The sequence below is a fragment of the Sphingobacterium puteale genome (assembly GCF_003627955.1).
Classification (GTDB): domain Bacteria; phylum Bacteroidota; class Bacteroidia; order Sphingobacteriales; family Sphingobacteriaceae; genus Sphingobacterium; species Sphingobacterium puteale.
Map to the genome: position 1 here is coordinate 57,672 of NZ_RBWS01000014.1, position 115,343 is coordinate 173,014.

The 115,343-nt window shown below is 42.8% G+C and carries 77 protein-coding genes (1 of these 77 only partly in view); 15 read left to right on the forward strand and 62 right to left on the reverse strand.

Annotation, left to right across the window (positions count from 1 at the left end; genetic code table 11):
- From D7322_RS18205 to D7322_RS18250, 10 genes are all read right to left on the reverse strand, one after another.
- Positions 1-150, reverse strand: the start of a protein-coding gene (locus D7322_RS18205; RefSeq protein WP_121125674.1) for an alpha/beta hydrolase. 888 nt of this gene lie to the left of the window's left edge; the window shows 150 of its 1,038 coding nt (coding positions 1-150); its start codon is at positions 148-150; its stop codon lies beyond the left edge, outside the window.
- 102 nt (positions 151-252) lie between these two features.
- Complete coding sequence (locus D7322_RS18210) at positions 253-1,899, reverse strand: glycoside hydrolase family 43 protein (RefSeq protein WP_183078753.1); 1,647 nt, start codon at positions 1,897-1,899, stop codon at positions 253-255.
- Between the two features lie 70 nt (positions 1,900-1,969).
- Complete coding sequence (locus D7322_RS18215) at positions 1,970-4,432, reverse strand: glycoside hydrolase family 95 protein (protein ID WP_121125675.1); 2,463 nt, start codon at positions 4,430-4,432, stop codon at positions 1,970-1,972.
- Positions 4,433-4,445: 13 nt separating this feature from the next.
- Entirely contained in the window at positions 4,446-5,354 is a 909-nt protein-coding gene (locus D7322_RS18220) for an alpha/beta hydrolase (protein WP_121125676.1), read from the reverse strand.
- Between the two features lie 78 nt (positions 5,355-5,432).
- Entirely contained in the window at positions 5,433-7,094 is a 1,662-nt protein-coding gene (locus D7322_RS18225; protein ID WP_121125677.1) for a glycoside hydrolase family 28 protein, read from the reverse strand.
- 175 nt (positions 7,095-7,269) lie between these two features.
- On the reverse strand, positions 7,270-8,889 hold the full coding sequence (locus tag D7322_RS18230) for a DUF5123 domain-containing protein (protein ID WP_121125678.1): 1,620 nt from the start codon (positions 8,887-8,889) through the stop codon (positions 7,270-7,272).
- A gap of 18 nt (positions 8,890-8,907) precedes the next feature.
- The gene (locus D7322_RS18235) at positions 8,908-10,932 is read right to left on the reverse strand and encodes a RagB/SusD family nutrient uptake outer membrane protein (protein ID WP_121125776.1); all 2,025 of its coding nucleotides are present in this window, start codon (positions 10,930-10,932) and stop codon (positions 8,908-8,910) included.
- A 10-nt stretch (positions 10,933-10,942) separates the two neighbouring features.
- Complete coding sequence (locus tag D7322_RS18240) at positions 10,943-14,356, reverse strand: SusC/RagA family TonB-linked outer membrane protein (protein ID WP_121125679.1); 3,414 nt, start codon at positions 14,354-14,356, stop codon at positions 10,943-10,945.
- A 48-nt stretch (positions 14,357-14,404) separates the two neighbouring features.
- Positions 14,405-15,550: a pectinesterase family protein gene (locus tag D7322_RS18245; protein ID WP_121125680.1), complete on the reverse strand. Its 1,146-nt coding sequence runs from the start codon at positions 15,548-15,550 to the stop codon at positions 14,405-14,407.
- Between the two features lie 169 nt (positions 15,551-15,719).
- On the reverse strand, positions 15,720-20,042 hold the full coding sequence (locus D7322_RS18250; protein ID WP_121125681.1) for a hybrid sensor histidine kinase/response regulator transcription factor: 4,323 nt from the start codon (positions 20,040-20,042) through the stop codon (positions 15,720-15,722).
- Positions 20,043-20,459: 417 nt separating this feature from the next.
- Between D7322_RS18250 and D7322_RS18255 the strand changes: the two genes are divergently transcribed.
- Positions 20,460-20,804 carry a hypothetical protein gene (locus D7322_RS18255; protein ID WP_220700104.1) on the forward strand — a complete coding sequence of 115 codons (345 nt, stop codon included), beginning with the start codon at positions 20,460-20,462 and terminating at the stop codon, positions 20,802-20,804.
- A gap of 404 nt (positions 20,805-21,208) precedes the next feature.
- On the opposite strand, the gene D7322_RS18260 is transcribed toward D7322_RS18255, so the two are convergent.
- The 7 genes from D7322_RS18260 to D7322_RS18290 all read right to left on the reverse strand — a co-directional run bounded on the left by D7322_RS18260 (position 21,209) and on the right by D7322_RS18290 (position 32,039).
- Positions 21,209-22,846, reverse strand: coding sequence for a family 43 glycosylhydrolase (locus D7322_RS18260; protein WP_121125682.1), 1,638 nt, complete (start codon positions 22,844-22,846; stop codon positions 21,209-21,211).
- On the reverse strand, positions 22,833-24,197 hold the full coding sequence (locus tag D7322_RS18265; RefSeq protein WP_121125683.1) for an alpha-L-fucosidase: 1,365 nt from the start codon (positions 24,195-24,197) through the stop codon (positions 22,833-22,835). Before D7322_RS18265 ends, D7322_RS18260 begins: the two co-directional genes overlap by 14 nt.
- A gap of 24 nt (positions 24,198-24,221) precedes the next feature.
- Positions 24,222-25,913: a RagB/SusD family nutrient uptake outer membrane protein gene (locus tag D7322_RS18270; RefSeq protein WP_121125684.1), complete on the reverse strand. Its 1,692-nt coding sequence runs from the start codon at positions 25,911-25,913 to the stop codon at positions 24,222-24,224.
- A 17-nt stretch (positions 25,914-25,930) separates the two neighbouring features.
- Positions 25,931-29,296 (reverse strand): TonB-dependent receptor, encoded by a 3,366-nt coding sequence (locus tag D7322_RS18275; protein ID WP_220700105.1) that lies wholly within the window; start codon positions 29,294-29,296, stop codon positions 25,931-25,933.
- Positions 29,297-29,412: 116 nt separating this feature from the next.
- The gene (locus D7322_RS18280; protein ID WP_183078754.1) at positions 29,413-30,606 is read right to left on the reverse strand and encodes a FecR family protein; all 1,194 of its coding nucleotides are present in this window, start codon (positions 30,604-30,606) and stop codon (positions 29,413-29,415) included.
- An 87-nt stretch (positions 30,607-30,693) separates the two neighbouring features.
- A complete protein-coding gene (locus D7322_RS18285; RefSeq protein ID WP_121125686.1) occupies positions 30,694-31,284 on the reverse strand; it encodes an RNA polymerase sigma factor in 591 nt (196 codons plus the stop codon).
- 437 nt (positions 31,285-31,721) lie between these two features.
- Positions 31,722-32,039, reverse strand: a complete 318-nt coding sequence (locus tag D7322_RS18290) for a hypothetical protein (protein WP_147430475.1) — start codon at positions 32,037-32,039, stop codon at positions 31,722-31,724.
- A gap of 63 nt (positions 32,040-32,102) precedes the next feature.
- On the opposite strand from D7322_RS18290, the gene D7322_RS18295 reads away from it, so the two are divergent.
- Genes D7322_RS18295 through D7322_RS18305 form a run of 3 tightly spaced genes read left to right on the forward strand, consistent with a single transcriptional unit; the run spans position 32,103 to position 34,853 of the window.
- A complete protein-coding gene (locus tag D7322_RS18295) occupies positions 32,103-32,717 on the forward strand; it encodes an NUDIX hydrolase (RefSeq protein WP_121125688.1) in 615 nt (204 codons plus the stop codon).
- 13 nt (positions 32,718-32,730) lie between these two features.
- Entirely contained in the window at positions 32,731-33,756 is a 1,026-nt protein-coding gene (locus D7322_RS18300; RefSeq protein WP_147430476.1) for a serine hydrolase domain-containing protein, read from the forward strand.
- Positions 33,757-33,815: 59 nt separating this feature from the next.
- The gene (locus D7322_RS18305) at positions 33,816-34,853 is read left to right on the forward strand and encodes a serine hydrolase domain-containing protein (protein WP_121125690.1); all 1,038 of its coding nucleotides are present in this window, start codon (positions 33,816-33,818) and stop codon (positions 34,851-34,853) included.
- A gap of 342 nt (positions 34,854-35,195) precedes the next feature.
- Here D7322_RS18305 and D7322_RS18310 read toward each other — a convergent pair whose 3' ends face one another.
- The 20 genes from D7322_RS18310 to D7322_RS18410 all read right to left on the reverse strand — a co-directional run bounded on the left by D7322_RS18310 (position 35,196) and on the right by D7322_RS18410 (position 56,676).
- Positions 35,196-36,209, reverse strand: coding sequence for an alpha/beta fold hydrolase (locus tag D7322_RS18310; protein WP_183078755.1), 1,014 nt, complete (start codon positions 36,207-36,209; stop codon positions 35,196-35,198).
- Positions 36,210-36,282: 73 nt separating this feature from the next.
- Positions 36,283-36,648, reverse strand: coding sequence for a nuclear transport factor 2 family protein (locus D7322_RS18315; RefSeq protein WP_121125692.1), 366 nt, complete (start codon positions 36,646-36,648; stop codon positions 36,283-36,285).
- A 23-nt stretch (positions 36,649-36,671) separates the two neighbouring features.
- The gene (locus tag D7322_RS18320) at positions 36,672-37,340 is read right to left on the reverse strand and encodes a flavin reductase family protein (protein WP_121125693.1); all 669 of its coding nucleotides are present in this window, start codon (positions 37,338-37,340) and stop codon (positions 36,672-36,674) included.
- A 139-nt stretch (positions 37,341-37,479) separates the two neighbouring features.
- A complete protein-coding gene (locus tag D7322_RS18325) occupies positions 37,480-37,917 on the reverse strand; it encodes an antibiotic biosynthesis monooxygenase family protein (protein WP_147430478.1) in 438 nt (145 codons plus the stop codon).
- An 11-nt stretch (positions 37,918-37,928) separates the two neighbouring features.
- Positions 37,929-38,525, reverse strand: coding sequence for a hypothetical protein (locus D7322_RS18330; protein WP_147430480.1), 597 nt, complete (start codon positions 38,523-38,525; stop codon positions 37,929-37,931).
- 35 nt (positions 38,526-38,560) lie between these two features.
- Entirely contained in the window at positions 38,561-38,992 is a 432-nt protein-coding gene (locus D7322_RS18335; RefSeq protein ID WP_121125696.1) for a carboxymuconolactone decarboxylase family protein, read from the reverse strand.
- A 21-nt stretch (positions 38,993-39,013) separates the two neighbouring features.
- Entirely contained in the window at positions 39,014-39,649 is a 636-nt protein-coding gene (locus tag D7322_RS18340; RefSeq protein ID WP_121125697.1) for a LysE family translocator, read from the reverse strand.
- A 17-nt stretch (positions 39,650-39,666) separates the two neighbouring features.
- Positions 39,667-40,116, reverse strand: coding sequence for a DoxX family protein (locus tag D7322_RS18345; RefSeq protein WP_245971376.1), 450 nt, complete (start codon positions 40,114-40,116; stop codon positions 39,667-39,669).
- A gap of 383 nt (positions 40,117-40,499) precedes the next feature.
- Entirely contained in the window at positions 40,500-41,141 is a 642-nt protein-coding gene (locus D7322_RS18355) for a hypothetical protein (protein ID WP_147430482.1), read from the reverse strand.
- A 316-nt stretch (positions 41,142-41,457) separates the two neighbouring features.
- Entirely contained in the window at positions 41,458-42,333 is an 876-nt protein-coding gene (locus tag D7322_RS18360; RefSeq protein WP_121125700.1) for a helix-turn-helix domain-containing protein, read from the reverse strand.
- A gap of 343 nt (positions 42,334-42,676) precedes the next feature.
- The gene (locus tag D7322_RS18365; RefSeq protein ID WP_121125701.1) at positions 42,677-43,609 is read right to left on the reverse strand and encodes a hypothetical protein; all 933 of its coding nucleotides are present in this window, start codon (positions 43,607-43,609) and stop codon (positions 42,677-42,679) included.
- A gap of 20 nt (positions 43,610-43,629) precedes the next feature.
- Positions 43,630-44,595: a BT_3987 domain-containing protein gene (locus D7322_RS18370; RefSeq protein ID WP_121125702.1), complete on the reverse strand. Its 966-nt coding sequence runs from the start codon at positions 44,593-44,595 to the stop codon at positions 43,630-43,632.
- 12 nt (positions 44,596-44,607) lie between these two features.
- Positions 44,608-46,350 (reverse strand): RagB/SusD family nutrient uptake outer membrane protein, encoded by a 1,743-nt coding sequence (locus D7322_RS18375; RefSeq protein WP_121125703.1) that lies wholly within the window; start codon positions 46,348-46,350, stop codon positions 44,608-44,610.
- An 11-nt stretch (positions 46,351-46,361) separates the two neighbouring features.
- Entirely contained in the window at positions 46,362-49,670 is a 3,309-nt protein-coding gene (locus tag D7322_RS18380) for a TonB-dependent receptor (RefSeq protein ID WP_121125704.1), read from the reverse strand.
- 192 nt (positions 49,671-49,862) lie between these two features.
- A complete protein-coding gene (locus D7322_RS18385; protein WP_121125705.1) occupies positions 49,863-51,038 on the reverse strand; it encodes a FecR family protein in 1,176 nt (391 codons plus the stop codon).
- 183 nt (positions 51,039-51,221) lie between these two features.
- The gene (locus tag D7322_RS18390) at positions 51,222-51,818 is read right to left on the reverse strand and encodes an RNA polymerase sigma factor (RefSeq protein ID WP_121125706.1); all 597 of its coding nucleotides are present in this window, start codon (positions 51,816-51,818) and stop codon (positions 51,222-51,224) included.
- 320 nt (positions 51,819-52,138) lie between these two features.
- Positions 52,139-52,552 (reverse strand): hydroxyisourate hydrolase, encoded by a 414-nt coding sequence (uraH, locus tag D7322_RS18395; protein WP_121125707.1) that lies wholly within the window; start codon positions 52,550-52,552, stop codon positions 52,139-52,141.
- Between the two features lie 116 nt (positions 52,553-52,668).
- Complete coding sequence (locus D7322_RS18400) at positions 52,669-53,469, reverse strand: DUF4249 family protein (protein WP_121125708.1); 801 nt, start codon at positions 53,467-53,469, stop codon at positions 52,669-52,671.
- A 4-nt stretch (positions 53,470-53,473) separates the two neighbouring features.
- Positions 53,474-55,798 (reverse strand): TonB-dependent receptor, encoded by a 2,325-nt coding sequence (locus D7322_RS18405; RefSeq protein WP_121125709.1) that lies wholly within the window; start codon positions 55,796-55,798, stop codon positions 53,474-53,476.
- Positions 55,799-56,025: 227 nt separating this feature from the next.
- A complete protein-coding gene (locus D7322_RS18410; protein ID WP_121125710.1) occupies positions 56,026-56,676 on the reverse strand; it encodes a MarR family winged helix-turn-helix transcriptional regulator in 651 nt (216 codons plus the stop codon).
- A gap of 579 nt (positions 56,677-57,255) precedes the next feature.
- Between D7322_RS18410 and D7322_RS18415 the strand changes: the two genes are divergently transcribed.
- Together D7322_RS18415 and D7322_RS18420 are read left to right on the forward strand one after the other, a co-directional pair.
- A complete protein-coding gene (locus D7322_RS18415) occupies positions 57,256-58,131 on the forward strand; it encodes a helix-turn-helix domain-containing protein (protein ID WP_121125711.1) in 876 nt (291 codons plus the stop codon).
- 83 nt (positions 58,132-58,214) lie between these two features.
- Positions 58,215-59,444 (forward strand): TCR/Tet family MFS transporter, encoded by a 1,230-nt coding sequence (locus D7322_RS18420; RefSeq protein WP_121125712.1) that lies wholly within the window; start codon positions 58,215-58,217, stop codon positions 59,442-59,444.
- 329 nt (positions 59,445-59,773) lie between these two features.
- On the opposite strand, the gene D7322_RS18425 is transcribed toward D7322_RS18420, so the two are convergent.
- Genes D7322_RS18425 through D7322_RS18450 form a run of 6 tightly spaced genes read right to left on the reverse strand, consistent with a single transcriptional unit; the run spans position 59,774 to position 70,266 of the window.
- Positions 59,774-61,048 carry an aspartyl protease family protein gene (locus tag D7322_RS18425; protein WP_121125713.1) on the reverse strand — a complete coding sequence of 425 codons (1,275 nt, stop codon included), beginning with the start codon at positions 61,046-61,048 and terminating at the stop codon, positions 59,774-59,776.
- Position 61,049: 1 nt separating this feature from the next.
- Positions 61,050-62,126 (reverse strand): alpha/beta hydrolase family protein, encoded by a 1,077-nt coding sequence (locus D7322_RS18430; protein WP_121125714.1) that lies wholly within the window; start codon positions 62,124-62,126, stop codon positions 61,050-61,052.
- Between the two features lie 4 nt (positions 62,127-62,130).
- Positions 62,131-64,071 carry a peroxiredoxin family protein gene (locus tag D7322_RS18435; RefSeq protein ID WP_183078756.1) on the reverse strand — a complete coding sequence of 647 codons (1,941 nt, stop codon included), beginning with the start codon at positions 64,069-64,071 and terminating at the stop codon, positions 62,131-62,133.
- Between the two features lie 60 nt (positions 64,072-64,131).
- Positions 64,132-65,565 (reverse strand): RagB/SusD family nutrient uptake outer membrane protein, encoded by a 1,434-nt coding sequence (locus D7322_RS18440; RefSeq protein ID WP_121125716.1) that lies wholly within the window; start codon positions 65,563-65,565, stop codon positions 64,132-64,134.
- An 11-nt stretch (positions 65,566-65,576) separates the two neighbouring features.
- Positions 65,577-69,197, reverse strand: coding sequence for a SusC/RagA family TonB-linked outer membrane protein (locus tag D7322_RS18445; RefSeq protein WP_121125717.1), 3,621 nt, complete (start codon positions 69,195-69,197; stop codon positions 65,577-65,579).
- A gap of 49 nt (positions 69,198-69,246) precedes the next feature.
- A complete protein-coding gene (locus D7322_RS18450; RefSeq protein WP_121125718.1) occupies positions 69,247-70,266 on the reverse strand; it encodes a FecR family protein in 1,020 nt (339 codons plus the stop codon).
- 271 nt (positions 70,267-70,537) lie between these two features.
- Here D7322_RS18450 and D7322_RS18455 point away from each other — a divergent pair, with 271 nt between their 5' ends.
- The 4 genes from D7322_RS18455 (at position 70,538) to D7322_RS18470 (ending at position 74,324) form a co-directional block, all read left to right on the forward strand.
- Positions 70,538-71,125, forward strand: a complete 588-nt coding sequence (locus D7322_RS18455; RefSeq protein ID WP_121125719.1) for an RNA polymerase sigma factor — start codon at positions 70,538-70,540, stop codon at positions 71,123-71,125.
- Between the two features lie 416 nt (positions 71,126-71,541).
- On the forward strand, positions 71,542-72,831 hold the full coding sequence (locus tag D7322_RS18460; protein ID WP_121125720.1) for a hypothetical protein: 1,290 nt from the start codon (positions 71,542-71,544) through the stop codon (positions 72,829-72,831).
- Between the two features lie 111 nt (positions 72,832-72,942).
- Positions 72,943-73,446, forward strand: coding sequence for an acyl carrier protein (locus D7322_RS18465; RefSeq protein WP_121125721.1), 504 nt, complete (start codon positions 72,943-72,945; stop codon positions 73,444-73,446).
- Between the two features lie 182 nt (positions 73,447-73,628).
- Positions 73,629-74,324, forward strand: a complete 696-nt coding sequence (locus D7322_RS18470; protein ID WP_121125722.1) for a hypothetical protein — start codon at positions 73,629-73,631, stop codon at positions 74,322-74,324.
- 338 nt (positions 74,325-74,662) lie between these two features.
- Here the strand turns inward: D7322_RS18470 and D7322_RS18475 are convergent, their stop codons facing one another.
- The 8 genes from D7322_RS18475 to D7322_RS18510 all read right to left on the reverse strand — a co-directional run bounded on the left by D7322_RS18475 (position 74,663) and on the right by D7322_RS18510 (position 86,709).
- Positions 74,663-75,805: a TlpA disulfide reductase family protein gene (locus D7322_RS18475; RefSeq protein ID WP_121125723.1), complete on the reverse strand. Its 1,143-nt coding sequence runs from the start codon at positions 75,803-75,805 to the stop codon at positions 74,663-74,665.
- Between the two features lie 33 nt (positions 75,806-75,838).
- Entirely contained in the window at positions 75,839-77,473 is a 1,635-nt protein-coding gene (locus D7322_RS18480; protein ID WP_121125724.1) for a S41 family peptidase, read from the reverse strand.
- A 23-nt stretch (positions 77,474-77,496) separates the two neighbouring features.
- Complete coding sequence (locus D7322_RS18485) at positions 77,497-79,500, reverse strand: TlpA family protein disulfide reductase (RefSeq protein ID WP_121125725.1); 2,004 nt, start codon at positions 79,498-79,500, stop codon at positions 77,497-77,499.
- A gap of 10 nt (positions 79,501-79,510) precedes the next feature.
- The gene (locus D7322_RS18490) at positions 79,511-80,884 is read right to left on the reverse strand and encodes a RagB/SusD family nutrient uptake outer membrane protein (protein ID WP_121125726.1); all 1,374 of its coding nucleotides are present in this window, start codon (positions 80,882-80,884) and stop codon (positions 79,511-79,513) included.
- Positions 80,885-80,895: 11 nt separating this feature from the next.
- A complete protein-coding gene (locus tag D7322_RS18495; protein ID WP_121125727.1) occupies positions 80,896-84,456 on the reverse strand; it encodes a SusC/RagA family TonB-linked outer membrane protein in 3,561 nt (1,186 codons plus the stop codon).
- 26 nt (positions 84,457-84,482) lie between these two features.
- The gene (locus tag D7322_RS18500) at positions 84,483-85,511 is read right to left on the reverse strand and encodes a FecR family protein (protein WP_121125728.1); all 1,029 of its coding nucleotides are present in this window, start codon (positions 85,509-85,511) and stop codon (positions 84,483-84,485) included.
- 173 nt (positions 85,512-85,684) lie between these two features.
- Positions 85,685-86,281, reverse strand: a complete 597-nt coding sequence (locus D7322_RS18505) for an RNA polymerase sigma factor (RefSeq protein WP_121125729.1) — start codon at positions 86,279-86,281, stop codon at positions 85,685-85,687.
- A 155-nt stretch (positions 86,282-86,436) separates the two neighbouring features.
- Positions 86,437-86,709, reverse strand: a complete 273-nt coding sequence (locus D7322_RS18510; RefSeq protein WP_147430484.1) for a hypothetical protein — start codon at positions 86,707-86,709, stop codon at positions 86,437-86,439.
- Positions 86,710-87,239: 530 nt separating this feature from the next.
- Between D7322_RS18510 and D7322_RS18515 the strand changes: the two genes are divergently transcribed.
- The 4 genes from D7322_RS18515 to D7322_RS18530 all read left to right on the forward strand — a co-directional run bounded on the left by D7322_RS18515 (position 87,240) and on the right by D7322_RS18530 (position 92,001).
- A complete protein-coding gene (locus D7322_RS18515; RefSeq protein ID WP_121125731.1) occupies positions 87,240-89,123 on the forward strand; it encodes a serine hydrolase domain-containing protein in 1,884 nt (627 codons plus the stop codon).
- Between the two features lie 55 nt (positions 89,124-89,178).
- On the forward strand, positions 89,179-90,291 hold the full coding sequence (locus tag D7322_RS18520) for a helix-turn-helix domain-containing protein (RefSeq protein ID WP_121125732.1): 1,113 nt from the start codon (positions 89,179-89,181) through the stop codon (positions 90,289-90,291).
- A 91-nt stretch (positions 90,292-90,382) separates the two neighbouring features.
- Positions 90,383-91,075, forward strand: coding sequence for a hypothetical protein (locus D7322_RS18525; RefSeq protein WP_121125733.1), 693 nt, complete (start codon positions 90,383-90,385; stop codon positions 91,073-91,075).
- Between the two features lie 20 nt (positions 91,076-91,095).
- Positions 91,096-92,001, forward strand: a complete 906-nt coding sequence (locus D7322_RS18530) for a hypothetical protein (RefSeq protein ID WP_147430485.1) — start codon at positions 91,096-91,098, stop codon at positions 91,999-92,001.
- A 185-nt stretch (positions 92,002-92,186) separates the two neighbouring features.
- Here the strand turns inward: D7322_RS18530 and D7322_RS18535 are convergent, their stop codons facing one another.
- From D7322_RS18535 to D7322_RS18575, 9 genes are all read right to left on the reverse strand, one after another.
- The gene (locus D7322_RS18535; RefSeq protein WP_220700106.1) at positions 92,187-93,386 is read right to left on the reverse strand and encodes a sialate O-acetylesterase; all 1,200 of its coding nucleotides are present in this window, start codon (positions 93,384-93,386) and stop codon (positions 92,187-92,189) included.
- Between the two features lie 752 nt (positions 93,387-94,138).
- Positions 94,139-96,100, reverse strand: coding sequence for a RagB/SusD family nutrient uptake outer membrane protein (locus tag D7322_RS18540; RefSeq protein WP_121125735.1), 1,962 nt, complete (start codon positions 96,098-96,100; stop codon positions 94,139-94,141).
- An 11-nt stretch (positions 96,101-96,111) separates the two neighbouring features.
- Positions 96,112-99,192, reverse strand: coding sequence for a SusC/RagA family TonB-linked outer membrane protein (locus tag D7322_RS18545; RefSeq protein WP_245971377.1), 3,081 nt, complete (start codon positions 99,190-99,192; stop codon positions 96,112-96,114).
- 83 nt (positions 99,193-99,275) lie between these two features.
- Positions 99,276-101,015: a glycoside hydrolase family 43 protein gene (locus tag D7322_RS18550; protein WP_220700108.1), complete on the reverse strand. Its 1,740-nt coding sequence runs from the start codon at positions 101,013-101,015 to the stop codon at positions 99,276-99,278.
- Positions 101,016-101,194: 179 nt separating this feature from the next.
- Positions 101,195-103,237 (reverse strand): alpha-glucuronidase, encoded by a 2,043-nt coding sequence (locus D7322_RS18555; protein ID WP_121125737.1) that lies wholly within the window; start codon positions 103,235-103,237, stop codon positions 101,195-101,197.
- Positions 103,237-104,202, reverse strand: coding sequence for a glycoside hydrolase family 43 protein (locus D7322_RS18560; protein ID WP_121125738.1), 966 nt, complete (start codon positions 104,200-104,202; stop codon positions 103,237-103,239). The genes D7322_RS18555 and D7322_RS18560 overlap by 1 nt, the downstream gene beginning before the upstream one ends.
- 27 nt (positions 104,203-104,229) lie before the next feature.
- Entirely contained in the window at positions 104,230-105,363 is a 1,134-nt protein-coding gene (locus D7322_RS18565) for an endo-1,4-beta-xylanase (RefSeq protein ID WP_121125739.1), read from the reverse strand.
- A 116-nt stretch (positions 105,364-105,479) separates the two neighbouring features.
- Complete coding sequence (locus D7322_RS18570) at positions 105,480-106,979, reverse strand: MFS transporter (protein WP_121125740.1); 1,500 nt, start codon at positions 106,977-106,979, stop codon at positions 105,480-105,482.
- Between the two features lie 75 nt (positions 106,980-107,054).
- Positions 107,055-109,649 (reverse strand): glycosyl hydrolase 115 family protein, encoded by a 2,595-nt coding sequence (locus D7322_RS18575; protein WP_245971378.1) that lies wholly within the window; start codon positions 109,647-109,649, stop codon positions 107,055-107,057.
- A 321-nt stretch (positions 109,650-109,970) separates the two neighbouring features.
- On the opposite strand from D7322_RS18575, the gene D7322_RS18580 reads away from it, so the two are divergent.
- On the forward strand, positions 109,971-114,008 hold the full coding sequence (locus D7322_RS18580) for a hybrid sensor histidine kinase/response regulator transcription factor (protein WP_121125741.1): 4,038 nt from the start codon (positions 109,971-109,973) through the stop codon (positions 114,006-114,008).
- On the opposite strand, the gene D7322_RS18585 is transcribed toward D7322_RS18580, so the two are convergent.
- Together D7322_RS18585 and D7322_RS18590 are read right to left on the reverse strand one after the other, a co-directional pair.
- On the reverse strand, positions 114,003-114,614 hold the full coding sequence (locus tag D7322_RS18585; RefSeq protein ID WP_121125742.1) for a YdeI/OmpD-associated family protein: 612 nt from the start codon (positions 114,612-114,614) through the stop codon (positions 114,003-114,005). The two genes, D7322_RS18580 and D7322_RS18585, sit on opposite strands and share 6 nt — an antisense overlap.
- Before the next feature lie 115 nt (positions 114,615-114,729).
- The gene (locus tag D7322_RS18590) at positions 114,730-115,023 is read right to left on the reverse strand and encodes a glycoside hydrolase family 88 protein (protein WP_121125743.1); all 294 of its coding nucleotides are present in this window, start codon (positions 115,021-115,023) and stop codon (positions 114,730-114,732) included.
- Positions 115,024-115,343 lie beyond the last annotated feature (320 nt).

Here is a 115,343-nt window from a genome sequence, read left to right on the forward strand (position 1 = left end):
CGTGTTATAAGTCGTATCTTTCGGAATATTAAGACGCTGCCCCCGCACTGGATTACACAGCATAAACAATAACAACGAACTCCAAAAAAGAGGCTGTGAGAGATATTTATTTTCCCATTTCATCGAGCATTTCTTTATTTGTATCTTCATTACTTTGTTTTTAAAAAAACTCTGTTTCAAAAATTGTGATATCGTTATTCTTTCCAAGCTTCCATAATTAGCTATTAGGCTAAAGGTATATTAGGAACACTGTTATTTTTCTACTCGAAACCAATCCACTTCAGCATAACCACTATCATTGCTGTGTTTTTCCCGACTGGCATAGAGTCCTAGTGTAGCACCAACCCATTTACCAGGTTTAGCCTGAAATTGATTTCCCACAGATATATACTTTTTGCCATCCAAACTATATGACCATTGGCACGATTTCCCATTTTTGACCTCTACGCGGACATACATAAAGTCATCCGACAAAGAGGCAACGAGCTGAATGCTTTCCTCCGCGCCAATATATGCCCGCGAACAAGTACCATAATAGAGTTGATATTTACCTTTATCCTTTCGTATAAAAAGCTGAGAATAATCTTCACCGACCACCACCAATCCTGCTTTTTCACCAAGTTCCTTCTCGCTAGGACGCAATCGTATTTTTGCTGTCGCACTGAAATTTTCAGCGGGAAATTTTTGTGTAAGTATATTAGGTGCTGCCATCAGGTTTTTACTTCCTTCAGGAAGTTGCTGACTATAAAGCCGAAGCCTACCTTTTTGTGAAGGCATAAGCCAGGTACCATCCGGATTTGCCTGCCATTGCCATTGCAATCCTAAATGAGGAGAATCAAACTCATCCGATTCTTGAGGATTCGTCTGTGCAACAACCTGTTTTCCCACATTAGGTTTTTTATAGCTCATCACGGGTGTCCCTATTCCATTTCCATCAGTGTCCTCGCCTATGATGGGCCAATCCGCTTTCCAGACCATCGGCTGAAGGTGTACTACACGTCCCATTGCTTCTTTATCCTGAAAGTGGAAGAACCAGTCTTCCCCTGAAGGTGTGTCTACCCAAGCACCCTGATGTGGACCATTAACAGTCGACTTATTCTGAGCCATTGCTACCTTACGCTCATAAGGTCCATAAATATTTTTCGAACGCAAGATCAATTGCCAGCCCGTCGATACACCACCCGCTGGTGCAAATAAATAATAATATCCATTCCTTTTATACACCTTGGGGCCTTCAATTGTAGGGTCCAACTCATGTCCATCGTAAACAATTGTACCTCGGTCCAGTACACGAGTCCCATCGGCATTCATCTTGGCTATAGCGAGTACGCTCTTCAAGCCTGCACGGCTTCCTGCATAGGCATAAGCTAAATAAGCACGACCATCTTCATCCCAAAAAGGACAGGGGTCTATCAATCCTTTTCCTTGGAAAACCAGCGTAGGAGCAGACCAGGGCCCCCGAATATTTTTCGTCTTTATCTGATAAATTCCAAAATCGGGATCGGGATAATAAATGTAAAACTCTCCATTGTGATACCGTATGGAAGGCGCCCATACCCCACCACCGTGCTGTACTTTACTGAACACCTCTTCCGGCAACTGTCGTTGCAAAGCATGTCCTATAATCGTCCAGTTGATCATATCTTTAGAATGTAGGATGGGTAGACCTGGACTATGATTAAAGCTTGAGGCAATCATATAATAATCTTCACCTACACGGATCGCATCGGGATCAGAATAATCCGCATGGATGATAGGATTTTTAAATTTTCCATTTCCAAGATCCGGATTCCAGACCTGAGAATTATAATTTTGTCCGAAAGTCAATGAAGAACTACCTAAGGTCACGTAGGCCATCAGGCAAATATATTTCAATTTCTTTTTATCGCTCTTGAGCATAAATTTCGCTTATATTTTTTTTATTTAAATTCTTTAATACCAAGACTCTAACCTCAGCATTTCCCCAATTTTATTTCACAACAAATTCATAAATCTTACCTTTCACCGTCGAAAGATCATAAAGCGTTGTTTCAGGAACCTCAAATGAACTATTTTGCGTTTTTATCAATGGTTTTTTGATTTCATCAACATCAAAAAAGGGGTTGGGATTTTTACCATGAGCTTGTTTCAAAGGTTTCCCTTTTAAATAGAGTCTACTCTTATTGGTCATACGAATACGGCAGTTGCCTCCTAATGTAGAGCTGACTTTTAATCCCGTTAACTTTCGATTTTTCCAGCTCATATCAATAATAAATCCTCCTCTAGTAACTAAACCTTTCACTTCGCCATTCGGCAACTCATCTGGCCAAGCAGGTAATAAAAATATGCTTCCATCATATGATTGCACCAACATCTCGGCGATTCCAGATGTACAGCCAAAATTGCCGTCGATCTGAAAAGGCGGATGGGCGTCCAGTAAATTAGGATAGGTACCTCCATTTTGTCCTTGCTGTTCTTCTGGAGCTGGGCTCAATTGATCTTTGATCAATTTATACGATTGATTTCCATCCAGCAAACGTGCCCACCAATTTACTTTCCAGCCCATAGACCAACCTGTCGACTTATCCCCACGGTAGATTAATGAGTTTTTTGCTGCCTGAGCAAGTGCAGGGTCGCGAAAAGGTGAAATCTGACCTGATGGAAATAATCCGTATAGATGTGATATATGACGGTGACGGTCATTTTTTCTATCCAGATCCTTAAGCCACTCCTGCAACTGTCCATGCTGTCCAACTTGCATAGGCGGTAGCTGTTCAAGACTGCGTTTGACAGAATCACGCAATGCGCCATCGGAATCCACAACGTAGGATGCACGGATAAAATTATTAAAGACATCAAACACAAGTTGATTATCCATTGTCGTACCGGCTGAAACACCTACACTACCTGTTTCATAGCTATTTTCTGGACTAATGGATGGGCTTACGACCAGCCATTTTCCAGATGGATCCTTGGTCAAAACATCCAGATAAAATAAAGCCGCCCCTTTCAATACGTGATAATAATCCTTCAAAAATTGCTTGTTTCCTTTATACAGATAATGTTGCCAGATATGCTGACTCAACCAAGCTCCGCCCATAGGCCACATACCGTAAAAACCGCCATCTACAACACCCGTAATGCGCCATAGATCAGTGTTATGATGAGCGTTCCACCCTCTGGCATGATACATTTCCCGTGCACTCTCTTGACCTGTAACAGCAAGATCCTTTAACATGCTAAATAACGGTTCGTGCATTTCACTTAGATTCCCTACCTCAGCGGGCCAGTAGTTCATCTCGGTATTGATATTTATCGTATACTTACTGTCCCAAGGTGGAGAAAGTTTAGCATTCCAAATCCCCTGCAAATTGGCAGGCTGGCCTCCAGGTTGCGAAGAGGAAATCAGCAAATATCTGCCAAATTGAAAATAAAGTGCTACTAACTGTGGATCAAAATTTGTCGCAAACTCTCGAATCCGCACATCCGTTGTTTTGTTTGCCTGCGCATTGCTGCCAAGGTCCAATTTCACCCGATGGAAGAACTGCTGGTATTTTCTCACATGCTGCTCCAGTGCTTTTGTGTAAGAAATTCCTTTTGCCTTTTCAAAAATTCGCGTGGCTTTTCGTTCAGGATCGATGGAAAGATCCTTGTAATTTTTGAAGTTTGTTCCAATTGATACATAAAGGATTACTTCGTCTGCACCTTTGATCGTAATCTGCTCACCATGATGATTAACCTGACCACCTTTAACCTGCGGATAAACAAATCCATAAAACGCCACCTGCCCTTCTTTGGAATCCACTGTACTTCCTTTTCCCCGCAGAAACAATGCACCATTATTTATACCTAAGCCAATATTTTGATGTGGACTTTTCCAGTTTAGATCCATGGAGATACTTTTCGCTCTATCCGCAGTAATGCGGATCAACAGCAGACTGTCGACCAGTGACGTAAACATTTCCCTTCGATAATTGACTCCATCGACTTGATAAGAAACAGTAGTTATCGCTTTATTTAAATCCAGCTCCCGTTGATATTGAACAGGGTTACGGTGAGTCGGAAACCCAAGCATTAGGCTGCCGAAAGTTTGGTAGGGCATACCATAGTCCAGTCCTGCTGGTGCAGCTCTCGGAAAGGCGAGATTCGACAATTCTTGCGCTTCTCTGTTCCTGCCCTCAACAAGAAGTTGACGAATTTTTACAATATCCGAGTATTTACCTTTGGGTACATTGTTCCCAGGACGTCCGGCCCAGATCGTTTCTTCATTCAGTTGAATCTCTTCTTGGGAAACTCCACCGTATACCATGGCACCGATACGCCCATTCCCCAAAGGCAATGCTTCATTCCAGTTAGTAGCTTCTTTATCATAGTTTAATTTCAATTCCTGCGATGAACTAAACTTCCAAAGCAGCAATAGAACACTAGAAAATATAAGGTATTTGATATTCATATCAGATATAGATTTATGGTTTAATCATTTTAATTTCATGAAGCCAAGCTGTCAATATACTTGGCCAAGTTGCCGTCGATCCTGGATTATTGACCACTGCAATGGCATGTCCCCCCTGTGGAAAAATATGTAAAGAGGCTGCTATGTTATGCGCTAGTAATGCTTGATAATATAAAAGGCTATTTTGTACAGAGACAGTCCTATCGTTTTGGGCATGTACTAAAAATGTGGGCGGCGTATGTGCTGTCACCTGAGCCTGCAAGCTAAACAGCTCTTTTCGAGAATCGTCGGCTGCTTTACCCAATAGATTATCCACACTTCCCTGATGGGCATAATCACCTTTCATCGTAATAACGGGTGACACCAAAACGCTGAAATTGGGCCTACTGCTTAACTCGTCTACTGAATCCCCCAATACTTTGATAGGCTGATCTATGCTCGCTAAGGAAGCAGCAAGATGTCCTCCGGCCGAACAGCCCATCACACCAATACGATCGGGATCCACATGCCATTCAGCCGTCTTAGATCGAATTACACGGATCGCGCGCTTTGCATCTTGCAATGGAACTATCGACCTATCGATTACATCAGGCGAGTTTGGCAAGCGATGAAGCAGTACGAACGCATTTATACCAATTGTATTAAACCATTTGGCCAACTGTGTACCGCTGATCACATAAGCCAAACGGGCGTAACCTCCTCCAGGAATAATCAAAACGGCGGTCCCTGAATTTTCTTCTTTTGAGACCAAAAAAGGAATAATCCGGGGTTCACCAACTTGATATACACGTTCATTAGCAATACTATCTAAAAGGTTTAACCCTTTACTATTTGGCATTGTTTTATTGTATAACAGAATTGATTCCTGACCGTGTGTCAGTAGATATGCAAAAGATAAGAGGATTGTCGATAACTTTTTCATTTATATTGAGGTTGAAGCCAAAAAATTAATGTTAGGCTTGTACATCACGTACTTTAGATCTTTACACAATCGCATAAACTAGTGAATTTTGACAGCATCAGTTTTTGCCCCATGTTTAAAATTCAATTTCCTTTTATCTATGTTCGAATTACTAAATACAATGTTCGTGGCATTGCGTCCATTCACTTCTAATTCAGGAGATATGTTTTTATCAAATTTTAAATCTTCAAAACGTAGGTTAGAAGCATTTTCAATATAAATAGTTGGTGTCTCCGTATCGTTCGAATGCAAGAATGCATTTTTTACCACAATACCACTTGCATCCTTAATTTCAATCACTTTGTTGGCTACAATACTAAGATTAGTCATGCTAACCTTTTGAACAGGCATCTCCGGTAGTCCGCGAACAAAGATCCCGACATTAGCTCCCCTACATGTAATTGCATCGATTGATATATTACGGAATTGTGGGGTTTCAATACTTACAGGCGGCACCTCTTGAACTTCATTAGCCTGTGGAGGCTTCGTCCAATAGTACATATCAAAATATATAGCCTCCTGTACAATATTATTCATATTGATATTGCGGATGTGGATATTTTCCACTACCCCTCCTCGACCACGTGTGGTCTTAAAACGCAAGCCTTTGTCAGTCCCCATAAAAGTGCAGTCTTCTACAAAAATATCCCGGGCGCCACCGGACATCTCACTACCCACCACAAATCCACCGTGCCCCTTATAGACTTTGTTATGGCGAATAATAACGCGTTCGGTCGCAATCCCACGTTTGCGTCCCTCTTCATCTTTACCTGATTTAATACAAATCGCATCGTCGCCCACATCCAGAACGCAATGCTCAATGAGCACATTGGAACAAGATTCAATATCAATGCCGTCTCCATTCTGGGCATAATCTGGGTTTTTGATTTTCACATCTCTTATGGTCAGATGCTGTGTCATAAGGGGATGTAAATTCCAGGCCGGTGAATTTTGGAAGGTCACACCTTCAAGTAATACGTTCTTACATTTGGTCAAAACTAACAAGTTAGGCCTTAAATAATCTTTGATATCCTCGAAGTCAGTCAATTTTTTGCCCTCAGCCAACAAGAAAGAACGTCTTTCTTCATGTGCAAGCTTCGATTTCCCACTTGGGTACCATGTTTTGCCATCTGCACTGATTAAGCCACCAGATGCAACTTTAGTTTTCCATTCACTTTCTGTCAACGCTCCTTTACCAACCATCCTCCAAGCATCTCCATTGCCATCGATAATACCTTTGCCTGTTATAGCAATATTCTCAAGTTCTATACCGCTGATGGGTGATTCGTTGCGTGCCGAAACTTTTCCTTCATAATTTCCTGCTACAATTTTGTACTGGTTGAAGTCATCTGTAAACTGTAAAAATGCATTTTCTTCCAAATGAAGGTTCACATTACTCTGTAATATTATTGGCCCTGAAAGCCAATAGCCTGCCGGTACCACGACGACACCGCCACCGCTTTTGCTGCTCGCACGAATAGCTGCATTTATACTATTGGTATTTAATGTATACCCATCACCCTTTGCTCCAAACCCCTCGATACTTATGGTATCATTTCGAAATTGAGGAGATGTTACTTCAGGAAGATAATTCCAATGATATTGACTTTTTACCGACTGGGCGCTAATATGCTGGCATACTCCGAGTGCTAAACAAATACATGCCAGCTTTAGCCCTTTTTTCTTATTTTTTTTAAACATCTATTTAGTTTTACTCATGCTGTTATACAAAATCTATAAAATATTAGATCTGCCCCTCTGTTATGGAAGCTACCGAGCAGAAACTCGTGTGTTATAAAATATCAAACACAACATTCCGCGCCATATCAATTTTTTCATACTTTCCTTTTCTGATTTAACATTATGCTATTTTAATCTATTCAAACCAACGCGGGTCTCCGGCAGTACCTCGCCCGCCAAATCCATTACCTGCTTTAATTCGGAAGTCTTTATTAATTGGATTTACAAATAAGTCTTCCGCGGTTCCGCTGAAGATAGTGATCTCCGTAAAATCCCGGGAAGCTCTTTCTATCTGCAATTCATTTGTACGATAGCTCCCAGCAAACGATACGCTAAGCGAAGAGCCAGCATGATCGTAGCTCGTTGCGTTTATACGCCCTCCGCTGTTCGTACCGGCGATAATATTGTTGCTGCCAACAAAAAATAAAGGCAATCGAGCTGTATCAAAGCGGAGCAATTGAGCCATTGCTGCATTTTGATTGTAAAAAGTACAATTGCCAACAACTATCTTTCCAACGGCTACGCGGACGTCCATCAACTGCGTTGTCAGATCGGTGAAGGTGCTGTTGGTTATCGAGATCGAATCCACGCTTGCGGTACTGCCGCCGATATTGACCACGCCATATCCTCCGATTTTATCGACTATACAATTGTCAAAGTTTATTCCCTTCACAGTTACTGCATTGTTAAGGCGTACCACCCCACTACCTAGTCTTTCTATATAACAATTTTTAAAAGTGTAGGAAGCTACACTTGCACCATTTTTATCCTGAGAGATCAAAAAAGAGCTACCGTTCGCATGAATTTCGAGATTTTCAAACACGACCTCACCCATAACAAGATCGGTCAATTGCAAACCCGAAAGATTTAACTTAGGATGATTGCCGCCAGCATCTGAGATGCCGGTCAGATTTAGGTTACTTATTCCTGCAGGCATCAGCAAATTGGCCAAATCGTAAGTATTACCACCAGTAAATACCAGCACGATATTGGTTTTCCCTTGAGCAACAGCTGAGCTGACCAAAGCGGGAATATCGTCTCCGGGGCTTACCGTTATCATCTCGCCTCCGGCTATACCTAAGGTTTTAACGATCTTTGCTCCCCGCTCGTTCTCCTCGTTAAAAATTGAGACACGATAGTTTGTACCTGGTCGTAAGCCTTCAATTTTGACATGACCATCGGTTTTATTAGCAGCGGACAAAGTTATCTTCTGCAGTTCAGTATTCTTCAACGGTTCAAAAACACTGACATGAGTTACACGGTCTGTTGCAGGCCAATAGAGCTCGATTTGATCCACACCAATATTCAGTTTACTGATTAGCTGCTCCGCAGCTGTCTTAAAATATAATTGTGAATAATTTGATTCTTCACCTGTTTCTGTATTTACTCCTTTCATCCTGACAGAATACCCCGTAAGACCATCCAGATTATCAAATAAAGTCCGATATTCAACTCTTGCAGGAATGGTGGATGGTGCAAAAGGAGTCAACGTATCAGCTAGTATTTCCACTGTCTTAACAATTTCGGTAAACTGCAAACTATCCTTACTAAATTCAAAAATATATTTCTGCGCAGCTACTGTTTTTGTATAAGTAATTTCCACTGAAGTTGCACCGACTACACCAGTAGTAAACTTTAGTGATTTAAAGAGCCGCTGATGTGAAGCATCCACCTCCCAATCGTTAGCCTTCTTACAACTAAGGAGGTTTAAAACCAGGGTCAACAACATTATGCTATTTAAAAGTATCTTTTTCATAAAACTATTTGCTTGATGTTAATAACCGTAGGCATTACTCAGGTAGCCCCTTGCTTCCCGAATATCATCGATATATATCGGATATACGTACCGATAATTACAGACGCCATTGCCCATTTTATACTGGTTAAGCTGCGCTTGAATTTCAGCGCCATAGGTCAAGGTGGATAGAAATTCCGAATAATTGTATGTAGCCATCAGTCCTGTTCCGGCCAATAATGCCCTGATCGGCCAAATTGTATAATTGTATACTTTTCCGGATTCTACTTTTTCTGGCTTGGCAGCATCTTGAGGGAACCATCTTACTGAAACATAGTCTCCACCTGGAGCCGCAGGCAAATCACCGTAATAATTTAATGAAGCCTTATCAATATATTCGTTATCTTTATACCGGAAATAGACTGTCGAAGGAAATTGTGCTGGCTGATAGGTTTTATCAAATATTTTCACTGGTTTGCTATGATCATACATAAGACATAGCGCCATTTTCATATCCTCGATTTTTTTATAAAGCAATCCCCAACGAATCAGATCTTGTTTACGGACAGACTCACCGCCAAACTCCCAAGCACGTTCATTAATTACTGCATCCAAAAAATTAGCATCATACGCTTGAATTTTAGAAGATCCGGCACCAAATGCTCTTTCACGAACTTTTTCCAATGCCTGCCTTGGTGATATTTTGGCCATTTCATGTACTGCATCAGGATTTTCAATCTGACTTTGAGCTTCGGCATACATGAGATAAATATCGGAGTATCGCATAAGTATCCAGTTGACTCCAGTAGCGATACGGCCTGTTGCGGTCTTGTGCATAGCAAGATATGAATTAGACATCCAGTAAATCCTCCATTTACCGAATTTGACATCATTTGGGTTAGCATTAACCTTCTCCTTATTGTCAGCTCCATAGCCAATCCAGCTAAGCGTCACGTCACGTCTTTTATCTTCCCTGTCAAAGGAATAAAAATAATAAGCGGTCGAGGTTACATAACTACCACCGAATCCACGGGAACCATACTTTGAATTTCCATCCACAGCATAGCCCATCAAAGAGCCAATATCTCCATTGTTGCCCATACCAAAGGCTACCTCAAACAAATTTTCATTTGACGCATTTGGACGATTGCCACATACGGAAGACCATATATTTTCAAAATCTGGATCTAAACGATGTGGATTTTCTGCTGATCCGATCAATTCTGCTGTCTGTTGTGCCGCGATACGGTAATATTCTTTCCAGTTTTGGGGACGCCCTACATAATAACCGTTGCTGGATGGAATAGTAGGATGTTTCTCAGCGGTAGAATTAGGAAATGCTTTACTGTCTCTGAGGGACCAGCCACCTGCAAATAATGCCACACGTGCTAGCAAACCTTTTGCGAAACCTTTGGTTACACGTTCTACCGAACCATACTCACTATTTCCCCCTTTGAAAGGAAGATAAGACTGTGCTTCTTCCAAGTCCTTTACCAAATAATGATACACCGTATCCTTATCGGATTTTGGCAAATACACATTAGATAGGTCGGACTTGGAAGCTTCTTTTTTATATGGAATATCCCCCCAATACCGGGCAAGTTCAAAAAACGCGAGAGATTTAAGTGTGAGCGCTTCTCCCAGAAGAGGCTTCATGCTATTTGCTTCACTCGCGAGAATCGGTGAATTGCGGATGCCATCGACGACTGCGGTTGCCATTTCCGCAAACTCGAACAAACGTTGCCACCTTGTCGTAGAATTGTTGGCGTGTCCAAAATAATTTCCGGCGCCAAAATCGTCTGTCTGGGAGATATATCCGGTTTCGCTAAATGAACCATTGGATTCCGTATCCGATACTCCTTGCCAGTTGACAGATAGTTTCTGCCCGTAGATATAGGTATCGGTCATTTTTCCATATAGCCCCATAACCGCAGCCTTGGTCATTGAACTTGTCTTAAATACAGTCTCTCCACTTAGGGAAGAAGGAGAACTGGTTTCAAGATATTTTTTGCATGAACTCATACAGGCCAGTATGACAACAGCAATGATGATTATATTTTTCATGTTCTTGTGTTTAAAATGTAACATTTAATCCAAACAACACCTTTCTCGCCTTCGGATAGGCAGAGTATCCTACCCCGGGGGTCAATGGATTCCGTTGTGTATCGACTTCAGGATCCTGCCCACTATATTTTGTCCAGACATGCAGGTTATATCCAGCGATATAAATGCGTAAATTCTGCATAAGAAGCCGCTTAGCAATATGTTTAGGCAAAGTGTATCCTAGTGTCACATTGCTCAGTCTAAGAAAGGAGCCGTCTTCGATGGCCCAATCGGTTAAAATACGACCATTTGCCGCCATGGGATTCCACATCGTCTTTCCTTCATTGAGCGCACGGAAAAGCTCGGGATTGGCATCATTTCCAAACATGATATTGGCACCAGTGGCTGGATTAATCGTGGTAAAACGTTGCGAAAGCCGCATGTCATTACTAATATTCTGATACCGTTTAGAACCTTCATAAGCCATGAAATCGATCTTATCTGCATTGTATATGTCGTTGCCGTAAGACCAGTTAAACATACTTGCCAGGTCGAAGCTTTTGTACTGCACATTCAACATCAAACCACCGGTATGTTTTGGTTGTGCCTGGCCAATCACCATCCTGTCATCCTCCAATGTAATTACCTGACCTTCTCCGCCCAGCTTCTCAAGTTTAATATGACCTGGACCAAAATAATTACCGCCCCTGGACATTACTTTCGAAGCATCCACCACTCCTTCATTCAACAGCCATCTATTTTGCGTACCATCAAAAGTAAAATCATCAAAAGAATAGAACCCATCTTGTTTAAAGCCATACATCAATCCCAGTGGCTGTCCTACAATGGCCCTAAAATCGTCGCGTCCAAAATCCAACCATGGAGAGGCAGGCGTTGTCATTTCATTCAGACCGTCAATCAGCTTACGAATCTTATTGCGGTTAAAGGCAATATTAAAATCTGCTGATAAACGAAAATCTTTTTTTTCCACCAATACCGCAGAGGCCGAAAACTCAATTCCCTTATTGGAAGTGCTACCCACATTCTGATACTGGTTGGCATAGCCGGAGCTCGATGGCAACGGAACCTGAAGTATTAAGTCGTTTGTAATATTATTATAGGCGTCGACAGTGAGGTTCAACCGGCTTTTAAACAAAGAAACATCCAAACCTATGTTACTAGACACTGTGCTTTCCCAGGTTAGGTTTTCGTTCTTCAGCGTGGTCTTGGTGCGTAATGCACTCTGTGGTGTCTCTCCAATATAATACAATTGGTTTGCTGCGTTAATAAAATCATAATCCTGCCGCCAATAAGATCCCACACGCGCATTACCGACCGAGCCATGGCTCAAGCGCAATTTGGCGTCAGAAAGCCAAGCTTTGGTTCCAGACATAAAAGATTCATCCGAAAATCTCCATGCAAAAGCGGCGCCCGGAAAAAATCCCCATTGGTTGCCTGGTGCAAATACATTTTTACCATCAGCCCTGCCCGTCAACGTCAGGATATAGCGATCGCTGAAAGTATAGTTAATCCTGGAGAAGAACGAGGTCGTCCGTGATGGTTCTCTAATGGTCGTGTAAGTAGGCGATGGAGTACCATAATTCCACATCGCTAACACATCATCGGTTGAGAAATCTTTGGGATAAAATTTAGATTCCAACAGCATATCATTTTGCTCGCTATTTGTCATCTCTTGTCCCCCGACGATTGTAAAACGATGTTTATTTTCTTGCAATTTGAAATCGTAAGTCAGCACATTTTGGAATGACCACAATGCACCTTTTTGATCTTCTCGCCGCGCTACGGGCTGACCACCGTTGGCGCTGGACTGCCCCGTACCTTTTATCCAGATATTATCCGTAAAATTTTTATTGAAACCATAAGAACCTTTGGCATTGAAACTCAATCCTCTGGCGATTTTCCAATTCAGCCCGGCATTAAAATTTAAATTAAAGCGATTTTGATCTTTATACTCATTCACAACATTTACAACGGGGTCGTTGAGTGAGCTCAGTGCTTCAGCTGAAGTAATATCTTCCGCTCCACCAAGGGCTCCTTCGGTCAGCGATGCAAGACTGCGAACGGGCGCATATTTTACAGCTTCCCGCAACTTGCGCCCGTCAGAGATACTGGGGCCCGTGATTTTTGTGTTTGACATCCGCGAGTTAAACTCAAAGGAAAGCTTAGGGCTAATCTTTTTATTGAGCTTTGCGCTCACATAATCACGCTGGTAAGCCGAGTTTAACATAATATAATCCTCATCGTCGCGTGTATAGTTTAAGTTATAGGTCAGACTTCCATCTTTGTCACCTCCCGTCATTCCCAAGCTATAGTTTTGCTGCAGCCCCGTATTACCATATAATTTATCCTGCCAATTAAGTCCATCTTTGGACTTATAGATATCCACATCTTCCCAGAGTCCATACATGGAATTAAAACTGTTATTCGCAGCCACAGAAGGATCGAGCTCACGCTGCCAGTATACATACTCATAGGGCGACAGTACCTCAGTAAGGTTGTACACTTTACTGGCTGCCAGATAGGAGTTGAATGTAATTTTTGGACTTCCTCCTTTTCCAGACTTTGTCGTAATCAAAATGACCCCATTGGCCCCTTCCGAACCATAGATTGCCGTGGAAGCCGCATCTTTCAGTACATCTATATTTTCAATATCTGCCATCGGAATATCGTTGATATTGGCTACTCGAAATCCATCGACGATATATAAGGGCGAATTGTCCTGGGTAATGGAACTTCCACCACGGACGCGGACTTTTATCTGGGCATCAGGCGAACCTTCCGTTATGGTGACATTGACCCCCGGTAAACGGCCGGATATGGCTTGAAGGACAGATACGGTGGGTAGATCTTTCAATTGTTCGGCGTTGATAGAGGCTACTGAACCTGTCAGATCTTTCCGTTTTGTGGTACCATAGCCGATGGCTACAACTTCATCCATCATTAGCGTATTATCTGCAAGAACAACATCTATTTTCGTACGTCCATTGACCTGAACTTCTTGGCTTTTTTTTCCAACAAAAACAAATACAAGAACAGCATTTTCGGGAACATCCTTAAATGCATAACTTCCCGACTGATCAGTTGATGTCACCATACTGCTTGATTTTATTCGCACAGTTACCCCTGTTATCGGGACTCCTTTTTCATCCAACACCTTGCCTATGACAGCGATAGACCTTTGAGATATCCATCGAACCTGCTTATCGGGACTCTCCAAGAGTACTGTTGTGGTTGCATAACTTTTGTTTGCCTGAATGGTAGTTGAAAGAAAAAGCAGCAAGAAGCCAATATTCGTACAGTTCCGCCAATTGTAATATGGTACATCCCTGACTCCATCTGAATGCAACAGTTTTTTTCGCTGTTGGGTAGAACGAAACAAAGAAGATTTTATTCCGTCAAATGGTTTCAATTTGTTATTTCTCATAAGATTTGATTTATAATTTTTCGGCTATATCGTTTAATTTCTGCGAAATCACTTCCATACTTGGGGTTTAGTGGAAATAAATTTGCGAGGATTCCACTGATCAATACCTAAAATTACCTTATCATAGGTATAGCTGGAGGCTTCCACATCGGTTATTACTGCTTTAGACACGCCCACCTCATTATTTCTGTTTTTAAATTGTGTCTTACGATTTTCGGTACCGACCGCATTTCCTGAGGCATCGATACTCTTGTAATCAGCAAATATTTGGGGAATTCCCCCCATATCTGTCCATCCTTCTGAAGCCACCGGGATATTCATTCGTGTATAAAGAAAGACAGCTTTAGGCCGATCGTGCCATGGACGTCCAAGCTTTACTTTACCATCTGCAGCAGCAGTATTTCCATCGATCGTACAATACTTAAACACGTAGCCCCATTTAGTTTCCTCTTTATGGCTCGGAGCTACAATGACCGAGCCGCTACGCACATTATACAATGTACTATGCTCAACATACGCATTGCCGCCTCCATAAAAATAATCCACAGCCCCTTCTATCCAGCAATTGTACACATAGAGCCGATCATTAGGCTGGCGTGTGCTGGTCATCCAGGTATCCTGAAATGACCGGAAAATGCAATCACTAAATGCTACCCTATCCGCTTGGATACGAATTGCCAAAGCCTGTGGGCCGCTTTGCTGCTCAAGTCCCCAATCATTTATAAAACTGATATTTTCGGCATAAAAATCATCTCCATTGATTGATACCACCGCCCCGGGATAGCGATAAACCGCTGCATTCGGATTGTGAACAGAAAATTTCCAAGCTGCAGTGTCTGTCTGATACCACTTCGAATCCGGCTTGGGTAAAGACTGAACATTTAATTTAAAATGAACACGTGTGTTCTTCTTATCTTGGCCAATTAAATGGATGAACCTTTTTTCTGTGGATACCGTGACGACTTCATTATAGTCTCCATTTTTTACATAAATACGGTAAGGTTCACTGCAATATTTTGGCGCATCGTCAATCGCCTCTTGTATGGTCTTATAATCGCCGGTTCCATCGGCTGATACGATTACATTATAACTGTGATCTAGCGCGACAGTATTAATTGTAATTGCTTGGCAAAAAAAAGGATTGCAAAATTGAACATAGGTCAATAGGATAGATACAAGAATTTGTCTTATCATCAGAAGTCTATAATTGGTTCGTTTAACATTAAGCTTGCACGACTGTCGTCAGCAATAATCAAAGCTAATGGAGCACAACAAATTAAAGGTCCAATAATTGACAAAAAAGGTTTAATTTTTATAAAATACTAATTATCAGTATTTTAAATTCAATATAAGTGCTATAAAATCATATATTTTTTTTTCGCATGGCATATTCTTTTGGGGAGATTCCAAACATTTCCTTGAAACTTGTACTGAAATATTTAGGGTTGTTAAAGCCTACGCGATAAGCCACATCGGATACGTTTTCCAGACCGGCATCAAAATATAATTTTGCCTTTTTCAGGCGCACCTCGCGGACGAATTCTACTGGAGCCATATTTGTCAAGCTCTTAAATTTTTTGTAAAAGGTATTGCGAGCCAAATTCAGCTGTTCGGCAATCAAATCAATATTAAAGTCAGATTGGTTCATATGCTGTTCCACCACCTCGACTACTGTTTCCAAGAATTTTTTATCCTTGTCATCAATTTGAACTTCTGATACTTGAACTACTGCCGTATTCCGTTCAGTAACCTGTTTAAAATAGGATCTTCTTTTCTGAAGTAAACTATGTATAGCCGCCAAAAGAAAAGCAGGTTCGAATGGCTTTGTGATGTAATAGTCAGCGCCATAACTCAATCCCTCAATTTGCGTTTCAACAGCATGTTTAGCACTCAACAACACAAAAGGGATATGGCAAGTACGCGCATCCCGTCGAACTTCTTTTAACAGTTCAATTCCGTCCATTTCGGGCATCATCAGATCACTCAATATAAAATCAGGCATCACGGAGCGAATCTTTTCAAGCCCTTCTTTACCGTTTGTAGCTATTTCAACGCGGTAATGAGTAACCAACTGTCCCGTTAAAAATATACGTAAATCCGCATTGTCTTCAACTAACAATAGAGTTTCATTTTTATCTATTTCAAAAGACACGTTGCTATTCTTATCGGTATTGGAGGGCGGAAGGTCAAAAGAATTAATGCTAAGGAATTCTTGAACACTTTGCGGAGCATTTGAATTATTGCGAATTGGAATTTCAATGCTCACATGGAGTCCATGATTTTCCCTGTTTTTTGCATAAATATTTCCGTCATGTAATAAGGTAAATTCTTTTGAAAGCGCTAAGCCTACTCCTGTACTTTTTCGTTTATGCACCTTACTTTTATCTTCGGTATAAAATAATTCAAAAATATAAGGCAGTGATACATTTGGAACTCCAGGTCCTTCGTCAATGATATGAATGCACATTTTATCTTGTTGCAGGTTTAACTGGATTTCCACGGTACTTCCGTCAGGTGTATAATTTAGAGCATTTGACAACAAGTTGAAAAGGATTATCTCTATTTTCCCCTGATCCAACTGAACAATCAATTCTTTAAATGCTGTGACAAATTTAAGGTTCACCTGTTTTGCCTCTGCAGATGCAGTAAAGGCGAACAACACATCAGAGATCAATACCACGATGTCGAATTGTGTTAGATGCAATTGATGCTTGTTTTCCTGTACTTTTCTCAAGTCTAACAATTGATTGACAAAAAGCTCCATTCGCGTAGCATTCCGATGAATAATATCCATATACACCTGCTTTTTTGTATCCGTCTCTTCACGTATCAATTTCTTTACCGGGCTTATGATAAGTGTCAATGGTGTTCGCAATTCATGGGAGATATTGGTAAAAAACTCCATTTTAAGTGCTCCAAGATGCTGTTCGAGGAGTACTTTCTGCTTTAAATGTATCATTTGCAAACTTATCTTAAAGACAGCATAGGAGATTCCCAGAATCAAAAGACCGTAGACTATATATGCCCAATTGGTCTTCCACCATGGTGGATTAATCATCAATTCAATCTTTCTGTAAGGTACTCCCTTATAAAAATCATCTTCACCCTTTATCTCAAGTGTGTAATTGCCCGGATTTAAATTGGTATAGGTAATACGAGTAATCTGATTATTAAGATGCCAGTTGGTATCAATCTGTTTTATACGATATTGAAAGTTTGGATGCATGTAGCGTGGATCCGAGACTGTTACATCAAAGGATAGGTTATTTTGATTATAATTTAAAATAAGGCGATCGGTATATTGTACACCAACTTGCTGTCCCTTTTTTTGAGGGTTAATTACAAACTCTTTATTATTAATCAAAAGCCCCGTTAGCAGAACCTGAGGTTTGCTATTTTTCTGCTGAAAGGATTTGGTGTCCAGACAAAGCATACCCTTCGTTGTGCCCCAATAAATCATTCCTTGCTTACTTTGAACCACTGACTTTTCTGAAAATCGCATATTGCCAAAGCCGTCGCTTGCATTAAAATTTACGAATCTCTTTTTTAAACGATCAAACTTGGACAGACCACCTTCTGTTGCTATCCAAAGGTTATGTTCTTCATCCGAGATACAGCTTAAAATATAATCATTGAAAAGTCCTTCTTTGGTAGTATAATGTTCAAATTGTAGCGTACGAAAAGGGTTGCCAGTGCATTTTGTCAATCCACCTCCTGAGGTACATATCCACATGCATCCATCATGATCTTTGTATAGATATTGCACATCATTATCGCCAATTTGGTCTCCCTTATAGTAAACATAGTAGAAATTATCCCCCTTTTTGACTGGATTGACAACCAGAACACCATACGTTGTTGCTACCCAAACCATACCCTTATCATCAAGGGTTAATTGCCGAACTCTGCTAAATGCATCCCTCCGCAATCCAGGCTTTTGCAATGTTATCCGTTCAAATTGCGTTCTTCCATTGATTTCAGTGGCACGCAGTAAACCCGATCCATAAGTTCCTATCCAAATAGCCCCCTGTTTATCCTCCAACAAAGAATAAACTTGATTGCTGCTTAATTTTTTGTTTGTTGTGCTAAATTGTTCGATTCTATAGGAGGTTCTCGCCTTATTTTGTGGTACAGCCTTTAATAAGCCGTGTTTTTTAGTACCCATCCACATTGTTCCTTTTTGGTCTTCCAATAAGCTATAGACAGACGAAAGCGCCTCGGCATCCACGCCGCTAAAAGAAACTGGCGAAATTCTTCCTTGATCAAAAACTGATATACGTCTAAATTTTTTACCAACCCAAAGTCTTCCCAACTGATCAAATAAAAGGCTACGCACTTCGGGGTCCCCTGCTTGTCCCTGTTCATTTCCAAAGGGTTGGAATGATACCCCCTTGTTGTAAAAGACTATCCGTGCCATTCCCTCCCCCTCTACGGCAAACCAAATTACACCAGCAGGGTCATATAGAATATCATGGACAAAACGTGGAAAGTCAATCTGTTGACCATTGATTGACCTAAAAGAAAAGCTGATCTGACCATTCTGTTCATCAAAAAAACCAAATCCCCCCCCACGCATACTGATCCAAACTCTTTGCGACACATCCTCAAAACATTTAAAACTCATCGTTGAACTCTTCTTATAGAACGGGGAGCCAAAATAGTTGCTTTTAAAATTATTCAAATTCAGCATCACTACGCCGTTCCCCTCTGGCTCAAGCCACAAACGTCGCTTACTATCTTCATAAATACCAGTAAGGCTAGTTCGAAATTGATATATTGTCCGTACTGTATGTCTCACGACATCAAACGCAATAAGTTCTCCTAGAGAAGTTGACAAAAACAGCTGCTTTTTATCGCGTGACATAAGCATTTCATTGATTCGTCCTTTAGTTACAGCTAATACCTGCAACTTTTTGTTTTTTTTATCATATACCAACAGGTTATTTCTTAGGGTAGAAAAGTACATGAAACCTGAAGATTCTGCAATCTTATCGATTCCATTTGACGTCAACTCAAAAGATTGAATAACATGGGGCTTATTCTGGTTTGAGGTCAATTGAAGCAAATGAAGACCTTCTTTTGTCCCTATCCATACCTGTCCTTCAGCATTCCTATGGAAGAAAGTCAATTTATTTGACGATAAATGATTAGCTACAGCCTTACTATCTGAGCTAAAGATCGAATAGTCAAAATTTTCACTTTTCGCATCGATACAAAATAAACCATCATCAGTACTGCCTACCCATAATGATTGTGCATCAATTGCGAAAATTTTATTAAATTGTATTGATTTTTTTTGTGTAGCTTCTACCTTCTCCGAAATCGAAAAAAGCTCCTCAGAAGCCTTGTCAAAACGATAAAGTTTCATATCATAGGTAAGAAACCAGATATCGTTTTCGGTACCGTCAATCATCTGAATGACTCGACGACTTGCAATATCAGACTTATTGAGTTCAGTCGAATTGAAGGTTTTGAAACGTTGTCCATCGTAACGGTTGATTCCATTCCATGTCCCAATCCAGATAAAACCGTCCTTATCCTTCATTAGACCTGTCAGATTACCATGAGAAAGACCTTTTTCTCCGCCATAATGATCCAATCTAAAGTTCTCTTGACCTAGAACAGTGGGTATATAAGCGAAAACTAACGCTAATAAATATATCCACGGACTACTGAATTTTATCATAATGAAGATTAGGCTTGTCCCCCGCTTTTTGAAAATCTGGTTACTACATAAAATTAGCTTTTTATTCACATATTACTTTATATTTTCTACGCAAACGATCTCAAAAAAAACTTAACAAAATCCGTTTAAGTATTGAGGAATGCTATTCCAACACAGCTTTCGATCACCGCATCAATGTTATTTTCAAGATCATCTTTCTAAGCGGTATTTGGGAGGTATCGGAAAGTCAGGATTTTAAGGTTTTCTTAAAGTTGTTATTAAATCTTTATATACATCGATCTATATATTACTATTTTTTTTAGTATATTTACTCACATAAAATAAAAACTGTAGTAGCCAATTATTAGGTCTAGTTTTCTCAAACTGACAAAGAATAATTTATCAAATCTAAATGTATGGCAAAGAATAAAAAGATTAATGTATAGGGGAAAAGAATTTCAACGTCTAAAAGATGAAGAAAACGACCGTTTGAAGTTAAACTGGAGTTTACAAAGAACTTTAGCCAAAGTGAATTACCAAATCCATACCGATGCAATCAAAGAAAATCTTATTCCAACAGAAATTACCAAACAACAAGCAAGTTCCGTTTATACGAGTGAAGCTGATCTGCTTAATGTTGCATTGTTTGGTATGACAGCGAAAGAATGGAGAGATTCAAATCCAGATAAGAAAGGTAATATTCGAGAGTATGCTGTTATAGGCAAAAGCACTATACCGAATCTTTTTGCCCTTACTTATTTCGAAGAAGCAGATTGTATGTAGCAAATAAAAATCATCAATCAACTGGATGATCAGATTATTTTCGCTTATACCGATGTCCAGACCGATCCAGTTTTTGGAGGGAAGATATTTACTTCGTATCCAAATAATAGCCAACTTTCCTTGTGTGTCCATCTTTACCGACTCTAATTCCCGCTCATTAAAATATATTTTTCCATTACAAAAATCCAAAACTACGAACGGCCTTTTCTTAAAATAGAGGATGCGCATTTCGAGATCAGCTATTTCATGCAACCTGATATGTTGTTTTTGATTCAAATAATTACTTATTTCTGATAACATTGGGGTTTAATTTTTTATATATCGAATACTCTTAATGCTATTTAAAACTATCTATAGATTATTTTAAAATTAGTTGGCCTCCATATAAGAAGGCCAACCAATTATCAATAGACCTTTAAATAATCAAAATATGCCCATTCCCGCTCGTACAACATATCTTGCGAAAAAAGCCCAACCATCGCTCCCGTAAAGCCATCAGTGTAATCGTCGGACAGTATTGAAGACTGTATCTCAGGACCAATCTTATCCCACTCTCCCTCCTTGGTAGAAAAATAAAACTGAAAATGTTTATTGGAAAAGGACACTTTCAATCTCACTTTTGCTTCACTCCCTTCTAAGCCCTTAAAGGCTAACTGCTTATAAGTCTTATCGACTCCGGTTAGCACCAATTGACGATCTCCATGATCGTCTACTGTAAGTCCCAAAGAAAAAAAATGTTTCGTATCATAGTAACAGGCTAACCCTGCCAAATGCCTAAAATCTTTTGGATCGAATTCCAAAGCTGTCTCATAGGTCTGCGTTAGACTTGTTAAGCGTCGAACGACTAAACTTTGATCAAACCTAGAACCTAAAGCTCGTCTCCCTTTCAAAGCTAGAGTTCCTTTTTTTCGTTCTAAATTAAGCCATGATTTATCCCAAGGTTCACGGAGAGTTTGAAAGGATACATCTATTTTTTTGGAATCAAATGAATCAAAAAAAGTATATAGTTCCTTCTCCCGCTTATTTCCTGTAGCTTTCACAGGAGCAACGACAGCCTCCTCTGGAAAACCAGTTGTATTGTCGAGAACTGGCCATGCCCCGGCATTCCAACGTACTTTCTGAATAAATGTTTCTCGACCCAAAGGGCATGCGCCCAGTGATGATAGTGGACGTGACCCCAAATGGGTTGTATACCATTCTCCGTTTGGTGTAGAAAACACGGTGCCATGGCCGGCCTTTTGGATCGATGACGACGAATCACCTCTCGTGGTATAAAAAATTTGGGGACTACGCTCATATTCTCCCCATATACTTTTGGAGCGGGCGACAGCCTCATAATGCTCATAGCTGGTTCCGCCCTCAGCAGTGAAAAGATAATAATAGCCGTCTTTTTTTAGAAGTTTTGGTCCTTCTGCTGAGTTTCTATTCCAACCGGTATAGATCAATTTTGGTTCACCTATCGGTTGGAATGTTTTCAGGTCGATGCTATGCATTCCAATTCCAGCCGAAGCAGGTTTCCCCGGTCGATGATCAAATGTTCTAAAAAGAACGTATGCCTCTTCGTTATCATCAATAAACAGAAAAGGATCAAAACCCAGACTATTTACCAACACAGGCTCAGACCAAGGTCCCTTGGGATCCCTGGCGGTTACTATATAATTGGGATAGCCTTTGAGCGACCAGTTAACCCCATCCTGTACAGTGGTAAAAATAACATAATAAAGCCCTTTATGATAGGTGATTGATGGGGCAAAAATACCATCAGAGTCACCTATCCCACGCATATCTAACTGGCTTTTACGTGTCAATACGTGTCCGATCTGGTTCCAATTTATCAAATCCTTGGAATGATAAATTGGAATTCCCGGAAACCACTCAAAACTCGAAGTGACAATATAATAATCATCATTTACGTTTACAATACATGGGTCAGGGTTGAAGCCAGGTAAAACTGGATTATGAATGGAATCAATCTGCGCAATCAATTGTTGGTTCGTCAAGAATAGAACAAACAAAATCCAAAAGAACTTAATTCCTTTCATCTTGTTCCTCCCTTAATGGCATCCAACTATCAAAAAGGAAATTTCTTTCCAATTCGATTCTAATCACTGGAATTGTTTTATCAAATAGCGCCGCTGGAATCTGAAGCGACAATTGATACCCCGACTGTTTAAAAGTCAATTTTCTACCGGAATCGAGACTAGTAATAGCTTTAACTTTATAAGATCGCGGTATTGCAATCTCTTTAGGTAGCTTAGTTGGATTCCTTAAATGAAGATAAATATACTTTCCGCGATAAGTACTTCCGCCCCAATCTCCTTGTTTATATGGGCCACCGCTGGTCTTATATACTGCTTCGGGATATTTCTCTATCCAATTTGTTAATTCCATATATTTGTCTACTAATTTTTGGGGAAGTTTGCCTTGTTCATCTGGACCAATATTGAGCAAAAAATTGCCATTACCACAAAGTGTTTTGCTAAAGTCAGTTAGCAACTTTTCTTTTGAAATAAGCTCAGCACTTGGCTCGTAGGCATACACTGGATAGCTTACACTGGTACATGCTTCCCAGGGAAAGGGTGGTGCATCAGCAGTCTTGGCTTCCATCGAAAAAAAATCACCTGAATGACCATACGGAAAAAATGTTTCCTCATTGTCATAATCTTTTGTTACAGACAACCTAGTAACTAAGACATCAGACTTTATTGATTTAACAAAATCATAGAGCAGCTTTCCTTCTTTTGGTCCCCAAATCGGGTCTAACCAATGACCATCGTACCATAGAATATCCGGAGAGTAATTCTTTATCAGTTCAGCAGTTTGATTTTTCACGAAATCTATAAATGCTTTTTTTCCAAACTTTGGTTCGGCAATAACATTCCCCAAGCTCGGCATTCTTTTCCATCCAGTATATTCTATATCTGCTATAGAATAATAGATTCCAAAAAGCAGCCCCTGCCGCCGACATTCGACGGCCAGTTCTGAGAGTATATCACGTTTAAAGAGACTTTTTTCAAGATCAAAATTTGTGTATTTACTATCCCAAATGGCAAATCCATCGTGATGCTTGGATATGACGACCATATATTTAGCTCCTGCTTTCCGTGCAGTCTCTACCATTCTTTGGGCGTTAAAATCCACTGGATTCCACAACATTGTAATGGAATCGGATTGAGCTTTTGATTTAATCTTTGAACCAATTGCCCAGGAATCGCCCATACCTTCACGATGACATACCATCCAATGGATAAACATACCTAACTTTGCATCCTGGAATTTCTTCAATAGCTCTTTGTCCGTTTTAGGGTTAACAATTGTCACCTGAGCATAGCTCAGGTGACAATTTGTTGAAAATATTAAAAATAAGATGAGAAAATATATAATTCTGTACATGATGTTTTTATAGATTTATTTAAACTACCAATTGGGGTTTTGAACCAAATTTGGATTCAAATCAATTTCCTTTTGGGGAATAGGCTGTAAATAGTGCTTTGCTGGATTAAAGAAGCGCTCTTCAATCCATCTTCTTTCTTGGCCTTGAATTGAGATCGTACGGTCGGATTTCCCTACGCCATCTTTCCGCATCATGGCTCCATAAAGATCTCCTTTTAAGCCATAGCCATCTAATGCAGGCGATTTTTCCGCCGCTTTCCATCGGATAAGGTCAAAATAACGTAACCCTTCATTGGCAAGTTCAATTCTTCTTTCATTGCGTACTAAGGCCAACAACTGGTCTTTTGTATTGTAATTTTCGCGGTGAACAGCGCCTCCCTTCACCCTATTCCTTAACCGGTCGATGATGTCGATAACCTCAGCCTTTGCTCCAGCACCGTTTATTTCAACAAGCGCTTCTGCGCGCATCAAAAGAATATCAGCGTAGCGCATGATGATAATGTCGTTTGTACAATCCGTGATCTGAACCATGGCATGTGGAGACCAGTCTACATATTTGTTCCACATATAACCGCTTGATGATGGTTCAGGAGCATCATATTGTTGTAGTTTGATCATTGTTGATTTATCCTCCGGATCATACAAGGTTGATTGTACAGATGTGCCATTCCAATAGTTAATATTTCCGGTAGGGTAAATAATGGATTGATAAAATCTAGGATCTCGACTTACATATGGTTTTGCAGGATTATATGTTGAACCATTTTCAGTTAGTAACCGACCATCGGCCATCGGATAGGAATCGACCAACGTACCCGTCGGTGTACAAGCCCTCAAGGCATCTCCACCGGACATGCCTTTGAGGAAAAAGATCTGATTTGAAAAATGACCTTCAGCAACTCCGCCGCTGGATGCTCTTCGTACCATGGAAAAAATAATCTCATTTGAGTTTTCTGCCTTTCCTGAGAATAGATCTTCGTATGGTGTATCACCGACCGTGTTTAGGGTGTATTTTTCTGAAAGTTGCTGGGTGATAGGGAGCAAGTCCACAAATCTATTCTCAAGCAACAGTACACGTGCTTTTAATGCGAGACTACTCCCCCAGTCAGCCCTTCCTTTGGCCTGCGATTTTCCGGACAACTGTGCGATTGCTTCATCAAGTCTATTGAGAATATGATTCACTACATCCTGCCGCTCCGATTGTTTAACAGTCTTGCTTTCTTGGTCGGTTAGCGTTTTGGTGATCAAAGGCACATGACCGAAAAAGAAGACTAGCCTATGGTAATTATAAGCTTCCAAAAATTTCACCTCAGCAATCAAAGTATTTTTATCTTGATCCGAAATACCCGTTATTTTGTCTATATTTTCATAAACTGTATAGCATTTCCTAATATTTGCGTAGTGCTGTGTCCAAATATTGTAGGGAGCTGTTCCACTGGCGTCCTGGGTTCCATTCGCCAAAAGACGGATATCGGTGTACCATCCCGACCATACCAAAAAAGCATTGTCGGACATCATTTCGTCAAAAAAAATGGATCCTTCGTAGACGGTCGGAAAAGTAGAAGCATAGATATCTGTTATAAATTTTACAGCATCATTTTGTGTTTTCCAATAATTATCCTGTGTAATTGATGTCGTAGGTTCGGAATCCAGAAATTTTTCACAGGATGATAATAACAGGCCTGCGAGTACATATAAATAGATTATTCTTTTCATGTCTATTAGCTAAAAAATTAAAAGTCGATATTTAGCCCCAAGGTATAGGTGGCAACATTTGGAAAGGATATGGAATTCAGACCATTTTCAGGGTCGAAAATTCGATACTTCGTAAAAGTTAGTATATTCTGGCCGCTAAAATAAGTTCTTATATTTTTAATTTTGGCCTTTGGTATACCGAAGGAGTAACCTACAGAGATATTTTTCAGTCTTAAGTATGAAGCATCCTGTACCCAATGCGAATAGTTTTGCCAGTTTTGTCGCTGTGCTGCCCCTAATAGTCTTGGGTAATAAGCATTAGGATTGGGATTTGTAGGATCAAAAGATTCCAGAAAGTGTTCTTCCAATGCGGAGAAGATTCCCATAGGTTCTATAACATCCCTTCCTAGAAATCCATCGCGCTTGCCAACACCTTGGAATAAGAGCGAAAAGTCGAACTTTTTATATTCTCCGCTCAAAGTCACACCATATGTGTAACGAGGAATGGTATTACCAATAATTGTCTTGTCCGCAGCAGTTATCTGACCGTCACCATTACGATCTTTCACAATGATATCTCCAATTGACCAGGTCGGTATAAAGGTTTTCATCACCGCGCTATATTGATCATACTTGGCCTGATCTGTTGCTATGCCCAGTGTCTCCCAGCCAAATAATGAATTAAGAGGTTCGCCCTCTATACGGGTAGTCAAGGCAGTTGTAGAAGATTTGTATCCTTTCAAATCCAAGACTTTATTCCGTACATCAGAAAGATTAGCACTAATATTATACTTAAATTCACTTCCTATTTTATCTCTCCACCCAAATGATATTTCCCAGCCACGATTCTGAACTGACCCTGCATTTTGTATTGGAGCTGTGATTCCCAACAATGAAGGTGCATCTAGATTGAGTAAGATATTATCGGTAACTCGATTAAACCAGTCAAAAGAAAAGCTCAACTTCCCTTTGATTGCGGCAAGATCAAGGCCTAAATTCTTATGGGTTGTCGTTTCCCAGGTGATCACATTATTTCCCATCACTGCCTCGTAAAATGAGGACTCAAGGTTGCTCCCGAATATATAGGACTCTCCAGCGCCATAAGTACTTAGAAACAAAAAGTTGTCAATCTGATTATTTCCCAGCTTGCCCCAAGACGATCTTAATTTGAATTCAGGAATCACTGGTTTTAAGTTTTCGAAAAACTTTTCCTCAGACATACGCCAGCCCAATGAAAATGAAGGAAAGGTTCCCCACTTATTTCCACGCGCAAACTTTGATGACCCATCCCTTCTGATATTGGCTTCAAAAAGATATTTATTATCATAATTATAATTGAACCTTCCAAACATCGAAGCCAAAGACTGATAGTAAGATGATCCATAGGTCAATGAGGTGTTAATATCACCACTAGAAATTTCAGAAAAGTCATTATTTGGGAAGTCTTTCCTGTCGCCCTGCAAAGAGCTATATCTTGTCGATTCAGCTGAAACTCCGCCCATAAGAACAAAATGATGAGCAGCAATTTGCTTATTGTATGTTGCTGTCAAGAAACCCGTTAAATTTCGCTCTTGGGTATACGTATCTGACTGGCTATTCCGAGCGATAACGGTATTTTCTACCTGATTAGCTGGTGCAAAAGAATCATATTTTACAATCTTTGTTGAGCGCTTTTGCAGAAACGATTTGTTTTCATATCCAAATGTTCCTTTGATCAAAAGACCAGAAATAGGTGAAATCTCAGGACTAACCAACATCGATAATTTATCACCACGCATGGACATCATGCCGTAATCGTAAGTAGAACGACGGACGGCATTTTGAGGTGCAGAAAGAAATGACCAAGTACCATCTGAGTATTTTACCGGATAATATGGCATCGAACGAGGGACATAATAATAGGAAGATGCTGCACCATTAGCCGATTCCTTTCTTTCGTCATTTATATAAGACATATTGGCTCCAACTTTCAACCAAGAATTGAATTTAGTCGATGTGTTTAGACGCATATTATATCGTTCATAGGTAGAGTTTATAACCCCATTTTGCTTGGTATACCCTAAAGAACCAAGATAGGTGGTCTTATCGCTCCCATTTTGCATCGTCAGGTTATGCATGGTTTGTGTTGCGGGTTTAATCAATTCTTTGTACCAGTTGGTATTTCCTTCTAGGACATCTGGGTCTCCACCATTTTTCATCCGGTCGATTTTTTCCTGAGAAAATGTAGTTCCGGGAACACCTGTTAAATTTTCCGTCACCTTGTTGTACATCTCGGCATACTGCCACGACGACACGGGTTTGGGAATACGGGTAGCATATTGCTGTCCAATACTTCCATTGTAATTGATTGCGAGTTTTCCTGATTTGCCACTTTTGGTCGTTACCAAAATAACACCGTTGGCAGCTCTTGATCCATAGATAGCCGCTGCTGAAGCATCTTTAAGTACGGTTACGCTTTCAACGTCCGAAGGCATAACATCAAACATGTTCATAGCAACCCCATCTACGAGGACGAGCGGTGAAGAATTTCCCCATGTTCCTTCTCCTCTTATTCGAAGACTTGTATTTACTGTTCCCGGCTGACTGGAAGACTGAGCAATAGTTAAACCGGGGGTTTCACCAGTAAGGGCTTCAGCCAGATTGGTAACAGGCTTTCTTGCGATCTGTTCAGATTTAACTGTTGATACCGCACCAACAACATTAGATTTCATTTGAACTCCATATCCAACGACAACGACTTCATCTAAACTATTCATAGTTGCGGATAGTGATACGTCTAAAAACGTCTGATCACCAACTGAAATTCTCTTTTCTTCATAACCGATCAAATGGAAGAGCAGTTCTGTCTGCCCCTTTAAATCGACGATCTCAAATTGCCCTTTTTCATTACTTGCAGCAATGGGGGCTCCTCCAGATAGACTGATGTTCACGCCTTGCAGGGGAGCATTATTGACATCATGTACAATCCCTTTAATTGATCGTTGAGAAGTAACACCTGGATTGGCTGGTTTAATATCGCGAGGTTTCAGAATAATCATCTTGCCTCGTATAGTATAAGAAAATGGCTGATCACGAAATATTGTAGCCAATGCTTTGCGAACATCCATGTTTTTGGCCTCCAATGTCACTGGTCTTGCAACTTTTAGATAGGTTTCTTCGTAGAGAAAGTCATAGCCAGACTGTTTACTCAGCTGCTGCATAACAACTTTTAACTGTCCATTCTTGATCTTCATATTTATTTCTTGGGAATAAGCACCTGCATGGACCTGCAGACTAATAAACACCAATAAAAGAATATGTAACTTCATAATCAGGTAACTTTTGGTAAATAATCTTCGGTAGAGTCGACCTTTTACCCCTTCATTGGGAAATAAAAAGTAGCCTATATGAAATAGTATTTTCATATATTTGTTTTATTAAGTTAATGGTATAATTGATTGTTTTTTCGTTCGATTAACCATCTGATCGGTGATGTTCGTAGCATCGCCGATTTTGGTTAATAGTATTTAGGTTTACATAATTAGTTCAAGCTCATAATCCTCCTTCCTTTCATTATTAGTTTGACATCACTTGTGCTTTCAATAGCAACTAAAATTTCTTCTATACTAGATGTCCGGCGTATTTTACCATAAAATTTCTTTGTATTTGGGAGTGATTTATAATCAACATCAATGTCATACCAACGTGACAGTTCCCGCATAACCTGATCAAGTCGGATACCGTTAAAATAGAAATCTCCATCTAACCACGAAATTGACCGGTCGACATCTACCCTATTAACAAAAATGGTATTATTTTCGAATTTCAATTGTTGTCCCGGTACCAATTCGTGCTTTTGTGAAGTCTTTTCAGCCAATGGCTCTACCAGTACTTTTCCTCTCAATAAGGTTGTGCTCTCTGTCTCTTTGCGGTACGCTCGCATATTAAAAGCAGTTCCCAAAACGGTTACTTTTTGCTTTTCTGTCTTGACAGAAAATGGCGACGGCTTACTTCTCAGATATTCTTTATGGGTAACGTCAAAATAGCCCTCACCGTCTAAAGCCACAATACGGTCAAACCTAAAAGCATCCGAAAATGAGATCGAACTCTCTGCATTTAGCTGAACTTTTGTACCATCGGAAAGACAGATCTCATATGTTCTTTTTCTTGGAACGATGAGTTTATATTGGATTGCTCTACTTGATATATTTTGAAATTTCGCTTTATATTCGACCGCTCCTTCTTTAATTTTAGAAACAACAAAAGCATTGTCTTCATAAATCTTACCTAGCGCTACATCGTCTAGTTTTATTTTTTTATTTCCTTCGATATATAAGATTGGTTGATCAACTGTTGTATAATCGGTCGGTTCTAGCGAAAATACCGCATCTTTTTTTGTCAAATGTCCCTTTGGTATTGTCAAAGTATAGAAGCCTATTGCTCCAACTATTAATAAGATTGCTGCTGCAGCAATCCATTTTAGATAAAGGATTTTTTGCCGGCTGCTATTTTGCTTTTGCAAGACAACGCGTTGATAAATAAATTGAGCATTTTCAATATCTAAAGGTGCAATATCATCATTTGCATTATTCCAAAGATCCTCCATAAGGTCATTTAGCACATTTTCGGTGGTAGGATCTTCCAACACCAGCTTCCATTCGGCAAGCTCGGTTACCGACAGTTGAGATTTCCGGAATTGTGAAAACAGATAATATATTCTTTCCTTTTTTTGCATAAGACCCATTTAGTCTAATTTTTCTATCGCATATATAATAGTAAGTCGAATAGGAAAAGTACGAGGGGTAATAAAAAAATATTTTTTTTACAAAAATTTCATAACAACCAGAACCACAAATAGATCAGGATATTTTTTAAGATAATTGCGTAAAAATTTAAGGGCTAATTTCATATGTTTATGGACGGTTCCTTTGGAAATTCCCAACTTCTCGGCAACTTCTTCATATTTTAGGTCTTGCTGGTGACAAAGCTGATAAACAAGTTGCTGTTGCTTTGGAAGCAATTCTATACCTTTATTCAAACGGTCCTGGGCTTCTTTTAATGAAATTTTCGAAAGCAATGTTTCACTCGATTCAATCCAGGTATAACTGAGTTTCTCTTCAATCTTTAGAAAGTGAATATTTCGTCTGATGAGATCGATCGCCCTGCGTTTGGCAATGGATTTAATATAGTTTTCTATATTATCAACATGGGTAAGTTCTGGTCCTTTTTGCCAAACGATAATCATGACATCTTGCACGATATCCTGTGCCAAATCTTTGGAAGAAACCAGTTGAAAAGCAAACCTGTACAATCTCTGATAGTAACGATCATATAAAACTTTAAATGCACTAGCATCTCCCTGAGCAATGGCAGATAGTAGATCCGCTTCGGTACATTTTAAATCTATTGACATGTTAAGCTGAATTTATAGAAATTGAACTGATAAAGAGATTCTACGTTTATACAACCTGCTTATACTTTTGCTTTTCGCTGATATTTACAATGTTTACAATTGAATGTAATTCGTGACTCTAAATCTCCCATTATATAAGCCCAAATCCGCTACTAAGTTATTAGTATTTTTGTCAATAACGATTAATTAACGGGATAAAGAACATTATTTTTGAGTTCTTACAGGGGAATATTCATTTTTGTAATCTCCCCTAAAAATAGTTACACTTGTTAATGTAGTTTGATAAATTGATGAAAACGGAAAAATAGTACACCGTCAGCCAGTTAAGAAGTGCCTGACTGGCAGTTGATAGTTTGAGGCTGTCGCCCTCTTTGTGGTAACTAGTGCCAGATGAAAAGTGGCCCGCTTGTAGCGACGGCAGAGCTGCCTATCAAAATCTACGGTTTTATTTCTTTGTATATCGGCTGGAATTCGCGATGCCATTTCTCCAGTTTATTATTCTTAAACCTAAATAAATAGAATTCCTCATCAAAAGGAACATTCCGGTAGGAAATAACTTCGATAGTATCCGTAGCGTTTGCTTCCTTTTGCGCAATTGAATAGGATGATCCGAGAATATTAACAACTTGCAATTTAGACATCCCCAATTCAAGCTGCTCCATTTTCGATCTTCTCATTGTGGCAATGCGTGTACCAGAACAAGAAGATAATACCACAGTTAAAAGACTTAAAATGGCTATTAAGTTATTCTTCATCTATCTAATTTAAGAAATAATTTCATTAAATTAGATCAAGGGGCTGCTTAAAATCTAAAGATTATGATGAAGAATATAGTTGTATTAATGGTATTCCAGGTATTTGCCACGACGTTCTGTAGTGCGCAGGTTGACTCTTTCGCTCAGGAAACGGCAAAGGCTTCCTCCAGACAACAAGAGGTAATCAAAAAAGCTGACAATTACACCATTCAGCGACTTATTATCTATAAGGGCAACCAAATTTTGTTGGAAAAAGGACAGAACGGTTGGATGACTCCGGCGCTACGCTCAAACGAAAATCAGTCATTAAAAGAAGGTTTGGACAGTCTGGCAAAAGCTATCGGTCTTACGGTTAAAATAGTAAAACTTTCGGGGGTCTATACCTATAAATTTAAGAACCTGCCGGACCACAAAGAAGTTTCGTATAGAACGCATTACACAGCTAAATATCTTAATGGGGAAATTATTCAACCTAAACAGCCTGATAGAGAATATAAGTGGTTTGCCATAAAAGATGTTGTTAACAACATTCGTAATGAAGCGCTAAAGAAAGAAACCGCACAAATTTTAATGTACCCAAACACACTTTGGGGAGGTTCATTTTTACATACTTTCAAAGATGGGGAATTTGAAAGCGTGGTCATGACAGAAGACTTTTATCCATTAAGTGATCAATAAAAATGAATATTTTATGAAGTATTTTCATATTATCTCATTTTTGATATTTTTCGTTCTAATGGGATGCCAAGCTAAGAGGCAAACTCCGGATGATGTCATTAATCGCTATTATCGGAATGGAAAGTTCAACGGCAGCATATTGATCGCTCATAAGAATCAAATCGTTATTGATACCGCTTTCGGATACCGAGATTTTAATACTAAAGCAGCTCTAACAAAAGAAACCCCGTTATATATTGCTTCATTAAGCAAAGCCTTTACTGCTGTTGCCATTTCCCTTATTGTAGAAAAAGGCCTTCTTTCGTTCGATGATAAAATAGAAAAGCTCATTGATAATCTTCCCGCTTATTTTCATGGCATTACCATAAAGCAATTGCTAAATCATACATCGGGGATAAGAGATTACGAAAATCTGCTCATCAAGGAAGGACTGACAAACAGCGATGTAATCCATTGGCTTCATAGTCAGGATGGTTTAGCATTTGAACCCGGAACAAAATTTCAATACAGTAATTCCAGCTACATCATTCTGGCATTAATTATTGAAAATATTTCTAAAATGTCCTATGGACAATTTTTGACAACCAATATATTCAAACCTCTACAAATGTCTCACACAACTGTTTATGAGGAAAATGCCAGTATTCCCGATAGGGCTATCGGGTATAACAGAAATAAAATAGTGGATGACTATTCCATCCTGACAACAGGAGACGGCGGCATTTTTTCTACGGCAAATGACCTGTATAAATTAGACAAAGCATTAAGGGCTGGTCAATTATTATCAAAAAAAAGTACGGAGCTACTCTATCAAACACCTATTTTGAAAAATGGCAGCAATTCTAAATATGGCTTAGGTTGGTTTATTGAAAAATCAAGTGGGGTGATGATTGCCCAACATACAGGCGGGCTGGCGGGTTTCAGAAGTCTATTTTGGAGAGATTTAAAAAACAATAACACCATAATTGCCCTTACAAACCAAGGTGATGCCTTCCCGATAGTTGATTTTCTGAATGATATAAAAAATACATTGAAATAGATATATAATTATCCGTCGGTACACCAAATGGCTGAGGCATTTACGACATTAGAAACATTATGAAGAAGTATGTATTGTTGGTATGTATTTTAATTCACCAAATTAGTTTTAGTCAGATTAAAACATTTAATGGTGCTCAATTAACAGTGGTTGATTTTGAGAAAAAAATAAAAATTGCGATGGATTCGTTACAGGTTCAGGGCATGTCCATTGCTATTATCAATAACGGAAAAGTTGTATTTAATAAAGGATTTGGAATAACAAATATCGCTTCTAAGAAAAGGGTTACCCGATCGACCTTTTTTGAAGCAGCATCTTTATCAAAACCTGTTTTTGCCTTCTTCATACTTAAATTGGCTAAACAAGGCAAACTAGACATTGACAAACCTTTATTTGAATATTTGGCAGCTGATAATATCGAAGACGAGCGTTACAAAAAAATTACAACGAGAATGGTTTTAAGTCATACAACCGGCTTGCCCAACTGGAGCGAAACCAACGAAAAAATGCAATTACAATTTGACCCCGGAACTCAATTCTCCTATTCAGGCGAAGCATATGTTTATCTTGCCAGAGTGATTGCAAAACTCAGCAATAATAGGTTCAGAAACCTGGATGCTGTTTTCCAAGATATAGTCGCAAGAGAACTAAAGTTGAAAAACTTTCATTTTATACTCACACCAAAGGCTGAACAAAATCTGGCGGATGGTTATCAAAAAATGCAGTATGTAAAAGACGAAAGAGACAGAAGTTATTTTGATCCTGCAGGTGGTTTATTTGCAAATACTACAAATTATTCAAAATTCTTGATCTATTTAATGAACCGTAAATTTGATTTTAAGGAAATGTTTGAACCTGTAATTTCTATGGACAAAAACAATCCGGTAAGGAAATACTTCGGAGTTGACGCATGGACTTTGGGCATGGCTGTTGTGAGATTAAATGATACAGTAAATTATTGGCACGGAGGAAATAATCTGGGGTACACTTCTTCATTTATGATTGATCCTGACAAGAAGTTTGGCTATGTGTATTTTACAAATGAAGATCAATGCAACGAAATGAAAAAAATTGTAGAAAATATATTATGGAAATAGCGAATTGCCAAATAATATCGTTCCGGCAACTATCCGAGGAATATTGGCCAATCGTAGGGGATACTTGTGATTGCTCTCATTTGCCAAATGAACAGTAACTTTTCCCTAATAGGAATGCGTTGCATGTGTTTTTTTAGGAAAACGATAGCGTCATAACATGCTGTTTCCCCTGAGCCTACATTTCGCAGTTTGAGTTTACTACATTTAACTGCACATTAAGTTAAGAGAATCTAATAACTTAACAGACTTATGTCAAGAGAAAGAAAAGTTTATACCAAAGAGTTCAAATTGATGAGTGTTGAACTGAGTAACATGTGAAGCGAGCTTAGTATCTTTAATTTCTTAATCTGGCAACACTTCCTGTAAGATGATTCTATTAAATTTTTCTGGTTCTACAAATGCTGCATAATGCCCTGAGTTTTCAAACCAGATGAATTGTTTTTGAGGCGCTTTTAATTTCCTGAAAAATTTATATGCAAGTGTGGAGGGGGCATTATAGTCACACCGACCGGCGATAAAGTAAACGGGAACTTTTACTGCCGGAACCGTTTTAAATAAATCTATCTGCATTACTTCATCCCAAATTGCATTCATTGTAAAGGCTTGCCCCTTGGCTATCAGGCTATCTTGATAATATTGCTCGGCAAAGGAATCCATATTTTCATAGAGCTTACCAACATTGCTGCCTTCGCAAAAATCACCATGAAAGTGTCTGAGCCATTTTCTTGATAAATACAGGTCTGATAATTCATTTTTGGAGCGAGACGGATAGTGCTTACGGAGCTTTTGCAATTGAGCCATTGCTACACTATCTTTTTTCAATGTGGCCTGTTGAATTGAATAGCCTAGCGAAACCTTTTCATTCAAATACATATTGGTGACCTGTCCCACACCAATATAAGCCTGAAATAGCGATGGATATTTTTGAATCAGATGCATGCCCATAATAGAACCAAAAGAATAACCAACCAAATATATTTTATCTTTCTTAAAACGCTCTTTAAGGATCAGTATTAAACTTAGCGCATCATCTTCAAGTTGTTTAATGGTTATGCTTCCGGGCGGTAGTGTATCGTTGTAAGATAAGCCTGTTCCCCTTTGGTCGTAAGTAACCACCGTGAAGCGCTGTTCCAATTCCTTATTGTGTGTTTGCCAAAAATAAAAATCGGAAAAGCCGGGACCACCATGCAATATTAGCAAAACAGGATTTAATGAATTACTACTTTTAATAAATACGCCGTGTCTGACACCATTTAATTCGATACGATTGTACTCCTTGATAGAATTAATCTGGGCTGTACAAAACTGCCAGCTGATTGGGATCATTATCAAAACTATAAGGAATTTTTCTTTCATCTTATTCATCTAAAGTGCAAATAGAAACATACACAAATCTTTATTAAATACTTACCGTTTTACCAGATTTTGATTAAATAGCCATTCCGCTTCCACCAACTACTTTTATGCCGTCGGGAAACTCTTTCCAAAAACGTATATATCTATATTTAGCTTCAAAAGGCTTATTATTATAGTCTCCTTTTAAATCCATCTGCAAAACAATAACAGCCAAATCCGCTATAATATTCAGTTCTTCTACTTTGGAAATGATTTCCTCGACTTTTAAATTTCCCTCGCGATAAGTTTGCAAATCTATTTCCTTCGTTATTGTCTGACCACTGGGAACTACAAAAAGTAAATCAGTATGCAATAGGTTGTCGAGTATTTCCGTATCATTATTTTTGATGGCTCCGTAAAGTGTGTTCTCGAGATTTAAAATTTCATCCTTTGTTATCATTTCTTATTCATTGTTAATATTCATTAAAATTCTGCTTGAGTTGATTGCCTGTCGTAGGTGTTGTATAAATTTTCTGGAATTTCTGCGAGTGTCGATTCATGTACTTTATCGCCAAGTGTATAAAACTCCTGAAAACTCATAATAAGAGGTTTCCACTTATCGGGATCAACCCGATTTGGATGATTATCCATAGTAATTGATTTATCCAAAAATACCGTGTTTATCTTTAGTTCAAATGTGATAATCTTCCCTTGCTGTAATGGTTGATCCTCTGCCATTTTATGAATGGCCATGACAACAGCTTCCATTTGTACAGGGCACTCGTTAACCCGGGTGGCGTTGATGGTTTCGGCCGGGGTTCCTGTCAATCCGGCTATTTCAAATTTATTTTTTTCGAAACGATACCCCTTTAATATTTTAGACTGAGGAACAGGATTAGACCCCGTTGTTCTGGCCAATAGGTTCACGGCCTTTGCTTCGTCTACCGATGGCAGGTTTAAGACAGCCTCTTTGGTTTCCAAAAGGTTTTGTGCAGTTTGAGATGAAGCCCCAAGCCCAATGATGCACCTCCAACCCAACCAGAAAATCGAAGATATAGGCGCAAGATTAGCCGTATCATCGGGATTTTTAGTACTGATAAGTACTACTGGTGTGCCGAAGTATAAAATGGAGGGATAACTTTTAATATGCATGTATTGTACCTTTTAAGATTTTTACTGAGCTTTTTTGTTCTTTTTAAAATTAACGATATCCGACATTCATTAAAATCCGTTTCTTGCGTAATCCAATTATTTCAAGTCAATTACGGAATATGCTTTAAAATCCTTGCCCTTACTCCTCGACAGCCTGATAAATATCTCTTTCCATCGAAATGCCATTTTGTTCTAAAAACGCGGGCATATTAATACCTGCATTTTGCATCTCCTCCCGTATGACCAATCTGGCATCATCCATGTACTGCCGATCTGACCAGATGGCAACCGTAATGACTCGAAGATTTCCACTATCGCTTTTCTGTTGAAAGATTTCATACTTTACAAAGCCGGGCTGCTGCCTTAGTGTATTCCTGATGAAAAGTGATTTTTCGGAATACGCCGCGATAGCTTTTTGGGGAATGCTAATTTTATCAATGACGGCCACCTGTTCTGTAACAGTGTGCTCTTCTCTGTTATTCTGTTCCATTTTGAATTGATTTTTATGTTGACCAAAAGTTTTCATCGCCATAAGGATAGACACAATAAGAATGATGGTTTTTAATGTTTTTTTCATAGGACTTGTATTTATTGTTTCCAGTTCAGGTTACCGCTTTTGTCAAACATTTCGATAGACGGGTTGCCTAGACTATCAACCTTTAGAATAATCCGCGGTATTTCGTTGTTATCCTTCATCACCAAAGCCGCATTTCCATTTTCAGTAAGCAGGTTGATCCGGTTGATGTTATGGCCGGGTTTACCGGACAGGTCTTTATCGTTAATCAATAGACCGGCCCTGAAATAGTTGTCGTGTTTATTGTCCTGCGCCAGTATACCGATGGCATCGGCATTCTGATAGTCAAATGCGAGCGCGTTCAGGTTGGTCTCCTTGTTATCGGTTATGGCAAGACCTCCTCTTTCGTCGCCGTTCTTGTCATAAAATATAAGACCTGCCGGTGCGTAAGCTCGTTTATAGGTTTTTCCAGCAACGATGGGTTGTGGAATATGGTCCGTGTTTGCAATAACGATTCGATTTTTTCCCGAAGCATCATTAATATTTATTCTTTCCGCATTAATGTTTTGCTTGTTGTCTAAGTATAAGTAGACGATACTCGCCATAAAAATGATATTGGAGAGTATAAGGGCGGATAATAATCTTTTTAGCGATTTGGAAATTGTTTGCATAATTTAGTATCTTTTTAGTTCGTTTTCTGTTTATTCTAGCGTTTTTTTGTACTGATCACAATCCTGTTCCAAGCATTTATGGTAACAACTGCCATGATGATTTGTACAATTTGGTTTCCATCAAAAAGTTGTTCGGCCTGTCTGTACGTTTCATCGCTTAACCCATCTTGGCTGATTAAGGTCATCTCCTCGGTTATGGCTAAAATTGCTTTCTCTTCTTCGGTAAATAATCCGGTTTCTTTCCAGGCGTTGAGCAGAAAAATTCGCTGTGCGGTTTCGCCATGCTTTAATGCATCTGAAGTGTGCATATTGATACAAAAAGCACAACCATTGATTTGTGATGCGCGAATTTTAATCAGATAGAAATGCGTTTTAGAAAGCCCCGAATGTTGCAGGTAATTTTCCAGAGCGAACATTGCTTTGAATGCATCCGGCTCCAGCTGTTGTATGTCTATTCTGTTTTCCATATTTATTGGTCTTGTGTATGATTATTTAGCTTTTAAAAGCACCATCTTTATTGCCAAAATAGTCAATATACTGGCCATGAACCACTTTTGTACTTTTACCCAAAGTGGATTTTTTGTAAGGAAAGAAGCCATTTTTGCGGCGGTCATTACAATAATAAAATTAATAGTGAAGCTAATGATAATCTGTGTAATACCCAATATCATGCTCTGACCAAATATGGAACCATATTCGGCCTTGATAAATTGAGGGAAAAACGACAGGTAAAATACAGCCATTTTGGGATTCAACGCATTGGTAAAAAAGCCCATCAGGAACAGTTTTCGAGGCCTATCTTTGGGAACATGTCCATTCACTTCGAAAAATGTCTTGTCATTGGGTTTAATGGCCTGATATGCTAGGTACAACAAGTAAATAGCGCCCGAAATTTTCAGTATCCCGTATGCAAAGGGAACAGCCAATAATATAGCCGTCAACCCAAATCCTGCCAGGACGATATGAAATAGAAAACCATTTATAACACCTAACAGGGAAACAAGCCCGGCTGTTTTGCCTTGCGTGATACTTCGGGAAATAAGATAAATCATATTTGGACCCGGACTGATAACCATCAGGAGGGCTGCTAAAGCAAACCACAAAAGTTCATGAATAGGAATCATCGTTGATTAAATTTAAGCTATGATTTTTTGGATATCAAATTGTCAAGTGAATATTTTCCGCTGCCCTGGATGAATAGTGCCAGGCATAAGCCAATCATCAGCAAATGATATTCGAATCCCTCGCCCTCCTTGTCACCAAACCAGTTCATAAAAAAGCCATGCTCAAGATGGCCTGCCAATAAAATTATCCCAGTAAAAAGACCTGCCATTGCGATCGCCCAAAAGCGTGAGGCAAAGCCTATTATAATAAAAACCGGCGCAAAGAACTCAATTAAAATCACTAATAGCCCCACCAGCCATGGCTGTCCCATCTGTTGCAAATTTTCCAAAGTTTGGATAAACCCAAAGCCACCAAACCAGCCCAGCATGGCCTGCGCTCCGTGTGGAAACATAACGATACCTATTGTCAGACGAATAATCAGACCTGTATAATCATTGTGTGTACTAAAAAATTTCTGTTTCATCATTTTATTCTTTTTTATTCTAGTTCATATCATGTTTGCATTCAATTATTGAGGTTAATGCAGAAAATTGCTATTGTTTCCCTAATAGTTCAAATAAACTCGAAAATCCCAGCGTCCCATGCCCGTCAGCTATGCTACGGTCCATAAGTTTCTTGATTTCTTGCATACGCAGAGATTATTGTCTAACAGGCAAATCACAATCGTGTTGCTGGCAGCAACTGCTCCAACAAGGGTTTCTGCAGTTTTAGCTCCTACTCGGATCAACGGTTTACATTTGTCAATATTGCGATTCCGATCCAAGTACCGTTACGCTCTTCCTTTTGTTGTGAGGTGTTTCTGTTTTGTTGTTAACGATAGTCATCTTTAATTGTATTTTAAAAGTTCTTTTAGAATACTCTTCGTACAAAAAGTCCAAAGTTGCTGTAGTGTTTAGAATCTGGCCCGTATTGGTCAAAATTTATACCCAAACCGTATTGTACACTTTTATTGTCCACTCCTAATCTTGCATATTGCACACTCTTTAAGTGCCCATTCCAATGCATTGAAGTAATATATTGAAGCTGCAAACGCGCATAAAGATTGAAATCCTGATTTTTGCTACCTTGATATTCCACAAAACCAAACAGCTCAAAACTGGGTTTAGACCAAACATCCATTCTCGTAAAAATGAGATACGATATATCATTTTTTTTATTGAAATACCAAACAAAAGCCGAAGGCACAAACCGATTTCCCGGTGCATAAATAGAACCCAAACCGGTTGACCAGCGTTTATTTATTTCGTATGTAAGATAGGATTGGCTCATCACTTCAATCCCACGTTTTTTGTGGTAAGGAAGCAAAATAGAAGACGTATTAAAAAATCCAAACGGCTTTTCCGCAATGATTTTAGCGGAAAACATATGCTGATAATAGTAACTCGAATGCCCTACAGTGATTTCTACAGGTATTTGCGCCCCGCTATGCAAATACCACATGCTGAAAAACAAGCAGGCCAACAAGTGTTTTATTATCGTGGTTTCTTTCATCGTTTCTTTTTGATCTCCTTGTGTTTGTCTAGCCGTGCCGGAAAATGATTACAGTCAGCCACTGTTTAATTTATTGACAAGTTAGAAGCTGAAAACGTGACAACTTATTTAGGGTAATTTTCTTACTTAACGAAAGAAACACTGATATGCTACGGGGCATTTTCGACAGCGTTTTTGATCCCGATAGAACATGATAGCTAAACTTTGTTGTACATTTTTTCACACCATACAAAGATATGAAGGAACCTGGCCGTCAACACAGTAAGTATCACGGTAAAAAACGTAGTTTTTTCTGTTTTTGATGTAGAACCCGCGATTACTTTGGATTTTCAACCGTATTTTTGAATTCGGTGGGGAGCTGACCTTCATAGCTTCTGAATGCTCGGGAAAAATGAGAAGAGTCTGTGTAGCCAAGTTGAAACGACACCTCCTTGACAGACATATTCCAAAAGCTCAACAGGTACTTTGCTTCCTGCATGATATGAAACTCAATCCATTTTTTTGCCGAAAGCCCGGTGTATTCAACTAAAATTTCGCTCAGGTATTTTGGTGATATATGCAACTGTTCCGCATAAAAAGCAACATCTTTATACTGCGAGAAATTTTTTGAAACCAATTCCCTAAACTTTACAACGGTATGTTCTTTACCGTTGAGTTCCTTTTTATTGCCCCGATAAAGGTTCCAGAAATATTTCTGTGAAATAATCAGGATTGAATATAGTATTCCCGATACTGCTTCGGGCCTATCAGCAATTGCCCGAAGCGTGCTGAAAAGCTGTTGCATTTCCTCAAATTGCCTTTCGGAAAGTTGGATTACACTCTTTTCATCGGGGCAAAAAAACTCAAGGGAATAGAAAAATGACCTGCTAAAATTATTTACAAAAATATCATCATAAAAAAATAGCGTGTCATTTGGGGGGAAGCTGGTATTGAGCCATTGACAAGTCATTCCGGGGCCAATCGTTAACAGGCTTCCACATGTTAAATCATAATCAGTAGTGCCTATCCTGATGCGAGCCCCTTCACCGTAGTAGAGACCGATAGTATAAAAATAGTTTTTAAAGGGACGGGTGATTTGCAATTCTTCCAAGCACGTTTTTGATGCCAAATAATAAGGCGCCGTATAGCCTTCATTTTTTTGAAACCTTAAATATCTGAGCAGATCAAAGTTATCTGAATGTTTGTGCTTCATAAGGAAGATGTATAAAAATTAGTATAGTCCCGGGAATGCTGCTCCGTCCAAATTGAAAATTGACAATTATGAAATGTAAGGTTAATTTTCATATCAGACTTCGTATATCAGGAAATACTAAAATACAGAATTATTATTACTTAAAAACGCATGGTTATTTATATATCGTTGTATATAAATAACCATACTAAGTAAGGCGGAGATACTACCTAACAGGCCGCCTCACCAAATTTAGACTACATCAAATTAGAAATGAAAGAGCTGATGAGAAAATTCGTAAAGGTTTTTTATCCGCCTAATCTCGATTTAGGCAAAAGATTAGTTATATCCAGTATATTTCTAACTAATAACCTATATGGGGAAAATGTCGACGTGCTAACTGCCACTCTTTCTCCCACTGATCATTCCATCCAAATGCAAGAATGGCTTGACTCTTCAAATCAGCTTTCGCGGCACCGCTCCAAAAATGAATAAACTCACCAAAGGTTAAATCACGAAGATACTTGCCGTTGGAATCTTGTTCAAAATGATCTGCCAGCAACTTAAAATAACGTGTCAATACCGCTGTTTTACCATAATTAAAGTAAATCGGACCAAACCAGTTCTTCATCCAAGATGTTCCCTTAGCTGGAAAATCATCTATCTTCTTTAAATCATTGGTGTAAATACGAGCGGCGTCTTCGTGCATGCCCAAGTTTAGGTAGATATCATAATTTATGATCTCTGCAATCTTACTATCGCTCCACCATTTGCGGGACGGCGAACCGCTTTTTCCATGTGAGACAAATTCAATAAGGTGAATAATCTCATGGCAAATGATATCAATATTCCAACCTTCTGGTTTTTCCCAAGCATCCTGTCCGGACGATCCGATGTCAATCCCATTTCTAAAACCATGGTCTTCATTATCATAAAAAAACGGATGTCCGCCTCCATATTTATCTTTATGAAAAATCGCATAAAGGTGTTTGTCTGGAGATTTTCCATGAAGATCTCCATAGGTCTTTAAAACATAACTCCACACATTTTTAGTAAATGGAGCGATCCATTTGATTCGTCGGGGCATATCCTTATCATAATAGATTGCCAAAGCGTCATCATAATATACACGGTCGATCAACTGTCGATGTTCCAGCCAAAATTCTTGTATAGTCTCGGGAGGAACGATAGATTTGTGCTGAGAACTTGTATCTATTCCTAGGCCTTGACTGTAGCTCCTATTTACAGAAAAGCCTATTAAAAATATTATTATCCAGGTTTTTTGTCGCATTTTCATTGTCTCGATATATCCAATTATTAAAATAGATTTAGGTTTGCCAAATGAGTAAATGGCTGATTATTAAAATTTTTCAAAACTGTTATTCTAAATTGCCTTGCTTCGTATGATTTACTAAAAAACTGTCGTTGTACTGTACTGTTATTACTCCATGGCATTTCTCCAACAACGGTCCATGCAGTATTATTAGAATTCCTTATCTCGACTTTCAGTACTTCAGGCCTCCCTGAGTTAGAGCCTGATCTTCCAACAATACTGATACCATGAATCACTTTTGTTTCTCCGAGGTCAATTTCCAAATAGTGTGGTGCCGGAGCAATTCCGCCATTCCATTGGGTATGCCAAAAAGTGTTAAAATCGTCATCAAGAGCATGTATAGCCATTCCGTTACCATTTCCCTCCCCAGTTTTTTCTTCAGAAGACATTTGAGAAACAGTCCATTTTGAACGATCGAAATCTGTAAAGTCAGCTAGATTCAAACTTGAGGTAATTAGATAATATGCTGTTGCTAAATTTTGATTAATTTGGGCATTCCCCTCAATCTTACGGATAGAAACAGGCAATAGATACGTCTTAAATAGTTCCATGCCTTTTGTTGGATTTATCTGAATCGATAACGGCATAGTGGAAAGGCTATTTTTGTCAATTGATGATGTGAAAGCTGACAAACTAAAACAACTTTCGGGAAGTATATCATAATTTGTTCCATTAATTTTATTATAGGCCCCGACAGAGTCTTTATTTACTTCGAAATCTACTTTGACATTATCTGACGGATAGTCTATTCCACCTCCAAAGCTCGCTCCATAAGTCAATCTATAGGTAGAATCCTTGTAAAGAATGATTTCGTTGTTGATCCTTGTCGCCGCAGACATATAAACCAAATTGTAGTTATTAATTTCTTCCTGTTTTGGAATATCGATTTTTTCACAGGATAGGCAGGTGAAAAGAGCAATTAAAAAGCTCAATATAGTTATTATCTTCATATTAAATAGTATTTACCATCCCGGATTTTGAACTAATAAAAGCCCCCGATCCATTTCGTATTGTGCTAAAGGAAACCAATAATATGCTTGACGCCAAGCATAATTTGCAATGACAGTTCGACGAAAGAATTCATTATTATCCCCATCGACATTCATACCATGTTGATCGCCCATAATAGTATCAACAATTTTCCACCTGCGCACGTCAAACCAGCGGTGGCTTTCAAACGCAAGTTCTATTCTACGTTCACGACGAATTTGTTGAATAAGTGCTGCGCCGGTCGGTACCGGCAGATCTTTAGATCCATATTCAGGTATTCCGGCTCGTCTACGGATAAGATTTAAATAATGTAATGCTTCGGTATCATTTCCCCCATATTCGGCTAGTGCTTCGGCATAATTTAAGTATACTTCTCCCAACCGCATCAGAACAAACGGTCTACTTGCACTGGTACCTGTCAGACGGTTCGTTTCTGGAGAAACTCCTTTTATTACCAGATAACCTGTATGCGAGTAATCCTCTCCACCATTCTTCTTACCGTCTCTTCCTGAATAATTCAACTCAACACCAATGGGATCTTTTGTTATATTTCCACCCTTATAGGTTGTCCCATGAAAAAGAATAGATGCATAAAACCGTGGTTCTCTATCTACGTACATATTATATATACCATTCGTTGTGCCTCCCTCTGAATAAAGGGCCGATTCTTGAATGGATTTGCCATCCTTCATAAAATAATCATCAACCATTTCCTGAAGTGGTGCCACACCATTCCATCCACCTGCAGATCGCAGTGAGCAATTATAATCCCAATTCCACAGATCATTACCCTTCCGACCGAATATCATTTCCGAATTCCATGGGGTTAAAAGAACTCCCCTATAGGATTTAATAGGATCTTTAGTTTCGTCCTGATAAAGCTGATAGCTATTTAAAGCGATAACCTCTTTCGCTGCGTCAGCTGCACGTTTCCATTTCTCTTTATCATAAACCTGAGAAATAAGCTGCTTTCCATCTTTGTTTCTAAAAGAAGCTTGTGCTGTGTTGCCATTATATAAAGGACTAGCAGCATATAACAGCAGACGAGCTCTAAACGCTAATGCAGCTCCTTTTGTTGCACGACCAAAATCTCGCTCGTGGCTATTGACTACTGGCAATACTTTCGCCGCTTCCGCAAACTCCGACGCAATGTATTCAACACATTCATCGAAGCTTGACCGTTCACGCTGCAAATCTCCACCTGTAGCGTCTGCGGGAATTTCAGTATCTCCAAGTAAAACACATGGCCCGTATTGTCTTATAATCATAAAATAATACAGAGCACGTAGAAAACGAGCTTCAGCCTTATATTGGTCGATCAGGCCTTGTCCATCTATATTAAGAATTTCGGCATTCCCATCTATATGGTTCATAAAATAGGTCGCAGACCGAATACCGTTGTAGTAATTTTGCCACTTATAAAAAGGGCTGCTTCCCGGTGTCCAATTACCAATGTTCAACTGATAGACAGTCCATTTGGCCCAGGCCACATGTATTTCATCTACATTGCCAACCCACGGATTCCCGTTCCACTGATCACTTTCGTCCGGAACAAAGCTGTAGATATTGGCGAGATATTCTTCTGAAGGTCTCTTTTTCTGAAACACCTCTTCAATCGTTTGCCTATCGTCTGGTACCTGATCCAGAAATGAATTGCAAGCCTGTGTGGCAAGCAGAAAAATGATTAAAAAAGTAAGTTTAAATATTGCTTTCATTTCGATTAGTATTAAAAACGGCAGTCTATTCCAATATTATATGTTTTCATCAAGGGATACATCGCGCCTTTTCCATCGCCTAATTCAACGTCCCATAATTTAAAATCACTGAAGGTGGCCAAATTGTAGCCTATTCCATAAATTCTAAAATTGCTTAATCCGAGTTTCTTCATCCAAGCCTTATCTTTGCAGGTATAGCTTACTTCCACATTCTGCAATCGAATAAATGCGCCGTTTTCTATCCACCAATTACTGTTCTCATAATTACTATTGCTTGTTGAGGGGTAAGTAAGCCGTGGATAGGTAGGATTAGACGGGTTGTTAGCTGGTGTCCAACGATCTTCTATATTACTAAAGAGGTTTCCACGCGTTCCTTCCTTCTGAAATGGCTGCATTCCTTCTCCATTAGTTGAAATATCAACATTGCTGATACCTTTAAACCAGGCTCCAAAAGACCAGTTTTTATACGTAACAGATGGGCCGAATCCATAGACAATCTCCGGAATAGAACCAAATCCAATCGGAGCTTCATCATAAGAATCAATCCGGCCATCTCCATTCAAATCCTTGTACTTAATATCTCCCGGCTGGATATCTCCTGTTTGCATTGGGCTGTTGGCGATTTCCTCGGCAGATTGGAAAAGTCCTAAAGCAATTTTTCCAAATCGTTGGCCTAATTTTCTTCCTATACGTTGTTGCCATTGGTAAGGCCATAATGCATTTGAATCTTCTTTAATCGTAGCGCGGTTCCAAACCATATTTCCTCGGAACTGAACACGCAAATCGGAACCGATTGCTTTTGAAAACTCCACAGTTCCGTCAATGCCATGATTGAAAACTGCACCTAAATTTCCATAAGGGCGATTTAGGATACCGGTATAATTTGGCAAATCTCCACGTTGTAAAAATATCCCCTCCCTATTTTCTATAAAATAATCTGTCGTCAGAGAAAGGTCTCCTGAGAGTGCCTTTAACTCCAGCCCAAAATTTGCTTTCTTCGCTTCTTCCCAGGATAAGTCGATCGGGTAATCCCCAATGTCTAAACCAGCATATCCATTATTTGTGGATTGTCCGAAATCATATCCCGTCGTACTCATAACTGTCGATAAATAACCGAAGCGGCGCCCGCCGATATTACTATTACCTACAATACCATAGGAAGCTCTAAGCTTTAACAACTGAATGTATTTTTTTCCTTTTTGAAAAAATGGTTCATTAGAAACAACCCAACCAAGTCCATAGGATGGAAAGAGCCCAAAACGACTACCTTGCTTAAAATTTTCGGCACCATTATACCCTAAATTGAATTCTGCAAGATACCGGTCTGAATATGCATATGTAAAACGTGATACAATCCCCTGTATGCGAAAAGGAATTGAAGATATAAAGTCTCCCGCAAATGCATCAACATAATCGCGTTGGTTATACAGTAACATACCAGTCATCGCATGCTGTCCAAAATTATTTTGATAGTTTACGCCAGATTCAATATAAAACTGTCTGCTGCCACCATTCGTTCGTCCATATCCTAAATAGCTAGAACCAATACGCGTCTGCTCGAATACCAACTTATCCTGATCGTCCCGATGAGTGGCAAAATACGTATCCACAGTTTTTGTTCTAGAGATCTGATGGGCATTATTATTATCAAACGAGAACATTCCATATGCACTTAACCCTTTCATCATAAAATCAAGAGGTTGGGTAACCTTAATATTGGACCACAACTGACTATTGATATTATTTACGTATCCGCTTTGGGTAAGCAGTTCGTACGGGTTTCGGACTTCGCCCCTAGGCATTGCAATATATCCATTTGAATAACGCACGGGAATCACGGTTGGAGGCATAACAAATGCCGCATCCCATATACTACCGGAACTCGCCCCCGGATAATTTCCATTTGTTACATACCCCATTGCTCCAAAGTCGACTTTGGTATTTTTAAAAAGAGTCAAGCTTAAATTACTCGTAAAATTAAATCTTGTAAACTTGATTTTAGAGTTATACTGAGCTAGCTCATCAGTCTTATACAGTCCCATCTCATCGAAATAGCCTACAGACAGATAATACTTCGCACGTTCTGTACCTCCGTTCATGTTCAGATTTGCCCTTCTATTTTGACCAAAGTCATTAAACATTTCATTAAACCAATCAACATTTGGATTAAGATCTGGATCAATCCCTTTGGCAGTATTCTGAATTTTCTCTTCGCTATATAAAGGCGACCTCCCTGGGTATGAATTGGCATATGCCTCATTCGCCATTTGTAGATAGGTAACTCCGTCAGCAAATTTGGGAACCTTAGTAAACTGCGTCAAACCTTGATTATATTGTATATTAACTTTTGGAGATCCTGCTTGACCCTTTTTAGTTTCAATAAGTATTACGCCATTAGCGCCGCGCATACCATATACAGCTGTAGCTGATGCATCCTTTAAAATTGTAAAATTGGCAATATCTTCAGGATCAATATTGTTGAAAGAACGCTCTACACCATCCACCAGAATTAAAGGGCTGCTATTCGTAAATGTAGATATTCCCCTGATATAGATATTTGACGCGTCGTATCCGGGTTCGCCACTTCGTTGCACACCAATAACTCCTGCGACTCGACCAGCGATTACACTAGAAAGGCTACCTACGGGCTGCTTTAAATCACTTGGTGTTATTGAAGATTGTGCCCCGATAGAGGTTATCTTCTTTTGCGTTCCATAACCGACTACAACAACTTCATCCAAAGTAGACGAGTCGGTTACCAAAGAAACGTTTATAACGGCTGAATTGACAATCGGAACTTCCTGAATACGATAACCGACAGAAGTGAAGATCAAAGTACCAGTCATTTGCTCCAGCGCTAGGAAATACTCACCGTTTTTGTTCGTACTAGTCTGCAGCTTTGAATTCTTGAATCGTACAGAAACACCTTCTAATGGCACATCATTGGAATTTGTGACACGTCCCCTAACAATCACCTCTTCGATAGATAAATTTGTAATCATTTTCTTTTTGGTTTTGAAGAGCGTAATTAATTGTGACTTGATACTATATCCAATAGTTGTGTTGGAAAAAATTGATTGTAAAGCCTTTTCAATTTTTGTGTTTTGAAAATTCACATCTTTTAAAGGAAAATTTTTGAGATCTTCGGGATTATAGATAAAACTATAATCGGTCTGTTGTTGAATTTCCTTGAGAATCTGATTAATGGTAGCCTTTTCTTTTTTGAAAGATATTGTCTGTGCTATCGTCGTTGCCCAAATCTGGCTTGTAGCAAAAACCAAAAGGAGAACTGTCATCACTTTTTTTAGGAGTGTGCTCATAAATTTTTTTTGTTTTTACAGCGATATTATTATTAATAATATTCGCCAATAATAGGTTAAAAAATCGTAGTTTTTATAAATTGGAAAGTAGGCCGGTTCTCGAAAAATGCCTTCCAGCTGTACTTTTTGCGATTAGGTATAGTTTAGGTCTTATAGAATATTTCTTATAGTCCTCCTTTCTTAAAAATTTAGTTAATGAATGATCAGTCTATTCGATTTCAACTGAAATTTATGCGACGTAATCTTCTCCAAAGATTCCAATACAGATTCAATTGGAACATTTCGATTGATTGTCGCCGTTATTGGTTCGTTGGCCAGACGTCCTATATTACTGTTGATCTCAAAACCATACCAATTTGATAGTTCTTCAATCGCACTCTCTAAGGCTGTATTATTGAACACAAAATAGCCTTTCATCCAAGCTTTTACCCGTTCGGAATCAAATTTTCTAATAGTAATATGCTTATTGCTATTTTCAACAAAACTTTCCTGTCCCGGGTTCAGTTCAATTCGACGATTATTAGTTGTAAGCTCAATTTTTCCTTCGATTAAGGAGGTTGTGATATACGGGCGGCCGGAGTAAGCCTGTACATTAAAAGAAGTACCTAACACCCTAATCCTTTGTTCCCCGCTCAATACAACAAACGGTTTAAACCCAGCTCTAGCAGAAGGCACAACCTCGAAAAATAGTTCTCCTGTAGCATTGACCACACGTTCGTTTTCCACGAATTTTGAGGGGAAACTCAAGGAGGACTGAGCATTTAGCCAGATCTTTGACCCATCAGGCAATGTACATTTATAACTATCTTTAGCAGAAGTGACAATAGAAACGACAAATGGCTTTTCGTGGTTATCACTTGCTGCGTTTCTGTAAGAAATTTCTCCATCGGCCTTCTTTGTCAATATGATTCCACCACTTGCGATTTCAGCCCCCGGATGGAGGCTATCCAAAGATATGACGCTTGATTTACCAAATAATACCCTGCTTTCATCTTTCAATTTAGGCTTTTGAATAAGCTCTACAGCTTCCTTGGATATCTCGCTGTTATTAGTCATGAGGAAAAAAATGGGTACAATAATAGAGCAACATGCCACCGCCCACCAAACCATTTTATGTATCGGAAAAATTTTCTTAGTCTTTTTAGGCAAATTAAGAACGTAATAATCCACATTAGATAGGATTTGTTCATACTCATCCCTCGAAAGTTCATTAGTATTCTCTTGAAGAAGCGCTTCGTCCAGAACTTGTGCTACTATCTCCGTTTCATTAACATCATCACTAGCGGCAATTAAACGCTCAAACTCATCCAAAGTAATTTCATTGGACATTAGCTTCTGGATTAAAAATTGAATTTCGTTTTTACGCATATTTTGGTGCCATTCAGTAACAATGAGATAAATCTATTGCCCTTTTCAAGATAATACGTTTGAAAAAAAAAAAGTAATCACCTTTTTATAATTTTCTTTAAATATTTTCTTTCCTAGTAGCTCACAATATTTTTAGATATATGATAGGAAAAAAATAGGGACTGAAGAGACAGGAAATCTCTATTATTCAGAAAATATAAAAAACATCAAGATTAACATCAGATCTTCCCGATGATATTTTTGTAAATAGACTTTTAGATGGCAATTAGCCCTATAAATATGTGCATTAATTGAAGCTTTAGTTAGTCCATATTGAGCGATGAGCTCTTTATAACTCTTTTGTTCAATCTTAAACAGAATAAAGATGTCTCGCGAAAGTGGAGGGAGGTGGTTTAGGGCATTTAACACCAACTTTTTATTTTCCTTTTTTACCAGTAGAGGTTCTATATGGTCATAAGAATCATTCAGAACCTGAATTAATTTATCCTTTAAGGATTCATCCCGCTTCATTTTTCTGAACAAGTCTATAATGTGGTTGCGGACAACTCTATTTAAATAAGCTCCAAAACACTGATTAGGATCAATTTTAGCTCTATTTGTCCATATTTTAGTAAATACATCTTGTACAACCTCCTCAACAAGGTCTGCTGATTTAAGGATTCGATGAGCTTTTAGAATGATTTCCTTCCTATAGCGCAAATAAATCGTTTCAAAAGCCTTTTCGTCTCCTTCTTGAAGACGACATAGAAGTAATTTCTCCAGAGGATCTCCTATATCCATACGACTGATTAAGTAAATGCTGTTAATTAAATGTAGAAAAACAATTTATTAAATACAAATCATAATTAAAGCAAGCCATTAATCCCCAAATTATACGTTCGATCACTGGACTAGCCGCAACAATTGTTGTTATGTTCTATTCTCCCCATATAGCCCTGCTCAGTAGTGATGCCGCGAAAAGTGGTTTTCCGGTTCAGATTGCCTTCTGCCACATCATATATTTCTGACCGTAACCAATTAGATAGATTATTGCTAACTCTCTGAAAGACCCGAAAAACCTGCCCCTATAACTGCTACTTTTTTTCTCATTTTCATTTTAGTTAGCTGCCTCTGTATGTTGAATATCCAAACGGACTAATGGTGATCGGAACATGGTAATGTTTTTCATCTTTTATCTCAAAAACAACTTCAATAAATGGGTAAAATGTTTCGAGACTTTGAATGAGAAAATAACTTCCGGTATAGAATTTAAGCTTATATATACCTTTATTTTCATGCTCACCAGCCAATAAAAAATTACTGATACGACCGTTACTATCTGTCTTTTCGCTGGCTACACTAGTCCATTGCTTGTTGGGCATCAACCTCTCGAGATCAACTTGAACATTTGGAGCAGGGCTTCCTTTGGAAATATCCAGAATGTGACTCGACAATTGATATTTACTGTTCTGACCATAGGCTGTCAATCCAAACAGCACACAAAACAACATAATAAAGTATTTTTTTCTATTCATCTCTTTTGTTATATATCTATTTTCGTTAAACAATCCGTTATTTATAAAAAACGCGTGATGAAATTATGCTCAGTTATTTAATGAGCGGATTAATTTTCATACTATGAATTTTCCTATTATTCTACTTTCTCCATATATTCTTGGGTTTTGAACAAATACATTACAGCGGATGCTACTGAGAAATAGCCTAAGGCCCCATTAGATATATTGGAGCTTGGGTTTCCTGGAGCTGCCCCGCCCGGATTTGCAGATTGAAACTCGTTCCAGAATTTGTAGACGCTGGCATCAACACAGTACCGAATTACCCTGACTTCGTCATCCAGTTCCAAATCTAGGGTACGATCAGAGATTTCATGCGTAATATATTTCCCATCGTTGAACTTATCGTTATATGTTGAAGCAAACCGCATAGGAGAATTATTGACAGCAATTTCGTACAGATAATAATTGATTACTTGTGCAGGATCGTAAAATTTAAAGGTTGGATAGTAACGCTCTTCTGTAAAGATTTTTTCTTTTGAGATTCCCAGGGAATCAATGGCAACGTAGCTGGGCATAGTTACCGAAGACCGATAATATTCTCCTTCTGCTGCTATTTCAAGGCTATATTTTATTCCCGGACGGACTTGAAAGTTTTGTGCACGATAGTAACCATCGCGCTCATAAACAAAGGTTATTTCCTCATTCGCAGAAGACCGCACCACTACCGATGCATCGGAAATGGGGTCACTCTTTCTATCTGTACCGAAAGCGACAGTTTTAGTAACCCTAATGAGTTGATCTACGTTTAAATCATTTAAATTGCCTTCAATCACAATGCTCGCTTTGCTATTTTCCAAGTCTAGATCAATCACTTTTTCACAGGCGGAAAATAAAACTGTCAGAAGCGCCAATATTATAAGTAGTTTTTTTTTCATAACATTAAAACTTAAAATTCCAGGTAAAGGATGGTATTATACCAAATAATGCAATCTGATAAGCCTCAGCTATATTTGGATTCTTTTCATTTTCCCTAAAATCCACGATGTAAGCATTGCGTCGATTATAAGCATTGTATAGTCCAAAAGTCCAGCTGGAAGTAAAACGTTTGTTTGATTTTTGAGGTTCATATGTTGCAGAGAGATCCAAACGATGATAAATCGGCGATCTCTGGCTATTTCGCTGGGTATAATAAAATAATGTGGTATTGTTTAAGTCATATTTTCCTGCCGGATAAGTAACTGCATTACCACTGTTGAAAACAAAATTTGCTCCCAAAGACCATTTATCCGACAACCTATACATGGCCACTAAAGAAAGATTGTGCGTGCGATCCTGCCGGGCATTAAACCAGGCTCCCTGGTTAATTCCATTAAACTTTCGCTCACTCTTCGATAAGGTGTAACCTATCCATCCACTTAGTTTACCACTATTTTTCCGTAACAATAATTCAAGACCATATGCACGGCCCTTACCAAATAGAAGTTCTCCTTCAAGAAATTCGTTAGCCTGCAGATCTGCGCCGGTGCGAAAGTCGATCTGATTGGCCATAGCCTTATAATAGGACTCCACTGAAAATTCATAAGCGTTCCCATTGAAATTTCGAAAGTATCCGAAAGCAATCTGATCAGCGAGCTGCGGTTTGATATTCAAGCTGCTCAGTACATACTGATCTGTAGGAAGCGCCGAAGTGGAATTGGTTAATTGATGCAGATTCTGCGCCAACCGATTATAGGAAAGTTTAATACTGCTCAGCGAATTTAAAAGTAGGCTTGCAGATAGCCTAGGTTCCAGATTGATGTAATGCTTCGCGACCGTTCCCTTTCCAAAATATTGTTCGCCAGTAACATCTCCGTCGTCATCAAAACGATAGAAAGTCCCTGGCCCCATCACCATAAAATCCGACAATCGGAAACCATACAGTAAGGAAAGACGATCAGTGGCTTTCCACTCATGGGAAAAGTAAGCGCTGATATCCCAGCCTTTACGCTGTTCGATGCGAATCGAATTGACATTGGCATCTTCATCAGCATCTAAACTGGCAGGTCGGATAGTTTGGTTCAGAGCGTTTGCGCCAAAGCGGATTGTGGAGCTATTGGATGGATAAAAAGAAAAATCCTGTTTGAGATTCCAATTCCCAATTTTGGAAGCAATATCAAAGTCCCCGCTATTTCCATTGACACTGACATTATAATTAAAATCACTGTAAATTAAGGAAGTATTACTAAACAAACGATCATTGAAAATATGATTCCAACGCACAGTAGCTGTTGTATTTCCCCAGTTAAAACCAAATTTATCTGAAAAACCCAATTCATCCTTTCCAAAGTAACCCGAAAGGAAAACTTTATTTCGTTCGTCAATCTTGTAGTTTAGTTTAGCATTGAAATCATAAAAGTATAATTTACTCTGCTTCACATCCTGATCATTTGAAAGTTTAAGAAAAAGGTCCGCATATGTACGCCGACCACTGAGCATGAATGATCCGCGATCATCAGGCAAAGGTGCCGATACCTTTAGGCGTGATGCAATAAGACCAACACCACCTTCAGCAGAAAACTCTTTCTGATTTCCATCTACCATCGTAATATCTAAAACGGAAGATATTCGTCCGCCATATTGGCTTGGTATCCCACCTTTGTAAAGCTGCACGTCTTTAACCGCATCAGAATTGAATGTGGAAAAAAAACCTAAAAGGTGAGCGGCATTATAAACGATAGCTTCATCCAACAAAATCAGATTCTGGTCTCCGCCTCCGCCGCGAACAAAAAAATTTGTGCTTCCCTCGCCCCCACTCTGTACACCAGGTAGAAGCTGTATCGTCTTGAGTAGATCTTTCTCGCCAAATAGTACGGGTACGTTTTTTATCTCTTCCATACTGAATTTGAATGATCCCATCTGTGGACTGCGCACATGTTGATTTTTACGAACTCCAGAAACAACCACCTCTTCCAATGCACTCTGGTTAGGTATCAGCTCGACATCATACTTTGCTGATTCTTTTAAGGAGATTGTTTTGGTCTTGGTCTGGTACCCCACATAACTGAAGGTCACAGTCCGCTCCCCCGTTTCCAGTACTAGGGAATAGAAACCATAATTGTTTGTCGACGTTGCCCGCTCCGTATCCTGCTCTGCAACAACTGCACCGATCAATGTCTCGCCGGTATTCGCATCTTTCACAGTACCAGATAGTACTTTCTTTTGCGCTAGACAAGTTAACGTACTTAGCATAACAAATGTTGTCAACAGGAATTTTGTGTTAAGCATACAGTAATCTTTAAGTATTGAATAGCAAATATAGTTTATTAAAACTCTAATTTAGTATTAAATAATACTATTTTTCTGCTTTTAAACATGAAAGCAATGCCTGGTTTTGGAGGTACCAGTAATTTTTGGTAAAAAGAATTTAACACCAAAAGGATGCGGTTGGTGCGGAGTGTTTTAAAGAATAATAACTGTAAAAATATTTTTTGAGATAAAAAATTAGCCCTAAGCTAATCCTTTTTGAGGTATTGCTCGAGGTCGGTCACGTCTTTTTTGTCCATCAGGGTGTGATGATGATGATCAAGTTTAGCCAGTAAGATGATCAATAGATCTCGTTCTTCATTGGAAAGGTTGCCTATCAGAATATTACCGACGGTTTTCATTTTAGGCAATACCTTAAATAATTCGGCACGGCCCGCATTAGAAATACAGATTGGTTTGGCCCGTTTATCGGAGACCTTGGGAGCTTCTTCAATTAAACCAAGTCGCATCAACCGACGGATGACTTCCGTGCCGGAAGCTTTTTCGACTGCATTTTTTCTAATCAACTCTGTCTGAAGCAGTTTATCATAGGAGAATAGCACCATCAGGAACGTAAAATCTTCCGGTGACTGTAGGTGAGTCCCATCGAATGCCAGCTTGATATAATGTTTCGCATAACGGTTCATCATCAAAAGCAGTTTACCCAAATCTTCTGCTGGGACATCTCTTTCTGTGACAATAGCATGTTCGCCCCCAACTTTGCGTGTTTGAGTGATCCCAATTGAATTTTTGAGATACATGTATTTCAAAAAATCAGTGAGCGTACCATCTGCAGATTCATTGGTACAGTAATCTTCAAGCTCTTCAGCTATTTGGATTAAAAGATCTTTTCTTATCATCACAACTTTCTCTTCTGTACAAATGAAGGGTTTTTATTGCGGAAAAAAAAGTAAAAGGTTTATTGGACTTCATATATTTCGACGAATTTTGAAAAAACATCTTTACACTTTTTAATGATTGATTACATAGCATTTTATTATATGATATTAGAATTCGGGACTTCCAAAAGGAGGTACTTTCGAAAGCCCCCCTTGCCACTCATGTAATTTTGACTTTGACTGCTTTCAAAACTTTGACGAATATGCAGACGGATTAAGAATAATTAAAAAAATGACCGCATTAGGGAAATTTGAAGAGATTCCTTCGAAATGTCGGTGGCCATACTGGCATCGTTGTCACAACAAAATTATCTTCGCTGGATTTGCAATCTCACAAATAATTTCAACGATTTTCGACTAATTCGTCTTGTTTGAGTTGTGGCAAATGAGAAAGATGGGTGAACGACAAAGCTAGCGAAACAAATTTACACGTACGAATAATTGGAATGTATCCTTGTAGCCCAGCATTTTCATCTGCATAGAGGGTAGATAACGAAAAGTCGAGATTTGCCATACAAATGAATTTGACGATATTTGAATATGGCTCTATCCCTTACCTCCGACAATGTGTATAAACTATACAATATTGATCTTTCCAAAAAGATAGCAGGAATTGCTGTGCTCCAGCAAAAGCAAGTCAAAGGGCAAGCGTATGCAGAACATCCACGCCTATTTGATGGATTGATTCTTGCATTCATGGTCAATGGTTCTATGAAAGCCCGTATCCATTTCTTGGAGCACGAGCTTTGTGCAGGCCAGATTGCTATTGTGCAACCTCAATTAATGATAGAGACGTTATCCATGACTGAAAATGCGGAGATCATTTCCATCGGTCTTTCTTTGGATTTTATTACGGCATTTCCGATGCTGCATGATTTTGTTATGAACAACCAGATTCGCTGGCAGCCTGTACTAAGTATTCAAGCTGAAGAAATGACCATAAAAGATGAATTGCTAAGTCTCATACAGAAGATATATCACAAAAATCAAAGCCCTAAAAAAATTGAAATGCTACGGCATCTTGTCATTTCACTGATGAGCCTGATCGCCGAGTCTTATACCGCTTTAGCTGATCACAATAATCCTGTAAAAAGCCGTCCGCATGAAATTATTGATGACTTCTATCTATTGATTTCAAAATATGCCACCCAAGAGCGTAGTGTTTATTTTTATGCGGAGAAACTCCATCTCACACCACAATACCTCTCTACTTTCCTCAAACGGAAAACGGGAAAGTCTATCTTACAATGGATTGATTATATCACACTCATGCATGCCAAGACCTTACTCAAAACCACCAGCCTGTCGATCAAACAGATCAGCAACCAGCTAAATTTTGATGAGCCAAGCATATTTTGCCGATTCTTTAAACGTCTTTCCGGCACCTCACCCGGTGTTTTCAGAAACCGACCGTAATAATCTGCCCGATCTTACAAATTGTACATACAGACCATAAAAGTGTAAACCATCAGCGATGGATTGCTGCCTACTTTTACAGCATGAAAATCGCAACAAAAAAAGCAGCTATCGGTTTTATATTTGTGACCCTGCTGATCGACATTACAGGATGGGGAATCATACTTCCAGTGGTTCCAAAACTTATTCAAGAACTTATACATGCGGATATCAGCGAAGCGGCCGCCTACGGTGGATGGCTCGGTTTTGCCTATGCCTTTACGCAATTTTTATTTTCGCCTATCGTAGGTAACCTCAGCGACAGATACGGAAGACGGCCAATTATTTTAATCTCACTTTTTGGATTTGCCGTAGATTATATTCTCCTGGCGCTAGCTCCCACGATAAGCTGGCTATTTCTGGGAAGGATAATTGCAGGGATTACGGGTGCCAGCATGTCGACCGCCAGTGCGTATATAGCGGACATATCAACAGATGAAGATCGAGGTAAAAACTTTGGGATGATCGGGGCCGCACTGGGGCTCGGTTTTATACTCGGTCCATTAATCGGCGGTCTGCTTGGTCAATTTGGGGCGAGGGTTCCATTTTATGCTGCAGCAGGCCTATGTCTTCTGAATTTCATGTATGGCTATCTTATTCTGCCTGAAAGTTTGGATAAAGAAAAACGGAGACCATTTGATTGGAAACGTGCCAATCCAATTGGTTCCTTTAAATTTTTAGGGAGATATCCGAAGATCTCCGGTCTTGTGACGGCATTAATATTGACTTACATCGGTATCCACGCCGTGCAGAGCAACTGGCATTTTTTTACGATGTATAAATTTGGATGGGATGAGCAAATGGTGGGTTATTCGCTGGGTTTGCTCGGATTACTGTTGGGACTGGTACAGGGAGGTCTGATCCGGTGGACGTCGCCTAAATTAGGTGAGCAAAGAAGTATTTACTATGGCCTACTATGTTACGCAATAGGCCTGCTTTTATTTGCATTTGCCAGTGAAGGCTGGATGATGTTTGCTTTCCTGATTCCTTATAGTCTCGGCGGTATATGTGGTCCTGCCCTGCAATCGGTTATCACAAAAAATGTACCTGCAAATGCACAGGGCGAACTTCAGGGAGCGTTGACCAGTTTGGCAAGTGTCACCGCAATTGTAAGTCCCCCAATGATGACAAATCTGTTTTATTACTTTACGCAGGATAGCGCACCGTTCAAATTTACTGGAGCCCCTTTCTTTCTTGCTGCTTTATTGATGGGCATCAGTGTCGTGGTCGTGCGTATCGCTTTCAAAAAAATGGATGATAATGATATCCTCTAAACTCTTCGGATAGTAGCTTTAAAAGGTTCATTTAATTTTTTTAAGATGTACAGAAATTAAATCTTTGCGTTCAGAGTTTAATCTAAGATCCGGTTTAAACTTTACCCGTAAAACATATAAATTTATCAAATTCCCGTTCCTCATGTTAGCTCTGCTTTTGAGAGGACAGCTTTCTTATGAACAACATCATTTTACCATTGAAGGAAAGCTCGTCAAAAAGATAGCCTATAAATATGCTTATCTTAACTAGGAAAGTACAGAAGGCCACAAACAGGATTCTTCCCTTATTAAAAATGGAGCTTTCTATCCTAAAGGCATTCCAGTGTATGTCAATAAAAACTGATCATATTCTTAGGAAAGTTTACTGTCATCTTGTACTGATTTAAAAACGGAGTTCCCAATAAGCCTTCTATCGGTAAGGCATCGGGACCTGTTCCGCCACCGATAGCCTGATCTGTAATTACGGTATACATATCCTGCAAATCTAGCTCACCTACTTTCGCATGGGTTAGAAACGCTATTCGATTGCCTTGGCTTATTCCATTCACCCCTTTGATATCCACCTCCCCTTCTTCAAAATCAATATAAGATTTTAGTTCCGTTTCCAACGTCTTTTTCAACACATTGGCATTTGCACCACAATCTATTCCCATTGGATACGCCTTTCCGCCGAAGGTAATATCCACAATCGGGATATGCCGTTTCAAGCGTAAAGGATATTGGGCCAGCAAAGGTCCTTTGTCGACTGCTTTCGATAGCAGATCACCGCGGTCATCCAATTTTTCGAGCAATAGCTCCTGCCGTCCATAATCTAATGTGAACTGATAGTTTTTCAAGATGCCAATGCCAAGCAAGCCAAAGATAGGACTACCATCTTCAAGTTGCATATCCTCCATTTCAGCAACTGGAGCCTCAAGCCCCTGGAGTGCAATGCCCCCTATCTGAATTCGATTGCCTGCTGACCAGACCACCTGTTGCATCTGCCCACCGATCCCTGCGAAATCTACCGAAACATCGGCACGAATTTGTTCTGTTGGAACAAATTTTTTGCGCAATATAACAACGGGGGCACCGCTATCAAATTGAAAGTAACCCTTTGTGCCGTTGAACGTCGATTCTAGGTAGACCAAACCATTCACCAATTTAAAAGGAACGACCATTGTCACGGGTTGCTCCGCACTCTCTAATGCATCTGCCAATGCTTTTTCAGGATTGCCTTTCATGCGGCCTTTAACAATGCCAAGATTTATAATTTTTCCGGCACGATTAAATAAGAAACTTGGTTTGCCGGGCTTTCCATCCTGATAGGTTACTTCAAGCTGGATCTGCTCATCCCCATTGGCAAGCTTATGCCGATCGATTACTTGAAATGAACTTATAGTTGAGAATTTGTTCAATATATCGGGCACAGCAGCTTGGTTATTCATTTTGGGCAGATTACCGATCGTTGCACTATCGGCCATCATGCCCAACAGCGCTGCCGCATCTTTCTTATTCATTGCCGCCACAATCCGATCAATCGACCTGCTATTATCAATCTGTTGTGCTAAAGCCAGATTTCCGATCAGCGACAAAGCAAGTAGCGTATACATGGTCTTTTTCATTTTATTTTACGGTTTCGTCTAGCCATTTCACGACTGCATCCAGAGTACTATCGGGCATTTCACCAAGTTTTGTGTACTCCGCAGGCAGGCAGGTCTGACAGGCTTGCAATAAGTGGTTTACATTTGGCAACAGGATTGTTGTTACTTTTCCCTGCTGACCGGCGCTGCTATACTGTTTCCAATAAGCCAAATTAACCGGATCCACAAAAACATCCTTACTTCCATTGATCGCCAGGATCGGCACATCTACTTTACTTAAAAAGATCCGCGGATCGTAACTGACAAAATAGCGGTACCAAGGTCCGATAGCCTGCTGCACATAAGACCAGATCGGAAAACGGAAATGATCGTGTTCAATACCTAAAGATTTAAAATAAAGATCATCCTTTTGCTTCCAATAGCTGTAGACCGCATTGAGCTTGCTCTCCATGCTGTCCGACTTGGCATATTGAAAGGCGGTCGCAAACATCAGCCGATTGATCTCATTGGATCTTTTTTTGTCCACCGCGGTCATTGGCGACGTATTGACCAGGTTTTCGTTCTGCACAAAAAGCGATTCCAGTCCGTTTGAAGCCAGACCCGACAAACTGATTAGAAAAGCAACATCTTTGCTTTGGGAAGCAGCTATCGAGATCACAGCGCCCCCTTCGCTATGTCCCAGTAAGCCGATATGTCTCAAGTCAACATTCTTTTCCGTTTTCAAAAACTGCAGCGCGCCCAATACGTCAAGGGCAAAATCTGCCGTGGTCGCATAGCGGTAGCCGCCTGTCGTTTTCCCCACACCGCGGTCATCCATACGCAAAACCACATACCCCTTTGGCGTCAGGTAATTGGCGATGCGGGCAAACATCTTTGTCCCGGCCATCGAACCGTCACGGTCCTGTGGACCGGTACCTGACACAATAATAATAGCCGGATATTTCCCCGCCTTGACAGGCGAGGAAATGGTGGCACCGATGGTAATACTATCTGCTTTTGATTTAAAGACAACCTCCTTTTGCTTGATGGCCTGCGCTGAAATATGGCCATAAAAAAGCAATGAAAGTGCGGCCAGCAGCAGTGATTTAATTGTTTTCATGTCCTTATTTCCCTGCTTTTAAAATGTTGACCATTTCAATGATTTCATCGGCAAGCTCTGAGGTGCTGCCCATGTAGCCAACCTCCGAAAAGCGAAGTTTACCATTTGGACCCACCACCATTTTGTGCGGTATTGGCCCCACGCCAGCTGCCTTCGAAGCCTTACTATCCGCATCCAGCAATACCGTGAACGGGTAGTTATTTTCTTTCATATAATTGGTCACATAATCTTTCATATCCGACTTGCGCTCTTGTGTATTAATAAAGTAGAAGACGACATTCGGATCATTTTTGAAATGGTCCACCGCCAGTTTCATACCTGGAAATGCGCCCTTGCATGGTGCGCACCAAGATGCCCAGAAATCCAGCACAACAATTTTCCCTTTTTGGGCCGATAGGCGTACTTTTTTTCCATATTGATCCAACAGCTCAAAATCTGCGATATCCTTGTTGATTAAAAGTTTCTGCACTTTTTCCTTCAGTTCTTTGCCTTTGTCTGCATTTTTTAGACCAGCAAGATACTGATCATAGCCTTTATCCGATTTGTGTCTTAGGCTATAACTTTTTTTCATCAGTTCCAGCATATACGTCGAGCTCTGATTCATCGCATAACTTTTCTCCAGTGCCATCTGCAATTCTTTTGCCTTCCCCTGCCCTTCCAGTACGCGTACATAGGTATCGTTCAAGTCCGCATTTTTGTAGCTTGCCGTGCTCTGTGCAGCAGCAGCATACACAAAGGCTTCATCGTAAAGTTTATTGTCCACCAATATCTTGGCAAATAAAGGAGCACTGGAATAATACAATGTCGCATATTTATCGCCTTGAAAATTATCCTTGTAGTAATTTAAACGTTCCATAATGACACGTGCATAAGGTAATATCTCGACGGGTCCCATACTTTTTTGCGAAATATAGGGAACGTCCAAAGAACGATAGATCACATTAGAAAGTGCTTCATAGGGTGCTATCTTGGACATATATTTACTGTAGTTGGCAAGATCTTTTTTCATACTTGTATACACCGAAATGATCCAGTAAGCGCTGATATAACTGATCCGGTTGGCCTCATTAAAAGCAACTTCAGCTTCCTGATAAGGATGTTTGTCAATAAAATCCGTCGCAGCTTTCAAGCGTTCGTCGTCCGTCTTTGCTTTTTGGATCAGATTAAAATCAGCCAGGCGCTGCTGATCCTTGACATATTGACCGTTTGGAAACTGCGCGACAATTTTTTGCCGTATTTCCTCCGCTTTTGTGCTTTCCTTTAAAACATTTTTGTAGACACGATAGATTTCCAGCAGATCTTCTTCTCTGATATCAGGAATCTGTTCCAGGGTGTTCAGCTCCTTATCGAGCTTAGCCAAGGATTCTGGCGTATTCATATGTTTCAGGGCACTTGCTGCAGCGTAAAGCACGCGAAAACGGTTTTCGGGATGATACTGCAATTCATATTTCACCCACATCAAGAGAATTTCATCCGTCTTATAAGACGTGCTATCCACCACGTAAGGTACACCTGCAACTATATGCGGCGCGCGCAACATGCCCCAGCCTAACATTCCTCCCGACATCTGGCGTTTGTCGTTTGCTGAGAGGATATAGGAATAGGTTTGCTCCCCACCCTTATCTACCAATGTACCCGATTTAAAAACAAGATTCATCAGCCCCAAATGTGCCGGCAGAATATATTTTGCAGTCCATACCGAGTCATTTTTAGTAAACTTGAGGTCCGTCGTCGTCCATTTAAAATCGGTATAGCCTGTTAACTGTGCCGAGATATCTTCGGCATCCTTCAGCACGGTATTCCGAGCATCATATATGAGCTGTACAGTATCTTGTTCCTTTGGAAACTCGGGAATCACCTTAAAAACTTGCGGCTGTTTCTGTTGTTGCGCCAAGGCAACGGAGCAACTCATCAGTGCCCAAGCCAATATAGATGTAGTTTTCATCACCCTATTTTTCATATTTCTCATTCTTCCTTTTTCAATAATGGATCTGCTGATTCGATATTATGGATTTTGTGCTATTTCGGGACTTAAATTGATTTCATATTGGGCGATCCGAAACACATAGCGGTTGCTATTCGGAGCCAATGTGAAGGTGCTTCCGCCGAATGTACGCGTGTAAGTTTTCTGGAAGCGCGTATCATCTTTGAGACGACGCATATCCCACCAGCGCAGCATGCGGAACATAAACTCGCGACGACGTTCCTGCATGACTTTTACCAATGCATCGTCGGCATCTGTCGCACTCAGATTGACCGTTGACCCCGGAAGAATTCTACTGGCACGTAAACGATTGACCAGTGCCATTGCCGCGGCAGGCTGATTGTCCCGTGCGGCAGCCTCCGCTTTGATCAGCAGCATTTCAGGTACTGAAGGGCCTACATTGCGGCCTTCGTTTTTGATATAGTCCAGGTAAAAGTAGCGCCCATCATACACCTCCCAGCTCGATATTGTCGACCCCGGTACCGTAAATAAATTGTAGCGCTGGTCTGTTGCATCAAACAGTCCCAAAAGATCCTTGCTCAAGCGCAGGGCCGTAGTAGTATAGGCAGTAATACCATTGACCGGTATTTTTGAGAGCAGGATTTCTGGATTGGATACACGTAGCGGATAGCTGGCCATGGTAGCCGCTGTCAGCTTGGTCAAATCATTCAGTTTATCGTTCAATGCAAGGGCCTGCTCCGCAGCTTTTGCCGCATCCGCATAGCGGTTCATATACAAGTATGTACGCGCCAATAAACCATAAGCTGAGGCCTTGGAAGGTAAGGTGGTAAACTGTTGCTGCACCGGCAATGCAGGAAGTGCTGACTCAATATCCGCTAAAATGGCATCATATACCTGCTGCAGCGTACCTCTATCGAGAGACTGCTCTGTCGTTGGCTGCAAAACCAGGGGTACACCCAGATCCGTATTGGCACTTGCCTGCTGGTAAGGTTTAGCATAGGTATTGGCCAACATCAAGTAGGCCGAGGCGCGGTGAATCTTAGCTTCCGCAACCAGCTGGCTAATTTCAGCAGGCGTACCATCGGAGACATTGGGAACCTCACTGATAACGGTATTCGCATAAGCAATCGCATTGTAAAGCGCTCCCCAATTATCATCTTTATGATACTGGTTATCAATAGGGTAAATATCATCTGCCCATTGATACGCTCTACGGTAGTAACCATTAAAATCATTGCTCGCCAGTGAGATTTGCTGCGGCGAACCATCGATGATCTCCAGATCATCCGAAGCCATATCCGATACGGTCGGCGCAGCTTCCAGTGCAGTTGTATTATTTAACAAATAACGATAGTTTTCAATCGTCCCCGGTGTCAATTGTCCCTGGGTTTTTATATCGACATATTTTTCACAACCTGTCATGGTAAAGCCGATGCTTAGCGCGGCTACCACTACTGCCAATTTACGGCCGCTGTGTTTTATAGCTATTTTCATGATTTTGGCAATTAGAAGTTAACATTGATAGAAAAGTTGTACGAAGGCACCGGACGCAGGTTGGTCGTATTGCCCACATAATTGGCAAAGTCCGGGTCAATCCCTTCTTTATTTGCGGTCCAGATCAGTCCCAGATTACGGACAGACCCCGTCAGGCTCACCTGCTCGATTTTTATTCTTCTTAGAAAATCTTTCGGCAAAGCATAGCTCAGGGAAATCTCCCGCAGGCGGATATAATCTCCTTTCAGTACATTGATATCCGAATAACTGTAGCGGTACAGACTATACTGTCCATAAATATCGGCCGTTACAGCAGGGACATTGGTGGTAACCTCGTCTCCTGCCTGACGCCAGCGATCGGCAATATCGGCACTTAAATCAAATTTGGGCAAAGTAAAACCGCGGCTCGGTGTCATGTACGACTCGATACTCGGCTTCATGAACACGCTTCCAAACTGATAGGTCATTAAGGCATAAAACGACCATTGCTTGTAGCGCAGATTCGTTTTGAGGCTTCCAAAATACGGTGCTACAGTACGGCCCATGTATTTGAGGTCGTCCACACTTTTCAAGGTCTCTTTGACCGAAACGATGTCTCCTTCTTTATTGTAGATCTGAGTCAATCCGTTGGCATCCAGTCCAGCATGGCGAAATGCAAAAAGCTTGTCGCTTGGATAGCCCTCCAGGTAGCTAATACCAATAGGTGTATACGAATACGTAAACGTTGAGATATCTGCCGGATCAAAACGGTTATCCGTTATTTTATTGGTATTGTAGGAGAAATTGGCCGTCATGTCCCATTGCCAGTCGGCACTACGCAACAAGATACCATTCAATCCCAGGTCAATCCCCCGGCCGCTCATGGTTGCCGTATTACGTTTGAGTGAGCCAGCGTTGATCGTCCCTACATACGGCGCAGCGATCGGAAAACCATACAATAGATCACGGCCTTTTTTAACATAATAATCCAATGTACCGCTTAAGCGATTGTCCAATAAGCCAAAATCAAGTCCCAAATTGGTTACGTAAGTTTTCTCCCAGCGCAACTGCGGATTGGCAATAGCGATGATACTTGCCGATGGCTGCGCTGTAGGGTTGCGCGAAGCATCATCCAAAGATATATAAGTGAATGGTCGCACATCTTGCGTGATATTGCCATTTACGCCGTAGGTTGCTCTAAAACCCAATTGATTCAGCCAATGCAGGCTGTTCATAAAAGATTCTTTTCGCAGATTCCATTTAAAACCGCTCGACCATAAAGGCGTCGCACGGAAACTCCGGTCGAGGCCAAAGTTGTTGTAATCATCGTAGCGTACACTTCCTGAGAATGTAAATCGGCCATCATAGGTGTAGGCAGCGTTTGAAAAATAAGAAAGGAAACGGCGTCTGCGATCCGCCTGCTGCGGTGCACCGCCAAGGCTTTCGTTGAAGCCCTGTATGCTCGGATAAGCATTTGGCAAATAGCTCACCGCCGTATTAAACCCTGTCTGCATATTGTAGCCATAATAGGTGATATTGCCTTGCCCTGTTTCAGTCTGTCGAATTTCTGAGCCGGCAATTGCCGAGATATCGTGTTTCTGTCCCAACAAGGCATCATAGCTCAATTGGCCCCTGACGGTATAATTGTTAACATCGGTATTGATAATATTATTGATCCCCCCTTTGTTGATACCAATACTATTTGTTGAAGCTCCGATCGGTGTAAAGCGATTCAACAACGATCGGTTGGCATAGGAGCCCTCGCCGTTGTACGTCCGGTTGTTGCCAAAAGACCGCTCGTTGGAATACATCACCGATCCCTTCAAACCTTTATAGATTGGTATAGCTAAATTGATCACAGCCGAATAGTTATTGTTCTTTAATGAACGATCCATCAGTTCCAATTCCTGGAGGTAATTGTACCGCCAGTCTTTGTAGGCCGGCCCGAGGACATCGACAAATCCAGGGGTTAAACGATCATAAGCAATGCCATTGCCGTGCTCGTCCGCCAATAGCTGATAAGGCAACAACGTTGACCCGCCGGTATCGTAAATCTGGGATAGGCCGATCCCATTTTGTCTATTGCGGAAGAAAGTTCCCCGGATACTTGTTGACAAGGTGGCAATCTTAAATAACTTCCAATTGTTGTTTAAGTTTAAGGTCAGCCTTTTTCCATTTTCCCCCTTGGTATACGGATTTTCATTGGCGTAAGATGCCGAATAGAAATAGTTATTATTTTCTGTTCCATTGCTGATCGACAGATTGTACTGCTGACTGCTCATCGGGCGCAACAGGTATTGTTGAATCTGCGAACGATTATCGATCGACTTGAGCGGATTGACCAATGCATCATAATCAGCCTGCGTCATCTGCCCATTTTTCAGCCGAATGGCTGCTGCGGCAACCTCACCCGGATAATAGGTACTATAACTGTACAGATTGGTTGCAATATTATTGCCATTCAGAATATTCTTGGCCACCAGCTCCTCTTGATAGTCGATCATCTGTGCGCTGTTCATTGTACGCAGATAACCCAAATCAGGTTTCCCAGAAAAGGTTGTGTTCATGGAAAAATTGATTTTTGGGACACCCGTAACAGATCCTTTTTTTGTTGTGACCACAATAACACCATTGGCAGCCCGCACGCCATAGATTGATGCTGCAGCCGCATCCTTCAATACAGTGATATTATCGACATCATTTGGGTTAAGCATGGCCAGATCAATACTGGAAATTGCGCCGTCAATAACGATCAAGGGAGATTTTTCGGTATCGGAATCGATAGATCCCACTCCGCGAACAGTTAGTCCATAATCATTCTGGCCGATGGTGCGTGTGCTTGAGTAAATTCCCAACTGGTTGTTATTATACGTAAAAGTACGGTCGCCTGTTCCAATCGTAACCTGAACACCGGGAACCTGTCCTTCCAATCGCTGGATCAGATTGGCAGAAGGGATTTTTTCCAGCTCTTTGGCCGTAATGAGCGAGACGGAGCCTGTCGCCCTTTCTTTTGAAATCTTTTGATAACCTGTAGAAATCACAGCTTCCTCCAGCAAGTGATCTTTCTCTTGCATGGTAAATGTAAGCTGACTGCGATTTCCAGCTGTTATGGCCGTACTCTCATAACCCACAGCAGTGATCATAATTACATCCGTTGGTTTGATATCATAAATCAGAAAGCGGCCATTTTCATCGCTTTTAGCACCTTTGCGTGTGTCTTTTACCCATACGCTTGCTAGCGGTATCGGTTTGCCACCCGCGGAAAGTACAGTTCCGGCTACGCGATCCATCATTTCCGGATCAGTTCCATATCTTACCGTGCTGGCATCACGGTCCTCTGCAGAACGGCGCACAATTGAATAGGATCTCTCGTCCACATACAGAAATACCAACTGGTTGGGGTAAAGTACTTTTTTAAGGACTTCTTCCAAGCGATTTCCTTTGAGCATTTCTGGATCTACAGTTTTTCCATTCAAGAGATTATGCTCATAACTCAAGTTGGCATTAAACCGCTGTTCGATCTGTTTGATCGCCTGCTTAAGCGACAATTTCTGCTGGGCGAATGTTTGTTGACCAGCAGTAAATAGCAGCGAAGTGACCGGAACCATCAATAAGCACCGAATCGGTTGCCACCTGTTTTCTGTGATTTTCATTTTTTGTTAGGTTAGATGTTAATGTAGTATTAGATTGATTGTATTTTTCTTATTTTGGATCAAGGTAGATCGTATCCTTGCCGATCCGGATATTAGCTTGCAGGATATTCGCAATGGTATAAATGATGCTTTCCTGCGAATTTAGCGATACGCGACCGTCGATTTTTCGATTTAGAAGTGATGTATCACCAATGATGATTTCTTTACCGTAGACATAGCGAAACTCATTGATTAGATCGGCGACCATTAAGTTTTCGCCTGTCAAGGTCTTCTGCGTCCATAAAACCGATTCTTGTGCTGATTTTCTGTTAGCACTCAAATTGCGGAAGCCCTGACTACCGTCGACTACGATATCTCCTGGTACAAGGATCTTGGTTTCGCCACCATGTTTGCGATTGTGCAGTGCAATGCGCCCTTCCAATAGTGATACCGTCACTTTATTGTCCCTATTTTTTAGGTTAAACTTTGTACCCAGCACCTCCACGGCGAGGTCGCCGGTATAAGCCATAAACCGCTCACCTTCACGAATGTCTGCCGTATCTTTGTTGAGATGTTTAACCTCCAATAGGGCCTCACCGGTCGTATATACTTCCCGCTTGGACAACCATTTCCAGGCGCGACGATAAGCGACAGAAGAATTGGCATTCAACTGTACAGTACTGCTATCGGGCAATAACACGGTTTGTAAGACACCGCTTCCGGTCTGTATAACAATCATCGATTGATAATACCAAGCCGCAGTTACAAAAAGTGCTACCGCCGCCGCTGTAGCGGCGGCTGCCCACAAACGGATAATCTTATTTTTTCGTTTCTTTCTGTTTCCGGCTATGCCATGCTCAATATCCCGAAACAGATTTTCAGTAAATGCTGGACTAGGCTTTATGCGCATAATACCATACAGAGCATGAAGATAAGCGAGCGCTTCATCATACGCGGCAGCATTGTCCGGATTTCCTGCGCGCCATGCCTTCCAATTTCCGAGGTCATCCCGATCCGGCTCTTTGGCAAAGCGGACAAAATCCAGGTCATCCAAAAAATCCTGCGTGTTGTAAGCCGTATATTTCTCCATGATTAAGCCTTTGTTAAATACAGGACAAACAGGAATTAGATTTTATCCCATCGATCTTGAGTTTTTTTAAAAAAAATTTAAAAGCCGTTTTCGACACTTATCAAATTCATCATTTAAAGCGCAAATTAAATTCAACATCTTATTTTTGGACAAATGAAACGTATTTGTACTATTCCGCTATATTTAAAATAAGGGTTTCCTTATTGTTATTAAATCTTTACTATTTTTGGAAAATCAATTGATCTATTTCATTTAATGGCAAAATTCAAAGATGAACAACATCATAGATCGGTACTGGAATAATTTCATTGAGGGCGACAGACAGGCTTTCGAACAGATCTATCGTGCACTATTGCCGAACCTGTATGAATATGGGATGCGCCGGGTAAACGATGAGGATTATGTCAGAGACTCCATTCAGGATGTATTTATTAAATTTTGGGAAAACCGCAGCAAGCTACGAAGTATTTCCAATCCAAAACATTATCTGCTTGTCGCCTTAAAAAATAGCCTATTGAATGCCCAATTGCGAGACGGCAAACTCTCTTCATTTGGCGAAAAAGATGATTTCCAGCTCACCTATGATGTCGAATCCGCTTATATAGCAACCGAAGAACAACAGGCAAATGCGTTAAGACTGATTCAGGCGCTCGAACAATTAACGGGGAAACAGAAAGAAGTTATTTTTCTTAGGTACTTCGAAGAACTGAGCTATGAGGAAATCAGTACGCTGACCAACATTTCTGTCAAAAGCCTGTACAAATTGAATAATCGTGCCATGGAAGCATTGAAAGAGATCATGGGTATACCAAAGCAACATCTGCTTGTCCTATTTTATTTGATTAAGCTCCTCCATTGATTTTTCAAGCAGACAAATTTTAAAAATTTGCGACATAAGTATCCTTTACAATCATTTTCGTTATCTCAAGGCAGATTTATCTCATGGGACTTCTCCTTTTTTTCACCGACGGATTAAACTTCAACACAAACAAGTTTATCTCATTAATTATCAATGAATTAATGCTTTTGGTTCAGCTAGTGATAATGTGTATAATATGGGCAAAACGTTTAAAAAGCCTTGAGAATTCCTTAATGTCATTCTAATAATTAGTTTAACCATTGGATAACAGATTTCGCAAATATTGATAAAGCCATGGAATTGCCAAATCCAGTATATAAGCAGTATCGAAGATATACAATTAGATTACTTGTTTTAGTGCCATAAAAGTGTTATTTTCCCTCAATCTTTATAATATTTAAATATAACCTATCAGAATGATCAAAAAACTTTTTGCCTTCTTGTTACCTATAAGTTTTGTCGGTCTGCTGCAGGCGCAGACAAAAATCTATAATGAGGAACAGATCAATACGTTTTTTACAGAGCTAAAGCAAGCCTCAGCAAGCACCTTTAAATTATGGAATAAAGACCTATATGGACCAACCTTATTAGTTGATCCGGGAACAAGGAAGATATATGCAAATGAGCCTGATCTAGAAGGAGGCCTCCAACATTCAACGAATATATATGTCGGTATACTTCCACAGGAGGTGAATTTTTCTAATACGACATTAGGCTGGAATGGTAAAAGATGGGCTATGATTATGTTGCCGCTTCCTGAAAATAGGGATGACCGTATCAATTTACTCGCTCATGAATCATTTCATCGCATACAACCTGAGCTTGGATTTAAATTAAATAATGCGAATAACAATCATCTGGACGAAAAAGATGGACGAATAAGTCTACGCCTTGAATTTGAAGCGTTAAAAAAAGCGTTGGCTGCGCCAGATAAAAAAGAGGTGAAAAAGCACCTCAGTAGCGCGTTATTTTTTAGAAAATATAGGTATGCCAAGTTCGAAAAAGCGGCTGCCAATGAAAACTTGCTCGAACTTAATGAAGGAATTGCTGAATTTACAGGAATAATTGTCAGTGGCCGTGATGATGATTCAACAAAATCTTATCTCACTAAGGCTATGGACCGATCCCTACATAACCGCACCTTTGTAAGATCATTTGCGTATCAAACCATCCCCTCTTATGGTTATCTTCTTTTTAAACAAGATAAAAACTGGAACAAAAAGATCAATGCTAAAACCGACTTGACAAGCTATTTCATGAAGGGGTTTGCTATTTCGGTCCCCTCGACAACAGAAAAAGATTTTAAACGTCTAGCCTTGGAATACAGTGGTCAGGTTATTTTTGATGAAGAAAATGCAAGAGATTCAGAAAATAAACGCATTGTCAAAGAACACAAAATAAAGTTTGTTGAGTCCCCACATTTTGAGATCTTCTTCGAGGCCATGAACTATTCCTTTGACCCAAGAACCATTATTCCGGTCGAAAACTTTGGCACATATTATCCCACTACTCGAATTACAGATGTATGGGGTATTTTGACCGTTGAAAAAGGTGCTTTAATAAGTCCGGATTGGAAAAAAGTTTCGCTCTCTCTGCCAACCTCCATAGATAACAACCTAGTTAAAGGTGAGGGATGGGTGCTAGAGCTTAAGGGTAACTATACAATAGGAGTAGACCAACAAAAAAATAAGTATCTAAAAAAATAGAAGTAAAGTGACTAAAATTTACTGCCTTGCTTACTTGTGTATAGGCTGTTCCTGTATAAACTTTTTTGATATATCTAATATAGTGTAACCAATTGTTACCCTAAATGCTGTATGGAAGACGATGAACTTAAAAATGTAGATCCGGACGATATTAGCGAGTTACTCGTTAAAGTCGAAAAGTCATTTGACATTAAGTTCGGAAAGACTGAATTATTAAACATTTCAACTTTTGGCGAACTGTGTGATCACATCACAGATAAAATCCAACTAGAGCATTCGAATGACTGCACAAGCCAACAGGCATTTTATAAGCTGCGTAATGCTATTGCATCGACACTTCAAATAGATCATAAAACAATCTCGACCGACTTTTCTCTCATAGACCTTCTACCGAAACAAAACAGACGTTCTCTGGTAGAAAAACTGGAAGATAATCTGGGCTTTAAACTTCATATCCTACGGCCTCCGTATTGGGTGACAGTGACACTCGCTATTTTATTTGTTACATCTTGCGTTGCACTTTTTTTTAGCTGGAAAGTTGGTCTCACAGGAGCTGTCATTTCGAATGCTACCTTCGCGTTGTTTCAGTCCGATAAAACTAGTATTTCTCCATAATTTTTGTAATATTTATATATATAACTTATCATAATGACCAAAACTTTTGCCATCTTATTATCGGTAAGTTTTATCTAGCATACATATATAGTTTTTTTGAATACAGATTTTTAATGATGTCAAAACTTTAAAGAAGATGTTTTAAGTACCTCTAAAAGCCTTGGATAAACACAAAAAAAAATATGGAAGTAATAAAACGAGTTGCAAATGAAGTTTACTTTTTGTTAGATCCCGATAAACTGTGGACGCGTATAGATACAATCATCGGTGAAAATTTCAGAGCTATAAAGGGATGCCCCTTTATGTTAAACGAAACTCCTTTGGCTGACGCATCTCTAGTGCCATTTTCAAATTTAAATATAGATAGTAAAAGGATGACCTTTGAAGCGAAAGTTCAAAAGACCGATACGTTTTTTGAGGTAGATCTTTCAAAAAATAACGCAGCGCCCCTTATTGCTGAATTTATAAAAAAATACAATGAAGATCAACTGGAGCTTTCGACAGAACATTTTAATTCTCTTCAGATAAAAATCGAAAAGAAATACCTTACCATTCGCATAGAAAATATCAAGGAGGCCGGTACTAATTTAGATAATAAAAACTGGTTGATCATAAGCTTCAACAGGGCTTGTAATTATGTACAGATAAAAGAACCTGCTATGCCTCAGAAGCGATTTGAAAGTATAAAGAGCCTAATGCTTGATGGTCTCAAGTTGAGTGTTGAATGCAATGGAAGAGATGTATGGGCGCAGGAGAATAACAGTGAAGAGGGATATAGTTATGATTGGAATTTAGATGTTCAACCTGAATTTAAGGACCTAATCACAGGACTGCTAAATATCGGAATCCAATCGCAACGTAGAAATTATACTGGATAACTCAAAATTATTTAACAACCTTCACAAATTCAAATAATGCCAAGAAAATAAAAATTTGTTCTATGAAACAGATAACAATATCAGCCTATATTTTGGCTCTGATAAAAAGCACATTGGGGATCTATCGGAACACTGGGAGCCAGCCCGTTAAATCTGGGTCGCGAATTTAATAATCTACTACAGCCCAGCTTATAATCCGAATCTGTCCATGCAAATACATTTTGCGGGAATGGATAGCCTACCTGCATAAAGGAGTAACGGCTGCTCAGAGGCGGCAGCCGTCTACACTAACTAAACATATGCCAGCGCAGGTACGGGGTTACCAACGCTGGTGAAAGCTATTTGGCAAATATTTCAGCCAATTTTTTGTCTAACTCTTCACCTCTTAAGTATTTAGCAATGATTTTACCATTTGGGTCTACCAAGAAATTCATGGGGATAGCTTTAACATCATACATGACTCCAGCTTCATTTTCCCATCCTTTAAGATCTCCAACCTGCTTCCAGGTCAGTCCATCATCCTGAATTGCTTTTAACCATTTTGCCTTATCGGCGGCTTTGTCCATGGATACGCCTAGAATTTCAAATCCTTGTTTTTGGTATTTAGCATAGGATTTCACCAAATTTGGGTTTTCACGTCGACATGGTGCACACCAGGACGCCCAAAAGTCAATCAGCACGTACTTGCCGCGGTAATCGGATAATTTTACAGGTTTCCCATCAACATCGGGCTGTGTGAATTCTTGGGCTTCTACACCCTCGCTTGTTTTTTTGATTAAGGCTATACGTTTGGCCAAGTCCTTACCAAGGATCGAATTCTGCAGACTAGGGTCTAGCGTAGCAAATATCTTTTCGGCTTTGAGGGCATCAAACTCAGGGGGTAAAGTAGAATTAAAAGCCATTAGGGCCATATAGCTCTTTGGATTTTTGGCCACATAGTCCAATTTCGCATCGATGGTCTGTTGCTGTATGGCATTCGCACGATCCTCCAACGTCTTGATATATTTAGGGTCTTGCTGATCCGCGAGCGACTTGGATTTATACTCGTTATTTAAAACTTCATATTGATCGTATATCGGTTTTAATCGGGCATTTATCTGTTCATTTTCCGCATTTAAAGGGGATCCGGAGATTTTTGCATGTTTGATGGAATCTGCTGCCACAAATTTAATTGTCGCTGATTCAATCAAAAAAGGAAGTATATCTTGTTTCGGTGGTTTAGCGGGATCAAAAGGAGCATTGTCGTGGATGATACGCAAATGCGCTTCCATCGGAGAAGGGATACTTCCTTTAAATTCAAATTTTCCGTTTTTTATGTCAACGGAATCAATACGTTCTTTCCCATCGTAATTAAGACGCAGATATGCTTTCGCAGGTTTATCTAACTTGCCCACTGTTCCTTGAAGTGTATAATTTTGCTGTGCATATCCAAATGTTGGCAATATGCACGCTAAAGCTAGCGCCCATTTCATATTTTTCATATTTATATAATAATTATTGTACTATCTTAAAATCTATTTAGATACTTTCGTCACGCCTTTTTTTACGCTTTGCCCAACGATGTTTGTCTGTAATAGTTGTTTATAAAGCTTATCATCACGAAGGACAAATAAGGCCTCCTTGAAACTCTTGTTCGACTCATTTCTGACACGTGCCATATAATCACCGCCGGTATATAACAATGAACCTACCTGTGCTTTAAATTCAACATCAATAGCAGCATGTGCGCCCTGCTGTTGTTCAGGTGGAATTGCCACAAGAACTTTTTTTGCGGCAGTGATCAGTTGCTGATGCACTTCTTTTGGAACTTTAAACTTTAGGTTGAATGCCTTGAAGTCTGGATAAGCTTTGAGGAGAGCCGCACGATTTTGCTGGACAAACTCAAACCCTCCTTTGGCTACAAGCCCACTGTTCATCAGTTGTGCCATCCACGTACTGTATTCATTGGTATCGATGGGAACAAAACGATCCGGCATAATTCCACCGCCCCCGTAAACAATCCTTTTATTTCCAAGCGTCGTGTATTTTAAAGAGTCCGGAAAGGAAATATGTCCTCCTTCCAATAATTCTTTTGATTCCATTCGTCGGTTAAAATCCTGAAAATAATCATCCTTTCCTTTATTGTAGGGCTTTTGGATCGAACGTCCTGACGGGGTATAGTAACGTGCACCTGTAAGCTGCATTTCTGAGCCATCCGATAGGGGTACAGGTTTTTGCATTAACCCTTTTCCGAAACTGCGGCGGCCGATAATCACAGCACGATCCCAATCTTGAAGCGCTCCAGTGACAATTTCACTGGATGAAGCTGTGGCTTCGTCAATAAGTACTACAAGCTGTCCTTCGTAGAACTGACCAAATCCGCCCGTAAAGTAATAGTCTTTTCCCCCTTCATTGGGCACTGAATAAAAGACAATTTTCTCCTTGGGCAAAAACTCATCGGCAACACCAATCGCAGATTCGACATAGCCTCCACCATTGCTCTGCAGATCAAGGATCAGCTTTTTCATTCCTTGTTCTTTCAGACTTTTTAAAGCAGCATCCATCTCCTGACGTGTGGTCCTATTGAAAATTGAAAGCGCAATATAACCGATCTCCTGATCTACCATATAACTTTCCCGAACGGATTTCTCCAATATATTTTCGCGGACAATGTTGATATTCTTGCTGTCCTTACTTCCGGGCGACGCAATGGTAAGGACCACAGGTACGTCTTTTTCACCGCGTAATTTTTCCATAATCTCCCGGTTGCCCCATTCCTTCGCTGTAATACTGTCACCGTCTATAGCGAGAATTTGATCCCCTACACGTACTCCAGCACGCATGGCCGGACCATCTGGGTTGACCTTGGTGATAAAAGTCTGATGATTATTTTTTAAAAACTGAATGCCTATCCCCGCAAAACTTCCACTCATAGCCACGCGCATCTGCTCAGCCTCTTCACGGCTTGTATAACGTGAATGTGGATCTAAATCTGCGATCATCGCTTTGATTGCAGCATCTACCAAATGTTCTTCATTCACCTGATCGACGTAATTCTGCTGAATAAGCTTCAATGCCTCCTCAAATTTATATTTAGGGTTCATCTGAGCCTGTAAAGACATACTCAGACCGATCATCCCGACGAGCAAGCTCGTTGCTTTCCTATTCATAATGTATTAATGATTTAGTCTTTTTATTTTTCGTTTTTGAGGATTTCAATTGCCAACGACAACTCGTCCATCAACTTACTTGGGCTTCCTGAATATCCACCAGAGCAATAGCGTACACGGCCATCTTTTACGATAATCTTACGGGGAATGGATGAGTCGCCGAATAAAGGAACGAGCTGTTTAAATACCAAGTCCTGTTCGTTGGTTTTTGGATTGACAGCATCATGTAACAAGTTGAATCGGAAACCTTCACCACGTACATAGTTCACTGATTTACTTTTATAATCTCCTGTCTGCATCGTTCCCAACATATAGACGGCAACATGCTTATCCTGGGCATATTTGTCTATCAACAATTGCATACCTGGAAATGCCATAATACATGGACGACACCATGTTGCCCAAAAATCCACAACCACAATCTTACCTTTCCAGTCATCCGGTGTAATAAACAGACCATCAGCAGTTTCTAAACGGAAATCAGGCATAGGGTGATCTACCCAATTATGATCCACATAGGCTTTCATTTCTGCTTTTTCTTCATCAGATTTTAGTCCATCTAGATAAGCTTGATAACCGCTTCCATCCCCAGCGTGTCCTTTCAAGTAAATCGCTTTTAACTTGTCAAACATGCGTGGTGTCATCGCATTGTACCTTAAGCTCATTTCAAGCATGGGTAAGATCTGCTTATCATCGCCCAGTCCCTCTAATACCTGTAGGTTGATCTCGTTTAGTTCAGCATTGTTATATTTACCGTCTTCAGATAGCAATAAGAAATATTTTCTAGCTTCCTCATATTTTTTAAGATCATTTAATAAAGAAATGTGGGTAAACAAACGATCATCCAAATTTTTAACCACATTGGAATCAGCCTGTGCCTGACGGTCAAAATCTTCCTGATAAGAGTTGTCCCCCTTACGTGCGATCAATTTGGGCAAAATCGCTTCTGACACCTGATAAAGGCTATCTTTACCGACCAGTTTGAACATATAAGCGCGCATAATGTTCCAACGCATCAACTCATTGCCTGTTCGAAAATCGATATCGTCATACAGCTTAGTAAACTTATCAAACTGTTTGGAGTCAAAGTAAGCCGATCCAAGACCGCGGTATACAGCATAGTAGATAAAACCCTGCGCATTTGGGCGTTGGCGCCATTGTTGTACTGGAAAAAGCTTTAGGAAGTTCTCGTACGAAGCAATGACTTCATTCTTGTCTGCACTGCTTCCTTTGGTATTACTATAAGCAATAAAACGTGCAGTAGCACCGTTCGGAAAGTCAGCATTTACTCTTTTTTCAACCAACTGAGTCAACTCCTGATCTTGAAGACGTCCACTAGCGAATGTATAGAACTGGTTGAGAACCTGGTCAGACAAGTCTTTTTGCTTTAATCCATCGATCAACAGCTTTTTGGCATAGGCAGGAAAACCATCACCCAAAGCCAATTTTTGTAAGTTCATCAAGGATTGAAAATAATCCAGATAGCGTTTACCTGATAATGCAAACTCCTTATCGGCTAAACCCTTCAGATATTCTGCTGGCAAACTTTTAGGCTGATTGTTATAATACGCAAAAATGCCACCGCCTGCAATCATTGGCGCCTGAAAAGCCGCCTCTCCCAAATAAGCACCTTGTACCGGTTTTCCTTTTGCATCACTCAGTGCAATAGCGTAACCAAGGTCCTGATTATTATCCAAGGCATCCGGATGATCGGCATCTCCCTGATAAAATTTAACACCAATAAAAGCTGTCGTCGGTTTAACTGGTACCGTTACGGTCCATAGTCCTGCCGCATTTTTCTGCAGGGAAAGGTTCATCTGTCTCCATTCAAATTCTTCGAAGAGGAAACATGCGGCATGTATGGCATCGCTAAATTCCAGATCTTTGTCTTTGGCATTGTAAACCAATTGAACAAGGTCTGTCGTTTTTGGTTTTGCCGGCTTGAAAACGCTGCTGTCAAATCGAGGCTGCGCATATAACACAGCCTGGACAAACAACAACACTAAAAAAATCGTCTGTTTTTTCATCTTATATAAATTATCTAGGGTTCTGGCCAATTTCAGGGTTAAAAGATAGCACGCGTTCGTTGATAGGATAAACCAATCTTGGACTACCAGCGTTTAGGCTATAAGTCTGCCCATTGAAAGTCCGGGTAATAGTCTTAAAATACCCACCATCCAGTGTAAGGCGACGCATATCGTACCACCGTAAGTCCGTTCCAACAAATTCGCGACGGCGTTCATCAATAACAGACTGTAAAAGATCGCTATTTACATCAGCAGTCGTAAGCGCCACATATTTATCTGCCGAAAAACGCTTCTTCCGCAATAGGTTCAAAAGCTCCACCAATTTAGCAGCATTGTTTTGGCGCGCGTATACTTCTGCACGGTTGAGTAGGACTTCAGGACTGCTCAGACCCACATAGGAAGCATTATAATAATTGCCGCTGCTATTAAAGACTGGTTTCTTATATATATATCCTTTATATGTCCCGGGTTCATTGTCAATAAATAGTTTAAGCCTAAGGTCACCTTCTTTATACAAAGAAATAAGCTCCGGATTAAGCGGGCCTATCATATAACCTGCACTCGTCTTAGATAGCAAAACCTCTTTATCGTCGATGAGACGCGGAAATGTTTCATCTCTAGTAAAGTCTTCCAAATTATAAATTGTCGGGTCCAATGCTAGCGCCAGATCCGCATATCTGCCAGCTTCCTCAAAATTGCGCATCGTCAGATAGACCCTAGACATTAAAGCGTAAGCGGATACTTTTGACGGGTGGTAATTAAAGCTCGGATAGTTTGGCAAATTGTTTATTGCGGTAGTCAAATCCGTTATAATCTGTTCATATATCCGTGCCAGAGATACACGGCTCAAATTCTGAAAAAGGTCTACTGTTAGCAGCAAAGGCAATCCTTGTTGACTCTCCGCTTTCGTAGGATCGTATACAGGCGCATATTGATTGGCCAATGAATAATAGGCAAATGCGCGGTGAACACGGGCTTCAGCTGCTACAGCCAGCTTTTGCGCCGGAGTTCCATTTTGGCTATCCATCACGCCGTCCAAAATTTCATTGGCAACGTAGATATGTTTGTATAAATTATTCCAGCCTCCATCTTGCTGGTCGCCCGTAAAGAATTCAGCTGACCATATATAGGCCAATTGCGTACTACCCCCCCAAACACTTGCAGCTGTGCTGGCAACCTCGGGTGCTATATTATCACTTGTTACCAGTGGCAATAAGTAAGATGTTTCAAAGTTGCCTTTATTATTTAGGAGATAGCGGTAATCGTCTGTTGTTTTTAATGTACGTCTATCATTCTGTTCTATTTCAACATACTTTCGACAAGCGGAGCCCAATAATGTAGCTGACGCAACGAAACTATAGATTAGGATACTTTGTATTTTCATGATGCAGATTATTAAAAGGAAACATTAAGACTTAAAAAATAGGTCGGCGACGGCGGAAGATTTGAATAACTATTCAACGTTCTGTAACTCGGGTCTACACCATCTTTATTTTTGCGCCATATAAGCCCTAAATTTCTCACACTGGCATTTACATTAACCGATTTAAACGGGGTATGTTCCAAGGTTTTGAACGGAAAATTATAGCCAAGGTCAATCTGTTGCAGACGGATATTGCTACCACTGATGACCAAAGCATCCGAATTAGCATACCGGGACAGACTATTGTACTGGTAACCTTGCGTACTTAGTCCGGGTACGTTTGTGAAAGCTTCATCTCCAGGTTGGCGCCATCTCTTTGCCAGATCGGACTGCATTCCTATTGCGCCAGAATATCCTGCATAGTCCGGATAGTTCTGTACGGATAACCGTCTCAACACATGCCCCATTTCGTATGTTACACGAACACCCAGTGTAAAATCTTTAAAGGAGAATGTATTAAAGAGACCTCCGACATAAGGTGGGGTAGTTCTTCCCATTTCAACCAAATCTTCCGCCACGAGCGCATTTGCAGGAGCATCAGCATTGACGATATCCCCATTCTTCTTATAGACCTGTGAACGTCCCTGATTATCCAATCCCGCCCAACGGTACGCATATAAATAATCTGTCGGATGACCTAAGATAGGTGTTGATGCATCGGTATAATTTATTACGTTTACAGGATCGGTGAATCTGGAATCTGTAACCTTATTGGTATTATAGCCAAAATTAAATAAGGTATTCCATTTAACCGTAGATTGAAGCCAAGCTGCTCTAAGCCCAATGTCAACACCATGTCCTTCCAGGGTAGCACTGTTGAATTGAAGAAGAGTCCAGCCATAAGTGCCATTAAAAGGGAACGAATAAACAATATCGGAAGATTTCTTGGTGTAATAATCTACATTTAGCTGAAGACGGTTGTTCCAAATTGCGTAGTCTAAGCCCACATTCAATGATTTCACCTTTTCCCAAGTAATCTGCTTATTGGCCGGATAGGCGATGTCCGCTGTGACTTCATTTGAGATATTGTCGGTACTGGTATTTATGACCACTACTCGGCCAACACTTTTAGGTAATATTCCGTTCACGCCATAGGTCAACCGTAAACCGAGCGCATCAGCCCAAGTTGCATCCTTTAAGAATTTTTCCTTCTTGGCATCCCATTTTCCGCCGATAGACCATAGTGGCTTTCCGCGTTCGCCCCGCGACGCCCCAACCAACGTAAAATCGTCAAAACGTATACTACCCGAAAGCACATATTTGCCGTTAAAGGCCGAAAATGCAGCATTGGAATAGTAGGAAAGCGCCCGGTCCCTATTTTTGGCAATTGACCCATTGGAGCTGAAATAATTATCCCATCCATAGATGGTGTTATAACTTCCTCTTGGATTTATAACAGCATAAGAATAGGTATCCTCGATAAATCCCAAGTAAGCATCACTTGAAGAACGGCGGCTATTCTGCTTCCATTCGGCCCCGGCAAGGAAATTAAGATTATGCTGCGAAGATTGACCAAACGCTTTATCGATATTCAGTTGGGTTCGGAACACATATTGCGAGCCATTATAATTGCTTATGCCTAACCTTCCACCCAATGGATAACCATAAACATAATTACCATTGTCGTTGAACGTAGTACCAATGTTAATCTGATTACGCTGGCCATAACTATTTACACCATCAATATTTTCCGTATTGTTCAATTGCCGCTGCCATTGCCCCATGACCGATAGATCTGCCCAACTGGTCAGTTTGGTATTGATGTCCATATGCATACGTATAGCATGAGACTGATCATTATAATTAGCAGCAGAGAGTTCTTCAATAGGATTATAGGCCCAGTCCAGGTAGCCTTTATTTTCAAAATCCTGGGAAACCTCAGGTCTAAATTGAATATAGCGGCGTATGTTATTTCCGTTTTCATCTTTCAACAGGTCATAAGGAAGAAGACCGCCTGAACTAATATTTGAAGATAAGGCATTGATTGCTGCTGAATTTCCAATGGAATTACCATAATTGTAGTTAACACCTGTAGCCAACCTCACGCGATCGTTAAACATCATGTTAGTTAGGTTAGTGGTGAGGTTGAAACTTTCGGCCTTATTTGCGCGGAATACCGGGACATCCTTACTATAATTTGCCGACACAAAATAAGTACTCTTATTGGCACCTCCTGAAAGAGATAGGTTGTGCTGCTGTGAAGTTGCGTTTTGCAATAAATAATCTTTGATTTGCTGCCTATTGTCAGTTGCGGCGAGCTTTTCAAGTGCTGCGTCGCGTTCCTGTGCCGTGGCAGTACCACGCTTTACACGGAAGATCCATTCCAGTGATTCGGAATGCGGCCTTTTTGTATTAAAGGGCTCCCAGTCACTTTTTTCGATATTATCTCCAATAACGCCCTCATCAACCAATTGCTTTTCAAAGTCAATATATTGCGCTGAAGACATGCGGTCCATTTTGTTAAGATCAGCAGGTGATGCCATACTCAGCGAGCTACTGAAATTGATCGAGGGCGGAGTGTTCCGACCTTTTTTTGTTTCGATGACAATTACCCCATTTGCAGCCTTTGCACCCCAAATGGAAGAAGCAGCGGCGTCCTTCAATACCGTGATACTTTCGATATCATTCGGGTTGATCCTACTTAGGATTGCACCACCCGAACTCTGGGTATTCCCTTTATTCGTCAACGTAAAACTGTTGTCGTCATTTTCGGCCATTGGAAATCCATCAATCACGATCAGCGGATCTCTGGGTGCGCCGCCAGTACCATAACTGTTTATCCCGCGTATCTCTATCTTATTTGTTCTCGGATCTACATACATGCCCGGTACTAGCCCCTGTATACGCTCCATCACATTGATAGCCGGTGTTTCCTGAATTTGTTTCGCTGTTACTGTTCCAAATGCCCCCGTAGCTCTGTCTTTAGGAATCTTCGTGTACCCCATCGACACCACTTCAACATCATCCAACACATTGACGATCTGCTCCATTGTTACATTGATCTGGTTACTGCTCCCGATTACCCGACGCTGTGGCTCCATACCCATGTACGAGAAAATTAGCGCATCTGCAGGATCAGTCAGTCGAAGTGTATAACTACCGTCGCTACTTGATGTCACACCAGTACGCACGGCATGTCCATCCGACATCACGGTAACGCCAATTAAGGGCGCACCTTTACTATCTTTTACTTTACCTGTGATAACTTTCCAAAATCTGTCGTCGCTGTGATTGTCTCTCTTATCACGGCTGTCGCGAATAATCGTAAAATAATTGTTTTGGACGTATAGGAATAGATAATTGTTGGGATAGAGCAATTCCTTTAATACTGTTTCTACCGGAAGCCTTTTGTTTTTTGGAATCATGTCACTGTTCACAAAAGCATCGCGGATGAGCCCCTCTTCATAGGAAAATTTGGTCCCATAAATTCGAGTTACCTCACTAAGAGCCTGGCTGAGACTAGCCCTTTTTTGTGCAAAGCTACCTGTAGTGCTCATCAGGCAGACAAGAGGCACAAGAAGTTTAGTTTTCATAAATTTTGATTGATTAGTGTTAGTTTCTAGTTAGGTTTTATTATTATTTGTTTGTTTTTCACTTCAATAGCTACATTCATCGTGTGCTTGATCACGAAGAGGATATCATCAATTCCTTTTACCGGTATCACACCTGTAAATCGTTTATTGAGCAATGCCGAGTCCTGAACCACCACCTGATAACCATAATTATCTTCCAATACACTTACAATATTGGCTAAGTTGCTATGTTCGATGCTAAGCTCACCATGGGTCCAAGCCATGGCTTTGTCTGTATCACTTTTGACAGTCTGATCAGCTTTTGCAGATTCATCATAAATAAAAGTCTCTCCAGGCGCTAGAATACGATTGAGTCCATTTTCGCCCTGAATCCGGACACTACCTTCAAACAAGGACACTTCAATACGTCCACGTCGATCTTTTACGTTAAATTTAGTTCCAAGAACCGTCAATGAGAGATCCCCTACATGCACCACAAAGAGATCATTTTCACGCAAACGATTTTTGACGGCAGTATGCTTTACCTCAAACATACCCTCTCCCTCGAGCCAAACTTCCCTCGGTTTATCCGTTTTCCAGTTACGTACATAGGATAAGCTAGAATTGCTGTTTAATTTGATGATAGAAGAATCTGGAAGTGCAAGTTCACGTCTTTCCCCAAAAGCCGTATTTGTTTCCTTCGTTCCGAATTGATTGATTTCATAGATCAACATTCCCAAAAGCAACAGTGCCGCCGCCGATGCTGACCATCGTAATGTTCTATGGATAAATAGCCTCTGCTGCTGTTTCTTTTCATAGCGCGGAATTTGAGTCTGAATATTCTCCCAGCGTTGATTAGTACTCAAACTGCTTTGGACCTGTTGCTGGCCTTTAATCAATAATACCCACATGCGGGCTGTTTCCATTTCAGCCAATAAATTGGGATATTGGTCAACAAGTTCAGACCAAAAATCCCGCTGAAAAGTACCATCTAAATGAGTGGACGTAACAAAGTCCTCATCGGCAAAAAAATCTGCTGCCTTATAATCTTTATATTTTGATAACCGTGAGTTCATGTTTCTTTCTTATTATAAACACCTTTATTTTAAATTTTACCCCAGCAAATTTTATTTTTTTCAAAAAAAAGTTAATACCATTCGAATCATCATAAAAACAATGCATGCATCGCTTATGGTGGTTTACAATGGGTTATTTTAAATAGTGAAGAAACTTGCTGTGGAATTCGGATTTAATGGGGGCGTAGTTGCTGCAGTAAATAGAGTAAAACCAAAAGACCGAACCTACCAAAGTGTTTTTTCAAACTGTCTAGCGCACGGTAAAACAGTTTATAGGTATCTTTGGTGGACAATCCCATAATTTCCGCTATATCAGTGTAGGGCAATTCTTCAAAAAAACGTAGATGTATAATTTCACGCTGACGAGCGGTCATCTGCTGCAGGGCCTGATCGAGCTTATCGCGAATTTCCATAGCACGTTCCTGACGAATCATACTGAGGTCATGCGGAAGCTCAATAGTAAATGGCAGATAATCAATAGAAGAATTAGCAATGCTTATCCGACGGGCCGATTGTTCTATTTTTCGTACTAATACGCGGCGAAAAGCTTGATACAGATAATTCTTAACAATAACATCGATACTTAAATTGTCTCGGTTGCACCACAACTTAACAAATAGCTCCTGTATACTGTCTTCAATAATTGATTCGTCCTGAGTAAACTTAAAGCCATAATTGAATAAAAGCTGGTTGTATCGTTCAAAAAGAATTTTGAACGACGCCTCATGTCCAACCTGAAACTTCTGCCAAATCTGTAGATCAGAATTCATTTTCAATACGACTCTTATTGTTAGTTTTGCGTAAGTAGAGCTATAAATATAGGAATGATCTTTTGTACAAAGCAAATTATGCACAGTATTTTATTCTTTATTAAAAAAATCAAGCCTGTAATTTGTTAAAAAAATATTCGTCTTAACATAAACGTTCACTTATTATAAAGCCCCGATCCCACATAAGATTTTTTATAATCGAGGCCCGCATTCTCCAGATCTTTTATACCCGAATAACCAAATTGTGAAAGTGTTCCCATGAGAGAAAAATTCTGTTCAGCTTGCGCTTTATTATCAAATAGCTCATATTTGACGTTCACATCCACTTTATCGTTTACCTTCCAGCTCAGACTGGGCGTAATTGCAAAATAGTTGTTGTGCACTTTCGAATTCTGGAAATTTCCTTCTGTGGTATAAGTGGTATTCACACGGAACAAGACACTTTTGTCCTTTGTCAAAGGCGCATTGACATCGGCCTGTGCCCGGTAAAAATTATAGCTCCCAGCCGACAGTAATACATTAGCAGCTAAGCTGTCATATGGTTAAATAGTAAAAAATAACCCACCCACCGATTGAATTGTAACAGCTCATTTTTTAAAATAATGTCGTTTTATATAGTCATAATGTTATAGGATATAAGATATTCATGAGCAAGGATCGCGACAGACGAGAATACAATTGCGGGAATCGTTAAGAAGCGGTGAACAGTCTGCTTTACAAGCATTATAAAAACGCGAAAACATAATCATAGCCAATCATGTCGGCAATTATATTTTTAAAAGCTAACAACGCCAGTTGGTTAAAGACCTGAACTAAAATAAATAATTTCCGCTAAACATCCGGGCATAATACGGCCATTTATGTCTTTTGTGATAATCTGCGCAATTGATCAATCCGTCTGGATGGAGACGGACAGGTTCAGGAAAGATCATAGCTAATTTGCAAAAAAGAAAAGCTTATGATCAACTTAAAAACTTTCTATATCGCAATACTCATTGCGGTAAGTTATTTTACCGCAGCAGCACAGGTAAAATCCAAAACAAATTCCAATACCACCATAGCCCAACTGCATAAACAGCTCGAAACTGTTATACAAAAAGAAAACATCCCGGGCCTGATGGTTTCGATTGTAAAAAACGATAACATTCTATACGCTGGTGGACTGGGCTATGCCGACCTTGGGAAACGTCGTCCCGTAGATCAACTCACCCAATTTCACCTCGCCTCCGTTACAAAATTTTTCGTGGCGATGGGAATCCAGCAATTAGTCGCTAAGGGAAGGCTTAAACTTAGCGACCGCATTCGCGATATAGCACCTGAAATTCCTTTTAACAATCCTTGGGAAGATACTTATCCAGTTAGGGTAGTTCACCTCCTAGAACATACAGCAGGCTTTGATGACGTGCAGCTCAATAGTATGGTAACCATAGGTGAAAAACCGCTACTTGGTATTGACGCGATCAAGGCTGTCAGCAATTCACTGACCGTTCGCTGGAAGCCCGGAACGATGATGTCCTACTCCAACCCCGGTTATAATGTACTCGGTTATATCATCGAAAAAGTGACGGACATGCCTTGGGATAAGTATCTACAAGATCAGATTTTTTTACCACTGAACATGCGTAAGAGCCTATTCGATCGTAATGGAACCCGTATGCCTAACTTCGCCACAGGTTACGATTTTCGAGATGGGAAATTCAGGCCGATGCCTTTCTATCAGCCAGGTAGCAATGGAGCAGGCAGCGCATTGGTATCAAACGCAGAAGATATGGCCAAATTTATGCTTTATCTGCTCAATGGTAGTGCTGACAGCACACTACTAAATAATGGCAATCTCAATGAAATGGAGATCATCCACAGTACTTTAGCCAGCCAGGCGGGATTACAAACTGGCTATGCTTTGGGCAATGATCTATTCCCGAATAATAAAAGGATTAGCCTACGTGGCCACAACGGTAAAGGGGAAGGTTTTGTATCCTGGTTATTTTTTAACCGTGATGCTGGTATAGCTTATGCCATAGCAGCAAACAGTGTGGTCAATATGTGGCCAATCTCGCAAGCAATCGAAGACTTCCTAACTAAAAATATATCCCCTCCAAAACTCACTAGTCACCCAATAGATAAACAAAAACTGAAACCGCTTTTAGGCTACTACCAATTTATGAATCCAAAAAATGACCGTTGGGAATTCTATAGGCGGATCTTTGGCGGTATTGAATTAAGAGGGATCAGCAAGGATCGACTCCTCGTCAAAAAAGAGAACGGACAGGTGGATTCCCTGATCCACATCGGCAATGGCATATTTCGCGCAAAAGATGATATTCTCCCTTCTTTTGTATTAGCCAAAGATTCCAATGACCAGCCTTTCTTTCAAGGTTATGGCAATAACTTCTATCGAAAAGTGCCTCCGGCTTCCCTGTTAATACAAAAGATTCCTATCTATTTAGGTTTTTGTGCCATTTTGATTTATATGATCTTTAGTCTGGTGGGAATAGTGCTTATGTTCTTTCGAAAAATAAAATTGATCGACGTTGGAATCCCGCTATTGCCAATAGTAGGAACCTGTTGTTTTATTGCGGCCTATCGTCTCATGGGATTGACGGATGCCAGTCACAAAGAGCTCTTTACTTCTTTTAACATAACAAGTTTTTTGATTTTCCTGGGCATGCTCTCATTTGCGATATTAGTTATTGTCAGTAGCCTGCTGCTCTATAAACGTTGGTTTCAACTAACTCCGAGATGGTTGCGTCTGCTCTTAGCATTCTGTAATTTCTTTTTATGCTACTTGGTTGCGCTGTTGTCTATCAATGGCTGGATTGGTGTGCCGATCTGGATGATGTAATTCATTTGGCCAATTATGTTTAAATTCACAGTACAAAGATAGGTTAATATAAACCATGGTCAACATACTCTATACTTTTCACGCTTTTTCAGCTGGTGCATTATGGTTGCTCGGGACCTTGATCTTTATGGGGGTAAACAAGACAGGTCCCCAAGCAGACCGCTGGCTGGGCGCATACTATTGTCTATTGGCGAGCTTATTTACCCAGCTCTTTCTAGAAGGTTTTCATATCGACAACGGAGCTTTGATCCATGTTCTGGAGCTTCCCCGCTGGGCGACTCTCCCCTGCTTTTATCTCGCAGTTCATTACCTCGTCAAACCAACAACACCTATTCGGTACTGGGGATTACATTTTGTTCCATTCCTGGCTTTTCTTTTCTTCTCCGTCATCTATTTAATACCCGGACTTTTTAACAAACACATCCACGCTCCGCAATTACCGCATTGGATCATGTTCGCTATTAAATATTTCTTCTTTGCGCAATGCATCTTTTATTGGATGGCCTGCTATTGGCTCTTTAAAATACATCAAAAGAATATTCGCCAGCTGTCTTCCTATACGGAGAAGATCAACATGATCTGGTTGAAGTATCTATTGATTGCTCTATTATGTATGATCATTGTCCGTTTGCTGGCGTTGGCTCATTTTTCCTTTGACTCCCTTGCACCAATTCTATATTTTATGGGCATAGTGGCACTTGGGTACGGAACTTTAACACAGCGGTCAATATATGCTGTGGAATCTAGCGATAATCTGATTGATGAAAGTGATAAAACAAAGAATATTAAAACCGAAGAGCGATTGACAGAACAACAGGTAGACACATTAAAAGAAAAACTCGTGCAGAAAACAACAGCTGAAAAGTTATATCTAGACCCTGCCCTAACACTCTCATCCCTCGCGGACCATATCGGCATCAATCCGCATGATCTTTCCTATATTATAAACAATGGCTTACAAAAAAATTTCTACCAGTTTATCAACGAACTGCGCACGGAAGAAGCGAAAAGACTACTATTATCCGAAGAGGCCAAGCGACTTGATATGTTTGGGATCGCGATAAGGGCCGGCTTTAATTCAAGAACAACTTTTTATAGCAGCTTCAAAAAGGTAAACGGAATGACACCGACAGCATATATGAAAGTCCATGGTAAAAAATCATCTTAACGAGGGAAAGTGGAGTTTGTTCGATTGCATCCATTCGGACAATTAACCTATCAAAAAGACCTACTCTTGTATCATATCAACAAAAAAAATTATGATACAACAAATTAAACCAAGTATTCGCTCGAAAGCGATACGCCAGATTTCCAAAGCAACATATGGCTTTCTCACGGGAGCCTACTGTCTTTTAGTCGGCCATGGTGCATTCGCACAGACCGCCCCTGCAAATGCTTCCCAGCAGCAAAATCAGTCTCCACTGAAATCATTTCAGGGTTATTATCAGCTCCCCAACAAAGTAGCTTTCATTGCTTTCGACGAGCAGGATAATGCGCTGCACGCTACACAGCTATGGGACCAGAAAAAAAGATATCAGCTCGTCCGTAAAGATAACACGCACTTTGAATCCAAAAACGAAGGCTATTCGATAGAATTCTTAAAAAATAGTTCCGGAGATTTTAGCCAAGCAAAGCTCCTGGGCAGAATTGTATGTGAGCGTGTACCATTTGACCCCAATAAAATTGCAAGTCTGACCGCATCTCAATTGAAACAGCTTTCCGGAACTTACTTAATGGCCAACGACAACAATTTTAAAATTACTATAGAACCTTCAGCACAGGGCTTAATCCTTAAACAATTGTGGGACAACAAAACAGTTTCATTTACCCCTCGCTCTGAACTTTTCTTCCTCAACGAAGATGGCACCTTTCCTTTGACATTTTCTGTTGCCAATGGAAAGGTGGAGCAGATGACCTGTTTTGAAAAGGATCTCTGGTTGAAGGCTGATTAATTTTCCAATTCAAAAAAGATATGAAAAGAATGATTATCTGCTTATCTGCTATACTGTTGAGTATAGCACAATTAAAGGCGCAGCAGGTAGCTGACGAACAGTTTTATTATCCCATTGCCGATCCGCACCATCGGGTCGGCAATGGACCGTTGCTCCTTTTTGACGAGGCACACAACAATGCGGTTACTTTGAGAGGAACATATGCAGCATTTTCAGATCTTCTGCAAGCGGACGGATATAGTCTCCGAAGTACCAAAGAAAAGGTCAATTTGGAAAGATTGAAAGAGGCAAAAATATTTATCAGTGTAAATGCGCTACATGATCCAGAAAACTGGAGCCTGCCTGCCCGTTCGGCATTTACAGATAAGGAAATAGAAATTCTCCGACAATGGGTATTTGACGGTGGATGTTTATTTTTGGTAACCGATCATATGCCCTGTGGCGGATCAGTACAAGCTCTAGCCGCTGTATTCGGCATTCACGTCATTAATGGCTTTGCTTTACGAAAAGATGGAAAGCCCGAAATCTTTTCAAAAGATAAAGGAACACTTTTATCCAACGAAGTAACAACTGGATCGGATACGGAAATAGACAGTATCATGTGCTGGGGCGGCACGGGATTTACGGTACCAGAAACCGCACAAATTATCTCTTCGTTGGACGAAGGATATGAGATTTATTTACCTGCCGATGCTAATCTGATAAAAAGGCCTATGCCCGACTACATTCCCCGATTGCCTGGCAAAGGATTTGCAAATGGTGCTTACCTTCGATTTGGGGAAGGAAGAATGGTGATATTCGGGGATGGCGCTCCTTTTTCTGCCCAACTCCATGGCATCAAAAGTGAAAAAAGGGGAATGAATCATCCTTCTGCTTACCAAAATGCACAATTTCTGCTTAATATCGTTCATTGGCTCGACCAATGAACGATCAGCAAATCCCAGTAGTACCATTATTGAAAAATTTAAAATTAAATTTGAATGGAGTAAAACTAACGTAAGGAATGGCACCAGCAGCTTTCCGGTTTTGTCGACGGCGATATAGCCCTGCATCATCGCCGCCTTTATGTTATTATTCATATTTTGTAAAACAAATTTCCACGCTTAAAAAATCACCAGCTGTCGGTCCGGAACGGAGAGGCCAGTAGCTGTTGCCTGTTGATCAGATTAGCATCCTCTGGATTATCACTCCAGGCATAGCGTACTGCCACGGGGTGGGCTATATCCCTATGACTGACAACGACGGTATTGCCCTTGACTACAGCGTCCGCCCAGACAAACTTGCGGTCCTGCCCAGCGATGGCAAAGTGTCTCAGTGGTTGCCCCTCCCTGCTTGCCAGTCCAGCGCCGACCTCCTTAAAAAAGAGTACGATCCTGTTGTCCTTGATTTCCATACGCTCATAGACGGGTCCTGTACTTATCAGCTTTTCACCGTACACCAGTTTGCGGGCAGCCAGCAGCAGCCGCGCAGCGAGGTCCTTTTTATTCAGGGGATGAATATCGTTCCACTCGCCAATATCATAGTTGACCGTCAACGCTGTATAGGGAACGTCACGGGATACCTTAAACTGCGCTTCCCGTACACCCGCCCATCCCGATTCAGACGGGCGCTCCTGTTTGGGCATATAATTAGGTAGCTGCACCAGCAAAAAAGGCAGCTGCGGGCGCTCCAACGTCAGGCGCCAGTCTTTGATCAGCAGACGCAGATACTGTTCGTAGGTCTGCGGACTGCCCGTATTGGCCTCTCCCTGATACCAGATCACGCCGCTCACGGCCACATCTTTTATCGGATAGATCATGCCGTTATACAGCTTTGACCCTACTTCATTAATATTTTGAAGTCGCGGCTGATAGCTTTTGGCCAGATCGGGATCCATGCCTACCTGATATTTCCAAGGTCCAGCCAGATTGATCTCGTTGTCATTGACCAGCAGCTTATAAGACTTGCCTTCCACAAATCCCCCATTACCTGTAGTAAACCGCAGGCGTACCGTCACGGTATTGTGCCCAGCGCGCAGAATACCTGCCCTTACGGGGTACTTGCGGGGCGGATACATATAGCCGGTGGCACCCACAAAGTGGCCATTGACAAATACCGAATCACTGTCGATCATGGTCCCCAGGTACAACAAGCCATACCGCCCCGCCAGCTCGCCCGGCAATTCAAATGATCTTCTAAAATAGACCACTCCCTTGTTATGCAGTTGCTGGTCGCGCCACCATCCCGGTACGGTAAAGGTAGGCCAGCTACTGTCGTTCCAGTCTGGCTTTATCCAATCCCGGATACCGCGGTCCTGCTGCGCCAGATGCATGCTGTCCAGTGCGGGGCGGTCGAGCAGCAGCCGTGGAAATTCTTTTAGCTGATCCTGGCTGATCCAGCTTTCTATATTCGAGCCGCCGAGGCTCGACACGAGCATGCCCACGGGTACACCGGTATGAGCGTAGCTCTGCTGTGCATAGAAATAGGCCAATGCCGTCCAGTTCATCACTTCCGAAGCCACAGCTGAGTACCAGCGTCCGCCATCGGCTATTTCGCTGCGGCGGTCCAGCGCACTCTGTGTGGGTACCTTAAAATAACGGATCATATGGTTATTGGATTCATTGATCTCCGGAAAGCGTTCTACCAGCCTTTCTATCGGTGTCTCCATATTGGACTGGCCCGAGCAAAGCCACACATCGCCGATCAGGACATCTCGGATAGCGATCTCATTCACCTGCAGCAGATAAGGACCTCCGGCTTTCTGTGCCGGCAGCCTGATCGCCCAGTTACCTGCTGCATCCGCCTCAGTCAGGTAGCTTTGGCCACGAAAACGTACCGTTATTTTCTCACCACTGTCGGCCCAGCCCCAGATTTTCAGTTCGGTATCACGCTGCAGCACCATGCGGTCTGCTATCAGCGCAGGCAGCCGCACCGCTGCGGACGAGACTACAGCATAGAGGAACAGGGCTAATGTCAGGGCAAGAGTACAGGCTTTTCTTTTTTTCATCTTCATACGATTGCACATTCTACAAATAAGAGTGCAGGACCGCTCATCCTGTACAGATGGCATGTCCTGCAGCCCTATTAGTTATATCCGGGATTCTGGTAGGCTGCTTTTTCGGCTGCCGACATATCCATGGCATCCAGCTGTCCTTGCGGGATAGGCCGCAGGTAGTGGAAGGGTTGTATCGACCGAGTGAAGGTTGTTGCCGTGTGGTCACCTACATTCGAACCGGCAATACGATAGGTTTTAGCGATGTCGGACCAAGTCTGTGTACGCACGAGGTCATACCAGCGGTAGCCCTCACCATAATACTCGCGCGAACGTTCGGCCAAGATGTAATTGAGCGTAATCTGAGCCGGCGTCGCAGCCAACATTTCGGCACGGCGGTTGGCTTCCTTGGCCGTGTTGCCGTTGTTGTCCCAGCGCCATACCCCCGCGCGGCCGCGGATCACATTGACCAGGTCGTGTGCGCTCTTGCCGGCTTTGGCCGTCGCACCCTTCACTGCCGCCTCGGCAGCGATAAAGTACAGCTCGGAAAACTTGGCAATATTGAACGGCCGGGTGCTGCCCGCATTGGGCTGTCCCAAGCCATTGCCGTTGTCGGTGCGGTAAGGGCCCAGCTTCCACAGTCCAGGATAGACACGGCGGCTGATGCCCTCCGGAGAGATCACATAGTCGGCCCTGCCGGGGAGTACCCCCGCCCCGATACTGCTCTTGTAGGTTTTGTTGTCATAGTTGATCGGCATCTGTGGCTCCTCATTCAAGAAAGTGAGGATGGCCTCTCCCGGTTTGACGGGCATGTTATTGGCGTTAAACAACGAAGGGTCGCTGATATTTGCCTTGTTCCAGTTGCCGCGGTACACCGTCGTGAAGGTGCCGTCGTAGCGCGAGTCGTTGGTTTTGTCGGCAAAGGTTTCGGTCACCACGTTGATCGTCGGTGCCATCCGTGTCCATGGGCGCCCCAGTGCCTGGGCGGCCTCCCGCTGTACCGAGTTCACCAGATCGGCGGTATTCCAGGCCGTTGTTTTGGAGCTCGTGATCGACGTGTAATTCCAGGTCATCATCCAGCCCGCAAAGTTGTCGGGTGCACCGCCACTGCCATAGCTCAGGCTACCGCCATTATACAGCTCGCTGTCTTCGGTATGGTCGGCAAAGAGCAGGATCTCGTTGTTGCGGTCATTAGTCCCGACGTTGACATCGTAAAAGGTAGGCTGCAGGCCATACGGTCCCGGGTTTTCAATAGCAGCCACGGCCATGTCGTAAGCCTGCTGGAAATACCAGGCACTGGTCTTGCCGTCGGGATCCGTCCGTGCGGTCTCCGGATAAGTGGGTATATTTTTCGGATTTTCCAGCCACCAGGCGTAGGTCAGGTAGGCCTTTGCCAAATATAAGCGGGCTACAGTCTTGCTCACGGCCCCCTTTAAGCGCGGTGCATCGGGCAGATCGCTAATGGCCTTAGTCAGGTCCGGGAAAATAGCCCTTGTATACACTTCAGCCACGGTATTGCGTTTGGATTTACGCTCCACAGAGGTGCTGTATTTGAGTTCGCCCCCACCCAGGTCGAGCGGCACGCCACCAAAAGTCTGCACCAGCAGGAAATAATCAAATGCCCGGAAAAAGTGTGCTTCGGCGATGATCGCGGGCGAGGTGCCCACTGCCAGAGCATTCTCGATGATGCCCGAGGCCATGTTGATGTTGGGCAGGGCGGCCTGCCATGCCACATCCGCCCTGCTATTTATAGCCGTCATCGTACTGAGACCTGTAAAGTCCATCACCTGAAAGTTTTCGTCCGCACTCTGCGCATAGGTCACCTCATCGGTCCCGGTCAGGCAGGCATTGTAATAATAAGCCTGTCCATAGATATAGCGCAGGTGGGCATAGAGTCCCACAATACTGTTGTTGATACCGTTTGGTGTCTTAAAATCCCCCGGCGTAAAGATTCCTCTAGGCTGTTCATCCAAAAATTTGGAGCAGCTGTTCATGCCGAGCATCAGTGAACCAAGGCAGAGCCCTATAATAAGTTTTGAATTGAAAGTTTTCATGCCTGAATGTTTTAAAATGAAAGATTGAGCCCCAGAATATAACTTCTCATTGCCGGTGTATTTGTACCGACCACCAGTATCCGTCTCAGGCCACCCACGGCCACATTCTCGTCGCCATAGGAGTTGGGTTCCGGATCACCGCCCGATTCCTTGTGGTAGGGCGAGAATAGGACGAATGGATTTTCCACCGTCGCATAGAGGCGCAGGCGGCCAATACCCATGCGTTCCACCCATTTCTGTTTAAAGTTGTATCCCATCGTAATCGTACGCACCTTTAGATACGACGCATCAAAATAGCCCAGCGTACTGCCATATTTGGGATTGTCACCGCTCTGTATGCCTCCAGGTTTCGGATATTTGGCATCCGTACGGTCTTCACGCCAGTATTCGACGCTCACGTTGTTGCCCGCGCGGGTATTCAGCTGGTTGAGGTAGCCGGTACTTCCGTAGAGCGAACTGATCAGCGTACCGCCATTCTGGAAGGTACCCACCACATTCAGGTCGACATTTTTGTAGGCCAGACGCGTATTGAAGCCACCCAGAAAATTGGGCTGGATATTGATGATCTGCCGGTCCGCAGCACCGATCGCCCGTGTAGGCACGCCATTTTCGTCATATTCACCTGTATACTCCACCTTGATCATCCCCGGATTGCCACCCGGCTCCAGGATATCGCGATAGGGATCGTCGGCCTGCCACAACCCGATTTTCTTATAGTCAAAGATCACGTCGATCGGATGGCCGACAAACCATTGATTACCTTCATCACGCTGGCTTCCGGAGGTCAGTTCAACGAGCTTATTGCGGTTGGCATAGAGGTTGACCCCCACATCCCATTTCCAGCCGTTTTCATTGTCTATCACCGCGCCGTTGAGGGAGAGTTCAAAGCCTTTGTTCTGCGTCTTTCCGATATTGGCCATGTAGCTGCCGCCACCGTTTGTCGGTGGCAGTCCCACGCGCAGCAATATATTGTCAGTATTCTGCACATAGTATTCCATCGTACCACTAACTCTGTTGTTGAAAAGACCGAAGTCCAGACCGTAGTTGTAGGTCTTGGAAAACTCCCAGCCCAACGAAGGATTGGGCAATTCGGACATGTAGTAGCCGGTCAGGAACTGCGTATCGAAATTATACGGTCTTGTACTCAGCAAGCCCAGGGTCTTGTACGGATCGACCGCCTGATTGGACGTCTGACCGTAGCCTAGGCGCAGCTTGAGCTGGTTTATCCATGGCACGGCGGACATGAACTTCTCGTTGTGGATATTCCATCCTGCCGAAATCGCCGGATAGGCATGCCACTTGTGCCCCGGTGCCAGTCGCGAGGAGCCGTCACGGCGCATGGTCATCGTCAGCATGTAGCGGTTGTCAAAGGTATACATGGCGCGGCCCATAAAAGACATCAGGCTGCTTTTGGCATAGCCCTGCTGGTCAGGGTTGACAATGATCTCCCCCTGGGCGCGGCCGATGTTATAGAACTGGAACGCATCGATCGGAATATCGCGGGCGGATATCAGCGTGCTGTTGGTGGTATTCTGCTCCGCCGAATAAAGAGCCACCAAATTGAGGTTATGTTTTTGCGCAAAGGTACGATCGTAAGTCAGCAGGTTTTCCATTACCCATTGTACTGTTCTGCCATTTGCGACCGAAGCTGTGGACACATTGTCCGGGGTTCCACTGAATACACCCTGTCCAGTATAGCTGCCGTCATTGTTCTGACGGAAGTTGAGTCCAAGGTTGGTGCGGTAGGTCAGCCCCTCCACGCCAGGAATCCGGATCTCGCCGTACATGTTGTTGTACGAACCGAACACGCGCTGCTGATTAATATAGCTGTCCCCCAGCGCCTCATAGGACTCGCGGGTATGCACCCACTGCTGACCAGATGTCTGCTGCTGGATACGGGATTTGAGTGTGCCATCTGTATTAAAGGGATTGGCTATCGGCGAAGCGCTCAGCACGCCGTACAGCCCGAGGTTGTTACCATTGGTAATGCTGTAGCTCTGGTTGAGGTTGAAGCCAAATTTAAATATCTTGCCCACCTGCTGGTCCAGTGCAGCACGCAGATTGTAGCGGGTATAGTTCTGCAGGGGAACCACGCCTTCGTCGCGGAAGTAACCGGCGCCGAAGTTGTAGTTTCCTTTCTCTGCCCCACCGTTGACGCTGATATCGTGGCTATTGACCATTCCATTTTTGTAGAAAAGGTCCTGCCAGTCTGTATTGGTATCGTCTAACTCATCGAGGGTGTTCTGAAACTGTCCCACATAGCGACGCATTTCGGCAAACTCCGGTCCCGACATCATTGGATATTTGGCAAATACCGTACGCAACCCAGTAAAACCGTTGTACGCCAGCTGTGCCTGCTGCCCTATGCGCCCCTTGTTGGTGGTCACGAGAATCACGCCATTGGCACCACGCGAGCCGTAGATTGCCGTTGCCGAAGCATCTTTGAGTACATCCACACTCTTGATGTCCGCGGGGTTGATATCCGAGATGGAACCCGCAAACGGAATTCCGTCGAGCACGATCAGCGGATTGTTATCGGCGGTCAGTGAGCGTGTACCGCGGATCCGGATCTGCATCGGAGAGCCCGGCTTCGACGAATTCTGCTGCATATTGACCCCCGCAATACGGCCCTGCAGGGCACGGCTGATGTTGGCTGCAGGCACTTCGTTCATCGTCGTACCGCTTACTGAGGCCACCGAGCCCGTTACAGCTTCTTTGCGCTGCGTACCATAACCGATGACCACCACCTCTTCCATGGCAATATCATCGGATTGCAGCGTCACCTGCACGCTGTTATTAACGCCCACCGGCACTTCGGCTGTTTTGTAGCCTACATTGGTGAAGACCAGCACAGCGCCGTTGCCGGCCTCAATGGCAAATGTGCCCTTACTGTCTGTTGTCGTGCTCCTGGTGCCGCCCTTGACGGATACGGTCACCCCTTCAATGGGCTGTTTCTGCTGGTCTGAGACCAGCCCCTTGACCAGTTTATCCTGTGCAAAGGCCAGCTGTAGAGCTGCCAGCAAAAAGAGCAAGGGCAGTATTCCATACTGTAGCCATCGTTGTCGTTGCACAGGAATCGTAAACTTCATCATTCTCATAACTTAGGGATTTAAGAAAATTTTGTTTTCAGTTCTGTTTATAATCGTCATTTCAATAGTCTTTACATTTCAACTATCTATCGGACCCTGTTCGTTGTCGTACTGTACAGACCGATCAGCGCGCCCGTGAATCCACCGGCCACGTCCGTCGATAGGATGTCGCCCGACACGGTGTTGCCGATATTCCGGAAGGCTCCTTTCCCCACGGCATAAGCAAACTGATAGGCGTCGCCGGCTGCTTTTACCTGCAGCTGCACCTTGGCATTCAGATTGATTTTCTCTTTGGCCAGGATCCGGGTGCTGCCATTTTCGCTTCTGGCAAGGACGATATGGTCCTCGTTATCGAGCTTGGTGACACCCAGCACATAATGGTATTTTTCACTTTGCAGACAGGTGATGCCTGCCAGGTGTGAATCCGAGGCCGGCACGTAGTCCAGCGATACACTGCTCTCAAAATTTTTGTGCTGCTGCCGATAAAATAAGGCCGAAATTGGTTTTTGCTCGCTGATATCCACGGCGTACGGCCTGAAGACCATGCCCTTGTCCGTTGCCTGCAAAAATTTCTCACGGGTACCGCGCAGGGCAACCCAGCGGTGATCCAGCGCTGTGGCGGTCAGCGGATCGGTGAACGTAAAATTGCCGTTGGGAAAGTAGCCCCGGGCATGGGTCTTGTTGTTGACGCCCGCAGGCATTCGCACACTGGGTTTGAGGGCCTTCATTCCCCCTTCAAAGACCGGCCATTCACCCGACCAGTCGACCGGCAGGATAAAAGTTTCGCGGCCCGTGTTGACCCTTTTTACTTCATTGGGCCTGACACCCAGAAACACGCCAAACCAGGATCCGTCCGGTCCTTCGACCAGATCCGCGTGTCCAGCCCATTCCACTGGGTTAGGCCTACTTTTGTCCAGATGGCGTTGGGAGAGTATCGGATTTTTGGGCGCAGGGGTATAAGGTCCTGCGACATGGTCACTCGAGAAGATCACTTCACTGTGATCGCTGCCTGTGCCGCCCTCGGCACACATCAGGTAGTACTTGTCATCTTTTTTGTAAATATGCGGTCCTTCGATCCAGATGGGATTTTCAGCCGGATGGACTCCACCGTCCACCAGGATCCGGTCACTTCCTGGGATGACCTGATCCTTTTCGGTATCATATGCCCAGAGTTTGATCACGCGGTGGCCCTCATAGCGCTGTTTGCCTTTATCCGGCGCATCGTTATGGACGACATAAGCTTTGCCGTCATCATCAAAAAACAGGGCTGGATCAATGCCGTCAAAATCCAGCTTGACCGGATCGGACCAGTTTCCCGCTTTGGGGTCTTTGGTCTTGACGACCATATTCCCGATACCCGAGGCGATCTGTGTCGTGATCATGTAAAACGTGTCGTTGTGCCGGTTGTACACGATATCTGGGGCATATATTCCCGCACTGATACCTGCCGACTGCACCTTCAGTTGCGATTCACGGTCCAGAACATGCCCCAGCTGTGTCCAGTTGACCAAATCCACAGAGTGGAAAATAGGCACCCCCGGGAACATCGAAAAGGAGGAATTCACCAGGTAATAGTCATTACCTTTGCGTGTAATGCTCGGATCGGGATAACATCCCTGTAGAATGGGCGAATAGAACTGCCCCGGTTTTAATGGATTTTCTTTGTAAACTGCATCTTCGCCTTTATAGACAAAATCCGAAAATACAGGTCCAGAGACGCGATCTCCCTGTAACTTTCGTTTATGCTCTTTTGTATTAAATGCTGTTAATGTAGCAAATATCACTACGGACATGCCCAGCATCGTTTTCCCCTTCCGCTTTAACATGATTGGTTTATTTATAATTTGGTGTATTTGCCTACAAACATAGTTTTAAGTGTATAGGCAACAATTAAAATTTGTAACAAAAACATTTCAATTTGTTACCACATCCTTTCTTCTTTCTCCATTGCCCTTTTACGGCACTCTGGACGGTCTCGCAGTAAAAAAAATTGCGCCCGGTCCAGTTAATTATGATGCTTGAGATCCAGCCTGATTTTTTTCAGTTCGTCCAGTTCGTGCACAGGGCGTTCCAGTGCAGCCGGAATCGGCATCTTGGAGAAGGTCTGAAAATACAGCAAGCAGGCATCACGCCACCATACCGCGTCCCGCGCCTGAATTTTTAGTTTGGACTGCACCTCCTGAAAGCGCTGTGTATCCATTTTCCCTTCCAGGCTATCCCATTGCCGCTGAAAACCACGCACCTGATCCACACCCTGCTGATATGCATAGCAGAGGTTGTCCCATAGGGAACGGCCGTTTTTCATACGATGCTTCCAGGGCACATGGTGAAACCAGAGCAGGTATTGTTCGGGGCAGCTACCGATCTGGCCAAATTGCTCGCGGAGCGGACTGCGGTATTGTGCTACGGCATTGCTCCCCGTGGCCGTCCGGTCAAATCCGATACCCAGCAAATCCGCGTTATGATAGTACCAGGGCATCCAGTCCGGCCTTCCGCCGGGAATATCGCCCCAGGGCTCCGGTCCATAATGATGCTCAAAAGCAAAAATATGGTGCAGACCCAGCGGCATCATATAGTTGACCACAGCCTCTCGGGATTCCACCATCAGTTCCGACAGCGGATTGACTAGGGCCGGATCCGGCGAGAAGGTCATCGAGAGCCACTCCCGCGCCAGGCTATTGCTGGACAGTCCGGTATTCCAGGCCAGCCTTCCAAAGGCGTACCAGTTGGCCTGGGCAAAATGATGGCCGCACCAGTTGCGGTCCTCACCGATATTGGCCACACCCGCAATAGCCGACACCAGATGCGGCCCCCGCTGCGTTATCCCCGCTACTGTGCCAGCCTCGGAGCGGGAATAGGTCTGGGCATCCAGTGTTTCCTTAAACAGCGGTGCCAGGTAGACCAGGTGGTTGGAGAAGCCCAGGTATTCCTGCGTAATCTGGAATTCGACCATCTGGCTGGTTTTGGGCATCGCGCCAAACAGCGGGTTGAACGGTTCACGCGGCTGGAAATCGATGGGCCCATTTTTGATTTGAAGGATCACGTTGTCGTCAAACTGGCCATCCAGGGGTACAAACTCCTGATACGCCTGTTTAGCCCGGTCCTCCGCCGTGGGGTTGTATACAAACGCCCGCCATAGCACGAGGCCCCGGTGCGGTCTGAGTGCTGCGGCCAGCATATTGGCTCCATCGGCATGCGTACGGCCATAGTCCTGCGGTCCGGGCTGCCCCTCCGAATTGGCTTTGACCAGAAAGCCGCCAAAGTCCGGTATCAACCGGTAGATCTCGTCGGCCTTGTCCTTCCACCAGCCTGCCACCACCGGACGGAGCGGATCCGAATCCGGCAGATTTCCCAGCAGTGCGGGAGCGGAAAAATTAATGGACAGAAATACGCGGATCCCGTAGGGCCGAAAAATATCGGCCAAAGTCTTTACCTTTTCCAGGTAGTCGGCACGCAGGATCAGCGGCGATGCATTGACATTGTTGAGCACAACGGCGTTGATCCCGATCGAGGCATTTGCCCGTGCATACTCGCGGTACCGCGGTGAAATTACACCGGGGAGCTCTTCCCATTTCCAGAGCGAATGCCCTGCATAGCCACGCTCGACCGTGCCATCCAGATTATCCCAGTGGTTGAGCATCCGTAGTGCATAGCTGGGCTTTTCGCTAATGTCGAGTCCCTGCATCGCCGCGCCTTGCTGCTGTAACCGCAGCAGGTGAAAAGCCCCGTACAGGAGCCCAGTGCTATTACCCGCACTGATCACCGTTTTGCTGCCCAGCGAGCGGATCCGGTATCCGTCCGGCTGCCACTTTGGCCACTTTTTGTCCAGCTGCAGATCCACATCTCCCCGGCGCCAGTAGTCCTGTAGCTCCGCCGCTGCCGTACTGGCCACCGCATCCCGGTACGGGCAGTGGATCTTACGGAATGCAGCCTCACTGGCGGTTACCCTGGCATAGCGCAGCCACAGCTGGCTGCCGTCCTCGGCTTGGCACAGCTGATGGCAGAGGATCCCCAGTAGACAGACGATATACCAGACGATATTCCCCATCAGCTGCCCTCCACGGTTAGGATACGACCATCCGCATCGTAGTCGATCTCCACCACTTTCATGCTACGCAACCATGTCCGCCCGCCCGAAGGCACCGAATCGTGGTGAAACAGATACCAGCGTCCCTCAAATTCGAGGATACTGTGGTGTGTGGTCCAGCCCACTACCGGCGTCAGAATGACTCCCTGATAGGTAAAAGGACCATAAGGGTTGTCCCCTATCGCGTAGCACAGCAGGTGGCTGTCGCCCGTAGAATAAGAAAAATAGTATTTACCCTGATAGCAGTGCATCCACGAAGCCTCAAAAAAACGGCGGTCGATATCACCCTGCAACAGGGGCTGGCCCTTTTCGTCGAGGATCAGCAGGTCCCGGGGCTCCTCGGCAAACTGCAGCATATCGTCCGACAGGCGCACGACCTTTGGAGATAATGCCGGTTGCCCTGCCTCCGGAAGCTGCCCGGGCATGGTCAGCTTGTTGTTGCGGTAATACTGCAGCTGGCCGCCCCAGATACCGCCAAAGTACAAATAGTGCTGTCCATTGTCTTCAAAAGCGCAGGGATCAATGCTATAGCTGCCGCGGATGGGATCAGGGCAAGGCACAAACGGCCCCTCCGGCCGGTCACTGACGGCCACGCCAAGGCGGAAGATATCATTTTTGTCTTTCAGCGAAAAGTAGAGGTAGTACTTTCCGTCCTTATGCGCCACATCCGAATCCCAGAGCTGCCTTCCCGACCAGGGGATATCGCCCACGGACAAGATACGGCCGTGGTCGGTCGCCTCGGCATCTACCGAGCTCAGTGAAAAGGCATGATAATCCTGCATGTCAAAATGGTCGCCATTATCGTTTTCGGCGATGCCACTCTCACGGTCGTGGGACGGATAAATATAGATTTTACCCTCAAATACATGCGCTGACGGGTCAGCCATATAGTCTTTAGGAAATAAGTAACGTGCTTGCTTTTTCATGTTTATATCTGTTCAGTTCATTTATATTTATTTGGTGGCCATGTCTATCAAGTCCTGCACAAAAGGCTTGGGCTGATAGCTGCGGTCAAACAGCAAGGGATAATCCGTACGTCCGGGCACCGGCCAGTTGTTTTTCCAGGAGTCGCCATCTGTGACACCCCAGACCGTGACGCGGTCGATTTTGTCTCGGTGTTTGAGAAACAGCGCAAAGAAGTCCTTGTAGCGCTGCGCCAGCTGCTGTTCCTTATCCGCGGGTAATCCCTTGGCGTATGGGTTCAGCTGTTTGTCGTATTTGAAATGGGTGCTGACCTCGGCACCCATGGTCTGCCGCGGCGAGGGAAGCACTGAAATATCCATTTCAGTGATCATAACCTTCACACCGAGGGCCGCAAAAGCCAGGAGGCTATCTTCAAAGTCCGATACCTTGGGATGATCGATATTCAGATGGCCCTGCATGCCGATGCCATCGACCCTGACCCCTTGCTGCTGCAGCTGGCGAACCATGCTGACCACGCCTTTCCGCTTTCCTTCCAGGAACATGGAGTAATCGTTGTAATAGAGCTGTGCCTGAGGGTCTGCCTCGCGGGCAAACTGGAAGGCCAGGCGCACAAAGTCCTCACCGATGATGTCATAAAACTTGCTCCTACGCCATTCGCCGTTGTCGAGAATAGACTCGTTGACCACATCCCAGCCCTTGATCCGTCCCTTGTAGCGGGACACGACGGTATGGATATGCCTGCGCATGCGTTCGATCAGTACCTCGCGGGATACGTCCCGGCCGTCTTTGCCTTTAAAAAACCAAGCCGGCGCCTGCGAATGCCAGATCAGCGTATGACCGATCAGGCGCATGCCATGCTTTTCGCCATATTCCACAAAGCGGTCGGCATCCTTGAAGTTAAACTCGCCCTCACGGGGCTGCAGGTACATGGCTTTCATGCAATTTTCGGCAGTGAGCGCGTTAAACTGACTTTCGATCAGTGGCATGGCCTTCTTGTCCCGCTCATAAATCTGTTTGAGACTGAGCGCTGTGCCGACGTCAAACTTGTCAGCAAAAGCAGCTTTTAGCGTTCCGCGCTGTGCGGCCTGCTGTGCCAACAGGCCCGGGCCCGACAGCAGCATACATCCCGCGATCAGCATCGCCAGCTTTTTTGTTGTATTCATACGTAAATTAGCTATTTGATCAGGTGTCCGCTTTCATGTGTCTCCATGAAACGTCCACCTTGTTATTCAATTCAGTTCATTTCAAATGATTATCTGGGTGCATAGCGTAGCTGTTTTTAAGATTGTTCAGGGCTTTTGCTGGCTGATGTGCGCCGCAGGTGGAGCTCCGCCTGTAAATCTTCATTAACCTGCTTGGTGATCGGATAAAACAGCAGGGCCACCACCCCGACCAGAAAGGTCATCGCCGGAATCACGCTGGCACTCAGCCGGATGCCCAGTATCGCCTGTTCATTCTGAACCGTGTTTGCCACAAAACCGAATGCGTCGATAAACGAGCCGCAGAGCGCCCCGCCAATACCCAGTCCGGCTTTTAACGCAAAGACAATTCCGGCAAACACAAATCCCGTTGCCCGGCGGTGGTTTTTCCACTCCGAGAAATCCGCCACGTCCCCCATCATCGCCCAGAGCAGTGGTATGGTCGGTGCATAGGCCAAGCTTTTCAGGATATTGATCACAAACAGGCTGCCGATAGCATCTGCCGGCACCAAAAAGAGCATAGCCGTAAAAATGGCGGTCAATGCCAGGCAGACGATAAAGACATTGCGCTTACCGAAGATACCCGACAGCCAGCGGGACAAGAAGATCACGCCCAGCAGCGTGACCAGCTGGCCCACCATATTGAAAAAGCTAAAGCCTACCGCAAATACCTGTCCGGGACTATAGACAATCAACCCGAAGGCATCCAATATGCGGTGTCCAAGCCCCGTTTCAGCCGCCACATCCCTGGCCAGACCAAACTGTGCCATAAAGGCAAACAGCGCTTCCTTATCCACATAATAATTGAAGAAGTAAGACATGCTGCTTCCCCAGAGCGCCAAGGTGATGAACAGGAATAAAGTCAGCACAAACATCGCTTTCCAAGGGCGGCAGGAGAAGATGTCGCGAAAGTCCTGACGGACCGAACTCGTCTGTCCCACCGGCGGGGTGATACGTTCGCGTGCCGACAAAAAGGCCACCAGCAGCAGGACGAAGGCCACAGCTGCATAGATCATGATGGTATACATCCAGCCACTGGCCGCGTCGCCATCACCGAGCTTGGCCACCAGAGGCAGGGTGAGTCCCTGGACCACAAAGGTCGCGATGGTCGCCGTCACAAAACGTATGGACGATATGCTCGTACGCTCCTTGATGTCGCTGGTCATCACGCCACCCAGCGAAGCATACGGCGTGTTGTTGAACGAATAGATCGACATCAGCAGCGTGTAGGTAATACCCGCATACCATATTTTTCCACGTTCCTCCAAGTCAGGTGTTGTAAAAGAAAGGACAAAAAACACCGCAAAAGGCAGCGCAGTCCAGAGCACCCAAGGGCGGTACTTGCCCCAGCGGGTATGCGTACGGTCGGCGAGAATACCCGCCAGAGGGTCCACAAAGGCATCGAATACCCTTGCAAACAGCAGTATAAAACCAGCTGTGGTCGCTTTTATGCCGAATACATCGGTATAAAAGAACAGCTGAAACATCATCATCATCTGGAAGACGAGGTTGGCCGAGCCATCCCCCATGCTGTAACCTACCTTTTCCCAGAAACCAACCTTTTGTGTTTTTGCATTCATATATTAAATCATGTGTATAATCATTCATTTTTAGCAGGCATTTGCGCTGCCTGTGCTGTTTATCCCTATCGGTCCCTAGTTCGCGGGACTTTGCGCCGCACTCTCCCGCGGTCCCAGGTACGAAGGCTTGAGCCCGCCCAGGTCGATGAGGACGCGCTGCAGGACAATGCCCTGATCCAGGAAGCGGATTTTAAGCGTATGCTCCCCTGGCAGCAGGCTGTGGACCGAAACACTTTCGATGATGCGGCGTGCCTGCCACTGGCCCAGTTCCCCTTTGTAGTGGCCGTTAAAGTTGACCAGCGTTTCGGGGCCGCCGTCTATGGATATGGCATAGCGCAGCCCGCGGTTTCCATTGAAGTTCAGCGTGGGCGACAGCAGTGCGATGACTTTCGCTTCGCGCTTTTCCTTCACGCGAATCCTGTATTCCAAAGCCGTATTATCCCCCAAGCTGGCCGTGACCGGCAGTGTTGTCATGGCTGACACGGTCTTTCCGAGGTCAGGGATTTCCGTCCATTGAATGCCCGGAGCGCTGCTTGCTGCCGCATAGCTTGCCGCTTCCATAGCGATATAGCCGTCTGCCTCGACAAATACCCTTGATACAGAAGCAGTAGCGGGTTCCGGCAGATAGCGAACCGTGGGCATGATCGCCCGTGGTGGCTCGTTCCAGCTGCTGTAGCCGATACGCACCTGATCCATCATGTGCTGCCATTTGCCGCCGGCGATCTTATGGTTGTAGTGGTCGCTGAACAGGGAATCACGCCGGAAGCAGGCTTTTACCTTGTCGGCCCAGTCATTTGCCTTACGGTCATTTCTTGCGTAGCAGTATTCGTTCATGGCTTTGGCATGGTACATTTCATACAGGTTGGCGCAGGCATTGATCGGAAATACCACGAGCTGGTCGAACGCATCCTTCAGCGAATCCGGCAGCAGGTAATAAAGGCGCGAGGCTTCCATGGCCAGCGTTTTATAGTCGTTGACGACGCTGTCAAACTCGTTATAATGAGTGAGACTAAATGTCTTTTCGTTCAGCAATTCGGGTGTGACCCGATGGTTATATTTGCTGTAGCGGTTGATCAGTCCGGCGGCATCGGCCGCATAAGCCTCGCCAAACTGCTGCCGGCACCACTGCTCGGTATACGCCATCAGGTTGCCGGCATCAAAGCGGTCGGGATCCCAGGCCATATCCAGAAAAAATGAGATAGGAAATTCCATCGGCTTGAGATCGCCGACATTGACGATCCAAATGCGGTCCACGCCGTGCCGGTAGGTCAGGTTCATCTGCTCCCAGACACGCTGTATCTGCGACACATTGATCCATTTGGAATTGCGGGGGCCGCCTACATAGTCAAAGTGGTAATACATACCGTAACCGCCCGGGCGTGGCTTAGCATCCCGTTCGGGTAGCTTGCGGACATTGCCCCAGTTGTCGTCACAGAGCAGTAGCGTCACATCGTCCGGTACGCGCATTCCTTTGTCATAATAGTCCTGCACTTCTTTGTAGAGGGCCCATAGCTGCGGTGTTTCAGCAGCCGGCCGGCCCGTTGCCTTGCCGATCAGGCGGCGCTGGTCTCTGACGATCTGCTCGAGCAACCCGACATTCTGCTCTTCGCTCATGGGCTCATCTCCGTCGCCGCGCATGGCGATGGTAATGATGGACTCCCAGTCCCGCGCGCGCTGCATACCGCCGCGCCAGAATTCCTGCAGCCCCGCTTTATTCTTGGTATAATCCCAGCTGCCCCCATTTCCGTAGCGTTTCCATTCGGCCTGGGCCCTTGCCATCGGTTCGTGATGCGAGGTTCCCATCACGATGCCCATTTCATCTGCTAGCGGCCCATTGCGGGGATCATCATCGTAAAAGGCGCTCCCCCACATGGCCGGCCATAGGTAATTGGCCTTGAGCCGTAGCAGCAGTTCGAACACCTTTTCATAGAAATCCGCGTTAAACCCACCAAAAGTCGCTTTGGACCAGCCACTCAGCGCCGGAGCCTCATCGTTGAGGAAAATACCGCGGTACCTGACCTTTGGCTCCCCCTGTGTATAGACGCCGGGCTTGACATACAGCTGTGCCGCTTTGCGGACCGGCACATCCGCCCAGTAATACCAGGGCGACACGCCGATCTGGGCCGACAGCTCGTAAATGCCGTAGATGGTGCCGCGCTTGTCGCTGCCAGCGATGACCAGAGCCGATTCAAGCCCATCCAGGGGCTGCCTGATCACCGTCATGACAAACTTTTCCCGCTTTCCGGCCAGCTCTTTACTGTCCAGAAGGCCTTTACGGACAAGGCTGTCGATCAGCGCCGATTTGCCATAGGTACCGATAATTATTTTGGAGCGGCTCTGTTGCTGCTGGCCTGGATTATGGCCCGTGACGCGCACAAAGTCTTTTTTCAGATTATCGAAGGCCCGAAGTACCCCCTTATGGTCCTGGGGATCTACGAGCATGGGCAGCGGCAGGCCATCCTTGACCAGCGCCAGATAACCCGGCTGGGCATCCCGGACCACCAAGCCCGTCTTTACCGTATCCATTGTGCTATGGGACACAGCCTGGGTATTGCCTGCACAACAAAGCAGCACCGTCGCAGCCAGCAGCGCCTTGCCGTAGCGGTACCCGGTCAAAAGACCGGTACAGATCCGTGTAGCGGATAACTCCATTTTATTCAATAATAACATGATGACCTTATTTACAATTGGTATTTTTCCCTTTCCTGGGCTCAGCACATACAGCAACCTATCCCTGCGCAAGGCGGGCCCCTGGGATTCAGTACATTCCCCTATTCTGGAAAATCTAAAATTAGTAGTCCCAGGCAGTAGCGACATTCATATCTGTTACATTCCCTTTGGCCTTTGTTGCGTAAGAGCCCAGTCATGTTTCATATTTATTTCAATTTGTTTCATCAGCGCTAGAAACGGCGTTTACCGGGCCGCAAACGTTTTTTTGTTTTTAGGGTTGAGCAATAATATGTATCTTCAACACTTAAACCAATAAAACCAATGCGGAGGGATTTTTTTTCGACAGTCATCCTATTATTTGCTTTTGTACTCTATGCACATGGACAGGCCACACGTATTTATGACAATCGGGACTATGGCTTTGGCGAACTTTCTTCCAACCTCACCAGTAGTATCAGTCAGGACAAGCACGGTTACATCTGGACCGGCACCGAATATGGACTCAACAAATTTGACGGTACCCGTTTTGTGCAATATCTGCATGACGTGCAGGACAGTACCTCCATATCGAGCAACAATATTATCATTCTTTATCTGGACCGTGACAAAAGGCTGTGGGTAGGCTGCAACAACGGTTTGCAATACTATGATGAAAATATCGATCAGTTTGTCCGCATCCATTTTCCTAACCAGATCGCGCCGCACATCACGGATATCATCCATAAAAAAGACGGCCACATCTGGGTGGCCACTTCGGGCTGGGGCATCTTCGATATCCAGGTCGGCCGCAGACAGGCTGCATCGTTGCCGCGAATCAATTCGCAGGTAGGCGGCATGTTTGCCCGCAGCATCTTTGAAGACCAACACCGCGCGATCTGGGTAGCGGTGGACCGCGTGGGCGTATCGCGGATCTCGCCAGACCATAAGCAAGCCATGCGACTTGTATCCGACCTGCTGCCGCAGCCCAAGGGTGGCAATTACGACATCGTCGAGCAGGCCGATGGCAGGCTGTTATTTGCCTCCCCTTCCAGAATATGCCGTTATGATACGGCGAAAAACAGTTTTGAAGCAGTGGACTTCAAGGAAAAACTCCGGTCTACCGTAACGGAGATCCAGCTTTCCAAAACCATAAAAAACCATCTGCTGATCAGTACCGAGGGGGACGGTCTCTGGTATCTGGATCTGGGGCGGACGCCGTTGATCGCGGCCCCTGCCGAACTGCCTAATCTGGACAACGACTACCGGCAGGGGCGCATCCGTACGATTCTACAGGATCGCGAAAACAACCTCTGGCTCGGCTGGTTTCAGCGGGGACTGGTCTTTATTCCGGGGCAGAGCAAGCAGTTTGAATTCTGGCGCATCCTGAGCCGTGAAAAAACCGATCAAAAGAACATCACCGCGATCACCCGGGACCGGGAGGGCAGCATCTGGTATGCCTTGGAGCACGGCGGCATATTCAAAACTGATGCGCAAGGCAGCTCACACCGGCAAATAAATACCGTTCAGGATGTCACCCAACTCGAAACGGGGACAGACGGCACGATCTGGTTCAGTTCGTACGCCAAAGGCCTGGGGCGCATCGATCCGCATACTGGTAAAACCGATAATCTAAATATCTGCTCCAACAAACAGGTCAAAGCATTTGCCCTGGGCAGAAATAATAAAATCTATATCGCTACTTTCGGTGCCGGATTTGTCGAGTACGACAGCCAGACTGGAGTGTCGCGAATTTTCAGCATGAACACCGCCAATTCGACAAAAGGTGCACTGGCCAACGACTGGATTTCGGTTGTCCTGTGCGATCAGGATGGCCTCGTGTGGCTGGGACACCACAAAGGCATCAGCTGCTATGATCCTGTCCGCAACAGCTTCTCTGAGCAATTTACCGATCATAGGCTCTCCGAGCAGATCACGATCTCACTCCTCGAGGACCGAGCCGGCCATATCTGGGCGGGGACCTACAATGGGCTCTATCAAATTAATAAAAAAAATGGCAAGATCAGCAGTTATACCAGTAACAATGGACTGTCCAGCAATGTGATATCAGGTTTGGGCTGGGACCGCAAGGGCCATATCTGGTGCAGCACCTTCAAGGGAATCAACTGTCTGAATCCAACGTCGGGAAAAATCGTCAGCTATTATACAGGGGATGGACTAGTTGACCGGTCCTACAACCGCGGCGTTTTCTTCCAGGATAATGATGGGAAAATATACTATGGCGGCAGACAGGGCATTACCTCTTTTTTTCCCGAAAAGATTCAGTTGCAAACCTACTCCTATCCGGTGCTGATTACCAACCTCTATGTCAAAAATCAGCCGATCAAGCCGGACATGTCACCCAGCGGCAGCGTCATCTATCAGGGTGACCTGATGGCTGCAAACGCGTTTTTTTTTCACAACAACGACGACAGTTTTACCTTTGAACTGTCCACTATGGACTTCAACAGTCCCGAAAACGTCCACTACGAGTACCGCATCAAGGGCATCAACAAAAGCTGGAACGCCACACTTCCCGGAGTCAATCTGATTACCTACAACAACCTGTCTTCGGGGGAGCATGAGCTCGAGATACGGGCCTGTAAATTTGGCACCTATTCACCGAGCCGTACGGTGTTACTACATATCCTGCCGCCCTGGTACCTTAGCGGCACGGCCTATTTCGTATATTTCCTGCTGATTGCTGGTATCGTCTTCCTGATCAGCAAATACCTACGCGAGCGGCGGCTCGAACGTCTGCATGCGTTCAGACTACAGCTCTTTACCGATATCTCCCATGAGATCCGCTCGCCGCTGACCCTGGTGATGAGCCCGATCGACAAACTGATCAAGCATGCTCCAGATGCCCAGACGAGCTCGACGCTACAGAATATGAACCGCAATGCACAACGGATCCTCAGCTTGGTCAATCAGCTGCTCGACATCCGCAAGCTCGAAAGCGGACACCTGAACCTCAAGTTTGCCCGTGTCAATGCTGTGTACTATGTGAAGCAGGTCATCAAGGCCTTTGACGATCAGGCGCTGGCCCATCAGATCGAGCTGTCAGTACACAGCGAAGCCGATGAGATCCTGTTATGGATCGATGCGGGCAGCTTTGAAAAGATCATCCACAATATTGTGTCCAATGCGTTTAAGTTCACGCCGGACGGTGGGCAGATCAGGCTTTCTCTGGCCGTCCAAGCAGGGAAAAACGGGGGCGAAAGCCTACAGCTTGTTGTCACCGACACGGGGACCGGTATACCCGAGAGCGATATCCGACATGTGTTCAAGCGGTATTATCAGTCCACTTCGGGTGGGGCCGCTCAGCGTCAGGGCTCCGGCATCGGCCTGCATCTGACCAAAGTGCTGGTCGAGCTGCATGGTGGACGGGTACATGCCGAAAACAGAAAGGACAGCAGCGGCTGCCGCTTTGTGCTCAGCCTTCCGATGGGCCATAGACACCTTCGCAAGGAAGATCTGGTCGCCTTTCAGCCGCTGCATGCGCCTATTGAACAACAGTCTGAAAAAGTCGTCGTTGCTGATCAGCAGTTGTCCAAAAACGGCTACCAGAAGACAGGCTATAAGGTTCTGGTGGTCGATGACGACCGGGACATCCTGCAGTTTTTGCGTCAGGAGCTGGCCTGTGGCTATAAGGTTCTGGTTGCCGAAAATGGCAGCGAAGGATTTCAGCTCGCCTTGGCCGAGCAGCCCGACCTGATTATTTCTGACGTCGCCATGCCGGCCATGGACGGCTATACCTTAGTCAAGAAGATCAAGAGCAACAGCACCACCAACCATATACCGGTGATCCTACTGACGGCGCGCACCAATACAGAAGATCGTATGGAGGGCATCGGCCTGGGTGCAGATGCCTACCTGACCAAGCCTTTTATGGTTGACGAACTGCATCTGGTGGCCGGCAACCTGATCAAAAACCGCATGAAGGTGAAAGGGAAGTTTTCGGGAGCGCAACAGCAGGACGGCAAGGTGAAGACGATCAGCTTCAAATCCAGCGATGAACAACTGATGGAACGTATCCTCAGAACGGTCAACCAATATCTGGAAAATCCGGAGTTTAATGTGCAGTTTCTGGCTGATGAAGTCGGACTGAGCCGCGTACAGCTGCACCGCAAGGTGAAGTCCCTGACCGGCATCTCAACCGGCGAGTTTATCCGCAATATCAGGCTGCAACAGGCCGAAAAGCTACTGCTGGAGAAAAAGATGAATATCTCGCAGGTGGCCTATGCGCTCGGCTTCACCAATCAGACGCATTTCACTACGCTATTCAAGAAAATGTACGGACTGAGCCCGACCGACTATATCCAGCGGCACAGCTGCAAGGAAAAGCCTTCGACTTCGGATGTAAAAGAAAAGCACTTATAATTGCCGGCTGGTCGAATTAATGGGCTGAAACTGTTTGGGACGTTCATTTTTTGCGGCATGTGCCACGATCTCCTCAATTCGTTTTTGGCGCGTCTCGGGGCGACGGGCGAGCACGATCCAGTGTAACATCATCTTCCTGATGGATTTACTCAAGCTCAGAAAATAGGCTTTTGAACCTTCATATTGCACAAAGGCCGCCTCCAGATCGCTCGGAATGGTCAATGCCTCCACTGTATCAAGGATCGTCCAGGAGCCATTCTCCTTGGCGATTTGGATACACTCCAGTCCTGCCGCTGACATCAACTTGCTGTCGATCAGCTGCTGCACTTTCTCCTTGTTGATCTTTGACCAGGTACTGTTCGGCTTACGGCGGCTAAACAATTGCTTGAAGGTATGCGTGTCGATCGTCTTGCGGGTACTGTCGATCCAGCCAAAACAAAGCGCCTCATCCACCAACTCCGACCAGCTGACAGCCGGTAGCCCGGACTTTTTCGTATGGCAGATCACCCATACGGACTGTTCCTTCCTATGGTTGGTTTCTAACCAGTACCGCCATTCCGCCTGTGTGTAGATGGCTATGGATAACTTCTCTGCTGTGGTTTTCATTGGTTTGCCTCTCTTTATTTTCGTTGACCTCCATACAAAGATAGCCATTCCTCATGACAGCCGTATGTCCGGAGTGCCAGCTACTTCTTTTAGAATTGCACTGAACTATCGTTGATCACATAGGTATTCTTTTTGAAATTCCGGATCGAAGCCCATGCCTGTACCTACACAGGTACCCTCTCTGTGCCAGTGTGGGTAGGCTCATATACAAGTCATCCAGGCAGAGCGTTTTTGGCTGTGGCCTGTTTCGGGCCAATGTGCCATCCTTCAGGCGGAATTCTTTGGTCAGGATATAATCGATATAATTGGCGATTGCCGGTTTCATATCCAGAGGCAATGTTCTTCCATGCGGTGCCTTAATCATCGCGGCGCACATGCATCCAGCGTCATCCAAAGCATGCGGATACATGACCGAATATACCGGAGACCAGTATCCGGGCTGAGCGGATTTGAGCTTCCGGAAGTAGGGTAATACTTTACCGATAAATTCCAGCCGGTCGAGCGTATATGCCGCATAACGAGGATCTCAGACCACCTCTGAAGCCAGCAGCATGGCACCGTAGGTAATACCCGACTCATAGCTGATTAGCTGAAAAACGCCTTTTTCATACCCATCTATCTTAGATCAATAAAGATCTGTATGAAAGAAACTCCTTTGATTGCGCAGATAAAATCGCAAAGAAATACCTTATCATTCGCATAGAAAATATCAAGCAAGCTAATACTGGA

Excerpts from the sequence above, each read along its gene's own strand:
- D7322_RS18430 (WP_121125714.1), bottom strand. The coding sequence starts at position 62,126 with ATGAAAACAATTAAATCACTGCTGCTGGCCGCACTTTCATTGCTTTTT.
- D7322_RS18585 (WP_121125742.1), bottom strand. The coding sequence starts at position 114,614 with ATGAAAACCACAGCAGAGAAGTTATCCATAGCCATCTACACACAGGCG.
- D7322_RS18565 (WP_121125739.1), bottom strand. The coding sequence starts at position 105,363 with ATGAATACAACAAAAAAGCTGGCGATGCTGATCGCGGGATGTATGCTG.
- D7322_RS18330 (WP_147430480.1), bottom strand. The coding sequence starts at position 38,525 with ATGCAAACAATTTCCAAATCGCTAAAAAGATTATTATCCGCCCTTATA.
- D7322_RS18235 (WP_121125776.1), bottom strand. The coding sequence starts at position 10,932 with ATGAAAAATATAATCATCATTGCTGTTGTCATACTGGCCTGTATGAGT.
- D7322_RS18435 (WP_183078756.1), bottom strand. The coding sequence starts at position 64,071 with ATGAAAACTACATCTATATTGGCTTGGGCACTGATGAGTTGCTCCGTT.
- D7322_RS18355 (WP_147430482.1), bottom strand. The coding sequence starts at position 41,141 with ATGAAAGAAACCACGATAATAAAACACTTGTTGGCCTGCTTGTTTTTC.
- D7322_RS18550 (WP_220700108.1), bottom strand. The coding sequence starts at position 101,015 with ATGTTAAAGCGGAAGGGGAAAACGATGCTGGGCATGTCCGTAGTGATA.
- D7322_RS18345 (WP_245971376.1), bottom strand. The coding sequence starts at position 40,116 with ATGATGAAACAGAAATTTTTTAGTACACACAATGATTATACAGGTCTG.
- D7322_RS18400 (WP_121125708.1), bottom strand. The coding sequence starts at position 53,469 with ATGAAAAAAAAACTACTTATAATATTGGCGCTTCTGACAGTTTTATTT.
- D7322_RS18505 (WP_121125729.1), bottom strand. The coding sequence starts at position 86,281 with ATGAATTCTGATCTACAGATTTGGCAGAAGTTTCAGGTTGGACATGAG.
- D7322_RS18570 (WP_121125740.1), bottom strand. The coding sequence starts at position 106,979 with ATGAATGCAAAAACACAAAAGGTTGGTTTCTGGGAAAAGGTAGGTTAC.
- D7322_RS18305 (WP_121125690.1), top strand. The coding sequence starts at position 33,816 with ATGAAGAAGTATGTATTGTTGGTATGTATTTTAATTCACCAAATTAGT.
- D7322_RS18470 (WP_121125722.1), top strand. The coding sequence starts at position 73,629 with ATGGAAGTAATAAAACGAGTTGCAAATGAAGTTTACTTTTTGTTAGAT.
- D7322_RS18250 (WP_121125681.1), bottom strand. The coding sequence starts at position 20,042 with ATGATAAAATTCAGTAGTCCGTGGATATATTTATTAGCGTTAGTTTTC.
- D7322_RS18530 (WP_147430485.1), top strand. The coding sequence starts at position 91,096 with ATGAAAAGAATGATTATCTGCTTATCTGCTATACTGTTGAGTATAGCA.
- D7322_RS18545 (WP_245971377.1), bottom strand. The coding sequence starts at position 99,192 with ATGATGAAGTTTACGATTCCTGTGCAACGACAACGATGGCTACAGTAT.
- D7322_RS18525 (WP_121125733.1), top strand. The coding sequence starts at position 90,383 with ATGATACAACAAATTAAACCAAGTATTCGCTCGAAAGCGATACGCCAG.
- D7322_RS18495 (WP_121125727.1), bottom strand. The coding sequence starts at position 84,456 with ATGAAAACTAAACTTCTTGTGCCTCTTGTCTGCCTGATGAGCACTACA.
- D7322_RS18285 (WP_121125686.1), bottom strand. The coding sequence starts at position 31,284 with ATGTCAATAGATTTAAAATGTACCGAAGCGGATCTACTATCTGCCATT.
- D7322_RS18575 (WP_245971378.1), bottom strand. The coding sequence starts at position 109,649 with ATGTTATTATTGAATAAAATGGAGTTATCCGCTACACGGATCTGTACC.
- D7322_RS18560 (WP_121125738.1), bottom strand. The coding sequence starts at position 104,202 with ATGAAAAAGCAAGCACGTTACTTATTTCCTAAAGACTATATGGCTGAC.
- D7322_RS18515 (WP_121125731.1), top strand. The coding sequence starts at position 87,240 with ATGATCAACTTAAAAACTTTCTATATCGCAATACTCATTGCGGTAAGT.
- D7322_RS18390 (WP_121125706.1), bottom strand. The coding sequence starts at position 51,818 with ATGGATATAGGAGATCCTCTGGAGAAATTACTTCTATGTCGTCTTCAA.
- D7322_RS18265 (WP_121125683.1), bottom strand. The coding sequence starts at position 24,197 with ATGTACAGAATTATATATTTTCTCATCTTATTTTTAATATTTTCAACA.
- D7322_RS18225 (WP_121125677.1), bottom strand. The coding sequence starts at position 7,094 with ATGTTTAAAAAAAATAAGAAAAAAGGGCTAAAGCTGGCATGTATTTGT.
- D7322_RS18210 (WP_183078753.1), bottom strand. The coding sequence starts at position 1,899 with ATGCTCAAGAGCGATAAAAAGAAATTGAAATATATTTGCCTGATGGCC.
- D7322_RS18245 (WP_121125680.1), bottom strand. The coding sequence starts at position 15,550 with ATGATAAGACAAATTCTTGTATCTATCCTATTGACCTATGTTCAATTT.
- D7322_RS18555 (WP_121125737.1), bottom strand. The coding sequence starts at position 103,237 with ATGGGGAATATCGTCTGGTATATCGTCTGTCTACTGGGGATCCTCTGC.
- D7322_RS18240 (WP_121125679.1), bottom strand. The coding sequence starts at position 14,356 with ATGAGAAATAACAAATTGAAACCATTTGACGGAATAAAATCTTCTTTG.
- D7322_RS18365 (WP_121125701.1), bottom strand. The coding sequence starts at position 43,609 with ATGAAAATGCGACAAAAAACCTGGATAATAATATTTTTAATAGGCTTT.
- D7322_RS18535 (WP_220700106.1), bottom strand. The coding sequence starts at position 93,386 with ATGCATCTGGCGCAGCAGGACCGCGGTATCCGGGATTGGATAAAGCCA.
- D7322_RS18360 (WP_121125700.1), bottom strand. The coding sequence starts at position 42,333 with ATGAAGCACAAACATTCAGATAACTTTGATCTGCTCAGATATTTAAGG.
- D7322_RS18425 (WP_121125713.1), bottom strand. The coding sequence starts at position 61,048 with ATGAAAAAGACCATGTATACGCTACTTGCTTTGTCGCTGATCGGAAAT.
- D7322_RS18375 (WP_121125703.1), bottom strand. The coding sequence starts at position 46,350 with ATGAAAGCAATATTTAAACTTACTTTTTTAATCATTTTTCTGCTTGCC.
- D7322_RS18270 (WP_121125684.1), bottom strand. The coding sequence starts at position 25,913 with ATGAAAAGAATAATCTATTTATATGTACTCGCAGGCCTGTTATTATCA.
- D7322_RS18320 (WP_121125693.1), bottom strand. The coding sequence starts at position 37,340 with ATGCATATTAAAAGTTATCCCTCCATTTTATACTTCGGCACACCAGTA.
- D7322_RS18440 (WP_121125716.1), bottom strand. The coding sequence starts at position 65,565 with ATGAAAATAGCTATAAAACACAGCGGCCGTAAATTGGCAGTAGTGGTA.
- D7322_RS18380 (WP_121125704.1), bottom strand. The coding sequence starts at position 49,670 with ATGAGCACACTCCTAAAAAAAGTGATGACAGTTCTCCTTTTGGTTTTT.
- D7322_RS18450 (WP_121125718.1), bottom strand. The coding sequence starts at position 70,266 with ATGGAGAAATATACGGCTTACAACACGCAGGATTTTTTGGATGACCTG.
- D7322_RS18445 (WP_121125717.1), bottom strand. The coding sequence starts at position 69,197 with ATGAAAATCACAGAAAACAGGTGGCAACCGATTCGGTGCTTATTGATG.
- D7322_RS18215 (WP_121125675.1), bottom strand. The coding sequence starts at position 4,432 with ATGAATATCAAATACCTTATATTTTCTAGTGTTCTATTGCTGCTTTGG.
- D7322_RS18370 (WP_121125702.1), bottom strand. The coding sequence starts at position 44,595 with ATGAAGATAATAACTATATTGAGCTTTTTAATTGCTCTTTTCACCTGC.
- D7322_RS18460 (WP_121125720.1), top strand. The coding sequence starts at position 71,542 with ATGATCAAAAAACTTTTTGCCTTCTTGTTACCTATAAGTTTTGTCGGT.
- D7322_RS18385 (WP_121125705.1), bottom strand. The coding sequence starts at position 51,038 with ATGCGTAAAAACGAAATTCAATTTTTAATCCAGAAGCTAATGTCCAAT.
- D7322_RS18275 (WP_220700105.1), bottom strand. The coding sequence starts at position 29,296 with ATGAAAATACTATTTCATATAGGCTACTTTTTATTTCCCAATGAAGGG.
- D7322_RS18480 (WP_121125724.1), bottom strand. The coding sequence starts at position 77,473 with ATGAATAGGAAAGCAACGAGCTTGCTCGTCGGGATGATCGGTCTGAGT.
- D7322_RS18580 (WP_121125741.1), top strand. The coding sequence starts at position 109,971 with ATGCGGAGGGATTTTTTTTCGACAGTCATCCTATTATTTGCTTTTGTA.
- D7322_RS18465 (WP_121125721.1), top strand. The coding sequence starts at position 72,943 with ATGGAAGACGATGAACTTAAAAATGTAGATCCGGACGATATTAGCGAG.
- D7322_RS18420 (WP_121125712.1), top strand. The coding sequence starts at position 58,215 with ATGAAAATCGCAACAAAAAAAGCAGCTATCGGTTTTATATTTGTGACC.
- D7322_RS18520 (WP_121125732.1), top strand. The coding sequence starts at position 89,179 with ATGGTCAACATACTCTATACTTTTCACGCTTTTTCAGCTGGTGCATTA.
- D7322_RS18325 (WP_147430478.1), bottom strand. The coding sequence starts at position 37,917 with ATGAAAAAAACATTAAAAACCATCATTCTTATTGTGTCTATCCTTATG.
- D7322_RS18290 (WP_147430475.1), bottom strand. The coding sequence starts at position 32,039 with ATGAAGAATAACTTAATAGCCATTTTAAGTCTTTTAACTGTGGTATTA.
- D7322_RS18295 (WP_121125688.1), top strand. The coding sequence starts at position 32,103 with ATGATGAAGAATATAGTTGTATTAATGGTATTCCAGGTATTTGCCACG.
- D7322_RS18255 (WP_220700104.1), top strand. The coding sequence starts at position 20,460 with ATGTATAGGGGAAAAGAATTTCAACGTCTAAAAGATGAAGAAAACGAC.
- D7322_RS18410 (WP_121125710.1), bottom strand. The coding sequence starts at position 56,676 with ATGATAAGAAAAGATCTTTTAATCCAAATAGCTGAAGAGCTTGAAGAT.
- D7322_RS18485 (WP_121125725.1), bottom strand. The coding sequence starts at position 79,500 with ATGAAAAAACAGACGATTTTTTTAGTGTTGTTGTTTGTCCAGGCTGTG.
- D7322_RS18220 (WP_121125676.1), bottom strand. The coding sequence starts at position 5,354 with ATGAAAAAGTTATCGACAATCCTCTTATCTTTTGCATATCTACTGACA.
- D7322_RS18300 (WP_147430476.1), top strand. The coding sequence starts at position 32,731 with ATGAAGTATTTTCATATTATCTCATTTTTGATATTTTTCGTTCTAATG.
- D7322_RS18475 (WP_121125723.1), bottom strand. The coding sequence starts at position 75,805 with ATGAAAAATATGAAATGGGCGCTAGCTTTAGCGTGCATATTGCCAACA.
- D7322_RS18315 (WP_121125692.1), bottom strand. The coding sequence starts at position 36,648 with ATGATAACAAAGGATGAAATTTTAAATCTCGAGAACACACTTTACGGA.
- D7322_RS18415 (WP_121125711.1), top strand. The coding sequence starts at position 57,256 with ATGGCTCTATCCCTTACCTCCGACAATGTGTATAAACTATACAATATT.
- D7322_RS18335 (WP_121125696.1), bottom strand. The coding sequence starts at position 38,992 with ATGGAAAACAGAATAGACATACAACAGCTGGAGCCGGATGCATTCAAA.
- D7322_RS18260 (WP_121125682.1), bottom strand. The coding sequence starts at position 22,846 with ATGAAAGGAATTAAGTTCTTTTGGATTTTGTTTGTTCTATTCTTGACG.
- D7322_RS18500 (WP_121125728.1), bottom strand. The coding sequence starts at position 85,511 with ATGAACTCACGGTTATCAAAATATAAAGATTATAAGGCAGCAGATTTT.
- uraH (WP_121125707.1), bottom strand. The coding sequence starts at position 52,552 with ATGAATAGAAAAAAATACTTTATTATGTTGTTTTGTGTGCTGTTTGGA.
- D7322_RS18405 (WP_121125709.1), bottom strand. The coding sequence starts at position 55,798 with ATGCTTAACACAAAATTCCTGTTGACAACATTTGTTATGCTAAGTACG.
- D7322_RS18310 (WP_183078755.1), bottom strand. The coding sequence starts at position 36,209 with ATGAAAGAAAAATTCCTTATAGTTTTGATAATGATCCCAATCAGCTGG.
- D7322_RS18490 (WP_121125726.1), bottom strand. The coding sequence starts at position 80,884 with ATGAAAATACAAAGTATCCTAATCTATAGTTTCGTTGCGTCAGCTACA.
- D7322_RS18340 (WP_121125697.1), bottom strand. The coding sequence starts at position 39,649 with ATGATTCCTATTCATGAACTTTTGTGGTTTGCTTTAGCAGCCCTCCTG.
- D7322_RS18230 (WP_121125678.1), bottom strand. The coding sequence starts at position 8,889 with ATGAAAAAGATACTTTTAAATAGCATAATGTTGTTGACCCTGGTTTTA.
- D7322_RS18540 (WP_121125735.1), bottom strand. The coding sequence starts at position 96,100 with ATGAAAACTTTCAATTCAAAACTTATTATAGGGCTCTGCCTTGGTTCA.
- D7322_RS18280 (WP_183078754.1), bottom strand. The coding sequence starts at position 30,606 with ATGCAAAAAAAGGAAAGAATATATTATCTGTTTTCACAATTCCGGAAA.
- D7322_RS18590 (WP_121125743.1), bottom strand. The coding sequence starts at position 115,023 with ATGTATCCGCATGCTTTGGATGACGCTGGATGCATGTGCGCCGCGATG.
- D7322_RS18455 (WP_121125719.1), top strand. The coding sequence starts at position 70,538 with ATGAACAACATCATAGATCGGTACTGGAATAATTTCATTGAGGGCGAC.